Origin of the sequence: Gracilibacillus sp. D59 (assembly GCF_052246695.1) — a bacterium.
Taxonomy (GTDB): Bacteria; Bacillota; Bacilli; order Bacillales; family Amphibacillaceae; genus Gracilibacillus.
Genome location: NZ_JBQQCK010000006.1, coordinates 115344 through 230686, shown reverse-complemented (window position 1 = coordinate 230686; position 115343 = coordinate 115344). Strand labels below are relative to the sequence as shown.

The window sequence follows — 115343 nt, the reverse complement described above, 5'->3', positions numbered from 1 at the left end:
AAGATGACGAGAATGATAGATCAGAAAAAGAAAAAGGAAAGGAAAGATAAAGATATTATCGATTTTTTTCGACAAAATTCCAAAAATATCTTTACCCTTAACTATTTATAGCTTACATTAAATATAGAAATGCTTTATCCTTTGACATCTATTAATATCTTTGAGGATAAAGCTTTCTTTTTTGGTGCTCATGAAATAGTGGATAAGGGAGAGGGGCAGGATGAAGCAAGAAGACATCGAGCATTCCATCACGGAGATACAAAAAGGGAATGAATTAGTTCGAGAACAGCTGATTCAATATTATCAACCATATATATTGAGTGTGGTAGGAAAAGTATGTAAAAAGTTTACAACATGGAATGATGACGAGGCGAGTATTGGCTTAATCGCCTTTAACCGTGCAATTGACACGTATGATCCTGGAAAAGGGAGAACTTTTCTTAATTATGTCTATTTAATTATTCATCGAGAATTGATCGATTTTTTTAGAAAAGAAAATCAATATCAAGATCTAATTAAGAATGGTGAAAAACTTCTCGAAACAAATCATGTGCAAGAATCGGTAAAACAATATCAACAAGAAGAACGGATTAGCAATATAGCGGAAGAAATTATTGATTTAAATGATCAATTGTCATGCTTTTATATACGTTTCGAGGAATTAGAATCATATAGTCCAAAACAGAAGCGAACAAGAAAAAAAGTGCTACAAATAGCTGAAGATTTTATTCAAAGAGAAACACTGGTAGAACAATTATTTCGACGTAAGCAATTTCCGGTTAAGGATTTTGTAACACTAACTAAATATCGTGTCAAAACCATCGAAAAATACCGAAAATATATTATCGCAATTATTATTATTTTATTACATCCTGAATGGAAGAATTTACAATCGTTTATAAGTGATAAAGTAAGGGGGGAGAAGTAGTGAAGCAAAAAATCAAAGGTGTGGTCATGGAGGTTCAGCAACATCAGATTGTATTGATGTGTGATGATGGTACTTTTCGTAATGTTCCTCGTGAAAAACATGACATGCCAGTTATTGGTGAGTATGTGACGTACCGAATAAAAAAAGCCCCTTTACTTCAATGGAATAGAAAAATGGTACTACCCGTTGTATCTTTAGCAGCAATTTTATTGTTTATCGTTATGAATGGATCTTTTTTCCAACCGAATCAACAAGCATATCTACTTGCGATTGATATCAATCCAAGTATTGAAATATCATTAGATGAAGATTTCAATGTGCTCGATATAGTTGCGTTAAATGACGATGCAAACCGTGTGATTCAAGACTTGGACATGGAAGGCCAAAAAATCGATAAGGCAATTAATGAAATTGTTGTACAATTAAAAGAAAAGCAATACTTATCGAAGGACACGTCTGCCATTGTTACCACGACATTGATCGATTTGCAGGAGAAGGATAAGACGGAATCAAAAAAATTGCTTTTAGTAGAAGAAATTTTCCATCATTCTTTTGCCCAAAATCAAGTTGGTGGGGAAATTGAGGTTTATGCCGAAAATGAACAATACTATCAAGAAGCAAAAAACGTTTCTCTGTCCGTTAATTCATATCGTTTGTACCAGCAAATGACGGAAAACAAAGCGGAAGTTGATATCGAAGAGGTTAAAAACAAGACGATAAAAGAACTCCGTCAAATGGTTGAAAAAGCAGCTGAAAAATCTGGTGAAACAAGAAATGATCAGCAAGAAAACCTGAGTTCATCAAAAAATAAAGAGGAAGCACCAGAGAAAAATAAAAACAGATCATCTCAAGCAAAATCTAGAGAAAACTCTGACAATAGTGGATCTGAAAAAGAGCATTCAAAACAGCAGGTTAAAGAGAATGATGGACAAAACAAGTCACAGAACAATGGCAAAGCACCAAATAATGAAGAAAAGAATCAAAACGAAAAAATCATAAAAAACAAAAAAACTGAAACCAAAAATGAGAGTCCAGCAAATGATAAAAAGAAAGATAATGCAATGGATAAAACTCCACCAAATGAAATACTCGAAAAGGCGGAGCAAAATCAACAGTCTAATAGCCAAAAACAAAAAGATCCTGAAACACCAGTGGAAACTGAGTGGGAAGCAGAAGATAATAGCAAATCTGATGAAAAATCTGCTGAGTCATCGTCAAAAGTTCAAAATCAGGCAAGGGAAAATAGTAATAGCAAACGGAAGGAAGATTAAAGCTATTTACAATATCAAAAGAGCAGAACCACAGTGGCTCTGCTCTTTACTTCGCTGCAAAATTGTTATCTTCTCCGTCATCGGTTTCATATTTTTTAATTACTTGTAATGGTTCTGGTCGTGCCAATAAAAAACCTTGTACAGTTGACACACCTATTGACTTTGCCATTTCTAAATCTTCAAGAATTTCAACGCCTTCTAAGACAAACTTCGTATCAGTATTTAAACAGTATGTCACAATGGAACGTACCATTTCTTGTTTTCTATTAGATTCTGCTAGATGCTTAGCAAAATATCGATCCATCTTCACAAAGTCTGGTTGTAATTCGACAATTGCCTGGAGGGAGGAAACCCCTTTCCCAACATCGTCAATTGCGATTAAATAGCCTTCTGTTTGTAATTCATACACAATAGTACTAAAATAGTCGACGTTTTGAATAACTTCGGATTCATTAATTTCAATTACAATTTGATTCGTTGATAGTTTTGTTTTGCCTACTATATTAGTTAGTTGATCTATAAATTCAGGATCGGCCAAGTTAGAAGGAAAAACATTGATAAGTATTTTTTTGCTATTATATGTACTTTGATTAATCGTATCATATGACATAAGTGCTTTTTTAATCGAGCGCATTTCTAACTCAAAAAAACGATTGGTATGACTTGCTTTTTCGAAGAGAATTTCAGGATTATTAAATAAATCAGTTCTCAATAATGCTTCATATCCAATAGGAGTTAAAGTATGCAGGTCATAAAGCGCTTGGAAATGGTGCTCAAATTTCTCGTTATCAATTAAATCATTGATTTTTGCAATAGACATCCGGCAATCCCCCTCGAATACAACAATGACATCGTTACTATTGATCATACGCCTTTTAGATGACTCCTGTTACAATATACCTATCATTTTACAACATTATCTAATTATTTTCTATACTATTTATATATTTCTTTCACATAAAAAAGAATAGGTGATGGAACCTATTCTTCAGCAACTTTATTTCGTAGGAGATAAAGTAGAATGAATGATCCTACTATTAATAGAGCACCACCAACTAAAAGAATGTTAAACATAATCGTTGCTGTACTTGGTAGTGGGGATCCTCCTGTTTGACTATCGGTAGAGATCGGAAAGGAAGATGTTTCGGTTTCGGTGTCATCATATGCAGTGATGACAATTTCTGCATTTGTTGTTAATCCTTGAAATTCATTTCCTGACTCAGCGGGAAATGTTAAAGAAAAATCAATTTTTTCTTCACTGTTAGCTGATAAAGGTAGTGCAGTAATCATTGAAAAATTGGACAATTTATCATGAAATAATATAGTATCCCCTTGTTTTATCTCTAGTGATAATTGATTATAGAACAGTTCGGAACCATCTATATAACGAAGATCTATATCATAAGTAATAGCATTGTTGGATTGATTACTAACAGTGATTTCACGGTCAGCCCAATCACCAGGTTTTAAGTTTTCCAGATCAAACAGATTTCCGTTCTCACTAGAAGTTCCTTTCATATCAATAATATTATTTTGACTAGATGCTCCTTGAATAGGAACAGATAATATGAAAAACAGTAGGATAACACTGAAAAAAAGCTTTGGTTTTATCAACATAATTCACCCACCTTTTTAGGGAGCTATATGGATGATACATATAGCTTAACCATGAGAGTTTACTTCTGCTCAATCGTTTCCTTTACGTTAGACTCAGAAGATTGTTTGATTTCTAATTGGGATAATGCCTTCCAAATGGTAAACGCTGCATATCCAAGTAATAAAATTCCCGGTAAGATTAATAAAAGAGCACTGCCAGTTTGTGAATTGGCAAAATTAACAACATATCCTAAATAAGGTATGGTGAACCCTTTATATTCAGCAACAACATTGTCGGAAAGAACAGGACTTGGATCGGCAGCATTATTGTTATCTCCTTTTGTTTCATACATAACATGTTCTCCACTTTGAACGATATCCACAATTCGGTGGGTAACTAACTTTTTTTCTTTGTCCATAAAGGTAATAACATCACCTTTTTCGAACCTTGTCATGTCTCCACCTGGTTTCACTGCAATAATGGACCCTGTTTTTATGCCAGGTTCCATTGATCCTGACAACACTGACTTTAGCTGGTATCCCAAAATTTCCGGTTCGCCGCCAGAGGCTTTTGCCGATATAGTAATAAATATGGTAAATACAAGTGTGATAAGTAGTACGGTGGTAATTAGCAAACTAATCAAGCTTCGGATTTTTTTAAAAATGTTTTTTTTCATTCCTTCTCACCCTCTTTTGATTTAACAGTTTGAGAAATTTCTTGTTCTATAGACTCTTCCGGTTTATTCTGTTCGGGTTCTTCAACTTCCGGTGGGTTAGGTTCATTATCAATTTCTTCATTAACTGTACTCGATTCTTCTTGTTGATTTTCTTGTGCATCTTCTTGTTCAGAGCTAGGTTGTTTGTTTTGTTTTTCAGCTTCTTCTCTCGGTGTATCTGTTTCTTCTTCTGTTCCAGGTTTATCTGATGATTCTTTAGATGGAACTTTTGGTTCTTCCTTGGCTTCTTCCTGATTTTTTACTCCGTCTTTGTCTTCTTCGCTAGATTTATCATTTTCACTTGTATTTCCTTGTTCTGACGGTTTTACATCATCAGTTTGTTCCTCGTTATTTTGATTTGGACATTTCACCTTGATCTTTTCACTCCATATAACGTTCGCTGATTCACCTTCATAATCAGGACGCTGAAAAGCTTTAACTGCATAAAAACCCTCTTCCTCAGCTTGATAAGATATAGTGGCTATCTCACCAGATTCAATAGGATCAATCATGCCTTCCGCAACTTTTTCTCCGTTTTTAGGATTACCGTTCTCAATGTAGAAAACTTCATAATTAGTAGAGTCAATCATGCTGAAGCCATTGTTTTGAATCTCTACTGAAAATTTCACTGGTGGGCAGGCATCATTTAGGTTTTGATTACCTTTACCGATAAATGCCAAATCACTTCCATCCCACCACGATCCAGTTGAGATTGAGTGACTTAACGATTTCGAATTATTGAAAAATGCACTTGTGTTTGAGGTAAGTAGAGATACAGACATCAACGTAGCATATAAGATGACTAAAATTTTAGCGACATTGATTAACTGTTTATACTTTTTTCTATTCTTAACTTTTCTTGAACTTCTCATATCCATCCTCCATCCTGAAAAAGATTTATTTATTCTCGTGAACGTACAAACATCTTATAAACTCACGGTAATAAATAAATAGTGGAAAGGTGAGATTTACTCACCTTTCCGTTAATAGATGGAATTATCTTTCTTCGCCTGCTTCTTGCTCACCAGTAAATGTCCAAGTAAGTTCTAGAGAATCACCTTGGAATTCATTTTGGTCTTCGCCATTATCAACAAACTCGAATTGAACGTAAAGAGTATCACTATCCCCAGTGCTTAATCCGCCTCTTTCTTCAACCCATGGAACAAATACATTATTTGCTACAGTATCTGGTGACATGTCTTTTAATTCTGACAAAGTGGTTTGGAAAACTACTTGATCAGGAGACAACGGTCCTAGGAATGCTTTATCACCATTCCAGAAGAAATTAACTCGAATGTGATCCCCGAAATCTTCTACATTGTTGCCTTCAGCATCTGTTACTGTATAATCTGTACCAAGTGTTACTTCTGAAATATCCAATGAACCATCATTAATAAGTTCAAACGAACGGTTCATCCAATCACCTGGCTTAATATTGTCTACATTGATGATAGTAGTAGGATCAACAGATAAATCTAATGTACCTGCTGCAAATGTGCTGGTTGCTTCTGCAGAGTCACTAAAATACGCATATGTACCTCCTCCCACTAAAGCAATACCCAGTGCCGCCGACGCCACGCCTAAACCTAATTTCTTTTTTAAAGACATACATAATTCCTCCTTGTTATTGTTCTTTATTAAGAACTACAATTTGCATTGTACAGTGAGATGATCATTTTTGAAAGTCCGATAAAAGGGCAAAAACGACCTTTATGATCTTAATAAAGAACATTTGCTTTTGATTGCTTTCAATTTTAACGAATTTCTCGATTTTTTATTGTTTTTGTTCTCCAGAAAGAACGACTGCTGATAAAAAAAGACATGCCATAATAACATGTCTGCTTAGTGAACTATATTAATGTCGTTTATTCAACCACAATACCCCAGATTTAGCGAGGCGTGGTAACAGTCCTGTCACTGGCTTACGATACATATTTCCGAAACCGTCTGATTTACCAAGGGAACCGAGTTGCCCTTTAAGTTTAATCTCTCTTGGTTTACGAGGTTCTTTATCATTTAAGACGTCAGCGAGGATATCACCGATTTGTTCCCCTTGAATCCCTGCAAGCTGAGCACTTGGAGATTGTTCAGATGCAACACAGTCACCGACGACATATACGTTAGGACTGGATGGAACCTGAAAATATTCATTCACGATAATTTTTTCATGACGATCTTTTTCAAATGGGAGACTGCGCACTAAATAATTTGGTCGCACTCCGGCAGTCCAAATGATTACATCACTTTCAATACCTTCACCATTGTTATAAAAAATCCCTTCTGCGACTAACTCAACATTACTATGATGTAAAATGTCCACTTCATTTTTTCGGAACCAATCTTCAACATAACTTTGTACTTTTTCATCGAAAGCTGATAAAACAGATGACCCGCGATCTAATAAACGAATATTTAAATCAGGTCTGCTTTCCCTAATTTCGGATGCTACCTCAATACCACTTAAACCAGCACCAACTACGGATACTTGACTATATGCCGGTAAATTATTGACTTTGATACTTGCCTCACGTGCTTTAGCGATCGATTGCACACTTTCGGTATATTCCATTGCACCTTGAATCCCATGGTAATTATCCTCACAGCCTAATCCGATTAACAGAAAGTCATACTCGATAGGTACTTCATTATCTTTCAAACGAATGTATTCATTTTCCGTATCAATCTCAATAATTTCACCAAATATGTATGAAATTTGTTCGTGTATAGGAAAGTCAATTCGGACTTCCTTGTCTGATTTCGTACCTGCTGTAATGGCATAAAATTCTGTTTTTAATGAGTGATATGGATTACGATCAATTACGGTGATTTGCACATCACTTGGTATTTCATTATCAATTAATTGGTGTAAGGCGTTCATTCCCCCGTAGCCTCCACCGATTAAAACAACCCTTTTCATTTTTCAAAACCCCTGTCTATCATAAAATCAATACTCATTAAAGATAGTTTCCCAATCTTTTCTATAATTAGACTACCAAAATTAGTGCGATAAAACTATACAAAAACTTAAAAATTCTTCAAAATTCAAATGTTTGATTTTTCTGAAAATAAAACAGTAAATTTTTGCCTAATATTTGAAGAAATGTTATAAATAAAACATAGCTTTTTGTAAGCGCACACATTTGTAAAGGGGATTTTAATGATGGAATTAACGGAAATTCAACAAATAACAAGCAGAATAAAAGCAAATGTTAACCAAGTAGTAGTAGGACAGGAGGATACGATTGACCTTTTGTTAGTGGCGATGATTTCTTCTGGTCATGTTCTATTGGAGGATGTACCTGGCACAGGAAAAACATTAATGGCAAAATCGTTAGCAAAATCACTGGCAGGAGAATTTAAAAGAATTCAATTCACTCCGGATTTATTACCAACTGATATTACAGGTATTCATTTTTACAGCCAGCAAAAAGGGGAGTTCGAATTTCGTCCGGGGCCGATTTTTACCAATATATTATTAGCAGATGAAATTAATCGTGCGACACCTCGAACACAGTCCAGTTTACTGGAAAGTATGGAAGAACGACAAGTGACGATTGATGGAAATACCCATACATTAGCAAAGCCTTTCTTAGTTATTGCCACACAGAATCCAATTGAAAGTCAAGGAACCTTCCCGTTACCTGAGGCACAATTAGACCGCTTTTTATTAAAAATTAATATGGGATACCCGAGTCGTGAGCAAGGCTTGGAAATTCTGAAGCGATTTAAGGCAGAGAGTCCATTAGAATCATTGCAGTCGATTATAACTGTTGATGATATTGTTAAAATGCAACAGATCTACAGTGAGGTGGACGTAAGCGATGATGTACTTGGTTATCTGATCGATGTTGTCGAACAGACCCGTGATCATGATAGTGTAACACTTGGGGTCAGTCCCCGTGGTAGTCAAGCATTGTTAAAAGCCGTACAGGTATATGCTTTGTTACAAGGGAGGACATATGTAATTCCTGATGATATTAAGCAACTGGCAAAGCCTGTTTTAGGCCACCGTATGGTACTAGCGCAAAGAATAGGTGTGAAACAAGGTGAAGTAGATGGTGTACTAAATGACATATTACGTCAGGTCCCTGTACCCACAGAATCTGAGAAGGAATTGATTCGAGAATGAATATAGCCTGGGTCATTGTAGTACTGTTAATCATTATCATTTTACAGGGATTGCTTTTTAATAAGCTTGGACTAAAGGGTATTACCTATAAGCGTGCTTTTAAACAAGATAACGTGTTTGAAGGGGAAACGATTGAGATGGTGGACGAAATTGCTAACAAAAAGCTGTTGCCCATCCCCTGGATCCGTTTAGAATCCAAGATGAGTCCTTATCTTATTAGCCAATCTGAAAGAGAAAAACAGCAGAAAGAAGGGGAAATGTTTCACCGTACATTGTTCAGTCTGTTGCCATATCAAAAGATAACACGTAGACACCAATTGATCGGAACTAAACGTGGCTATTACCCGTTAAACACTGTTTCGGTTACAACCGGTGATAGTGTTGGATTTAGCGAGGTATTTGATTCGTTTGAGGCAAGTACGTCTGTAACGGTTTACCCGAAGCTAGTGCCGATGGAGGATATCCCTTTGCCATCACATAGCTGGCTTGGGGATATTACTGTCAAAAGATGGATTGTTGAGGATCCCTTTTTACAAGCGGGGATTAGGGAATATCAACAAGGTGATTCACTTAATTCGATCAACTGGAAGGCAACAGCAAGAACACAGTCCCTTCAAATTAACAAAAAAGATTTTACTGCTGATCACCATTTAATGATTTATGTCAATTTTGATACGAATGAAGATATCAGGATGCCGATCGAACAGCCTGACGTAATTGAAAAAGGCTTATCGTATGCCGCTTCATTAGCAAATTATGCGATTGAACAAGGAATCTCGACCGGTTTTGGTTGTAATGGCTATTTTGTTGAGCCTTTTACCAACACAACCGACAGGATAAAACCATCTGTGCGTGTGGAACCATCGAACAGCGGTCAGCAGACAGCCTATATTTTTGATGCAATCGCAAAAGTGAAGATGGATAGGAGCAGGAATTTCCGAGCTTTTTTGCAGGAGGATATTGATCAGGGGTTAACCAAGACAGATATCATTATTTTTGCAGTTAAGGTAACGGAAAAAATGGAAAAGCAGATCGCTCAATTAGAGAGCCTTGGCAATGCAGTAGAGGTAGTTACGATTGGTGAAGAGCAAGAAAAGGGGGCTGAAGCCCATGCCAGCTAAAGTGAAACAGCATTTCTCATCTGTGATGCACGGGGTAGTAGAGTTTATTGGTTTTTTCCCTGTTTTTTTACTGATTGGGGTTCTGTTTTTTACTGAACCTGATCTGTATTACTGGTTTCTGTCCTTACTTGTCTTATTTACTATTTCTTATTTTATCCGTTTCTTGTTTAAAAATCGCTGGAAGGTGATCATAAGTGCCGCCATCATCACCATGATTGTAAGTTTCCTCGTTTCACCGAATTTTTGGGCACTTATCTCCGGATCACTGTTCTGTCTGGTCGTTTCTTATCGAGGGATTCAACATGCGGAAAATGAGTGGGAGGATATCTTACCGAGCAGGATTTTTTGGGCGGTAAGCCTGCCCATCTATTTCGTCGGTTACCTCGTTTTTATTAATATTGATTCGTTAGAAGGATATCAACATTGGATTAGTTATCTAGGTTTTCTATTTATTATGGTTATGTTATTCATCACCAATAGAGAACATTTACAAAAGGAATCACTAACGAAAGGTAAAAAGAAAAAAATAGGTCCAGAGATAGCGAGAATTAATCGTGTGTATATGGTTTTAACACTTCTCTTCGTTTTCGTGATTACTAATTTCCAGGTGGTACAATCAGCTCTTTTAAATGGTATACGTTCTATCATTCAATCGATAATTTGGCTTGCTACTTTTTTTGAAAGTGGTGACGATATTATTCGTGAGGAACCACAATCTAATCAAGCGCCACAATTACCAGCAGCAGAAGAACAAGACACATCTTGGTTTGCAGAATTGATGGATACTTTAACATATATACTTGGCATCGTGATAGCAGCAGTTCTCATTATTTTGTTCATTGCCTTATTGTTCAAGAGATTCCGCCAGCTAATCTCTCGAGCGGTGAAATATTTATGGAACTTGATCAGACAGGTTTTCGGAAAGAAAGATCTAGTTGAAGCAACCACAGATTATGCAGATGAAAAGGAAAGTTTGTTTGACTGGAAGAAATGGCGGAAAGAAAATCAGGAAAAAATAAGTGAAGCATTCCGGAGTATAACGAGGAGAAAGCCTAAATTTGACCAGTTGGAAAGCGAGGAAAAAGTACGTTTCCTTTATCGACGGGTCGCTCGTGATGTAAAGAAACAGGAAAAATGGCGTGAATCACTAACTGCACATGAAGTATTAGCATTAACGGAAAAGAATCAGCAATTAGCTCAATTGGAGAAATGGTATGACGATATACGTTATGGAAATAAACGTTTTTATAGTGAATATGAGAGCAAACTAAATGACATATGGAATCAGATGAATCGGAAATAACCGCCTGACAAGAGGTGGTTATTTTTTTGTAAGATGTTCCCGAAGTTCTGTTAAAGACATGGCTTTTTTATCCGATAATAGTAATAACGAAAAGAACTTGAAGTGCAGAGTATAAACATGAACATGATTAATGACTTAATGAAGCTACCTTTTGAAAGGGGGCTCTAATATGGATGTAGCGGCAATGTCAATTGCAATGAATCAAGCACAAGTGAAACAACAGGCAAGTGTTTCCTTGATGGATAAGGCCTTAGATCAAGCAGAATCACAGTCTAGTGACATGATCAAAATGCTCGAATCATCAGTGCAACCTCATCTTGGAAATAACATTGATATCAAAGGATAATGTGCTAGACAAGGAAATCTGAGTGGCGTACCACTTAGGTTCCTTTTTAACTAAAGAAAATTTAGAAAATGCTAAACCTTTTATAGAAGATTCCGATATTAATAGAAACAACTACATAAGGAGATGAACATTGTCATGGAAGTTGGTAAAATGATCACTGGATCACCACTCATGCAACAGTCTGAATCTACACTTGAGCAATCCACATCAGCAAGAGAGCGATCCAATAACCATGAACAAGCAAAACAACAGTTATTAAACGGAAACGATGAATTAAATAAAGAACAGTTACAAAGTATGGTGGATGGTCTTAATTCCTTTTTAGAACCATCTTATACTGATATTCGTTATGAATTTCATGAAAAATTAGATCGATATTATGTAACGTTAGTAGATCAGGATACAAAAGAAGTCATTAGAGAAATCCCACCAAAGAAAATGCTAGATGTTTATGCATCAATGGCAGAATTAATGGGGTTTATCGTTGATGAAAAAATATAGTAACAATGAATAGAGGAGCGTACGTCATATGGCATACCAACAATATCAAGCATACCAGGATAATTCAGTTAATACCGCATCCCCAGGAGAACTGACTTTAATGCTATACAACGGATGTTTGAAATTTATCAAGCAGGCAAAGAAAGCTATTGAAACAGAAGATCATCAAACAAAAAATGAAATGATCCAGAAAACACAAAATATTGTTCGTGAATTAATGGTGACTTTAGAACAGGAAGCACCGATAACAAAGGAAATTATGCCATTGTATGATTTTGTCTATCATGCATTAACACAGGCCAATATCAAAAGCGATTTGGACCAATTAGAACAAGCTCGGGATATTATCGAGGATTTCCGTGATACATGGAAAGAAGTGATCAAGCAAGAGCGTATTCGTCAGCATGGTCAAGGTGTTAATGCCTAATGATGCCATTCAAACCATATAGAGTTGAAAATTAACCACTGTCAAAAGGATGCAGTGGTTAATTTTTTATTCATAGAAAAGGAGCCACATATATACATAGAATACCCATTTTCTCGTAAGAACAGATAACGTTAAGAAATTGTAAAAAAATTATGAAATTTATTCACAATTTACTCGTTTAACTTTTACAAACTGTGGTATTATAGATATATAGCTTATTATAGCTTGATAGTTTGAAAGGAGGACACTTTTCATGAAATATAACATTCGAGGAGAAAATGTAGAAGTGACAAGTGCCATAAAGGAGTATGTCGAGCGAAAAATCGGCAAGTTGGAAAGATATTTTGACACTCCTCCCACTTCTGATGTAAATGTTAATATAAGTGTCTATAATGAGGAGCAGCAAATTGAAGTAACGATTCCGATGACGAACTTATTGTTGAGAGCAGAGGAACATCACGTTGACTTATATGCTGCAATCGATCTTGTTGTTGACAAACTAGAAAGGCAAATTCGTAAGCATAAAACAAAAGTAAACCGTAAGTTCCGTCAGCAAGGTGCACCAAAGCACGTGTTTGCTGAATTGGAGAAAGAGGCGGCGTTATTAAGAGAAGAAGAAGAATTTCTGGATGATGATGAAATAGAGATTGTAAGAACGAAACGTTTTGATTTAAAGCCAATGGATTCAGAAGAAGCAGTGTTACAAATGGACATGCTAGGACACGCATTCTTTGTTTTTGAAAATGCAATTACAGGCAATACAAGTGTTGTATATAGACGAAGAGACGGAAGATACGGTCTGATTGAACCAAGCTAATTAATACTTAAACGAAAAGAATATCATATAAATAAAAACCCGTTCCGTAATATTTGGAACGGGTTTTTAAAATCAAAAATGAGAATCTTGTATAAAGGCAGTTTATCCACCTGTTTGAAAAAGTTATTAGTTTTCATAAAAAAATATAAAACCATATTTTCTAACATCGCCTACATATAAAAACAATGAAACTATGCAAAGAAATTCCTTTTTTCTACTACTTGAACAATATGAAAATCGCAAAACACTGATTTTGCATATTAATAAAGCTGTGGTATAAAAAAAGTAGCTCCTTTTTGGGAGGAATAAAATCCCCCCACTCTTCCTTTCAATGAGAAGCAGTCATCACCCTCCACCGACTGCTTCTCCTTTCTTTTTGTTGATGATTGTAATTTTTATCAAGCAAGTGTTATGATAAGAAATGGAGAAATATATTAATGAAATATGTATCGAACTTAAGATAAAGAGGAGCGGCTACAATGCGTGGATTAATAAAAAAAGTATTCGGTGATGGTAATCAACGTCAACTAAAAAGTTTAGAAAAAATTGCAGATGAAATAGAAGCGTTAGAGCCATCGATACAACTATTATCAGATGATGAATTAAAAAATAAAACGGAAGTCTTTAAGGAACGTTATCAAAATGGAGAAACCCTTGATGATCTTCTAGTTGAAGCATATGCTGTAGCTCGTGAAGCTGCAAAGCGTGTGCTAGGAATGCGACCATTTTATGTACAACTAGTTGGTGCGATAGCCATGCACAACGGCAATATCGCTGAGATGAAGACAGGGGAAGGGAAAACCCTCGCTTCCACTATGCCGGCGTATTTAAATGCAATAACCGGAAAAGGTGTGCACATTATCACGGTAAACGACTACTTAGCTGACCGTGATGCAAGAGAAATGGGAGAATTGTACCATTTTCTTGGCTTGACAGTTGGGTTTAACCAAAATAATATGCCTAAAGAAGAAAAAAGAGAAGCATATGAAGCAGATATCACATATGGTACAAATAACGAATTTGGTTTTGATTATTTACGTGACAATATGGTGTTATACAAAGAACAAATGGTTCAACGTCCATTACACTTCGCCATTATTGATGAGGTTGACTCGATTTTAATTGATGAAGCACGTACCCCATTGATTATTTCCGGTACCGCACAAAAATCAGCGAGTATGTATCAACAAGCTAATTCTTTTGTTCGTACATTAAAAAATGAAGAAGATTATACGTATGATGAAAAATCAAAAGGTGTACAGTTAACAGAAGAAGGGATGAATAAGGCGGAACGATTCTTTAACATCGAGAATCTGTTTGACCTTAACCATGTGACTTTGATGCATCATATTAATCAAGCATTAAAAGCTCATGTTGCAATGCACCGGGATACCGATTATGTTGTGGAAGAAGACCAGGTGGTAATCGTCGATCAATTCACGGGTCGTTTAATGAAAGGCCGTCGTTACAGTGATGGTTTGCACCAAGCGATTGAAGCAAAAGAAGGTCTACAAATTCAAAATGAAAGCATGACACTTGCCTCTATTACGTTCCAAAACTACTTCCGTATGTACGAGAAGCTTGCCGGTATGACTGGTACTGCTAAGACGGAAGAAGAGGAATTCCGAAATATTTATGCAATGGATGTTGTTGCGATTCCGACGAACAAGCCAATTGTACGTGAAGATAAAGCAGATTTAATTTATAAGTCGATGGAAGGCAAGTTTAAAGCGGTTGTGGAAGAGATTAAAGAACGCTATGAAAAGGGACAACCAGTATTAGTCGGTACGGTAGCCGTTGAAACGTCCGAATTAATTTCCAAGCTATTGAAAAAAGCTGGTGTAAAACACAACGTATTAAACGCTAAAAACCACTATCGTGAAGCAGAAATTATCGAAAATGCCGGTCAAAAGCATGCAGTTACGATAGCTACTAACATGGCTGGTCGTGGTACGGATATCAAACTGGGTGATGGTGTGACAGATTTGGGTGGTCTTTCTGTTATCGGTACAGAGCGGCACGAATCTCGCCGGATTGATAACCAGTTACGTGGACGTTCTGGTCGTCAAGGGGATCCAGGTGTAACACAGTTCTATTTATCAATGGAAGACGAGTTAATGCGCCGTTTCGGTTCTGACAATATGAAAAACATGATGGAACGACTTGGAATGGATGATACACAACCGATTGAAAGTAAAATGGTATCACGTGCAGTGGAATCCGCACAAAAACGTGTAGAAGGTAATAACTTTGATGCACGGAAAACGATACTCTCGTATGATGATGTGTTACGCCAGCAACGTGAAATTATTTACAAGCAGCGTTTTGATGTAATTGATTCGGACAACCTCCGTGAAATTATTGAACAAATGATTCAGACGACAGTGGAAAATGCTGTCGAAACGTATATGACAGATGATATTCCGGAGAACTGGAATATATCTGGTTTAACCGAATATATCCATGCTACGTTACTAGAATCTGACTGGATTACAGAAGATGATCTGAAAGGTAAAGAAAAAGACGAAGTAACCGACTTAATTATGACAAAAATTAACGAAAAATATGATCAAAAAGAAGAAGAGTTTACGCCAGAAAGAATGCGTGAATTTGAAAAAGTCATCGTTCTTCGTACGGTTGATACGAAATGGATGGACCATATCGACCAAATGGATCAGCTTCGCCAAGGTATTCATCTGAGAGCATATGGACAAAATGATCCATTGCGCGAATACCAAATGGAAGGTTTCGCTATGTTCGAACAGATGGTTGATGTGATTAATGAAGAGGTAGCGAAGTATGTAATGAAAGCACAAATTCGTGAAAACTTAAAACGAGAAGCAGTTGTAAAAGATACACAAGCTGTTTCGGGTGGCGATCAACAAAAGAAAAAAGTGAAAAAACCTTATGTCAAAACACAAACAGTTGGACGAAATGATCCATGCCCATGTGGCAGTGGTAAGAAATACAAACAATGTCATGGACGTTAAGGTTAAATGAGGTGGAAAGATGGAACTAGTAGATATTAAACAAGAATTAGATAAAATGGCTAAACGATTAGCGGACTTTAGGGGGTCTCTTTGACTTAGATTCAAAGAGAGCCCGGATCGCCGAATTAGATGAGATTATGTCAGATCCAAGTTTTTGGGATGATCAACAAGCTGCTCAGAAAACAATCAATGAGGCAAATGGGATAAAAGAGTTAGTCCAAGCTTTTGATAAAAATGAAGAATCATTAGAAAATGCAGAAGTTTCCTATGAGTTAGTCAAAGAAGAAAACGATGAGGATCTTCGGGAAGACTTAGAGAATGAAGTACAATCTTTAGGAGATGCCCTCAATCGATTTGAATTATTTATTCTTTTAAGTGAACCCTATGATAAAAACAATGCCATATTGGAATTACACCCAGGTGCAGGTGGTACCGAATCACAAGACTGGGCAAGCATGCTTCTACGTATGTATACAAGGTGGGCAGATTCGAAAGGGTTTAAAGTGGAAACCTTAGATTATCTTCCAGGTGATGAAGCAGGGGTCAAAAGTGTTACCCTTTTAATTAAAGGTCATAATGCCTATGGTTATCTAAAAGCTGAAAAAGGCGTACACCGACTTGTCCGAATTTCACCATTTGATTCTTCCGGTCGTCGTCACACATCGTTTGTTTCCTGTGATGTAACTCCGGAATTGGATGATGATATTGATATTGATATCAATACCGAAGATTTGAAAATAGATACGTATCGTTCTAGTGGTGCCGGTGGTCAGCACGTCAATACTACTGACTCAGCTGTACGTATTACCCACCTACCAACAAACACGGTAGTGACATGTCAATCGGAAAGATCGCAAATCAAAAACAGGGATCAAGCGATGAAAATGTTAAAAGCGAAATTATATCAATTAGAAATAGAAAAACAACAACAGGAAATGGCAGAAATTCGTGGAGAACAAAAAGAAATAGGCTGGGGCAGTCAAATACGCTCCTATGTCTTCCATCCGTATTCGATGGTAAAAGATCACCGCACAGATTATGAGACAGGGAATACCCAGGCGGTAATGGATGGAGAATTAGACAATTTTATTGATGCTTATTTACGTTCAGTAATGAATTAAACTAGAAAAGCGTAGAGCGTCCGCTTAGTAACGCAACTAGTGGACCCGGAGCACCTGAGATAAAGGAATCACGGTGAGTTTACAAACCGATGATGACTTTCACCTAAAGGTATAAGTGGAACTAAGCCTTTGGTTATCACCAATCGGCAAGTCTTCTTTATCGTAGGGGGTTCGGAAAGCCTAGTTTTTGGGCGTTCGGAGCTAGATATACTTTCTATTACTACGAGCAAAAGGGGGGAGCTCTTCCTTTTGCTCGTTTTACTGTGTAAGGAACAACTAAGGAGTGATTCATATATGATAGCAAGATATCGAAGAAAACAAATGCCTAATTGGTTACGTCAAACATTAGATTATATATTTGTACTAGTAGGCGCTTTTTTTGTCGCAATTGCGTTTAACCTTTTCTTATTACCAAATAATATCGCATCAGGCGGTGTTGCAGGGGTCAGTACGATCACAAAAGCGCTTTTCAATTGGGAACCGTCGATTGTGCAATGGGGACTGAACATTCCATTGTTTATCGCTGGAGTAGTTATTTTAGGAAAAAATTTTGGAGCAAAATCATTGGTTGGCACGATTATATTACCATTTTATGTATTTTTAACAAGAGATTTGCAACCAGCGACAGAGGATCCCTTGCTGGCAGCAATCTTTGGCGGGATGATTGTCGGAATTGGCATTGGTGTTGTTTTTCGAGGGAAAGCTTCAACAGGTGGCATGGATTTAGCAGCACAAATTCTACATAAATATACTGCATTACCACTTGGTGTGTGTTTGGCTGTATTCGATGGCTTAATTGTATTAACTGCATCGTTTGTCTTTTCTATTGAAGAAGGTTTATATGCATTAATCGGTTTATTTATTACGAGCCGGACAATTGATTTTGTTCAAGTAGGTCTAAATACCTCAAAAAATGTTATGGTTATTACGAATCAAACTGAAGAAGTTCGTCGAATTTTGTTGAATGATATTGATAGAGGTGTTACTATTTTTAAGGGGTCTGGTGGATATACAGACGAAGACCGCAAAGTTTTAATGTGCGTTGTACAACAAAATGAATTCAGTAAAACAACTCGTGCAGTCAAATCGATTGATCCGGATGCTTTTGTTATCGCGATGAACGCAACAGAAGTATTAGGAGAAGGATTCAAACGATAAATTCCATTAATTGGTCTAAAAAACTGGACTAAGGTATTGAAGGTAATTTTTTTTACATTCTGAAATAAAATTGTAATAAAAAATAAGGTAAAAAATATCGAAAATGATGTTATAATGTAGATAATGTGGAACTAACCGTCGAAATTTGGTTCCATCATCTGAGAGATTTCTTATAAAATGATAAAAAGGTGATTACTTTATGATAGAAATGCAAGAAGTTTATATGACTTATCCTAATGGGGTAGTTGCCCTTAATGGAATAGATGTATCAATAGCCCAAGGGGAATTTGTTTACATAGTAGGACCGAGTGGTGCAGGAAAATCAACCTTTACAAAAATGTTATTCCGCGAAACAGTACCAACTAACGGTACCGTAGTGGTGAATAATACAAATATATCATCGTTAAAGTGGAAAGAAGTTCCTTATTTCCGTAGAAATATCGGTGTTGTGTATCAGGATTTCCGATTATTACCGAAATTAACTGTATACGAAAATATTGCGTTTGCTCTGGAGGTAATTGAAGAATCTCCAAAGAACATACGTAAACGAGTGATGAATGTATTAGAGCAAGTCGGGTTAAAAAATAAAGCCCGTTTTATTCCAGATGAGTTATCTGGTGGTGAACAACAGCGTGTGGCAATTGCAAGGGCGATGGTAAACCATCCGTCTTTACTAATTGCGGACGAGCCTACCGGTAACCTAGATCCTGAAACATCTTGGGAAATTATGCGAATTTTAGAAGAAATTAATGCAAGTGGTACAACAATTTTAATGGCAACTCACAGTAAAGAAATTGTGAATACTGTGAAGAAACGTGTAATTGCTATGGAAGACGGTATGATTGTACGTGACGAGCATCGAGGAGAGTATGGATATGAAGTTTAGTACTTTAAGACGACATTTCAAAGAAGGTGCTAGAAATACGTGGCGTAATGGCTGGATGACCATTGCATCTGTAGGTGCCGTAACGACTACGTTAATTTTGGTCGGGGTATTTCTAGTATTGATGCTGAATCTGAATCATATTGCCAGTGAACTGGAAGAAGATGTTCAAATTAAAGCATTAATCGAGTTAACTGCTGAGCAGAGTGATGTTGATCAAATAGAAGACAATATTAATGATATAAAAGGTGTAGAAAGTATAGATTTTGTGACAAAAGAAGAAGAACTTCAGAATTTAATCGAAAGTATGGGTGAGCAAGGAAAAGCATGGGGGTTATATGAACAAGATAACCCGCTAAATGATGCCTTTATAGTAAAAGCGTCAGACCCGCTTGATACCGAAAGAATTGCAGCTGAAATTGAAAAATTTGATTTCATTTATCGTGTAAATTACGGTCAGGAATATGTTGATAGTTTGTTTACATTCAATCAATATGCTAGAAACATAGGTTTGGCTTTAATTGTAGCATTAGTGTTCACCGCTATTTTCTTAATATCCAACACTATTAAAATTACGATTCTAGCTCGTAAAAAAGAGATTGGTATTATGAAGCTGGTAGGTGCGACCAATAACTTTATTCGTTGGCCATTTTTCGTGGAAGGAATGTTTCTAGGTATATTAGGTAGCCTGCTTCCGGTAGCAGTGATACTAATTGGCTATTATTTCTTAACACAGAATTTAACGGTCTTGCAGCAATTTGATTTTGTGAAAATCCTAGACTTTTATCCATTTGCGATACAGATTTCGTTAATTATTATCGGTATAGGTGCTTCCATTGGTGTTTGGGGAAGTCTAATGAGTGTTCGTAAATTTTTGAAAGTTTAATAGATACGAGGAAATTGCCTTGTAGAGAGGGGAGATCATATGAAGCGGTGTTATTTCATTCTAACAATTTTAATCATCGGAACCATTTTTTCAGCAACACCTGTTTTTGCTGAAACGATGAGTGAATTAAATGAAAAAGTTGATGAATTAGAAGAGGAAAAGGATCAAATTAATGAAAAAGCAAATGGTATAGAGAATAAAGTAAACAACACAGAGGAAAAAATTGCTGAAAATCAGGAACAGCAAGAAGAGACAAAAAGTGACATCGAAGTTATTAATAGTGATTTAGAAGATACACAAGCTAAATTACGAGCAAAAGAAAACGAAATTGCAACAACTAACCAAAAAATATCTGAAACAGAAGATGAAATAGCGAAGACTGAAGAGGAAATAAAGACATTAGAAGAAGAGATTAAACAGCTTAAAGAAAAAATTGCAGCTAGAGAAGAATTGCTAGAGAGTAGATTGCGTTCCATTCAACAAAATGGTGGCAGCATTAGTTACTTAGAAATAATCTTAGGTGCACAGAGCTTTGGTGATTTTATTAACCGTGCAACAGCAGTAACAAAAATCATGGATTCTGATAAGAAGATTATGGAACAGCAGCAAGCGGATAAAGAAAAGTTGGAAGAAAACAAAGTTGAAGTAGAAGAAAAAAAGGCATCTTTAGTAGAAAATAAACAAGAATTAGAAGATGCAAAGGCTTCGTTAGTTGCCCAAAAACAAGAATTGGATGAAATTCAAGCAACATTAAATCAGCAAATGCAGAGCAAGCAAAATCTTATGTCAGAGTTAGAATCAGAAGAAGAAGAATTACATCAACATAAGATGAGTTTAGCGGAACAACAGGAAACACTACGAAATCAAGCAGCAGTAATTGAAAAAGCAAAAAAAGAAGCAAAACAAAAAATTGAACAATTAGCTGAGGAACAAGCAAAATCAAACGAAGGATCAAATAATGGCACTTCATCTTCTCTGTCAGCAGGTGGAAGTGGAAGTTTATCTTGGCCGACTACAGGTACAAGAAGTTCCGGATATGGTTATCGTTCTTTTAATGGTGGGGGCTTCCATTACGGTATTGATATTGCGAATAGTAAAGGTACACCGATTTATGCAGCTGCTGATGGTGTTGTAACAAGATCAAACGTTTCCTCCAGTTATGGAAATGTAATCTATATTTATCACCCAAGTCTGGATCTCACAACTGTATATGCTCACTTAAATAGCAGGGCTGTATCTTATGATCAATCGGTATCAAAGGGTCAGCAAATCGGTGGAATGGGTAACACAGGTAATTCATTTGGAGACCATTTACACTTTGAAGTACATAAGGGTGCATGGAGTTATCACGGTGCCGTGAATCCATACAATTACTTACCTTAATAAGTAAAAATTGAAAGACATCACAAAATACTTGTGATGTCTTTTTTAAACCTTCATAATATAGAAGTAAAGATGTTTTTATTTAAGGCTATGGGGTGGAATAATGAATATTAGAAAAAGGTATCTAGTGTTAATTTTGGTTGTAGCAATTGCTCTGGGAGCAGTTGGTACATATGCAGGCTTGTACTTTTTTGCAGGTGGAACAAGCTCTAATGATGGTATAGCTAGTTCGGATCGGGATCTATTGACAGAACTGGCAGATCAACAGAAAACGATAGAAGAAAATATGGGAAAAATGACAAAAGTTGTAGATGCGTTTTCTATTATAAAAGAAAACTATGTGAAAGAAGTGAAAGATAAACAATTGATCGAAGGTGCCATTCAAGGCATGCTCCAATCTCTTGAAGACCCTTATAGTGTTTATATGGATCAAAAAACAATGGACCAGTTCAATGAACAAATTGAGTCATCCTTTGAAGGAATTGGTGCTGAAGTTTCGATGAAAGAGGGGAGTGTTACGATAGTTGCACCGATAAAGGATTCTCCTGCAGAAAAAGCAGGTTTAAAGCCAAATGACCAAATTCTTTCAGTTGATGGAGAAAGTGTGGAAGGATTAGATCTATATGAGGCAGTTAACAAAATACGAGGTGAAAAAGGGTCAAAGGTAGTATTAGAAATCAGAAGACCTGGTGTAGAAGATATCTTAGAAGTAGAAATTACTAGAGATGCAATACCATTGGAAACCGTTTATGCGGAAACAAAAGAAGTAGACGGAAAGTTAATAGGTATTATTGAATTAACTTCTTTTTCCGAAGATACAGCAACTGATTTTGAAAAGGAATTAGGAAAAATGGAGGAAAATGGTATTGATGGATTAGTAATCGATGTCCGTGGGAATCCAGGTGGATTGTTACCAACTGTTGAGGATATATTAAAGAATTTCGTTCCTAAGGATACTCCTTATATTCAAATTGAGGATCCATCAGGAAAGAAAACAAGATATTTTTCCGACCTAGAATCTCCTAAAGACTATCCAATTGTAACCTTGATTAATGAGGGTAGTGCCTCTGCGTCTGAAATTTTGGCTGCTTCATTAAACGAAGCATTAGATTATGAGATAGTCGGAGAAACTTCATTTGGAAAAGGAACCGTTCAACAGACAATATCGATGGGTGATGGTAGTACGATTAAGATTACACGATTTAGATGGTTGACTCCTGAAGGTAACTCGATTCATGAGGTTGGTGTAAAACCAACAATTGAACAAAAAATGCCGAATTATTATTACACCAATCCAATTCAAATTGAGGAACCATTAACCTATAATCAAAGTGATGATAAAATTGAAAATGTTCAGATTATGCTGGATGGCTTAGGTTATGACCCTGGTCGAAAAGATGGTTATTTTAATGAAGCTACCCAATCAGCAGTAGAAGCATTTCAAAAAGACCAGGATCTTAATGTAACAGGGGAAGTCGACAAAAAAACAGCGGAAGTATTGCAAACGGCGATTGTTGAAAAGGTCCAAAAAGGCGAAGACGACCTTCAACTGGAGAAAGCAATCGAAACCTTAACCAAATAATCAGGACAAAGAACCTACAATCTCTCACATCAAAGCTGCCATAGGGATCCCTATGGCAGCTTTTTTTATAGAAAGGACAGTGTAAAATCGTGCGCAAAAAACATAAACTACGCAGCAACTTTTATGTTCCTTCCTCCTATCCTTTTGAAGATGAGTGCAAGTCCAACGCTACGGAAAAACACTCCCTTTCAGGGGCATCAGCTAACTTGTTAAAGAAAACCCGCTTTATCAAGTGGATCTTCGGCTCGTGCTGTTCCCCAGGAGTGTCGAATTTTTCCGTAGCTTAGCATAGTGTTCTGTTAAAGTGACAGGAAATACAAAGAATATAATTCAAGAGTTCTGTTCTTTCAATAATTAGACCACTTAAATTAGCGTAGGCAGAATACGGAGACTCCTGTGGGACAGCGAAAGCTGAAGATCCACTTTGTGAAGTGCTTTTCTTCACAAAGTTAGCTGAAGCCGAGCCTACGGAAAGCGCAGTATTATGCCGGAGCGTTTGCAAGCACTCATCATCATTCAGAATGAGAGGAAACTATACCAAGGCAAATTTTCATTAGTTCACAGTTTGTATCTATTACGAATTATTTAAGTAAATCAGCAAAGGTGGGTTATAAGGTGCTTTTTAGTAGTTACCATGCCGTGTTTAAGTGGGTCGATTTGTTCTATTTTAACTAAAATTAATTTATGGGGTAGCCAAATTTAAATTTTTTGATCATAATAGAGTTAATATACATATTTATTGATGTTTTGTTGGGAGGGGTTGTTTGGGATGGACTGGTTAATGGAATTTGGTTGGATTATCGCACGTATTTTTATGCAGCCATTTATCTATGTATTTGTACTGCTCATCATGCTGAGTGGTTATTTACGAATTAAAAAAGATCGTCTAAGTTTTGGAACGAAAGTATATCCATATTTTTATGAGACAAGCCATACTTGGTCTATATCGATCATGATAGGGTTAATCTTATCTATCCTGTCACTTGCGTTTGGTTTTGTTATATCACTTCCATTTGCTCTATTATTAGGGCTTGTAATGTTAATCGTTTCTATTGGTAACCGGTTCAGCTGGTTATCAGCTGGTTACACATTAGCAATCACATCTGCTATCATGTATTTTCTCAACATATATGGTGATGATTATCTACCAAGCAATTGGCTCAACCTACTTGACGCAACAGATTTATTCTATATACCTTTTATTATTGGCATTCTGTTACTGACAGAAACGTGGATTTTAGCTAGGTTACATAGTGATGATACCTATCCTGAACTGGTGAAAAGTAATCGTGGTAAATATTTAGGTCAGCATCGTATCAAAAAACTGACCATCATCCCTTTTATTGCCTTAATACCTGGTGGATGGATAGAGCCCTTTGCGGACTGGCCTTTACTAGAAATCGCTGGTGAGTCATTTGGAGTCATGGTCTTGCCCTATGTATTCGGGTTTGAATATATCGTCAAGTCTCGCTTACCACGTGATGCAGCTAATTGGCTATCAAAAAAGGTTGCACTATTAGCAATTCTCATTTTGCTAATAGCAGTAGGTAGTTATTTTATTCCGTTTTTAACAGTAGTTGCGTTTGCTGTTGCTTTTTTAGGGAAGGAATTCATACAGCTTGTTTATCGAACTGAAGAGCAGCGTCATACACCTTATTTCCGACCAGCAGAAAAAGGGGTGTTAGTACTTGGAACATTACCAGGTACACCAGCTGTTGATCTAGGTTTAATCCCAGGCGAAAAAATTGTTAAGGTGAACGATATAATAGTAGAAAATGAAGAAGGCTTTTATCAAATCGTTAATCAAAATAGAGCATTTTGCAAGCTAAGTATTAAAGATTTAAACGGTGAAATCCGATTTGCTCAACGTGCTTTGTATGAAGGAGAACATCACAAATTGGGAATATTGTTTGTGAAGGAACATGATACCTATGTACAAGAAGAAATACTAGAAAAACAAGAGAGCTAATCACTAGCTCTCTTGTTTTTCGTTAAATTGCAATAGTTCGCGAATCTCTTCTTCTGACAATTTGGATAATAAGGTTTCGCCAGGTTGAATGATTTGATCGACTAATTCGCGTTTCTTTTGTTGCAAGTGATAAATTTTTTCTTCTATCGTTCCTTCGGTAATAAAACGAATTACTTGGACCACGTTTTTCTGACCGATTCGATGTGCTCTTCCCGCAGCTTGCTCCTCAACTGCCGGGTTCCACCATAGATCATATAAAATAACGGTGTCTGCTCCAGTTAAGTTGAGCCCTGTTCCACCAGCTTTCAAGGAAATTAAGAAAAATCCTTTTTCGCCAGCGTTAAATGCTTCGACCATTTGCAGTCGTTGTTCTGACGGGGTAGAACCATCTAAATAAAATACTTCCTGACCATTTGCCTGTAGTGTATCGCGAATAATCTCAAGCATGCTGGAAAACTGAGAGAAAATCAATGTCCGCTTGCCATTTGCTTCTAACTCACTCGTTAACTCCATCAATTGCTCTAATTTCCCAGACTTTCCACTGTAATTTTCCAAAAATAAACTCGGATGACAACAGATTTGTCGTAAGCGGGTAAGTCCAGCTAAAATTTGTAGTTTGCCACGGTTAAATCCTTTTTCTTCAATCGTTTCATCCAGTTCGTTTTGGATTCGTTGCAGGTAGCCGATATACACTTCTTTTTGTTCCTTCGTGAGCTCGGAATATTGAACGGATTCAATTTTGTCAGGTAATTCATCCAGTACTTCTTTTTTCACTCTTCGTAAAATAAATGGTCTGGTAATTTTAGCGATATAGTCAGTCTCAAGATTGCTGAATGCTTTTTTACTGCCAAATAATCCAGGTGATATCGTATAAAATATCGACCATAACTCATCTAAGTCATTCTCGATTGGTGTACCGCTCAGTGCGAAAAATTGCTTCGCTTGTAAAGAGCGTACTGCTTTTGCTGTTAAGGTCAAATGATTTTTAATCGCCTGCGCTTCATCAAGAATAATGCAATCAAACAAATGATCTTCATATAGATCCTGGTCTTTCCGTAATGTCGGATAAGAAGTAATTAGGATGTTAGTATCTTGATATTGCTGCAGTAAATTTCTCCGTTCATGCTTAGGTCCGATAATGACACCGGCAGTCAATGTTGGTGCAAATTTTTCAATTTCTTTTTTCCAATTATACAAAAGGGAAGCAGGTGCAACGACCAGTGCTTGATAATGGTCGGTTTTATCATTTGATTCGGCAAGCATGTAACTGATCGTCTGTAATGTTTTCCCTAACCCCATATCATCCGCTAAAATGCCACCTAAATGATAATGAGATAAAGCCTTCATCCATTGGAAACCTGTTACTTGATAGTCACGGACATCTGCTTCTAACTGGTTAGGTAACTCAAACTGTAATTGCTCTGGGTGTTTTAACTGCTCTAACATTTGTTGAAATGATTCACTATAACGGTGATCAGCCTTATTTAATGCTTCCTCGACTTGGAAGGTGCGAGCAGCCGGAACCGAAATTTTGCCATCTTCCATCTGTTTTTTGGACAAATCCAAAGACTTCTGTAGCCGTTGAAAGGAAGAAAATTCATTTGATTCTAGGTGGATAAGTGCTCCATTTGGTATACGATAATATCTCTTTTTTTCGACTAAAGCTTGCAAGATATTTGACACATCTTCGTCAGAAATACCATCCATGTCAAATTCAATATCTAACATTCCTTCAGATGGACGATAATCGACATTGGATTGTAATGAAATTTGATCGAGACCCTCTAGCATTTGTTTGACACTTCTAGATAAGTAAACAGATGCTATTCCTTCGAGTTGAAAGACGCCTTCATGGATGAACGAATAAATCGCATCATCATTAAACAAATAAAATGCTTGGTTCATCTCGATAAATGCTTCATCACGAAGCATCTGTAGAATTTCCTGTTCCTTATGGGTTTCGCGTTTGACAATCGTTTCTCCTGACCCTTGTTCAGAAAAAGGGGTAAATACAGTATCTCCATATCGATATTCCACTTCTGCTTTTAAGGCACCATCAATTTCATCGATGTAAATTTTACTCTGTAATGGTGACGTGTTGATCTGTTTCTCCATCCTCTCTGTCATGTTTAAAGTTCCTACTTGCTCGAATTGCGGCATGACATTTTTGACGAAGACATCCATTTCATTTGGTGAGATCAGCTGTTTTTTCTTATTTTGAAAAGGGATAACCCGGAACAATTTTTCTAAGATTACTTTTTGTTGATAGGTAATTTTGTAAAAGTGATGCTCATGAACAACAAATCGATAACTATCTAAAAAATAATAATTGGATAGGTCTGTCATCTCGAGTGTATAGTTTTTCTGTTGCTGGTAATCGAGATGAAACTGAAGCTGATCATTCATTTCACTTACTTCAATTGTTCGATATTCTTTATTGTTATCAAGTCGAAATATATAGTCCATATCAACTAATTGCTCCAACAATTGATCAATTAAGCTTGGTGGAATATAAATACTTCTAGGCTGCTCCATCTTTAAAACGTAGCTGTTTCCGAAGAGTCGCTCTTGCTCGTAACAGGTTAAAAGCATTTCAATCATTTTTTGATCTTTTGATGTAAAGTAATGAATCGATGGATAAAAAGTAAAGCTTTGATTTACTTTATAGGACTCACCGCTGTTTAATGCTTTTAAAAACCCACGTATATCTCGAATTACATATGGCCTTTTATCCCCGATTTTCACTTCGATACTAAGTGCATACTGTGAATTTTTATTTGCCTTTGTTAAGGTCAGAAGGTACTCCGTATCTACTACTAGCGGTGTTTCAGCCTGTTCTTTTTTATCACGAAATGTATGTAATAATTGTTTGGCGAACAGGTCTGTATCTTGTACAGGTGGTTGTTGAGGACTTCTGTCCACTGCAAATTTCCTGCGATTAGATTGAGCATCCTGGGTAATGGCTAACAGCACCGCAGCTATGTGTTTACATGTACCATGAGTTTCAAATGCTGGACAGTTGCAAGATGTGTCTACCATCATGTCTTTTGTGAAATAAATCCGGACTGTATATATTTTAGTTCCCTTTACAAGACCACGCCAAGAATTGGATTCCGGGTTATAGGAAAGTCCATACACTTTTCCGGTTTGAAAATATTGGTAACCTCTATTAAAGAAACGTTCACCTGTTAGCTGGCGAATCGATTGTTCTGTCATTTGAATTTGTTGCAAATTGATCCCACCCTTATTTAATGAATCCATCATTATATTATATCAGATTCTGTATAGGATGCCATCTTGTTGATGTTTTTATTTTCACTCTGTTTGAAAAGTGTTAAAATAGGAGAAGTTAATAGGTACGTTAAGCAGAAAGTAGGTAACAATATGGGATTACAAGAAGAAGTGCAAAAAAGAAAAACGTTTGCGATTATTTCACACCCTGACGCAGGGAAAACAACGATGACAGAGAAATTATTGTTGTTCGGAAATTTAATTCGCTCAGCAGGTACAGTGAAAGGGAAAAAGTCAGGAAAATTTGCGACATCAGACTGGATGGAGATTGAGAAGCAACGTGGGATCTCGGTGACTTCCAGTGTGATGAACTTTGATTATAAAGGGCATAAAGTCAATATTCTCGATACACCTGGTCACGAGGATTTTAGTGAAGATACATATCGTACACTTACAGCTGTGGATAGTGTAGTCATGATTATCGATGCAACCAAAGGGATCGAGGCTCAAACGATTAAGTTGTTTAAAGTTTGTAAGATGCGTGGGATTCCGATCTTTACGTTTATTAACAAATTAGACCGAGAAGGACGCGAACCATTAGAGTTATTAGATCAAATTGAAGATGTGCTGAATATTGAAACATATCCAATGAATTGGCCGGTTGGTATGGGAAAACGTTTCTTAGGCATTCTAGACCGTTATCATGATCAATTTATCCGTTTTAATGGTAATGAAGAAGAAACTTACATTCCGATGGCTGACATGGAAAAAGAGGAAGATATTTATAACCATCCAACTTATCAGGACACAGTAGAAGAATTAGAATTGCTCGATGAAGCGGGCGATCAATTTTCGTTAGACCGTGTACTGGATGGTGAACAAACCCCGGTATTTTTCGGAAGTGCACTTGCGCCATTTGGTGTACAGACCTTTTTCGATACATTTATAGACTTGGCACCTGCACCAGGACCGCGTCGAACAGAAGAAGAAGTAATTAGTCCTGATCATCCGGATTTTTCTGGATTTATTTTCAAAATTCAAGCAAATATGAATCCACAGCATCGTGATCGTATTGCCTTTTTACGTGTTTGTTCAGGAAGGTTTGAGCGTGGCATGAATGTAACGCTGGCTCGAACTGGTAAAACGATTCGCTTGGGGCAAACACAACAATTTGTTGCTTCCTCACGTGACACGGTAGAAGAAGCCTATGCCGGTGATATTATCGGTGTCTATGATCCTGGTTCATATCGGATTGGTGATACATTGATCGAAGGGAAGAAGACGTTTGAATATGATGAATTACCACAATTCCCTCCTGAAATGTTCCAGCGTGTAACAGCCAAAAACGTTATGAAGGCAAAGCAATTTAGAAAGGGTATCGAGCAGCTCGTGCAAGAAGGTGCAATTCAATTGTTCCGTGGATATCCGACCGACTCCATGATCATTGGTGCCGTTGGACAACTGCAATATGAAGTATTCCAACATCGCATGAAAAATGAGTACAACGTAGAAGTAATGCTCGAATCGATTGGTGATCGCATTCCACGGTGGTTGAATAAAGAACAAGTCGATGCCAAATTATTTGATGAACGCAGTTTGTTAGTCAAAGACCGAGAAGACGAATTCCTGGCATTGTTTAAAAATGATTTCGCCTTAAGATGGTTTGTAGATAAGCACCCAGAAATCGATCTAATTGATTTATATGAAGTAAACCAATATGATCAAACCACATAAATAGGTAAACCACAGCTTTGACTAGCTGTGGTTTTTGTTTTGCTGAGGTAAGTTGATAGAGGATCCCCGAAAGTTGATAGAGAACTGCTCAAAGTTGATAGAGAGACACCAAAAGTTGATAGAGAACTGCTCAAAGTTGATAGAGAGACACCGAAAGTTGATAGAGAACTACTCGAAGTTGATAGAGCCCCCCAGAAGTTCCCAAATATGAGAAGTTACCCGTATTCCAAGTGTTTCGTATGCCAAATCGCCATCTAAATATCATATCTTTTTAACATCCCGGTACCTTTGGTTATAATGAAGAAAGAGAGTCAAAAACTAAAACGAATATTTGTTCGCTTTTTATTGGAATATAGTGTATAATATGACACGTAGTAAGAGAACGGAGGTATCAAGGTGGAACAGCAAACTTTTTCATTACAGGCACCTTATCAGCCACAAGGCGACCAGCCCCGCGCGATTAAGGAGCTGGTAACAGGTATAGAGAAAAAGAAACGTCATCAGACCTTGCTCGGTGCAACAGGGACCGGGAAGACATTCACCATTAGTAATGTCGTTAAAGAGATCAATAAGCCAACATTGGTGATTGCCCATAATAAGACGTTAGCAGGTCAGCTTTACAGTGAGTTTAAAGAATTTTTCCCGAACAATGCTGTTGAATATTTTGTCAGTTACTATGATTATTATCAACCGGAAGCATATGTACCATCAACAGATACATTTATTGAAAAAGATGCAAGCGTCAATGACGAAATTGACAAACTTCGACACTCGGCAACATCTGCACTTTTTGAACGTAATGATGTCTTAATTGTTGCAAGTGTATCTTGTATTTATGGTTTAGGTTCACCAGAAGAATATCGCAGCCAAGTGTTGTCGCTACGAGTAGGAATGGAAAAAGACCGTGATGAATTATTAAGAGGCCTTGTCGATATTCAATATGCTCGTAATGATATTGACTTCCAACGTGGTACATTCCGTGTTCGTGGTGATTCAGTCGAAATTATTCCAGCTTCACGCGAAGAGCACTGTATTCGCGTTGAATTTTTTGGTGACGAAATCGATCGGATTCGAGAAGTAGATGCGTTAACAGGTGAGATTATTGGTGACCGTGAGCACATTGCGATTTTCCCAGCATCACACTTTGTTACTCGTGAAGAAAAATTGAAAGTAGCAATGGAAAATATCAAAAAAGAATTACATGAACAACTGGAAAAGTTCCGTGAAGAAGATAAATTGTTAGAAGCGCAACGATTGGAACAGAGAACCAATTATGATCTGGAAATGATGGAGGAGATGGGTTTTTGCTCCGGAATCGAGAATTATTCCCGTCATCTTACATTACGAGAAGCAGGTTCAACTCCATATACATTAATTGATTATTTTCCGGATGACTCGTTAATTGTTATTGATGAATCTCATGTTACCTTACCACAAATTCGTGGTATGTATAATGGTGATCAAGCACGGAAGCAAGTGTTAGTCGACCATGGCTTTCGTTTACCATCTGCTTTAGATAACCGCCCTTTGACATTTGATGAATTTGAGAAAAAGGCGAATCAACTGATCTATGTATCTGCAACACCAGGTCCATATGAGTTGGAACATACACCACAAATGACAGAGCAAATTATCCGTCCGACAGGTCTATTAGATCCAGTAGTCGATGTAAGGCCAATCGATGGTCAGGTGGACGATTTAATTGGTGAAATTAACAAAAGAGTGGATCGAAATGAGCGCGTGTTAGTAACGACGCTCACGAAAAAAATGTCAGAGGATTTAACTGATTATTTAAAAGAAGTTGGTTTAAAAGTTGCCTACTTACACTCTGAAATAAAAACATTAGAGCGAATTGAAATCATCCGTGACTTAAGGGTAGGAAAATATGATGTCTTAGTTGGTATTAACCTTTTACGTGAAGGGCTGGATATTCCGGAAGTATCGCTCGTTACGATTCTAGATGCCGATAAAGAAGGTTTCTTACGATCACAACGTTCCTTAATTCAAACAATGGGGCGTGCAGCACGTAATGAAAATGGTATGGTAATTATGTATGCCGACAAAATGACAGACTCGATGAAAACCGCTATTGATGAAACATACCGTCGTCGTGAAAAACAACAGGCTTATAATGAAAAACATGGTATCGTACCAACGACGATCAATAAGGGAGTACGTGATGTGATCCGCGCTACCATGGCGGCAGAAGATGAGGAGCAATACGATAGTAAAGCAAAACAAGTAAGTGAAATGACGAAAAAGGAAAAGCAAGAGTTAATCGAAAAAATGGAAAACGAAATGAAACAAGCGGCTCGCGAGCTAGATTTCGAAAAAGCAGCTGAGCTTCGTGATCTTGTTTTAGAATTGAAAGCAGAAGGGTGAAATGAATGGCTAAAAAATCCATTTCCATAAAAGGAGCACGTGCACATAATTTAAAAAACATATCTATTGATATTCCAAAGGATAAGCTGGTTGTGTTAACAGGATTGTCTGGTTCAGGTAAATCATCATTAGCTTTTGATACGATTTATGCCGAAGGGCAACGCCGATATGTGGAATCACTCTCGGCATATGCTCGTCAATTTTTAGGACAAATGGATAAACCGGATGTTGATTCTATTGAAGGCTTATCGCCCGCCATCTCTATCGATCAGAAAACGACAAGTCGTAACCCACGTTCTACGGTTGGTACCGTAACAGAAATCTATGACTATATGCGATTACTTTTCGCAAGAATTGGACATCCGATTTGCCCAATTCACGGCGAAGAAATTACTTCACAAACCGTTGAACAAATGGTAGATCGAATTATGGACTATCCAGAACGTACGAAATTGCAAATACTTGCCCCAGTTGTCTCAGGTCGTAAAGGAACACATGTAAAAGTGTTGGAGGATTTGCAAAAAGAAGGGTATATCCGTTTGCGCATCGATGGAGAAATGCGTGAAATCAGTGATGATATCGAATTAGACAAAAATAAAAATCACTCGATTGAAGTTGTGGTCGATCGGATTGTTGTAAAAGAAGGAATCTCAGGACGTCTGTCTGATTCCTTGGAAACAGCATTAAAACTAGGTGATGGTAAAGTAATTGTTGATATTATTGGAGATGAAGAACTGTTATTTAGCGAAAATCATGCCTGCCCTATTTGCGGATTTTCGATCGATGAATTGGAACCACGATTATTTTCTTTTAATAGTCCGTGGGGAGCATGTAAAACATGTGATGGGCTTGGTTCACAGTTGGAAGTAGATATTGATCTAGTAATCCCGAACAAAGATTTAACCCTTAATCAAGGGGCGATTGTCGCATGGGAACCAACAAGTTCACAATATTATCCGCAATTACTGAAAAGTGTTTGTAAGCACTATGGAATAGATATGGATGTACCAGTGAAAAAGCTACCGAAAAAACATTTAGAGAAAATTTTAAATGGTAGTGGTAAAGAAAAAATCTATTTCCGTTACGAAAATGACTATGGTATGCTACGTGAAAATGATATTTATTTTGAAGGTGTGCTCCATAATATTGCTCGTCGTTATCGTGAAACATCATCAGATTTTATCCGTGAGCAGATGGAAAAATATATGACGACTAATGCCTGCCCAACATGTGAGGGCTACCGATTAAATGAAGAAGCACTTGCTGTCAAAGTAAATGACTTGCATATTGGTCAGGTAACAGCATTGTCAGTGACAGAAGCACATCAATTTTTTACAACATTGCGATTGTCCGAAAAAGAGAAGCAAATCGCTCATATGATTATTAATGAATTAGATGATCGTTTAACCTTTTTAATCAATGTAGGACTACAATATTTAACGCTATCCCGTTCTGCCGGTTCGTTATCAGGAGGGGAAGCACAACGTATTCGCTTGGCAACACAGATTGGTTCCGCATTAACTGGTGTTCTTTACGTGCTGGATGAACCATCAATTGGTTTACATCAACGGGATAATGATCGGTTAATTCAAACATTGGAACGAATGCGCGATCTTGGTAATACGTTGATCGTCGTGGAACATGATGAAGATACGATGTTAGCGGCCGATTATTTAATTGATATCGGGCCAGGTGCTGGTGAACATGGTGGGGAAGTCGTAGCACAAGGGACACCAAGACAGGTAATGAAAAAGAAAAAATCTTTAACTGGTCAGTATTTAGCGGGGGATCAGTTCATACCAGTTCCTGCCAAACGTTCTAAATCTGATGGACGTTTTATTGAAATTATTGGTGCCGAAGAAAATAACCTCAAAAATGTCGATGTCCAGATTCCAATCGGTATTTATACGGCTATAACCGGCGTTTCTGGATCAGGAAAAAGTTCCTTAATCAATGAAATATTACACAAGAGTCTTTCCGTTCAATTACACCGCGCCAAACAAAAGCCAGGTAAGCATAAGGAAATTAAAGGTATTGAGTATTTAGAAAAAGTGATCGATATTGATCAATCACCAATCGGCAGAACACCAAGATCTAATCCAGCAACCTATACCGGTGCATTTGACGATATTCGTGATGTCTTTGCTCGAACTAATGAGGCGAAAATCCGTGGTTATAAAAAAGGGCGTTTCAGCTTCAATGTTAAAGGTGGTCGTTGTGAAGCATGTCGTGGTGACGGGATTATAAAAATCGAGATGCACTTTTTACCAGATGTCTATGTACCTTGTGAAGTGTGTGAAGGGAAACGATATAATCGTGAAACACTGGACGTGAAATATAAAGGGAAAAATATTGCGGATGTACTTGATATGACGATCGAAGAAGCATTATCATTCTTTGAAAACATTCCAAAGATTAAACGGAAATTAGAAACGATTTATGATGTTGGTTTAGGTTATGTCCGACTTGGACAACCAGCTACGACGTTATCTGGTGGGGAAGCGCAACGTGTGAAGTTAGCAAGTGAATTGCATCGACGCTCCAACGGAAAATCGTTGTACATTCTCGACGAACCGACAACAGGTTTGCATATCGATGATATCTCCCGTCTGTTAGCCGTTATTCAGCGCCTTGTTGACAACGGAGATACAGTAATTATTATCGAGCACAATTTAGACGTAATCAAAGCAGCAGATCACATTATTGACCTCGGTCCAGAAGGTGGAGATGGTGGCGGAACGATTGTTGCAACCGGAACACCAGAAGAAATAGTTGAAGTAGAAGAATCCCATACAGGAAGATACTTGAAACCAATTTTAGAACGCGACAAAGCAAGAATGGAAGCAAAAATAGGAAGTTAAACAAAGGGCTGTCTAGAAATAGGCAGTCTTTTTTCGTACAGATAACTACTCGAAACGGCGAAAAGGTTTAAGTTAAGGATGTATGTAACTATGCACATAAAACATAAACTACGCAATAAATTTATCAAGAATTTGCTTTCTCCCAATCTTTCTTGAGGGGAGTGTCATGCCACCGCTTCGGCAGAATACTCCGCTTTTACCCAAAGGGCATAAGTCAACATCTGCTTAAGCAAGCTTTCGCAGTGTATCCTATACCGTGGGCTCGGCTTCAGCTAACTTTGTGAAGAAAAGCCCTTCACAAAGTGGATCTTCAGCTTTCGCTGTCCCACAGGAGTCTCCGTATTCTGCCTGCGCTCATTTTAGTGTTTTGATTATTAGGAGAATAGAACTCTTGGAATTTTTATTTTTGGCTTTCCTGTCACTTTATCAAAACACTATTCTAAGCTGCGGAAAAATGCGACTCTCCTAGGGAGAGAGCGCGAGCCGAAGATCCACTTGGTAAAGTGGTTTTCTTTACCAAGTTAGCTGAGGCCGTGCCCCTGGAAAGGGAGTATTTTTCCGCAGCGACGATCTATAACTCATTATCAATTAGCAAAAGAGAAAGTAAACCTACATTACTTCGCAGTTTGTATCTAATAAGAATAAGGATCTGTCGAGTTTTATTTTCTATAATCTCTCGGACAGGAACTTCAGCTCATACTATGCTAGAATAGAGTAAGAATGTAGGAAGAGGAGGGGTCCATTTTCTATGGAACCAATTGAAATTAATCAACTACAGAAACAAATTGATAAACTTGCCAATAAAGAAGTATATGTACACCTAGAAACAACCAATGGAGCATATGCAAGCCATTTTAATCAAGAGGCCTACAATGTAGGTGCGTTTATTCGGAACGCCAAAGTAATCTATCAACGAGGAAAAGTAGTTGGAGCAGGGTCTACATATCGAGTTGGCTTAAAGCTTGATATCGGATGGATTTATGCTGAAGGCGTCAACCAGTATGAAGTAGATGAACAAAATAGACTGCTAATGGCTGGCCATGACCGTGAAGGAAGATTAATGGTTTCTTTACAAATAAGCGAAACACCATTTCATTATTAATCCAGAGGGGGAATTATTGTGACAGATCACGTTGTCGTTATTTATCCACATCCAGATGATGAAGCATTTGGTGCATCTGGAACCATCACTACATTTCGGGAAAAAGGAATTCCAGTAACCTATTTATGTGGTACATTAGGTGAGATGGGACGAAATATGGGAAATCCAACTTTTGCCACAAGGGAAACACTACCTGAAATAAGAAAAAAAGAATTGATTAAAGCATGTGAAGTACTCGATATCAACCTAGAGATGCTTGGATATCGTGATAAAACACTAGAATTTGAATCGACCGAAGAAGTGGCAGCACACCTTTTTTCTTACCTAGAGAAAATTAAGCCATCATTAGTCATTACACATTACCCTGGACATGCAGTCCATCCTGATCATGATGCGTTTGGTGCGGCAGCGATTAAAGCGGTAGAGATGTTCCCTGAAAATGAACGTCCAACAGTATGGGCACAAGCAATTAGCCGTAACCATTTGAATGAACTTGGTGAGCCGGAGATCCAGAACGATGTTAGTGATGTATTCACCAAAAAATTTGAAACGATACAAGCACATAAATCACAGGCTGATGGTATGCTTTCAAAGGTAAGAAATGAAGCAGATGATATCGTTGAAGCTACCAAACAGTGGCTTGGTGTTGAATCTTTTTACACTTGGAAATTTTAATCATCAACTTTAAATATCAACATAGCATAGTAGCATAGGTTTATTCTCGCTGTTTTGTGGAAATGTAATAATGGAACACAGGCTTAGGAGGACAAACAGAGTGGATAATAAATTATATCGTTCAGAAACAAATCAAATGGTTGCGGGAGTATTAGGTGGAATCGCAGAAACAACCGCTCTAGATGCTACGATATTGCGATTAATATACATCATATTGGTTATTTTTACAGCAGGAATCCCATTAACAATACTTTATATAGCGGCCGCTATCATCATACCAAAAAGAGGTGTTCATTAATCATGCGCTGGATTCTGTCACTCGTATTTAATGCATTAGCGTTAATGTTAATTGACTATCTGTTTGATGGCTTTATCATTGATGGATTTATAGTCGCTTTGATTGCTAGTGTTATCCTTGCTGTATTAAACGCTATTGTGAGACCAATTTTAGTGTTACTAACGTTACCAATCACAATTTTAACATTAGGATTGTTTCTTTTAGTAATCAATGCCATTACTCTATGGCTCACGCAAGCATTATTAGGCGATAATTTCATCATTGAAGGGTTTGGAACTGCTTTTATTGCTGCAATCCTATTCTCGATTATGAACCTAATCATCAATAAGATCGTAAAAGACTAAACCGTTATGTACCCACATAACGGTTTTTTCGTTTAAAGTTTGTATAAAATAGTACACAAAAAACATAAACTTCGAAGTTTTTCTTATATGGATTTTACGTTCTTCCATTCTGAATTTTTTTGATGAGTGGCAACTTCGCGGTTTTTATCCAATTCGAATCCAGTTGATCACTTTCTACTTTAAAGCATACATGCACAATATTTAATATGAAATATATTAGTTACTTTACTCATATACTTTGGTAACAGAGAAACTATCTAAAACGCTCGAATTTTTTCGAACAAATCTGTACTATCTCTTTCAAAAAGTGCTACAATAGTTACATCGTGATAATAAAAAGATGAGAAAGAATGGGACGAGGACCGTGTCCCTCTGTCCCAAAATGAGGGGGCTTTTGTATGGCGAAGGTGCGTACGCAGGATTTGTTGGATCGTTTTCAGATTGAGTTGATTGCTGGTGCCGAAGGAGTTCACCGTGAGATTTTTATGAGTGAAGTTTCACGACCAGGAATTGAGTTGACAGGGTATTTTAAATATTATCCAAAAGATCGATTGCAATTATTAGGGAAAACGGAATTATCTTATTTTGCAGAGTTAACATCAGAAGAAAAAAAGGACCGTTCTTATCGTTTATGTACAGATATAACGCCGGGAATTGTGGTAACAAGAGATATGGCCGTCCCAGATGAATTAGTGGATGCTTGTGAAGATTCAGGTGTACCATTGATGCGTTCACCATATAAAACGACACGAGTGATCAGTCGTATTACAAACTTTTTAGAGGCGAAATTTGCCCCTTTTACAGCAGTACACGGCGTATTAGTTGATATCTATGGGATTGGTGTGCTGATTACAGGCCAAAGTGGTGTAGGTAAAAGTGAAACAGCACTTGAATTAGTAAAAAGAGGACACCGCTTAGTAGCAGACGATAGTGTGGAGATTCGTCAAGAGGACTATGACCGACTAATCGGATCGTCGCCACCATTAATTGAACATTTACTGGAAATTAGAGGACTGGGCATTATTAATGTCATGACATTATTTGGTGCCGGATCGGTTCGCTCGCATAAACGAATTTCATTAGTCATTAACCTTGAAACATGGGATCAAAAGAAACAGTATGACCGATTAGGATTAGAAGAGGAAACGATGCAAATTATTGATGTGAAAATACCGAAGGCAACACTTCCTGTTCGACCTGGTCGTAACTTAGCTGTTATTATAGAAGTGGCTGCAATGAATTTCCGTTTGAAACGAATGGGAGTTAATGCAGCAGAAGAGTTCTCGCAACGATTATCAAGAATGATTCAAAATGGTGAACAAGAAGTATCAGAATTTGAAACAGATCTTGATATGGATTAATAAAAGAACGGAGGAGATCAACTTTGGCATGTGAAGCTCCTGCACTTGATCCTGTTTTCTTACAATTAGGTCCGTTATCAATCTATTGGTATGGTTTAATTATCGCATCTGGAGCCTTTTTAGGACTATGGATTGCAACGATGGAAGCAGACAGATTAGGTGTAAAGAAGGATTATATTGTTGATTTAGTAGTATTTGCAATACCGATTGCCATTTTATCCGCACGAGCCTATTATGTAATTTTTGAGTGGGACCGTTATGTGGGAGAACCTTGGTGGAAGGTGTTTGCCATTTGGGAAGGCGGTATAGCCATTCATGGTGCTTTGATAGGTTCTGTGCTAACAGCTGTTGTCTTTACTCGAGTAAAAAATTTATCCTTTTGGCAAATTGCCGATATTGCAGCTCCAAGTATTATTTTAGGACAAGCAATCGGTCGCTGGGGTAATTTTATGAATCAGGAAGCACATGGTGGACCTATTTCAGAAGCTACATATCAAAATTTCCATCAATACTTACCAGATTTTATTATGGATCAAATGTGTATTGAAGGGACAATGTATCACCCAACCTTTTTATATGAATCGGTTTGGAATATCGCTGGTTTTATTTTATTATTAATATTACGTAAATATCCATTGCGTCGTGGTGAAATGTTCTTAACATACGTAACTTGGTATTCATTCGGTCGATACTTTATTGAGGGAATGAGAACCGATAGTTTATATATTGTTGGAGATCTGAGAACAGCACAGTTTATCTCAATTCTGTTAATCGTTTTTGCAGTGATCACTATGATCTACCGTCGTAAAACTGGGTTAGCAGACCGGACGTATCAAGGTAAAAAAATAACACAAGATAAGAAGAAATAGAGGAACTTTGAGCTTTTGCTATGTTCAGGCAAAAGCTCGTTTCACGTCATTTGGAGGTATAAACATGAAAGTAGAAACGATATTATTTGATTTAGATGGAACGTTAATCAACACGAATGAGTTGATTATTGCTTCCTTCACTCATACATTGGAAAAATACGGAGATCGTTCATATACGAGAGAAGAAATTCTTGATTTCATCGGTCCGCCTTTAGTAGATAGTTTAAAAAAAGTAAACCCAAATAAAGTGGAAGAAATGATTACAGCCTATCGTGAGCATAACTATGCCAACCACGAAAAATATGTTGAAGCATATCCCACAGTAGTGGATACCATAAAAAAATTAAAGGAATCCGGATTTCAGCTTGGTATCGTCACTACAAAATTGAGCGATACCGCTAAATTAGGTTTGAAGATTACAGGTATGGATCAACTATTTGATATTTTAATTGGCCTCGATGATGTGGATAATGCCAAACCTCATCCAGAACCAATTTTAAAAGCTATCGATGAATTAAAAGCAAATCCGATGACAACGATGATGGTCGGCGATAACTATCACGACATTGAAGCAGGTCATAATGCTGGTGTTCAAACTGCTGGGGTTGCCTGGACGATTAAAGGGAGAAAAATTTTAGAAGATCATGATCCAGACTATATGTTAGAAGAAATGAGTGACTTATTACAAATCGTTGGAGTGGAATAAACATGCGAAAAACAGATCGATATCGTGTCCATGGTGCCAATAGTTTATGGCATGTCTATAAAACTGTTCCTTTCTGGAAAGTAATCAAAAACTTTATTGTTATCCAACTTGCCAGATACACACCATTTCTAAAGTTGAAAAATGCTTTGTATCGCACCTTTTTGAGGATGGATGTTGGGAACGAAACGGCATTTGGACTAATGGTCATGTTAGATATTATGTTTCCAGAGAAAATCCGCATTGGTGAAAATACGGTAATCGGTTATAACACCACGATTTTAGCTCACGAATACTTAATTGAAGAATATCGGTTGGGCGATGTCAATATTGGCGAGGAAGTTATGATTGGGGCCAATAGTACCATTTTGCCTGGAGTAACAATTGGTGATAGAGCAGTTGTTGCAGCAGGTACGGTTGTACATAAAGATGTCGAAGCTGGAACATTTGTTGCAGGTAACCCAATGCGTGTGATCTATACGAAAGATGAAATGCAAGAACGTAAACGGAATGATACGTTCTTCCAAAAAGCTGATGATCAAACATGAGATCATCAGCTTTTTCTAATTAGGTAGGAAACTATATAACTGTTGGTATCGTAGCATTTTGGTATCCCATTCACTAGTCATATGATGAAAGTTATCGAGTGCAAAGAAATCACTTCGGCTGCCCAGTTCCCTTTCTACGGGGTTTTCTCCGAAGCTAACTTTAGTGATTCCCGAAAATGCAGGAATGAACATATACTTATACTAGATATTAGTTAAAATCTTGTCACTGAAATTATCACGGTGCTAATTGTCCGTAAAACCCCCACCAATGGAAGACTCACTTTATAAAAACCTCTTTCAATGTAGTAAAAGTGTGTTATAATGCTAAAGTCATTGTATTTAAAATGAAGGAACGATCATATAGAAAATGAAAAAGAATGGGAGGGGAATACTAAGCGTGTCTAATCCATATCAAATAGAAGGAAACATTATACCTTTCATACCTGAAGGGGATTTTTATTTTTCAAAGGGCATAGAAGCTTTTCAGAAACGAAAATTCGACCTCTCCTTAAAATGGTTTAAAAAAGCGATTGCTGATAAGCCTGATAATCCACTATATCAATGTCAGACATCGATTGTCTATACGGAAATAGGCTCCTATCACTTAGCTAATCAATTGTTGACGAAAGTGCTCTCAACACATGGTGAAGATTATGTCGATTGCTATTACTTAATTGCTAATAATTATGCGCATTTAGGCCTGTTACAGGATGCGATAAAATATGCTGGATTATATGTTGAAAAAGCGCCTGAAGGTGAATTTACAGAAGAAGCACAATCCTTATTAGAAGTATTAGATTTTGAGGAAGAGGAAGAAGACGATGATGAATGGACGTTAGAGGAAGAAGACGACGTTTTAATTTATCAGGAGACAGCTTTTTATCACTTGGAACGTGAGGAATGGGAAGAAGCGATTGCCATTTTAGAGGAAATGATCGCATTGTTCCCAGAGTTTTCTCAAGCAAGACATGAGTATCATTACGCGTTATTTTTCGTTGGTGAACGAGAAGAAGCCATTGCGATGGAAGAAAATTACCTAAAAGATCATCCAGATGCATTGTTCAGCTGTATGAATTTAGCGATTTTTTATGCTCAAGAAGACAACAAAGAAAAGCTACAGCATTATACTGTGATACTTGATAATATATATCCAATTCATGAACAGCAAAAATTAAGAATTGCTGTGACATTTACTCAAATTGGATATTACGAAAAAGCGTTAGAACGCTTCAAAATGTTGCATAAATCAAAGCTAAAAGGCCATCCTTCCTATTATAGATGGTATAGTACTTGTCAGCATTATTTAGGAATGAAAGAAGCAGCACAACATTTATGGGATGAAGGATGTAAGCAACATAATATCTTAGCAATGCAGACTCCTCCATGGAAATGGAACAAGTGAGCAGAATAGTAGACCTTTTATTTGGACCATAGGATAATAGTTATAAGATAAAGAAGAAAGGATGACAATAATGACTGGAGAAAGAATATATGATGTTATTATTGCAGGTGCTGGACCAGCTGGTATGACTGCAGCGGTTTATACATCACGTGCAAATTTAGATACATTAATGCTTGAAAGAGGAATTCCTGGTGGACAAATGGCAAATACGGAGGATGTTGAAAATTACCCAGGTTATGATCACATTTTGGGACCGGATTTGTCGAATAAAATGTTCGACCATGCTAAAAAGTTTGGTGCTGAATATGCGTATGGTGACATTAAAGAAGTCATTGATCATGGTGATTATAAAACAATTAAAGCTGGAGCGAAAGAATATAAAACGAAAGCAGTTATCATTACAACAGGTGCACAATATAAAAAGTTAGGTATCCCAGGTGAAGAAGAACTTGGTGGCCGCGGCGTATCTTATTGTGCAGTATGTGATGGAGCCTTCTTTAAAGAAAAAGAACTTATCGTTGTCGGTGGAGGAGACTCTGCGGTTGAAGAAGGTGTCTATTTGACAAGGTTTGCTAGTAAAGTGACTATTGTACACCGCCGTGATGAATTACGTGCACAAAAAATCCTACAAGATCGTGCCTTTAATAATGACAAAATTGATTTTATTTGGGACACAATTGTGAAATCCATTAATGAGAAAAATGGAAAAGTTGGTAGTGTTACATTGTTCAATAAAAACACTGGTGAGGAATATGAGCATAAGACAGATGGTACATTTATCTATATTGGAATGGTGCCATTAAGTGAACCATTTAAGTCATTAGGGATTACTAATGAAGAGGGCTATATCCCGACAAATGAGAACATGGAAACAAGTGTACCAGGCGTATTTGCTGCCGGAGATATTCGTGAGAAAGATTTACGTCAGATTGTAACAGCAACAGGTGACGGTAGTATTGCGGCTCAAGCAGCACAGGCATATATCGAAAACTTAGAAGAAGCTGTTAATACACCAAGTTAGTCGTGTAATATTTTCGACATATATACGTAATTAGAAATTAACGTGGCTGTAACACGGACGAAACATTTATTAGATATAATGTAATTAACTAATTGACCCCCTTTTTAATAAATATAAACTTGACGGCATAGGTTTCCATACCTATGCCAATTTTTTTGGTGTTCCAAATAAGAGATTGAACGTAATTTTGCTCGTACCATAAAGAAGAGTTAGGCAAATGTTTGATTAGAGAATAAGTAAAATCTGCCAAGTTAACCACTAATAGATATCGTTCAAGTAAGTAGTATCAGTTTTTTTTGGTGGTAGAGGCCATTCACTCCGTGTATAATAGAGATATAAATAAATGTTGTATCGATACATATATTGAAAAGAGAGGAGTGTTTGATCATGGGGAGACAATCAGAGGAAATCAAGCTGGTAATTATTACTGGGATGTCAGGTGCAGGAAAAACAGTCGCAGTTCAAAGTTTTGAGGATCTAGGTTACTATTGTGTCGATAACCTACCGCCAGCACTCCTGCCGAAATTCCTTGAACTGATGAAAGATGCCACAAATACTATCCAAAAAGTAGCACTCGTGATGGATTTACGGGGCAGAGAATTTTTTGATACCTTATTTGAAGCACTAGACGCACTTGGACAGGAAGAATGGTTAGAAGAGCATATATTATTTTTAGATGCGAATGATCATGTTCTTGTATCCCGTTATAAAGAAACACGACGTTCTCACCCGTTGGCACAAGACGGACTACCTCTGGAAGGTATTCATGCTGAACGAAAAATTTTGGATGAACTCCGTGGGCGAGCACAGCATTTTATTGACACGTCTAAATTAAAACCTAAGGAATTGCGCGAAGAAATTGTGCAACGCTATAGTAAAAAGGAACAAGAAATATTTTCTGTCCATACCGTATCCTTTGGCTTTAAGTATGGATTGCCGATTGATGCCGACCTAGTATTTGATGTTCGCTTCTTACCAAACCCACATTATGTGGAGCAAATGCGTCCACTCACAGGTTTAAATACGGAAGTATCTTCTTACGTGTTTAAATGGTCTGACACACAGAAGTTTGTAGAAAAAACGATCGATTTATTGCAATTTATGCTTCCACAATATAAGCGTGAGGGAAAGAGTCAGCTTGTGATTGCGATTGGTTGTACTGGTGGACAACATCGTTCTGTTGCGATCGCTGAGCATTTGGCAAAGTATTTTCAAAAAAATTATGTCACACATGTCAGTCATCGTGATATAGAGAAACGAAAGGGATAAATATGCCACAATCCGATCTAAAAAAAGTAGTAGTCATTGGTGGTGGAACGGGAATGCCTGTTCTTCTCCGAGGACTAAAACAACACCCAATTGATTTATCTGCAATTGTAACAGTTGCTGATGATGGCGGCAGTTCTGGTCGCTTACGGACTGAAATGGAAATGCCGGCACCAGGAGATATCCGTAATGTTATTGCAGCACTTTCTGATGTAGAACCAATGCTGATGGATTTATTTCAACACCGTTTTACAAAAGGAAATGGTCTTTCAGGTCATTCAATGGGCAATCTCTTGTTAGCAGCAATGACGTCTGTCACAGGAGACTTTTATAACGGTATTAAAGAGATCTCCCGAGTGTTAAATGTGAAAGGTAATATTTACCCAATTGCCAATCAAAATATGTTTCTTCATGCGGAATATGAAGATGGTGAAGTTGTAGTTGGGGAGTCCAATATTCCGAAAGCTAACAAACGTATTAAACGTGTTTTTTTAAAACCGAATCCGGTACTTCCTTTACCTGAAGCAGTTTCGGCCATTGATGAAGCAGATTTGGTTGTGATTGCACCTGGTAGTTTATATACAAGTACATTACCAAACCTGATCGTACCGCAAATTGGGGAGGCATTGCGCAATACAAAGGCAAAAGTTGTCTATGTCTGTAATGTTATGACACAAGCTGGTGAAACTAGTCATTATACAGCCTCAGATCACGTACAGGCAATCATGGACCACATCGGTACTGGATGTCTTCGATCCGTTATTGTTCACAATAAAACGATCGCTCGTGACGTGCAAATGGTTTATGCCGAGGAAAATGCTGAACCGGTAAAATATGATCTTGATAAATTACACCAAATGGGCTTGGAAATTATTGAAGAAGACATTGTGAAAGAATTAAATAATTCACTTCGTCATGATACGGACAAAGTAGCAAAAGTGTTATATTCGTTAATGTAGGCATTAGCGACTGGAAAGAGGGGAGGGAGAAAGTTGTCGTTTGCAGCAGATATAAAAAAAGAGTTAACGAAGATCGAAAGTGATGATTGTTGTCAACAGGCAGAGTTAGCAGCATTGATCCGCATGAATGGTGCTATTTCTTTTTCCAAAAATCATTATTCTTTAGATGTACAAACTGAAAATGCAGCAATTGCGCGTCGTATTTATACGTTAATTAAATCAATTTACCAAATACCAGTAGAATTATTAGTAAGAAAAAAAATGAAATTGAAAAAAAATAACGTCTATATCGTTCGGATGAATGAAGGCGTAGAGGAAATGCTTCAAGACATGGAAATATTAGCAGAACCACTACAATTTATTCGTACGATTTCTAAAAAATATACTAAAAAGCAATGTTGCCGAAGAGCTTATTTGCGCGGTTCTTTTTTAGCTGGAGGATCGGTTAATAATCCAGAAACTTCTTCCTATCATTTAGAAATATATAATTTTCATGAAGAGCACAATCAATCATTGTGTGATTTATTAAATGAATATAATCTACATGCTCGGATTTTGGAACGTAAAAAAGGATTTATCACTTACATTAAAGAAGCTGAAAAAATTACCGAATTCTTAAATTACATCGGAGCACATCAAGCATTATTTAAATTCGAAGATGTAAGAATCGTACGTGATATGAGAAATTCTGTGAATCGATTAGTGAATTGTGAAACAGCCAATTTAAATAAAACGATCGGTGCCGCATTTAGACAAGTAGAAAATATCCGTTTTATCGACAAGACAGTGGGGCTAGATGCCTTACCTGATAAGTTGCAGGAAATCGCAAGGCTGAGAATGGAACACCAAGATATTTCCTTGAAGGAACTAGGTGAAATGGTTTCTGGAGGAAAGATTAGTAAATCTGGTATCAATCACCGCCTCAAAAAAATTGATAAATTTGCAGATCAATTACGAAATGAAGAATTGACGATGAAATAAATAAGAGGAGGATTTTTCCTCCTCCATTATTTATAAGAATAAGATAAGCTATCCAATAGTACAATTAAATGATAGCGCTTACTAAACGGGAGGGGTTTAGCATGTTAGAGAAAGAAGTGGTTATTGCAGTAGATCCGGGATTACAAGCAAGACCGGCGGCTCAATTTGTACAAAAAGCAAATAGTTTTACTTCCGAAATTTTCATTGAAAAAGACAACAAACGGATTAACGCTAAAAGTATTATGGGTTTAATGAGTCTGGCTTTATCAAAAGGACATACAATTAAAATCATTACAGATGGTAATGATGATCAAGAAGCATTAGACGAACTGGTTAATTTTGTCGAAGGTAAAAAGTAATATAACAGCTAGCTATCGAGAAAGTGAAAAGATGATTAACAATTAACACTGCCTCTTGCAGTGTTTTTTATTGTAAAAAAGCAAATATCGCAATATTTTTGGAGCGAGTAGAAAAGGATTAGAAATGATAAAAAACACTTCCCAGTCTGATTCAGAACGTGAGAAGTGCATTTGGAGCTTACCTGTTATTATAAGCGCGCCCGGAGGGATTCGAACCCCCGACACATGGTACCGGAAACCATTGCTCTATCCCCTGAGCTACGGGCGCATAAAGTGTGACTTCTGTCAGTGGAGTTTTTGCGTCCACTGGTGGTTAACGAAATTTATCAGGTTTTTAACGCCCTTTATCCCCCACTAAGCTTATTTGATTACTTGAACTATGAGATGTGGGATTTTACGTGCGATTAGTACCATGATAAAATGCGACAAGAATAATTATAGCGAATCGCACGTATAATTTCAATACATAAATCAAACTTTGAATATTTGAACTTAAAGGTTTAAATCGTTATGGTTAAGGGTAGGATGAAATTAGAAAATCAAATCGTTTGACCTTTTTTGACCATTCGGTTAAGATAAAAATAGTTAAAATTCATGATTGAAAAAAGCAAGTGTTAAAAGGAGGAATTTTTCATGAACTTAATCCCTACAGTTATTGAACAAACCAACCGAGGCGAACGTGCATATGATATTTATTCACGCCTTTTAAAAGACCGAATTATTATGTTAGGCAGCGGAATTGATGATAATGTGGCAAACAGCATCGTTGCACAAATGTTATTTTTAGCAGCAGAAGATCCAGATAAGGATATTTCACTATACATCAACTCACCGGGTGGTTCTATTACAGCAGGTATGGCGATTTATGATACAATGCAATTTATTAAACCAAATGTATCAACGATCTGTATTGGTATGGCAGCATCTATGGGTGCATTCTTATTAGCGGCTGGTGAGCCTGGTAAACGTTATGCGCTACCAAACAGTGAAGTGATGATTCACCAACCATTAGGTGGTACACAAGGGCAAGCGTCTGATATTCAAATCCACGCGAACCGTATCATCGAAATGCGTAAAAAGTTAAATCAAATTCTTGCAGACCGCACTGGTCAACCAATAGAAGTAATCGAAAAAGACACAGACCGTGATAATTTCATGCCAGCTGAAAAAGCAAAAGAGTATGGTCTAATCGATAAAGTAATGGAAAAGAAACCAACTGACTTAAATTAAAGAACAAAAAGTGGCGGAACTAACCGCCGCTTTTTTTATAAGTGGAAAGTGTATAACTGTTGGTATCACAGGGTTTTTGTATCTTATTTATGTTTAAAAAGTGTAATAAATAAAGATATAGTTGACTAGTCATGTTGTTTATGATGAAAGTTTAAGTGTGCAAGCCACCCGCTGCGGCTGACCGTTTCGCTTTCCAAGGGGCATGCTCTTCAGCTAACTTTTGCAGGAGGAGTTCGCTCCTGCAAAAGTGGATCTTCAGATCATGCTATTCCCTTAGGAGTCGAAACGGTCGGCCTCCGCTATACCTTTTTTTACAACGAATATCAGAAAAAGTATATTGGTTTTAGAACCATTTGAGTGATGCAAATGCCATATTTTTGCACGTTTACAGGGATAATAACCCAAGTTGCTAGGTCTGACAAATGTTGTAGCGCATGCATTAAGCGAAGGCGCCCACTTCAACTCCTGTGGGACTCGTTTGCCCTGAAGATCCACTTTTTTTGAGCGGCTTTTGCTCGAAAAAGTTAGCTGAAGGGCAAACCCCACGGAAAGGGGAGTGGACAGCCGGAGTGGTGATCAAATGGTCGATATATTTCATAATGGCTACCAACCTCCACAGACCTCATCTTTAATCAGAATGTAACGAAGCCTACGTAGAAATAATTTTTACGAGAGTAGCCGGTAAAATCAAAAAGTTGAACTGGTGCTTATTTGGAGGCCTCACTTAATTTGCATTAATTTTCAGAAAACATGTTGACATCATGTGGTCATCATGCTAAAGTATTATTTAACGATAGCAAAATACGAGTAAACAACTCGGAATTATATACTTCTTATCGAGAGAGGTGGAGGGATTGGCCCTATGAAACCTCGGCAACCATTAAATGAAACGTCATTTAATACAGGTGCCAATTCCACTAAGCATTAACGCTTAGAGAGATAAGAGAGCGAATAGTAATATTCCAGTCTCTCTATCTCAATATAGAGAGACTTTTTTAGTGGACAATTAAATAATGGAACTCTTATCCAGAGAGGCGGAGGGACTGGCCCGATGATGCCCAGCAACCATTAAGCAACGGCTTAAAAGGTGCTAATTCCTGCAGGATACTTATCCTGAAAGATAAGAGGAAGACTACTGTTATGTCAGTTAAGCCTTCTTCTTATTGAAGAAGGCTTTTTGAATATTCAGAAACTTGACTTGGGGAGGAAATAAATAATGACTGATTACAAACGTTCTACTTACGATCCGGAAACAATTCATTTACATGGAGGGCAAGCGCCAGATCCGACAACAGGTTCACGAGCAGTACCGATCTATCAATCTACTTCTTATGTGTTCCACGATACAGAGCACGCAGAAAGATTGTTTTCACTTGATGAACCAGGAAATATTTATTCCAGAATAGGTAATCCAACGGTAGATGTTTTTGAAAAAAGAATGGCTCTTTTAGAAGACGGGGTTGCAGCTGTCGCAACAGCTTCAGGGATGTCAGCTATTACCCTATCGATCTTGAATCTAGCAAGTGCAGGGGACGAAATTGTCGCAGGTGTTAACTTATATGGTGGAACATACAATTTATTTAATGTAACACTCCCACGCTATGGCATTAATGTTAAATTCGTTGACCCAACAGACCCTGAAAATTTCAAAGAAGCCATTACAGATAAAACAAAAGCCGTATATGGTGAAATTATCGGTAACCCAGGCTTACAAGTATTAGATGTAGAAGAAGTATCTGCAATTGCACATGATGCAGGCATACCATTAATCATTGATAATACTTTTGCTACACCGTTCGGCTGTAAACCGATCACGTTAGGAGCAGATATTGTTGTTCACTCTGCTACAAAATGGATCGGTGGTCACGGTACATCAATTGGTGGAATCATTGTCGATGGTGGACGTTTTAACTGGAATTCTGAAAAATACCCAGCTTTTACTGAGCCAGATCCAAGCTACAATGGCATCCGTTATGCGGTGGATTTCGGAACATTGGCATTTATTACAAAAGTTCGTGTTCAATTATTGAGAGACTTTGGTGCTGCACTTAGTCCGTTTAATGCCTTTCAATTATTACAAGGTTTAGAAACATTGCATATTCGTATTGAACGACATAACCAGAACGCATTGGAGCTTGCAGAATACTTAAATGAACATGAAGCAGTGGAATGGGTGAGATATCCTGGGCTTGAAAGTCATCCATCTCATGAGTTAGCAAAACGAATCTTAAACAATGGTTTTGGATCAATCATTGTATTTGGTATAAAAGGTGGACGTGATGCAGGCCGCGATTTAATCAATAATGTTGCACTATGGTCCCACGTTGCCAACGTTGGGGATGCGAAATCATTGATTATCCACCCAGCTTCAACAACACATCAACAGCTGACAAAAGAAGAGCTAGATAACACAGGTGTTACAGAAGAATTAGTTCGTTTATCTGTAGGGATTGAGTCAGTAAGAGATATTAGAAATGATTTAGATCAAGCACTTGTAAAAGCAACTGGAATTGGAGAAGAGAAAGAAAGACAACTTGTTGTGAACGATGAAGGTATCATCAAATGGGCATTGAATTCTCCATATGAACGATACATTGAAAATGGCGAAGAAGTAACACGGCAAAAAACATTAGCTATTGTAGGTCTCAGTGGAAAAGAAGCAAGACCTAGCTACCGTCTGGCAAGAAAAATGCAGCGACTAGGCTATAAAATTATTCCGGTCAACCCAAGGGAAACAGAAATTCTTGGAGAAAAAGCTTATCCAGATCTAAAAAGTGTTCCGGTTGATATCGATATTGTGCAAGTTTTCCGCAGTCCTGATGCAGCAATAGAGATTGCCAAAGAAGCAATTGAGGTAAATCCAAAAGTGTTCTGGCTACAGGAAGGTGTTGTTTCACCAAAAGCAGAGGAAGTAGCGCTTGAAGGCGGGTTGCAAGTAGTTCACAACCGTTGCACATATAAAGAAGCACAACGATTAAGAGGTACAATTTCCACATATGCATGTGAAATCTAAAATTTAATAAAACAAAAAAGGGGACAATTTACAATGAAGAGAATACCGTTAATTGATTTGAGAAGTTTTTTAGCGATTGCAATATTTGGAATTGTTTTAATTTTAGCAGTAGGCTGCTCATCTGACAGTCAAGCTGATGAAGGGAAACCATCGGAAATCCGCTTAGACTATGCTTATTATTCGCCAACAAGTCTAGTATTGAAGGAATTCGGATGGGCAGAAGAAGAATTTGGTAAAGAAGACATCGAGGTAACATGGACTCTAAGCCAAGGTAGTAACAAAGCAATAGAATTTTTAAATAGTGATAGTGTAGATTTCGGTTCAACAGCAGGTGCAGCTGCACTTATCGCTGAATCTAATGAGGTACCGTTAGAAAATGTGTATGTCTATTCTCAGCCTGAATGGACAGCATTAGTTACCAATGAAGGTTCAGGAATTGAAAAGATTGAAGATTTAAAAGGGAAAAAGGTAGCAGCGACTCTTGGTACAGATCCATATATTTTCCTAGTAAGAGCACTTGATTCGGTTGGAATGTCAACTGATGATATAGAACTTGTCAATTTACAACATGCTGATGGTGGTAATGCACTCGTAAATGGTGATGTAGATGCATGGGCCGGTCTTGACCCGCACATGGCAAAGCATGAATTAGAATCAAATACGAAGTTATTTTTTAGAGATATCAATCTTAACACGTATGGATTTTTAAATGTTCGAGAAGAATTTGCTGAAAAGCATCCAGAATATGTTGAAAAAGTAATTAAATTATATGAACGAGCTCGTCAATGGACACTTGATAATCCAGAAAAAGCAGCGGAACTTTTAGCAGAACAAGCTGGTATTAGTGTCGATGTAGCAAATATCCAATTAGTAGAGAGAACAGATTTATCTAATCCAATACCAGGAGAAGAACATGTGGAAGCAATTACCGCTGCAGGAAATGTACTAAAAAGTGCAGAAGTATTAAAAAAAGAAGATGATATCGAAGCATTAACAAATGAATTGATTAATCCGGAATTTGCGGAAGCAGTAATTGAGAAAGAGTAAGTGAAACTTAGGAGGGGCACAAATGGCTAAAGATCAAAATCAAGCAACGACTGCCGGATATGTGCAGCCGGTTCAATCAAAGGTGAAAGAAAAGAAAACTTCCAATAATAAAAACAACCTTATACAAACGATCTTAATTGGTAGTATTTTTCCTGTCATTTTAATCGTTATATGGGAAGTTCTGAGTCGTGCTGGTGTTGTCCCTTCTAATCAGCTTCCAGCACCGACAACCATTCTTGATAAAATTATTAGTATGGCACAAGATGGATCACTTTGGGGGCATGTGTGGATTACAACCTATCGTGTATTAGTTGGATTCGTAATCGGTACAGTAGCAGCCATTATTTTAGGAGCGTTTGTAGGATTTTATAAAAAAGCAGAGCAATTATTTGATCCAATGATTCAGGCGTTTCGTTCCATCCCATCTTTAGCATGGGTACCATTATTTATTTTATGGATGGGTATTGGTGAAACATCAAAAGTTGTGATGATTGCAGTTGGGGTATTTTTCCCTGTCTATTTGAATATTGTCAGTGGCATTTTAGGTGTAGACCGTAAATTAATTGAAGTAGGAAAAATGTACGGATTAAATACATTTCAATTGGTGAAGCGGATTATTCTTCCAGCTTCGTTACCTTCTTTTTTAGTAGGAATGCGTAGTGGTTTAGGACTAGGTTGGATGTTCGTGGTAGCAGCAGAATTGATGGGGGCAAGTCAAGGTTTGGGCTTTTTACTTGTCTTTGGACAGAATATGTCACGTCCTGAAACGATTTTAGCAAGTATAATTCTATTTGCGATCATCGGAAAATTAACCGATTGGATTTTAAAGCTGGTAGAAGATCGTTCCTTGCATTGGCAGGATCGTTTCGAGAAATAAGGAAGGAGTATTTAATATGAGTCTAGCACTAAGAGATGTGAGTCGTACATTTAATGGAACTACTGCCGTGAAGAATGTCAATTTAGAAGTAAAACCGGGAGAAATAATAGGTTTACTAGGAACAAGTGGATGTGGGAAAAGTACCTTATTGCGAGCAATATCGGGATTGGATCCGCAATACGACGGAGATATTGAAATTAATGGCACAGTATCAAAAGAAATTCACGATACAACTGGTTTTATTTTTCAAGAACCGAGATTGCTTCCATGGTTAAATGTGTTAGATAATGTGACGTTCGGATTGACAGGTAGCCGTAAAGAAAAGGAAAATAAAGCTATTGATTATTTAGAAAGTGTAGGGTTAAGGGGAAAAGAAGGGCTATACCCTCGTGAATTATCTGGCGGTATGGCTCAGCGTGTAGCAATTGCGCGAGCACTGGTAACATCACCAGAAATTCTCCTTTTGGATGAACCGTTCAGTGCACTAGATGCTTTTACTAAAATGCAATTACAAGACCTATTATTAGATGTCTGGAAAAAATATCAATCTACTATCGTATTAGTAACACACGATATTGATGAAGCAACCTATCTATGTGACCGTGTTGTTATTTTAAAAGGACAGCCGGGGGAAGTAGACAGAGAAATTACTATAACTCAGGATAGACCGAGAGATCGGGGAAGCGAAGAATTAGCACATCTAAAGTCAGAAATCTTGGAATCTTTAGACTTAAACAAATAGCAATCGGCCTTCAAGGGGGATAATCAAATGACACAACCAACCACAACAACACATATAGAAAAAATCGAAGGTGAATATAACCTTAACAACTATGATAAAATTCGTGAAAATTTTGATTGGTCAGATGCAAAGGCATTATTATCTGCTGCCAATACAGGAAAGATTAATGCAGCATACGAAACGATTGATCGTCATGTGGAGGAGGGATATGGTGATAAAATAGCCCTTCACTACATTAATGAGGATGAAAAGCGATCTTATACGTTTAAAGAAGTAAAAGATCAAACCGATCATTACGCTCGCATTTTAAAGGAACATGGTGTAAAAAAAGGAGATCGTGTATTTGTTTTTCTACCTAAAACGCCAGAATGCTATATTGCTATATTAGCTGTCATAAAAGTAGGTGCGATCGCTGGTCCTTTATTTGAAGCATTTATGGAGGAAGCAGTCAGAGATCGAATTAATGATTGTGATGGCACATTACTAATTACTGATCAACAATTAGTTAAACGTGTTCCAAAGGACGATATTCCATCATTAGAAACTATCCTTTTTGTAGAGGATATTGAGAAAGAACCATTACAACCGGTTGACGGTGATGAATTTGTGGAATGGGTGGACTGGGAAGATGGCTTAATAATTCACTATACAAGTGGTTCTACAGGTAAACCAAAAGGTGTATTGCATGCCCACCGTGCTGCTCAACATCATATCGTCACTGGTAAGTGGGTACTGGATATAAAAGATGATGATGTTTACTGGTGTACGTCACATCCAGGCTGGGTAACAGGAAGTGTATATGGCTTGTTTGCTCCACTACTGAACAGAGCAACAGTAGTGATACAAGGTGGACGATTCAGTGCCGAGAATTGGTATTCTTTAATTGAAGAACTAGGGGTAACGATTTGGTATAGTGCACCGACAGCTTTCCGTATGCTCCTGTCAAAAGGTGATCTATACAAACAATATGATCTATCATCTGTTCGCCATGTACTAAGTGTAGGAGAACCATTAAACCCTGAAGTCATCCAATGGGCATGGAACAGCTTAAATGTCCGCATACATGATACATGGTGGATGACAGAAACTGGTGGACATTTAATCGTGAATCTTCCTGCCGAGAAAATAAAACCAGGTTCGATGGGAAGAGCTTTTCCTGGCGTACAGGTTGGTATTTTAGATGAAGAAGGTAATGAATTACCTCGTGGTGAAGTTGGTCAACTAGCGGTTCGTACACCGTGGCCAGGACTAATGAAAGAAATATGGGGAAATAAGGATAAGTTCAAATCTTATTTCCAGTACGAGGGATGGTATATCTCTGGTGACTTAGCGTTACAGGATGATGAAGGATATGTCTTCTTCCAAGGCCGAAATGATGACATGATTAATTCTGCAGGTGAGCGTATTGGTCCGTTTGAAGTAGAAAGTAAGTTAATTGAACATCCGGCAGTAGAAGAAGCTGGTGTAATAGGTAAACCTGATGAATTACGTGGTGAATTAGTTAAAGCTTTTATTACATTAAGAGCTGGATATGAACAATCAGATGAATTATTAGAAGAGATTCGATTATATGTTAGAAAAAATCTATCAGCACATGCTGCTCCTAGAGAGATAGAAGTAATGGATGAATTACCGAAAACAAAAATTAGTGGAAAAATTTTAAGAAGACAATTAAAAGCATTAGAAATCGAAAGAAATAATAAAGTTAAAAATTAAAACATATAGATACTCTTATGAAGAGTGGTGGAGGGACTGGCCCGAAGAAACCCGGCAACCTTAAGCGAGTTATGCTTAAAAGGTGCTAAATCCTGCAAACGTTAGTTTGAAAAATAAGAGGGAGATAATAGTTGCAGTCTCTCTTGTTTATCAAGAGGGGCTTTTTTGTTTCCCTAAATTATTAGGAGGCTTATAAAATGGTAAAAGCAAAAGTGAAAAGAAGTGTCGTAGAAAATTTAGAGGAAGCAGCAGAAAAACAATTATCAAAAGCAGCAAAATTATATTTAGATCAAGTAACATCTCAAAAGGCAAATTCTACATCGTTTATTCTCAATAGCAAGTCATCGACTAAATTGAATATCTCTCCACTGTTATTAGGTGCGGTTGGTGCACAGACCTATTTTCATGAAGACGGTGAATTAGCAACCGCAAAAGCAGCTAGTAAACAAGGTGTACCCTTTATCGTTAGCAGTCATTCGTCCTACAGCATTGAAGAAGTAAGTGATGCTGTACCAGATAGTGAGCTTTGGTTTCAAGCTCATATTTTTCAAGATTTGGAACTTACGAAGCATTTTATCCAACGTGCCGAATTAGCAGGATATCAGGCTATTATTTTATCCATCTCAAATGATGAGATTCATCAAAAAGCAGATCAATTAGTAAAAGGAACTACAAACTTTGTAGTGGATCCGATTTTTGCTAAAAAAAATTATCATAGTAAAATTCCTTTGTCTGAACGAGTTGCTCAAGAATATCAAAAGCGTCACATTTCTTGGGATGATATTCAATATATCAAACAATTTACAACCTTACCGATCTTTATTTACGGAGACTTGTCACTGGATGATGTTCGTTCAAGTTTGGAGCAGCAAGTTGATGGTATTATCCTGTCTAATATTAACAAGTCCAATCTCGATTTATTGGAAAAGATCGATATTATAGCTAGTGAAAGGTTAATTGTTGTTGTTGAGACAGAAGTGGAAACTAAAGACGATTTAAATCATTATTTACAACGAGGTGCTGATGCTATTTCGATTCGAAAAAGTTATATTTACGGATTATCGACTTCAGGTGTTTTAGGTGCAGAAGATATCATTGCTCAATTGTTCACATGATTGTCAGATATATATATTTTCATAGTATCTTAAATGGGATATAGTATAACTATATCCCGTTTTTTATTTAGCGTAGCTGAATTTAAGGATTTAAGTTTTTCTAATGTTGGAAGGAGTGGTTGTTATGACAATTCATAAGACGAAATTAAGAAAAGTAGTCATTATTGGAACAGGATTTGTTGGTACTAGTTATGCTTATGCGTTGTTAAATCAAGGTGTTGTTAATGAACTTGTTCTGATTGACTTGGATGAGGCAAAAGCAGATGGAGAAGCTCGCGATTTAAATCATGGTATGGCGTTTGGCAATCCAATGCGTATTAAAGCGGGTGGATATGAAGAGTGTCATAATGCAGATCTAGTTGTCATAACAGCAGGTGCGAACCAAAAACCAGGAGAAACGAGGTTAGACCTTGTTACCAAGAATGCTAAAATTTTTAAAGGAATTGTCGATAAAGTCATGGATGTTGACTTTCAGGGGATTTTCGTCGTGGCCACTAATCCGGTTGACATTTTAACACATCTGACAAGGGAAATTTCAGGTTTACCGAAGGAACGCGTAATTGGTTCTGGAACAATTTTAGATACAGCGCGATTCCGATATTTATTAGGAAAACATTTGGAAGTCGATGCACGTAATGTACACGCTTATATCATAGGTGAACACGGTGACTCAGAATTGCCAGTATGGAGTCATGTGCAAATTGGTGGAGTACCATTAGGCCAATATACAGGTATCGATAATTTTTATCAAAATAAAGACATGATCGAGATATTTGAGAATGTACGAGATGCGGCATATCATATTATTGAACGAAAAGGAGCAACCTATTACGGTATTGGTCTAGGATTAGTCCGGTTAACAAAAGCAATCTTAAACAATGAAAATGCCATTTTAACGGTTTCTGCTAAATTAGAGGGGCAATACGGATTAAATAATCTCTACATCGGTGTGCCGGCACTGCTAAACGAAAACGGCATCCGTGAAGTAATAGAATTAGACCTATCCGAAAAAGAAACCCAACAACTACACCAATCCGCCGAGGTCATCCAAGAAATGATCGACACAGGAATGAAAGCAATAAAGTAATCACACATAGTTTCCTGATAAAATCAGAAAGTTTAAAATTGTGCGGAAATAACATAAATTACGACGGAACTATCGTGGATTTGCTTTCTACCATCTTCTCAGTAATAAGTGTTAGGAAATGCTCCGGCAACATACTTCGCTTTCCGCGGGTGACCCCGTGAGCCTCCTCGCTCACCAAGACCGTTCGCTATGGGGTCTCACTTTGGTCACTGTTCCCGCAGGAGTCTACGTATGTTGCCTACGCTAGTAGTGATTTTCTGATTATTGAAAGATGAATACATATGAATATACTACCATGGATATCTTCTCGCTTGATCAGATAGCCATTCTAAGTTGCGGAAAAATGCGACACTCCTGGAGGAATAGCGCGAGCTGAAGATCCACTTGATAAAGTGGTATTCTTTACCAAGTTAGCTGAAGCCGTGCCCCCGGAAAGGGGGTGTTTTTTCGCAGCGAAGAATTAACACTCAACTTCAGAAGAAAGGAAGGAAGCTACACCAAAGAGAGTTTTCATTAGTATACTGTTTGTATCTATGTCGAATTAGACAGATCAGGATTTCTAATCAAGTCAAGGGGTGGGAATGATGAAATTAAAACTATACGGAAAAGAAAATTGTAGTCTCTGTGATCAAGCGAAAGTAACACTGGAAATGCTGCAACAAGACTATTTATTTGAAATCGAAGAAATTAATATTTATAATGATGATGAACTGTTAGAAGCTTATCATCTCATGATCCCAGTCATCAAACACGATGACATCATAGTTGACACTGAAATAGTCGACATGGAAAAGGTCGAAAACTATCTGAAAAAGAAAAATAATTCAGAAAATAGTTGAGAGATGTTAGACCATTTGATACAATAATTATGGAAGTTATTTTTTTTGTTCTGAGTGGGACGGAATGCGACTAGGAGGGACAAAATTCCCCCGGTGAATTATAAAGGAGCGTTTCCGATTGAAAGATTTATTAGATATTCAAGAAAAATTGTACCCGGATTTACTCGATACCATGCAGAAAAGATACAAAATACTTCAATACATACAAATGATGCAGCCAATCGGACGCCGTAGCTTATCTGAAAATATCAATTTAAAAGAACGAGTAGTTCGCAGTGAAGTTGAATTTTTAAACAAGCATGGATTTATTATGGTGACTTCGAAAGGAATGCGAGTTACAGATGAAGGGGACACGATTATCGAGAAGTTATCGTCATTTATGAATGAAATTTCCGAATTTCGTGTTTTAGAATCTCAAATTAAGGATAAATTACAATTGGAGCATGTAATTATCGTATCGGGAAATAGTGACACACAACCATCTGTTAAACAGGATATGGGGAAAGCGTGTGTGCAATTTTTGAGTTCCATTTTAACTTCCAATCAAACAATAGCAGTTACAGGTGGTACATCGATGGCAGAAGTTGCCAACCAGATGAAGCCTTTAGAACATGCTGCGAATTGTACATTTGTTCCAGCAAGAGGCGGATTAGGTGAACAAGTAGAAAACCAAGCTAATACCATTTGTGCGCAGATGGCTAAAAAAGCAAATGGTAATTACCGCATGTTATATGTCCCTGACCCGTTAAGTGAGGAAACATACCATTCAATCATCGAAGAACCAGCTATTAAGGATATTTTAGAAATGATTCGTGATACTAAAATAGTCCTGCACAGTATTGGTGACGCATGTACAATGGCAAAACGCCGTAAAGCTTCTGAACAAGTATTAACTAAATTAAGAAGTGGTAACGCTGTGAGTGAAGCCTTCGGTTATTACCTTGATGAACAAGGTAAGGTCGTTTACAAGGTTCGCACTGTTGGTATGCAATTAGAGGAACTTGAACATGCACAATATGTTGTTGCTGTAGCAGGAGGTTCTTCGAAAGCAAAAGCCATTCAATCTTACTTCAAGCAAGGAAAAAGTAACGTGTTAATCACAGATGAAGCGGCAGCAAAAGAGTTGTTAAAGGGTTCGTCCCTTTAAATATAAATCTTAAGGATACTTTAAGGAGGAATTTTAGCATGGCAGTAAAAGTAGGTATTAATGGTTTTGGCCGAATCGGTCGTAACGTTTTTCGTCAAGCTTTAAAAAATGATGAGGTAGAAGTAGTAGCAGTTAACGACTTAACTGATGCGAATATGCTTGCACATCTACTTAAATATGACTCTGTACACGGAAAACTAGAACAAGAAGTTTCTGTAAATGGAGATTATCTTGTTGTAGGTGGAAAAGAAGTAAAAGTACTATCTGAGCGTGATCCAGCTAACCTACCATGGGGAGACCTTGGTGTGGAAATCGCTGTTGAATCTACTGGTATCTTCACTCAACGTGATGCAGCAGCTAAACACTTAGATGCTGGTGCGAAAAAAGTTATTATCTCTGCGCCTGCGAAAGAAGAAGATATTACAGTTGTTATGGGTGTTAACGAAGACAAATATGATCCGGCTAAACACCACGTAATTTCTAATGCTTCTTGTACAACAAACTGTTTAGCTCCATATGCTAAAGTATTAAACGATAAATTTGGTCTAAAACGTGGTATGATGACTACTATTCACTCATACACTAACGACCAGCAAATTCTTGATTTACCACACAAAGACTATCGTCGTGCTCGTGCAGCTTCTGAAAATATCATTCCAACAACTACTGGTGCTGCAAAAGCAGTTTCTCTAGTATTACCTGAATTAGAAGGTAAATTAAATGGTATGGCTATGCGTGTACCTACTCCTGACGGTTCACTTGTTGACTTAGTTGCAGAACTAGATCAAGAAGTAACTGTTGAAGATGTAAATGGTGCATTAAAAGAAGCTGCAGAAGGTCACCTAAAAGGTGTTCTAGGTTACTCTGATGAGCCACTAGTATCTGTTGACTACATCGGAAACACTAATTCTTCTACTATTGATGGGCTTTCTACAATGGTAATGGAAGGTAACATGGTAAAAGTAGTATCTTGGTATGATAATGAAATGGGATACTCTAGCCGTGTAGTAGACTTAGCTGCATATCTTAAAAAACAAGGACTATAAGTGTAACAATTGAACGGGAGGGGGATTGATCCTCCTCTCGTTTTTGCCTGAAATGAAGTAAGCAGAAATCAAAGTCCTTAAGGAGGTTCATACGAATGAACAAACAAACAATTAAAGACATTGACGTAAAAGGAAAAAAGGTATTCTGCCGTGTTGATTTCAACGTACCAATGAAAGATGGCGAAATAACTGACGACACACGTATTAAAGCAGCATTACCAACTATCAAATACTTATCAGAGCAAGGTGCAAAAGTAATCCTTGCCAGCCACTTAGGTCGTCCAGGCGGAGAAGTAGTAGAAGAACTTCGCATGGATGCTGTTGCAAAACGTCTAAGCGACTTAAGTAACAAATCAGTTATCAAAACAGATCAAGTGTATGGCGATGAAGTGAACCAAGCTGTAAGTCAGCTGGAAGACGGTGACCTCTTGTTAATTGAAAATGTACGTTTTGAGTCTGGTGAAACCAAAAATGATCCAGAATTAGCAAAAGAATTCGCTAGCCTTGCAGACTACTATGTAAATGATGCATTTGGTGCTGCTCACCGTGCACATGCTTCAACAGCAGGTATTGCAGAACATATTCCATCTGCAGCAGGATTCCTTTTGGAAAGAGAATTAGAAGTACTAGGAAAAGCTTTATCTGATCCAGATCGTCCATTTACAGCAATTATCGGTGGTGCAAAAGTAAAAGACAAAATTGGTGTAATCGATAATTTATTAGATAAGGTGGATAACCTGATTATCGGTGGCGGTCTAGCTTATACTTTTGTCAAAGCATTAGGACATGAAATTGGTAAATCACTCTTAGAAGAAGATAAAATCGAATTGGCAAAAGAATATATGCAAAAAGCAAAAGACAAAGGCGTAAATTTTGTTATGCCTGTTGATGTTATTGTTGCTGATGATTTTTCCAATGATGCAAATACGCAAATCGTAAACATTGATTCCATTCCAGCTGATCTGGAAGCATTGGACATTGGTCCAAAAACCCGCGAGAAATATACACAAATCGTTGCAGATTCTAAGCTTGTTATTTGGAACGGGCCAATGGGTGTATTCGAATTAGAAACGTTTGCAAATGGTACAAGAGCTGTCGCAGATGCACTAAGCAAAACAGAAGGTTATACTGTTATTGGTGGTGGAGATTCTGCAGCAGCAGTTGAGAAATTTAACTACGCAGAACAGATGGACCACATCTCAACCGGTGGCGGTGCTTCCTTGGAATTCATGGAAGGTAAAGAACTGCCAGGTGTTAGTGTACTAACCGACAAGTAATCAAAGGAGAGGTGAAGAACATGCGTAAAAATGTAATTGCAGGTAACTGGAAAATGAATAAACTGCTAGGTGAAGCTGTTCAGTTTGTCGAGGATACAAAAGACAAAGTGGCTAGTAATGATAAAGTGGAATCTGTAGTTTGTGCACCTTTTCCTTATTTACCAACATTAGTAGAAAAAACAAAAGGAACTAACCTAGAAATTGCTGCCCAAAACATGCATTTTGAAGAAAATGGAGCATTTACAGGTGAAGTAAGCCCAGGTATGCTTGCTGATATTGGGGTAACATATGTAGTGCTTGGACACTCTGAGCGTCGTGAAATGTTTGCTGAAACAGACGAAACAGTGAATAAAAAAACACATGCAGCATTTGCACATAATTTGATTCCGATTGTTTGTGTAGGTGAGACATTAGAACAGCGTGAAGCAAATGAAACAATGAATGTGGTAGAAGCGCAAGTAAAAGCTGCAGTTAAAGGTTTGTCTGATGACCAAGTTAAAGCGACTATCATTGCTTACGAACCAATCTGGGCAATCGGAACTGGTAAAACAGCGACTTCCGAACAAGCAAATGAAGTATGTACCCACATCCGCAAAGTAGTAGCTGATACTGTTTCTGCAGAAGCTGGTGAAGCTGTTCGCATTCAATATGGTGGAAGTGTGAAGCCAGCTAACGTTGACGAGCTATTAGCACAATCTGATATTGATGGTGCATTAGTAGGTGGTGCAAGTCTTGAGGCAGATTCCTTCTTACAGCTAGTGGAGGCTGGTGCAAAATGAGTCAAAATAAACTAGCAGCATTGATTATCCTTGATGGTTATGCGATAAGAGATGAAGTAAAAGGGAATGCAGTCAAACAAGCCAAAACACCAAACTTTGACCGTTACTGGAATCAATACCCGACTAGTCAATTAACAGCTTCAGGGGAAGCAGTTGGTCTCCCTGCTGGTCAAATGGGGAACTCAGAAGTAGGTCATTTAAACATTGGTGCCGGTCGTATTGTGTATCAAAGTTTAACTCGTGTTAATTTATCGATTAAAGATGGCGACTTCTTTGAAAATCAAGTATTATTAAACGCAATAGAGCATGCGAAAAATAATAACAAAGCACTGCACATTTTTGGACTTCTGTCTGATGGTGGTGTACATAGTCATGTTGAGCATATGTATGCTACACTAAAGCTTGCTGCCGATAAAGGCCTTAAAAAAGTATATGTACATGCCTTTTTAGATGGTCGTGATGTCGATCAAAAATCAGCAAAAATTTATATTGAACAAGCTTTAGAGAAAATGAAGGAATATGGAGTTGGAGAATTCGCAACCATTTCCGGACGTTATTACTCCATGGATCGTGATAAGCGTTGGGACCGTGTCAAGAAGTCTTATGATGCCATGGTATATGGGGAAGGACCTAAATATACGGATCCATTCGAAGTTGTAGAAGATTCTTATAAAAACGAAATCTATGATGAGTTTGTTATTCCGTCTGTGATTACAGATGACAATGGTGAGCCAAAAGCTACGATTCAAGATGAAGATGCCGTGATTTTCTATAACTTCCGTCCAGATCGTGCAATTCAAATTTCACGAACATTTGCGAATGATGATTTCCGTGACTTTGACCGTGGTGACAAAGCACCTAAGAATATTCACTTCGTTTGTTTAACAAACTTTAGTGAAACAGTGGATGGTTATGTTGCTTACGAACCAGCTAATTTGGATAATACTGTTGGTGAGGTCTTAGCACAAAATAATCTAAATCAACTACGTATTGCTGAAACAGAAAAATATCCGCACGTTACCTTTTTCATGAGTGGTGGACGTGAGCAAGAATTCCCTGGTGAAAAACGTATTCTGATCGATTCACCGAAAGTAGCAACATATGACTTACAACCAGAAATGAGTGCTTACGAAGTAACGGACGCGTTATTAGAAGAATTGGATAAAGATGAGCAAAATGCGATCATTTTAAACTTTGCTAATCCTGATATGGTTGGCCACTCTGGTATGTTAGAACCAACTGTGAAAGCTATTGAAACTGTTGATGAGTGTCTTGGTAAAATTGTCGATAAAATTATCGAAAAAGGTGGACAAGCGATTATCACTGCTGATCATGGTAACTCTGATGAAGTAGTAACGCTTGACGGTGATCCGATGACAGCTCATACAACCAATCCAGTACCAGTCATTGTAACAAAAGATGGTGTCCAATTACGTGACGGCGGAATTTTAGCCGACCTAGCACCAACATTATTAGATTTATTAGAAGTAGAGAAACCAAAAGAGATGACAGGCGACAGCCTTATTCAAAAATAATTATAAAAGGAGAGTTTAACATTATGCCTTACATTACAGATGTTTATGCACGCGAAGTATTAGATTCCCGTGGTAACCCAACAGTTGAAGTTGAAATTTTTACAGAAGCAGGAGCATTCGGTTCTGCACTAGTTCCAAGTGGTGCATCTACTGGTGAACACGAAGCAGTAGAATTACGTGATGGTGATAAAGACCGTTACTTAGGAAAAGGTGTATTAAAAGCAGTAGAAAACGTAAATGAAGTAATTGCACCTGAATTATTAGGTATTGACGTAACTCGCCAAGTTGTGATTGATCAACTTTTATTAGAACTTGACGGTACAGAAAACAAAGGAAAATTAGGAGCGAATGCAATCCTTGGTGTATCAATGGCAGCAGCACATGCAGCATCTGATTACCTTGGTGTACCATTGTATACTTACTTAGGTGGATTCAACGCTACTACACTTCCTACACCAATGATGAACATCTTAAATGGTGGGGAGCATGCAGATAACAACGTAGATATTCAAGAATTTATGATCATGCCTGTAGGTGCTCCAACATTCCGTGAAGCGCTTCGTATGGGTGCAGAAATATTCCATAACTTGAAAAAAGTTTTAAGTGGAAAAGGTTACAACACTGGTGTTGGTGATGAAGGTGGTTTCGCACCAAACTTAAAATCAAACGAAGAAGCTCTTTCTACTATTATTGAAGCAATCGAAGCTGCTGGTTACAAACCAGGAGAAGAAGTGAAGCTTGCAATGGATGTAGCATCTTCAGAGTTCTATGAGGATGGCAAGTACAACCTTAAAGGAGAAGGCGTTGTTCGTACTTCTGAAGAAATGGTTGCTTGGTATGAAGAAATGATCAATAAATACCCAATTGTATCTATCGAAGATGGTCTAGATGAAAACGACTGGGAAGGTCATAAGCTATTAACTGATCGCATCGGTGATCGTGTACAATTAGTAGGTGATGACTTATTTGTAACAAATACAAAACGTCTTGCACAAGGTATCGAGCAAGGTGTAGGTAACTCTATCCTTGTAAAAGTAAACCAAATCGGTACACTTACAGAAACATTTGAAGCAATTGAAATGGCAAAACGCGCTGGTTATACAGCAGTTATTTCTCACCGTTCTGGTGAAACAGAAGACGCAACAATCGCGGATATCGCTGTTGCAACTAACGCTGGTCAAATCAAAACAGGTGCGCCATCCCGTACAGACCGCGTAGCAAAATACAACCAACTACTACGTATCGAGGACGAACTAGTAGGCACAGCAAAATATGCTGGAAAAACAGCATTCTACAACTTAAACAAATAAGTTAAACTTAAAAAAGCACCCCGATGGGTGCTTTTTTTGTTTAATGGAAAAATACTCCCTTTCAGTCAAAGACATGAGTGAAACATTATAAGTATTTACTGGTTTGCAATTTTATTTCGGTGCGAACCGTCTGTAAAACCCCCACTGATCATATTCTCACTTTATCTACTTTTTAATCAAAAATCTTTATTCAATACAACTCAGCAAGAAGATTTGTTGAATAAAAGGAGATAAACGACAAATCTAACCAAGCAGGAAGAAGATTTGTTGAATAAAAGAAGATAAACGACAAATCTAATCATGCGGTAAGAAGATTTGTTGAATAAAACGAGATAAACGACAAATCTAATCATGCGGTAAGAAGATTTGTTGAATAAAACGAGATAAACGACAAATCTAATCATGTAGCAAGAAGATTTGTTGAATAAAAGGAGATAAACAACAAATCTAATCATACAGCAAGAAGATTTGTAGAATAAAAGAGATAAACACAAATCCAAGTATAAAGATTTGCTCCCAATAAGTATCTAGCTCAGTTGTACACGATTTAAATTTTACTTGACAGTTTGTGACTGGACATGTAATATGAATATGGTTGCAAATGATAATCCTTTTCAATTAGAAAAATACATAAGAGAGGGGCAATTTTTAAATGAAAAAGAGTTTATTGTTATTATTAATTGGTTTATTTGTAAGTGTATTTGCAGTTGCTTGCGGAACTGGCGGCAGTGAGACGGAAGAGAAACAAAATCAAGAAGAAGCAAATGCAGATGATAAATCTGCAGAAGAAAGCAGTTCAATTACCGTATCTGATATTTATGGAGAGCAAACGTTTGAAGAAGTTCCAGAACGCATCGTAGTACTTGAGTGGGTGTATGCGGAAAATTTACTGGCGCTTGGTGTACAACCTGTCGGGATGGCAGATATCGAAGGATACCATTCTTGGGTTAATATTGAACCTGAACTGGGTGAAAACGTAAAAGATGTAGGTACCCGTCAGGAGCCAAATTTAGAAGCTATTCACGCTTTAAATCCAGATGTGATCATTACGGCAAATTCTCGCCATGAAGCAATTCTTGACAGTTTAAAAGAAATTGCTCCAACATTGGCTTATAATTCATATCCTGAAGAAGGCGAAGGTACTCAGTATGAAGAAATGGAATCTACCTTCAAAGAAATGGCAAAACTTGTGCAAAAAGAAGAGAAGGCAGATCAAATATTAGCTGACTTAGATCAAACATATAAGGAAATCGAAGCAGAAATTAAAAATGCTGGTATTGAAAACCGAGATTTTGTTTTATCCCAAGCATACAGCTCTGATAATTCTCCTGTTATTCGTTTATTCAAAGATAATGCGATGGCAACGGAAATCATGACAAAAATTGGTCTAAAAAATGCTTATCAATCAGATGGCTTCCAGCTTTACGGATTTGATGAAACTAGTGTAGAATCATTACAGACCGCACAAGACGCACATTTCTTCTATATTGTACAGGAAGACGATAATGTCTTTACTAATCAATTGGCAGGCAATCCTGCATGGGAAGAGCTTGCTTTTGTAAAAGAAGACAGAACATATGCATTACCAGGCGATACATGGACATTTGGTGGTCCATTGTCTGCAAAAGTTTTCGCAAATCAAGTTAAGGAAGCATTATTACAAGAGAAGTGATAAATGATGTCAAAACAGAATTATATAGGAAGAACGGTTCTCACCTTTGGAGGTGGAACCGTCCTTTTACTTTTATTATTTTTTATACATATCAATCAAGGTAGTGTCTCCATTGCACCATTGACTATTCTTAATGCCATTTTTAGACCTGAAGATCTGTTAGAACATCACACTGTTCGATATTTAAGAATGCCTAGAGCAATCATTGGTATCTTAGCAGGTGGAGCTTTAGCGGTATCAGGTGTGCTTTTGCAAACGATAACGAAAAACCCTTTAGCCTCAGCCGGTACATTGGGAATCCATTCAGGCTCGTATTTTGCAGTAGTGTTTGCTAGTGTATTTATCTCTGCGACAAGTGGATGGAGTGGTTTATTAGTAGCCTTTCTAGGCGGAATTTTAACTGCGATACTCGTTTACACATTAGCGGGAGTGGCTAACTCGAATCCTGTTAAAATGGTCTTAGCAGGTATGGTTATTACGATGATGTTCTCAGCCTTTACTTCGCTATTACAAATCTTTTTTGAAAATGAAACCGCTGGTCTTTTTTTATGGGGAGCAGGAACACTTGTACAAAATAACTGGGAAGGTGTTCAATTTGCATTACCTTTTATAATAATTGGTCTAATTGGTTCATTATTCATTTCGAAATCATTAGACTTGTTCCAATTAGGAGAAGAAGTAGCGACTGGCTTAGGACAGAAAATACATCGAACAAGAATCATTACCGTAATACTCGCTGTTTTTCTTACATCTGTAACAGTTAGTGTTGTAGGTCCAATCGGATTTGTCGGCTTAATTGCACCACACCTTATAAAACTATTAGGCTTTCAAAAGCATTATGTTATTATTTTAGGTTCATTTTTATGGGGGGCAGTTGTCTTACTTGGTGCTGATGTGCTTGCTAGAGTATTAGATCCGTCTTTTTCCGAATTACCTGTAGGAGCAATTACGGCATTTATCGGTGCCCCATGGTTAATCTGGCTAATTATGAATAAACAAAACAAGGAGTATAGTAGTAAGGATACGGGTATATTAGCTGGACAAATCAATTCTGCAACGTTGCAAAAATGGATGATCCCAATCCTTTCTGTTGTTGCTATATTAGTAGTATTTATCGGGATTTCTACTGGAAACAATGGTGTACAACTAGTCCAGACCTTTCAGGCGATCTTTTTAAACAATGATGAATTCATTAAAAATATGGCACTTGATTTACGGTTACCAAGGTTATTGGTTGCGGCAGGAAGTGGTGTATTACTGGCTGTTAGCGGCTATATTTTTCAGGGTGTATTACGTAATCCATTAGCTGATCCGTCAGTGATTGGTATTACATCAGGTGCCGGTGTAGGTGCCTTAACTTTTCTATATATCGGTTCCATTTCAGCTGTATGGGTTCCGCTGGGAGCATTTATTGGTGCGCTCGTTGCCTTTTTAGTTGTAATGTTGTTAGCTTATCGTTCGGCATTTCAACCAGCATTGTTAGCGCTGCTTGGTATTGGTATATCAGCTTTTGGATCAGCGGTGATTCAAATTATGGTTGTACGTTCAGATATGGCAGTAGCATCTGCATTAACTTGGTTATCGGGTACGACGTATGCGAAAAGCTGGACAGAACTGATTTATTATTTAGTAGGACCACTGCTTATTCTGATTCCAATCGTTTATTTGGTGAGTGATCGGATTCATACGTTGGCACTAGGAGATGACACGGCTAAAGGATTGGGATTATCGGTATTAAAGACACGATTTTATTTAGCATTATTAGCTTCTATAATAGCGGCTGCAAGTGTAGCAACAGTTGGTACTATAGGGTTTGTCGGATTAATTGCGCCGCATGTTGCCCGTATATTGCTAGGACCGGCACACAGACATTTGTTTGTCACTGCAGCCTTATTAGGTGGGGTATTCCTGATGGTTGCTGATGTATTAAGCCGAACTTTATTAGTACCAAAAGAAATACCAACAGGAATCATTGTAGCTATCATCGGAGCACCATATTTCCTATGGTTAATGAATCGATCTAACAAATGGAAAATGTAAAAGTGGTTAGACAAAAATAACAGGGGTTTTCTTTACTCCTGTTATCATGTCTTCCAAAAAAGTAATTTTGCAAAATAACAAAGATTATAGAACTTGCAATACTTTTAGCATTATATTAAAATAAATGATAACGATTTCATAAATGTACTTTTCTATTGAAGATAGTAGGGGAGTATAAATAAAAACGACCCAGAACAAAATCTGAGTCGTTTACCGATTATTGATTCGTTTTTTCACGGACAAATGCTTCCACGTCATCAGCTGTATCCATGCTTAGAAGCTGATCTTTGTATGAAGCCAATTCTTCTTTTGATAGTTCTTTCATTTGTGTACGAGCAGGTAAAATAGATGTAGCGCTCATACTAAATTCATCGAGGCCTAATCCAAGGAGAATCGGAATCGCAATCGAATCGCCAGCCATTTCACCACACATTCCAGCCCATTTACCTTCTGCATGTGCTGCTTCAATCACATTGTTGACAAGGTTAAGGATTGCTGGGTGATATGGTTGATATAAGTAGCTTACTCGTTCATTCATACGGTCTGCTGCTAATGTATATTGAATTAAGTCATTTGTTCCAATACTGAAAAAGTCAACCTCTTTAGCAAATTGACGAGCGATTACTGCAGTAGAAGGAATTTCAACCATAATACCGACTTCGATATTATCAGAAACTTCAGTTCCTTCTTTCGTCAAGTTTTCTTTTTCTTCTAGTAAGATTGCCTTCGCTTGACGGAATTCGTCCAATGTTGCAATCATCGGGAACATAATTTTCAAATTTCCGTATGTACTTGCACGAAGAAGTGCACGTAGTTGTGTACGGAAAATATCATCACGTTCTAAACAAAGACGGATTGCACGAAATCCGAGGAATGGATTCATTTCATCCGGTAATTCTAAATATGGCAGTTCTTTATCCCCACCAATATCCAGTGTGCGAACTACTACAGGCTTGTCTCCCATTTGTTCTAAAACTGATTTATAAGCATCAAACTGCTCATCTTCAGTTGGCAGTTCATTTTTACCCATGTATAAGAACTCGGTACGATATAACCCAACACCTTCACCACCATTGTTGAGAACACCTTCAACATCGTTAGGTGTACCAATGTTAGCTACTAATTCAACATGTGTACCGTCTTTGGTAACTGTTGGTTCATTTTTCAGTTTAGCCCATTCTTGTTTTTGTTTTTCAAAGTTTTCTTGTTTCTGTTTGTACTCATTTATTTCTTCATCGGTTGGATTGATGATTACATTACCATCAATTCCATCCACTATTAAGATGTCGCCTTCTTTTGCTTGCTCTGTGATAGCTTTTGTTCCAACAACTGCTGGAATCTCTAAGGAGCGAGCCATAATTGCAGAGTGTGAAGTACGACCACCGATATTGGTTGTAAAACCTTGCACAAATTGTTTATTTAATTGTGCAGTATCAGAAGGAGTTAAATCTTCAGCGATGACAACTACTTCCTCATCTATTAATGCTGGATTTGGGAAAGAAACCTCTAATAGGTGTGCCATTACTCTTTTGGTAACATCCTTGATATCTGCAGCACGTTCTCTCATATATTCATTATCCATATTTTCGAACATTTGAATAAACATTTGCGCTGTTTCATCTAATGCAAATTCTGCATTGACTTGTTCTGATTCAATCTTATCCTTAATCGGATTGATGAGCTCAGGATCGCTAAGTACTAGTAAATGCGCTGAAAAAATTTCTGCATGCTCATCACCCAAAGAGGTGCGAGCATGCTCTTTTATTTTTTCTAGTTCAGATTTAGAAACTTCCAACGCTTTCGTTAAACGCTCGACTTCACTTGTTGTATCATCTACTTTCTTTTTATCAAAAGAAAGATCTGGAATAGCGAGTTTGTATGCTTTAGCAATCGCTATTCCATTCGATGCTGCTATACCTGTTAATTGACTCATGTAGTAATTACTCTCCTAGACCTTCTGATTTGATTACTTCGATCACAGCATCTAGTGCCTCTTGTTCATCAGAACCATCAGCAACGATTTTGATTTCAGCACCTTGAGGAATACCTAGAGACATAACACCCATAATTGATTTTAAGTTAATGGATTTCCCGTTATATTCTAAGTTCATATCAGATGCGAAGCTTCCTGCTTTATTCACTAGTACTGTTGCTGGACGTGCGTGAACACCTGTTTCGTCTGTAATTGTTACTGTTTTTTCTACTGCCATAAAGAAAAACCTCCTAATAAAATTATATTTAAATAGTACTACAACCTAATTTTACTCTTTCTATAGGTTATATTTCAAGAGAAATAATAAAGTAACATGATAATTATAAAGATAGTGTAAAGTTGTGACAAGCCATTTGCTTTTGAATCCATGTGACAATTTCGTGAAAAACTTCTGTTTTGTTAGCTTCATTCAAGATTTCGTGCCTTCCATTTTCATATAATTGAAAGTGAACGTTCTCCATACCTATGGAACGATAAAATGCAACGGCTTTTTGAATACCTTCTCCATATTGTCCAACAGGATCTTCTTTTCCACTCACGAAAAATAATGGGAGGTCTTTAGGAATGATGCTAGCTTTATCCTTGGATTGAATCAATTGTAAACCAGTGTAAAGGTCATAAAAAAATTGGTTGGTAGGTGTAAAACCACACCATTTATCTTTTGTATATTTTTCTACTTCTTGCTGATCTGAACATATCCAATCAAAAGCCGTTTTATTATCTGTATGCTTGTTATAGCCGAAAAAGGTAAGTTTATTCATTAATTTTGCTTCTGCATTTTGGCCATTGAAGTAACCAACTGTTTTGGCTAGTTGTTTAGCAATTTTTAGTAATCCGTTTGGTTGGAAACCTGTGCCAATCAGTATCACTCCTGTTAAGTGGTGAGGTGCTATCATCATGTATCTCCTGCTGATAAACGATCCCATGCTATGACCAATGAGAAAAATAGGTGTTTGCGGATATTTTTCCTTAATCATCTCTGTTAATTCAATACAGTCATGCACAACACGATCAAATCCATTTTCGTCTGCTAAATAACCTAACGAGTTTGCATTATCACCTGTTTTACCATGTCCACGATGATCATGACCATATACTGTGAAGCCATGTTCTGTCAGGTATGTAGCGAATTCTCGGTAACGTTCAATATGTTCTACCATACCATGAGCAATTTGAATAATCGCTTTTGGTGAAGAATTGTTCTGCCAACATTTTACGAAAAGCTCATGATCATCATCTGTACGAAACCAAAAAGATTCTTCATGCATCTTTTTCACTCCCCTTCTTTTGTCTATGTTACCATGAGTGTAGTATATAATTAGTAAAAACTTCTTGCTATTTGATATACTTTTTGCTACATTGTAAATATGTATTTGTACGTCTAAGGGGGGTTTGCAACATGTTAACCGTTGCAATGACTTTATTAATTATTGATGCCATCGTATTAATCGTATTTGTATTATTACAATCCGGTAAGAGTGCAGGACTATCTGGAGCGATTTCAGGTGGAGCAGAGCAATTATTCGGAAAGCAAAAAGCAAGAGGTATCGATGCTGTATTGCACCGTGGGACAGTTATAACTGGTGTATTACTATTTGTTCTTACTTTTGCTATTGCGTATATATTATAATCCAAAAATAGGACAAAATAATATAGCATCAATATAACATCCTTTGCAAAAGCAGAGGGTGTTTTTGTTTAAATTGAAAAAGAATGTGAAAAGATTTAAAGGGAAGTATATTTAATAGTTAAAGGATATGGGTACATTACGTTTGTCCCACAGTTGCGAAAGGGGTATACATAGAGATGAAGATGAAGCAGCCGGAGCCTTTCATGTTTGAAGGTGACGATCGTGCGGTATTATTATTACATGGGTTTACAGGGCATTCTGCTGATGTGAGGATGCTTGGCAGATATTTAAACAGTGAAGGATATACCTGTTACGCGCCGATCTACCGTGGGCATGGTAAGTCACCGGAAGAATTAGTCGGAGTTACTGCTGATGAGTGGTGGGAAGATGTCCAAGCAGCATATCAGCATTTAAAAGATAATGGCTATCAAAAAATTGCCGTGGTAGGTCTTTCGCTAGGAGGAGTATTAGCACTACGACTTGCTGGAAATACGCCATTACAAGCTGTGGTCACGATGTGTTCACCGATGTTCTTTGACAATGAGGAGCAACTTACGATCGGCTTTCGTAAATTTGCCAAAGAATATAAACAATTAGAAGGAAAAGATGGCGATAAAATCGAAGAAGAAGTGGAAAGATTATTAAAAGATTCGAAAGAACTATTTCGAGAAATTGAGACATCGATTACTCGTGTCAAAGAAAATGTGGATATGATTTACACGCCAACATTTGTAGCACAAGCAACAAATGATGAAATGATTAATCCAGAGAGCGCGAATTATATTTATGAAAATGTAGAATCTGATAATAAACAAATAAAATGGTATGAAAATGCTGGACATGCGATTACATTCAGTAAGGATAAAGATCAATTACATGAAGATATTGCAGCATTTTTAGAATCACTAGACTGGGAAAAGCCATACTAAACAAGAAAAGCTCAAAAATACCCGTTAAAAAACTCACTTGTTTCGGGGCACTTGGAGCATAGACATCTCTGTATATACTTACATTAAATTAAAAATACGAATGAGGTGACGGCATGGAATCACTACAACAACAAATACTAGACTTTTTTAATGAAAATGCTACAAAGCCTTTATCTGTACTGGAAATAGAAGAGGTTTTAGAACTGGAAGATGCAGATCAATTTACGGAATTGATGAAAGCTTTAAATGCTTTGGAAGATTCAGGAGAATTAATTCGTACTCGCAAAAACCGTTACGGATTACCGGAAAAAATGAATTTAATCCGTGGAACGATTCAGATGCACGCGAAAGGGTTCGCATTCTTAATCCCGGATGACGAAGCAATGTCAGATGTTTATATTAATCATGCAGACTTAGCTTCCGCAATGAATGGAGACAAAGTTTTTGTCCGTGTCGACCGTCGTGATGATGACGGAAAAAGAGCAGAAGGCGTCGTCGTAAGGATTATTGAACGTTATTCAAAAGAAATTATCGGTACGTATGAAGATAACGGGGCTTTTGGTTTTGTTATCGCTGATGACAAACGAATACCAAATGATATATTTGTACCAAAAGGAGAAGCAAAAGGCGCAGTAGATGGTCATAAAGTTATCGTTGAAATCACTAAATATCCTGAAGGCAGAAAAAGTGCAGAAGGAAGCGTTATTGAAATTCTAGGTCATAAAAATGACCCAGGTATGGATATTTTATCAATTATTTATAAAAATGGGATTGCCATTGATTTTCCACCAGAAGTTCTAGAACAAGCTGAAAGTATTTCCGAGGAAATAAGAGAGGAAGAAATCCAAGGGCGCCGTGATCTACGGGATGAAACGATTGTTACGATTGACGGTGCAGATGCCAAGGATTTAGATGATGCGGTAACCGTAAATAAATTGGACAATGGTAATTATAAATTAGGGGTTTATATTGCCGATGTTACCCATTATGTAAAAGAAGATTCACCAATTGATAAGGAAGCTTTTGAACGAGGAACGAGTGCATATTTAGTTGACCGAGTTATTCCGATGATTCCGCACCGTTTATCCAATGGTATTTGTTCATTAAATCCACAGGTAGATCGTCTTGTATTAGGCTGTGATATGGAAATTAATGCAAAAGGTGAAGTAGTAAATCACGAAATATTTCAGGCAGTCATAAAAACTACAGAGCGAATGACCTATAAAGCGGTGAACCAAATATTGGTGGATAATGATCAGGAAACAATAGATCGTTATGAATCGTTAGTACCTATGTTTAAGGACATGGAAGATTTAGCGGAGATTTTACGTGGGAAACGATTTGGACGCGGTGCAATTGACTTTGACTTTAAAGAAGCACAAGTATTAGTGAATGATGAAGGAAAAGCAGAGGATGTTGTGATTCGAGAACGATCAGTAGGGGAACGATTAATTGAAGAGTTCATGTTATGTGCTAATGAAACAATAGCTGAACATTTTCACTGGATGGATGTACCTTTTATTCATCGTATCCACGAAGATCCTGACCCTGCTAAACTGCAAACATTCTTTGAGTTCATTGCAAGATTTGGTTATGTCGTAAAAGGAACATCGAATGAAATTCATCCGCAAGCTTTACAAAATGTTTTAGATGAAGTAGCGGGAACAGATGAAGATATGATTATTTCCAAACTGATGTTACGCTCAATGAAACAAGCGAAATATGATCCAAATGGTATTGGACATTTCGGTTTAGCAACCGAGTTTTATACCCATTTCACATCACCGATCCGAAGATATCCAGACTTAATCGTTCACCGTCTAATCCGTACCTATCTGATTGAAAATAAATTAGATGAAAAGACAAGACAGCATTGGAAAGATAAGATGCCTGTTATTGCCAAACAAGCTTCATTAAAAGAAAGAGCAGCAGTAGACGCTGAACGCGAAGTAGATGACTTGAAAAAGGCAGAATACATGCAAGATAAAATCGGGGAAGAGTATGAGGGTGTAATCAGCTCCGTTACGAATTTTGGTCTGTTTGTTGAACTGCCTAACACAGTGGAAGGTCTTGTTCATGTAAGTTATTTAACAGATGATTATTATCATTTTGACGAGCGGGCTTATGCGATGATCGGTGAAAGAACAGGAAATGTATTTCAAGTCGGTGACGCAATCACGATAAAAGTCGCTCAGGTCAATTTAGATGAGCGAGCAGTAGACTTTGAAATAGTTGGGATGTTACCGAGAAAGAATAAACCGTCAAAAGAAGGAAAAGTAATTAATGCCAAGCGTGGTAATGGAGATTTGAAAAAGACAGCCAAAAAATCGCAAAAATCTGCTGAAAATGGCAAGAAAAAGAAAAAAGGCCGTAAAAAGAAGAAATAATTAACGATAAGGTATGTTATGCTTGCCTCTTGCAATGGTTCAATCCACGCTTGTCGTGGATTTTAGACGATAACTGTTGTTGTAAGTGTCTTGGCAATCCAGCTGCTGGGTGTGTTTCACGGTATAGAATAATCGACTTTATTTTCATCCCATTCATAAAATTCTAACTAACTATTCGCACGTTTCTCGATTTTTTGTTAAAATAAGCTTTACGTAGCAATAGGAGGAACGGAATATGGGAAAAAATAATGGAAGAGTTATCGCGCAAAATAAAAAAGCAAATCATGATTACTTTATAGAAGAAACCTATGAGGCTGGACTGGTTCTTCAAGGAACGGAGATTAAGTCAATTAGGGCAGGTCGGGTCAACCTAAAAGACAGCTTTGCAACGATTAAGCAAGGGGAAGCATATATTAACAATATGCACATTTCAACTTATGAGCAAGGTAATCGTTATAATCATGAGCCTACACGTGCCCGTAAATTATTATTACATCGTAATCAAATCGATAAATTAATCGGAGAAAGTCAGCGGTCAGGTTATTCGATTATACCTTTAAAGGTGTATATTAAAAATGGTTTTGCCAAAGTATTAATTGGCTTAGGTAAAGGGAAAAAGAAATATGATAAACGGGAAGACTTGAAACAGAAACAGGCAAAACGAGATATGGACCGAGCGATTAAAGATAGATTGAACTAAATTTTACCAAGTAAGTTATCTTGAATTCCATATGTTTTATGTTATAATAAGAATATCGGCAGGACATCTAAAAGTTAATAAGAGCATGATTGCTCTTGTCCGTGTGCCCTTATATATTTTATATGGGGACGTTACGGATTCGACAGGGGTAGATCGAGCTCAGGTTGCGCGTCGAGGTTACGTCTCGTAAAACGTTAACGCCAATAATAACTGGCAAAGAAAACAATTACTCTTTAGCAGCTGCGTAAGCACTGTTAAAGGATCCTTCCTACCATCGCCCATGTGGTAGATTGAAGGGTCACACTCATTAGTGGGCTACGCTACCATCCTCCGTCTGTGGATCGGTAGAAGAGACTAATCAGACTAGCTACTCGGACGCCTGTTGGTAGGCAGATGAGCTAGCGAATTCGTAATATACCAACTATGCGTGTAGACGCCTGAGTGACGATATCCTTGGACGTGGGTTCGATTAGAAAATAGTCGCCTTATGTGGTAACACATAAGTGAAAATTCGGCTTTATCGGTGAAACCTACGTTGCCATTACGGTAATAAGGCAACACCGAGCGGTATGTGAAGTAATTCAACAGCCGTGTATCGACTTATAGACTACCTTTTTATTAAGAGGTAGTACTAGGATGCAAAATACTGCTTTCTTTATCATAAGAAAGTGAAATCTAAATTTTGCATAATACGCCGAGGATCCTGTGTTAGATTATACAGGTTCAAGATATAGTCAGTGCCATGACGAAAGCATGGAAGAGCACGTCCCACCGTCTCCACCAATACATAATTGGTGGTTTTTTATTGCAAAAAACCTTCTTAGGTGTATTTTTACAAAGCGAATTCTTAGAATATTGAAATGGCAAATCGAGAATGTTGCAACTTGACACGGAACCTCTATAAAAAGGTTATTTAGTCAATAAGCCAGCTGTAATAAGGGTTGTCTAAATAATCAGGTATCATTTTCACTTTATGTATACAAGTTGCAACGGCATTTACACATTGTAATAATCTCTATTTTGATATTGCATTACATGTATTAGGTGGCCATTCAAAAATAATATGTGTAATTATATCTTTTTTACAATTTAAAAAATCTCTCTTCAAATTCAATTTTCTTTAGTAGTTTTTCTTTAGTATATTTACCATTTCTTATAGTAACTGCGTCGTAATGTTTTAAAATCCATTCAGCACGTTTTCTCTTTTTAGTTATTCTAAGATATGGAAAGATCTCCTTCAGAATATAGAGTACTTCTTTTTTCTTTTTGATACTTAATATAAAAGAGTCTTTAAACTTATCAGGTTTGTAATTTTTTTTATTTAATATATTACCACCAGCAATTTTCTGGATGTATTCAAGAAGTTCTAAATCTGTAGAAGCTATAGAAATACACGGACGTCTATGTTCTTTTTCATGCATTCTAGTAAGTGTAATTGTGCCTTCACCATCTATAATTCCTGCTAGATATGCAGATTCATCTACTTTCAAATACCTAATACTCCTTTCTATAGATTATAAGCAATCACTCTCAGAAAGGATTGCTATGATGAACCATAATATATAACCCTTCTTAACGAGTCTGAAAGGAGATCTATTTTTTATTAGTTTATTTATAGTAACATAGTCAAAAACAGGAAATAATGGGTTTCATTTCTTTATAAAAATAATAAGCGCATAGCATCTAAAAATAAGACAACAAGGATAACTGTATCTCTTCAATTACTAAAGTTTCATTTAAGGGTTGTCTTTTATTATTTTATATAAAGTTTATGCGCTTTACCACGAAATAAGATCATCGTACAACTTCGTGAGGATTGCAATAAAAGAATTAATCTTTAAGATAAGGTGTTAACTTTTGTATCGAATCTTCTAGCTTTTTTGCGTTCTTGGCATAAAGACTCTTAGCTGTTTCAGATTCTGTTGCTAAGGCAAATAGCTCAAGATCAGCTTGAGATTTCTTTAAATGGGCAAGCAACAGCGGTCTTTCTTGAGGTTCAGGAACTTGGATCTTATCATCAAACAAATCGACAGTAAGTGCGCCATAGGAATCGATTTGACCAAGGAATACATTTTCAATTGTAATATTCTTTTTATCTAATTCGGTTTGTAACCAACTGCGATTTTTCCCTATGGATGTTAGTGGTTCATCTAATATTTCTCCGTCCATTATGACAATTTTAGGCTCTTTTTCATTAACACTGTCTAAGCCAAGGTCCTTACGAGTGACTGGACGAAAATCCTTTTTAGGTAGAACGCTAATCGAACCTTTTGCCTCAAGAACTGCATACTCCACTTCTGAAAGATCAAATATATCTTTCCCGCGTAATAATTCTAATAACTCGTCTGTTGTATATTTTTCTTTTTTTAAGTTGTCCTCCAGTACTTTACCATCTTTTATAATCACGGTTCCGGATCCTTCCACGAAGTCACGAAAACCTTTGATATGTAGGGAACAGATTTCGATAAGATATATAAATAAAGAGAATACGCATATTCCAACAATGCCGTGCCAAATTTTATTATCAGTATTAATGATAACTTCTGCTGCAATGCTACCAATAGTAATTCCAGAAACATATTCAAAAAAGGAAAGTTCTGATAATTGTCTCTTTCCTAAAAGTTTTGTCAAAAGAAATAAAGCGATTAAAAAGAGTACTACTCTGACGGTTACATCTAACCAATCTGGCACCTGAATCCCTCCTTGATTTCAAAAACCTTTATATTGTTCTTCTTCCCGTTCCAATTCACCAATACGTTTCATAATGTCTTGTTTAATTTCTTCCATTACAAGCATTTGTTCATGAAAGAGGCGCTGAACCTTTTCATCACTTGAGTTAATTGCGAGTGTTGAAAGTCCTGCTTCTATGGTTTTTATGGTGGCAAAACATTGTTTTACATTAGAACTTACTGTCATGATTATTACCCCTTATCCCTTTGGTTTAAAGATGATGGCTGCTATTGTGCCAAATACGATCGCTGCGGATATTCCCGCACTGGTTACTTCAAACATTCCTGTTATGACACCTACTATACCGTGCTTTTCAGCTTCTTCCATAGCACCGTGCACTAAAGAATTCCCAAAATTTGTGATGGGTATCGTTGCACCTGCTCCTGCAAAATCAATGAGTGGATCATATAATCCAAAACCATCTAATATAGCTCCTGCTACAACAAAAGTACTTAACGTGTGAGCGGGAGTAAGTTTAAAAACATCAAACATAATCTGTCCAATGATACAAATAATCCCACCAATGACAAAGGCCCAGAAAAATATCATTCTTTTCCACCTCGATATTCAATGGAGACTGCATGTGCAATACATGGTATTGTTTCTTTTTGTTGAGTTGTTAAGGGAGATAGTAAGGCGCCAGTGGCGACTATAAGCATTCGTTTAATTTCTCCTTTTTTCATACGATTCAATAAATGACCATAAACAACGATAGCCGAACATCCTGAGCCACTAGCTCCAGCTAACACAGGTTGACCTTCACGATAAATCATTAATCCGCAATCTTGAAACTGTTTTTCTGTCACCTGGGTATTATGTTTTTTAAATAAATCTAGAGCACATTCTCTACCAATATGGCCAAGGTCCCCCGTTACTATTAAGTCATAATAAGTTGGATCAATATTCCGTTCCTTCAAATGTGTTTCGATTGTATCGACAGCTGCAGGTGCCATAGCACCACCCATGTTAAATGGATCCGTTAATCCCATGTCGATAACTTTTCCAATCGTCGCTGATGTAACAATGGGACCTTCGCCTTCATTCTTGAGCAGCGCTACTCCTGCGCCTGTTACCGTCCATTGTGAGGTCGGTGGTTTTTGGGAACCATATTCTGTTGGATAACGAAATTGCTTTTCTACTGCTGCATTATGGCTAGAGGAGCCGGTCAATACACAGTCAGCTCCACCATGATTGATAAGAAAAGCTGCTAATGCTAGTCCTTCCATTGATGTGGAACAAGCACCAAATAAACCTAAGTAAGCAGTATCAATTGTTTTTGCTGCAAAATTAGTTGGTGTCATCTGGTTGATTAAATCACCACCAAGGAAAAACTGAACATGTTCTTTAGTAATACGAGCCTTTTCTGTTGCTCTTAAGGCAGCTTCCTCTAGCATTACTTTGTGTGCCTTCTCGTACGAATCTTCCTTTAGCCAAAGATCTTCATGTAATAAATCAAAATCTTCGGCAATCTTCCCTTTAGCCTCAAATGGACCTCCAACTGTACCAGTTGAGATGATGACTGGGGAGTTATCAAAAATCCATGTACGCATTATAGCCCACCCCACTGAATCAAAATAGTTTTAATTAAGGCGACCACAAAAGCGGCAAATACACCGGACATAATGACTGAGCCGGCCAGTTTAAACATATTACCACCAACTCCGAGGATAAATCCTTCGGTGCGGTGTTCAATAGCTGCCGATATGACTGCATTCCCAAAACCTGTTACGGGAACGGCAGATCCAGCACCTGCAAATTGAGCAATTCTATCGTAGACGCCAAATCCTGTTAAAAGCATTGTTATAAAGATCATAACTGCTACGGTAGGGTTTCCAGCGGTTTGTTCAGTAAAATTGAAATTATAGATGAAAAACGTTTGGATGCACTGACCAATCAAACAAATGAATCCTCCGATAAAAAAAGCCTTTATACAATTTGCAAGAATTGGTCTTTTTACTTCCCGTTCACTTTGAAGTTGTTGATATTCTTGTTGAACAGGGGAAAGTTTCTTTTTCTGGTTATCGGACATGAAAACACCTACTTTTATGTTTTTTCTTTAGAAAGTTTAATAATCCGATCAATTTCTTTCGTTAATTTCATCACACCAAATTTTTCGGTTTTTGTTAGGAAAATGTAGGAAAAAGCTAGCTATTATCAGCTAACCTCTTCCATTCATCCTTATTGTTGTTTATATTGCGGTTCTTCCTGTTCGATTTCAGTGACACGAGGTTCTAAATTATCAATAATAGTTTGTGTGTCTTTTGCAGACTGTTGATAAAGTTGTTTAGCTTGCTGATTCTCTGTTCCGAGTGCAAAGGTTTCAAAACTAGCTTGTGCACTTTTTAAATTCGCTAAAGTTGTTTTTACATCATTTATAACTGTCATATTATGACCCCTTTTTTATTTTTTTCAAAGATATTTTACACTTATTATCATCGGTTATGAATTCCTATTTATTCCAAATGTTTCAAGAATTTAAAAATACTAGTCATATAAGTGGGTGTAAAAAATCCCATCCTAGGGGTTTATTTACTTCCTATTGATGGGGATAGAATAAAATTTATCGTATTATATTGCTTGCCTAGAAATAAATGACAGTATTAATATGATATAAAGAAAAGTTCGTTATACAAAAAACATTTTTTGAATCGCTGGATGGTTTTGCAGTTAAAACCCTCCGTTTCAAAATAGTCATAATAACTTTGCTCATTTTGAATATACGAACCGTTATCGGCTTTTTTCATATACCAATTACAAATATTATTCTTTTCAAAGAAACAAGGTTCGATTGCTACAATCATTCCTCCAGGCTTTAATATTTTTCGAAATTGCTTTACATAATTCTTTACTTTTTCAGGTGGGATATGATGCAACACTGCAATAATTAAAATCACATCAATGGAGTGGTTTTGAGTTGTTAATTGGTCGTTATGAAATACATCAAAATCATAATCTGGATAAAGCCTTTTCGCATACCTTATTCTTCTTTCATCCGGATCAATTCCAACATATTTTTCAGGCTTGCAAAGAGTACAATTTACTCCAGTACCTGCTCCGAAATCAAGTACCTTCTTATTATTTAGACTGATGTGTTTTTCAATTCTGTTATGTATATAAATTTGATTAATCCACTTAGGTCGAATTAATCGATGATATAAAATAGGTGAAAGCTCCAACTTTTTTACTCCCCATTTCTATGTTGTTAACATAATGGTTGCTTTTAACAACAGACTACAAGTTAACATCTAATCTGCCCTTGTTTTTTTTCGTTATACTCCTTTTATACAGGAATGAGAGCCTTTGTATACAAGGTATATAGGGTTGGTAAAAGGCTTGACTCCTTTTAAATTTAGCCCAGTTAGTCAATTTATCACGGTGCTAATCGTCCGGAAAACCCCGACTTCAAGGTTCGAGTAAATCAAAGAAGTTAAGTGGGGGATAACAGACGCTAACCCTGCTAATCATCAGTGGGGGCAATACCCACACTGATGGAAGTCTCACTTTATCTCAGTTGGCTCTAGAGTCGCTACGGTTTCTAAACGGGCGCTCTGCGTTTTAAATGAGGCAAGACAGAGCGTCATTGACGTGGTCCAATCAAAAAGAAGGAACCAATTGGCTCCTTCTTGCATTTTCTTATCTGTCTTTTTTCTTTTTTTGTTTTATTGGATTGTCTGTGTTAAATGCAGTTTCGGATTCATGGTCTTTCTTAAGTTGCTCGATGCTTGAATTTTGAATTCCCTTTTTAGCCATGTCTATCACCACCTTTTCAATCATCATTAATTTTCCCTGCATTTTGTAGAAACATTCATTTGCGTACAATTTCTCAGATAACTATTGCTTAGAAATATGATCATCCCTTGTGTCTATATATAATGTTCCATCTTTTTGTATCTCAGCGAAAAAGATATCGGAGATGGAGTTAATTTCAGCCTGTTTCAATTGTGTATCAAGCCAATTTTCATTAAGGTTTAATTTAGATAAGTTTTTCTTGTTGATCTTTCCATCAGAAATAACTTCGGTAGATATGGGAAATGGTTCTGTTTTAACCATTTGAATATTCATATCACTTTTTGTTATTGTCTGTTTATTATCTTTTTTCATTACAGAGAGTGTCCCGTCACTTTCGAAAATGGCATAATCAACATCAGCAACAGAAAATACATTTTTCTTTCTCAACATAGCGTTTAAAGCATTGATATCTAATCTGGCCTTTCGCATTTCATCTTCCATAATTTTCCCTTGTTTAATAAGAATCATCGGCTGTCCCTGGATAACTTCTCGAGCTTTCTTTGATTTAATATCAATTACTCCCATAATGATGGTGAGAATAGCCCATCCACATAAAGCATATATCCCAGCCCAGATGTCTAAGTATTGATTCACAACAAGAGAAGCTGCAATTGAACCAACTGCAATTCCAGAGACAAAATTAAAAAATGTTAACTGTCTCAGCTCTTTTCTGCCCATTATTCTAGTGAGTAGTAAAAGAACAAAAAATGAAGATACAATTCTAATCGTAATTTCTGTAAAATCCATGATATTCTCCTTTGTTATTTCTTCTGATAATTTCCACGTACCACTATACTGTTTTAGATTATCCCGATTAGTATTATTTAACTATGGATTCATAAAAAAATATATACTTGTTGATCTGAAATAAATGTGGAGAGTAAAAGAGAAAAGGGCAGTAGCTTATTCAAAGATTTCTCGGAGGATCAGTAGTTCTTATTCTTATAAAGTGGGAATATGATCAGTGGAGGCCTATCAGACGGTTAGCACCGTGATAAAGTTGGATTAAATTCAAAGACGGACGATCATTTACTGAGTACGTCCGTCATCATTCTTTATCTTAGGTTGAAGATAATAATTCTTTTAACTCTTGATTTAATTTATCGACGTCTATAGACTTGATTTTTCTATCTGTTATACCATATTTCTCTTTCAGTCTTAATACACGATTTACACTGTCATTCAAATTTTCCATCGAAATTTCTCCATTGTTCACAGCTTTTTCAATTGCTGTAAACACTTTGTCGATTTTGTCATATCCATGACAAACCAGTAATAAATCTGTCCCTGACTGAATTGCTTTGACAGCTGCTTCACCAATTGCATAATTTTCTAAAATTGCGCCCATTGTTAAATCATCGCTTATCACAAGTCCATCAAAACCTAATTGCTGTCTGAGCAACCCTTGAATTATTTCTTTTGATAAAGTAGCCGGGTTGTCTGGATCAATCGATGGTACCAATAAATGACCGATCATCATTGCTTCAGCTCCATGATCAATCGCTTGTTGAAAAGGTACGAGTTCTACTTGATGCAATCTATCAATTGAATGATCAAGACGAGGAAGATCGATATGTGAATCAACACTTGTATCCCCGTGACCAGGAAAATGTTTACCAACTGAAATGACATTTTCATCTGCCATGGCTTTCATTTGTGCGATTGCCATCTTACTCACTATATCAGATTTGGTCCCAAAAGAACGGTCTCCAATTACAGGGTTATCTGGATTACTGTTGATGTCGAGGACAGGAGCAAAATTGATATTAAAACCAAATGCTTTCACTTTTTTGGCTAGCAATTTTCCGATCTGATAAGACCATTCACTGTCATTCTTTTTTCCAATTGCTTGACTTGATGGACTAGCTACGATTTCTTCAGGAAACCTTGTTATTCGTCCGCCTTCTTCGTCAACTCCTAAAAATAAAGGGATTTGATTGTCATTAGCCTTTTTTAAATCATTCATTAAATCAACTGTTTGTTGGGTATTTTCGATATTATGCTGTAATAAGATAAATCCTCCGACCTTTTTTTCCTTTATATATTGAGTCACTTGTTGATCAATGGTTGTACTGTCCAGACCGATCATCATTAATTGACCAATTTTTTCGGTTATGGTCATGGAATCTATAGAATAAGAAGGTACTGTTTCTTTTACAGAAGGATCCCATGGCAAATAGACAACCGAAATGTGGCTCAAATTTCTATCAGAGTCATTAGCTTCTGGAGGAAATATTAATTTTAATTGATATGCTTGGTTTACTTGATAGACATATATATTCTGATCCTGAAAGTGTCTTATTTCATCAGGTTTACCTAATACTTGTTCAGTCTCATTTTGAGTAATGTATTGTAATGTATTAGAATAAGATCTTAAGTCGAAAATTTGTCCTTTTTCATTAAATCCAAATACGGTATGTTGTTTGTCGTATGTCGAATAAGTGCCAGAACTAGCTTCTGACTTTTTATCTGGCAAACCCCAGTCTTTCTCCACAGCCATTATAGTATCTTTACCACTTCTCCATTTCTCACTTGATACTTTTCCTGCTTTAGCGATCTGATATAATTTAGTAATTAACCTGCTATTGGATTCAATGGTTGATAAAGGTGTCAGGTTATGACTGGAATAAGCGTGTTCTTTTATTGGTTTGTTACTGCAACTGCATAAGAACGAGAGTAAACAAATTATCAATAATAAACTTAATTTTTTCATTAGTTATATAGCTCCCTATTTGTCTCTGAAGAATTCCAACCTAATAGTATGTTATATAAAATAGACGAAAATAAACACTTTATATTTCAGCTAAAAGGTAGCCGAATTGACGTAATACTAACAACCAAATTATAATACTTGTAAGCGTTAGCAGGAAGGGTGGGTGTTATGGTATTAAAAAAGATACGGTTAAAATATTTGAATTTACGCCTTAAGTATAAAATGGTTTTTCTCACATCTTTAGTGCTTCTTGCTTTTAGTATTGGTGGTTTGTCGATCTTACAATACGCGTTCAACATATATAATAAAGAAATTTATCGACAATCTGCTCAAGCTTTACAAGTTTCAACTAATTCGGTAGAGGCAGAATTAAAAAAAATGGAACGCCTTTCCTATCAAATAACCACCGATACATATGTCCAATCCTATTTATTAGAATTGAAAAATACTGAATCAAGCTACGATCAATTTATGATAGGAAACGAACTTCGAAAAAGATTATTACATATCGGGGCATTAAATAAGTATGTTCAATCTATTCAAGTGTATGACACAAATGACAAAGAATACGCTAGTGGTAATTTTATGATGAATTTATCAGAAGAGAGGTTAAGTACGGTAAAGGATGCTGCACGCGAAGAAGAAGGTGGTGTTAACTGGGTATCCCCATCTGAAAATGATGAAACAGTTATGGCAGTTCGAGATATTCGTGAATATTTGGATTTTTCTTTTGAAAGATTAGGAACTGTAGGAATAAGAGTGGATATTAATGAAATTATGGAAGAACTGACAAGTAATCTTGAAGAACAAGAGACAAACTTTCTCATTTTTGATCAAAATGAACAGCAAGTATTCGCCGATGAAAATGAGTTGGATGAGATTAAGCCATCTGATTTTATGGACAACCACAAAGGCTATCAAATTATAAAACATAAAGGAGAAAGGTATTTCTTAACTTATTCAGAAGCGAATCACTTAGATTGGACTTATATGATCTTAACACCCTATAGTAATTTGTTCACCGTGATTACGAAAGCGCGTACGGCTGTTTTTTTAACATATTTTGCATTGTTTTTACTAATGATTTTCTTAGGAACTAAGTTTACCGGTACGATTGTTAATCCGATTGAAAGTTTGAATAAAAAAATGAAAAAAGTTCAGACAGGTGACCTTGATTATTATGATGTCGGAATGGAAACAGAGCTAACCAAAGATGAAGCAGGGCAAATGCATGAGAATTTCAAGAAAATGATGAATCAAATTAATTATTTAATTGGAGAAAATTATAAAAAACAACTATTAATTAAAGAATCAGAATTTAAAACATTGCAGGCACAAGTAAATCCACATTTTCTTTACAATACACTTGAATCAATCAATTGGTCTGCCAAAATAATTGGAGAAAAGAAAATTTCGCAAATGGCTGAGTCGCTCGGTTATGTTTTACGAGCATCCATTAATATGAAAGATGCGTTGATTCCACTCGAAGAAGAACTTACGATAGTAGATCACTATATTACGATTCAAAGTTACCGTTTTGATGAAAGGCTACAGTTTACCAAAGATATACCGAAGCAATACTTACAAGTTCCGGTGCCCAAATTTATTATTCAACCATTAGTAGAAAACGCAATTCGCTACGGTCTTCAGGAAATGATAGGTGTATGTAAAATTCATCTTTCCATTCAAGAAAACGAAGATGGGTTGTTTATTTTCGTAGAGGATAATGGACCGGGCATCCAAAAGTCTTACCTAGATCAAATTGAATCAGGCGACTACCAGCCAAAGGGTACGGGGATAGGACTACGAAATATTAGTGAACGTATCAAAATACTTTTCGGAGAGGAATTTGGACTTATAGTTGACAGCGAAATTGGAAGTGGTACGAAGGTTTCCATCATTTTGCCGAAGGGGGATAATGAATCTTATGTACAAAGTGTTATTAGTAGATGATGAGCGTATGATCCTAGATGGTATTTCGGTCATTGTTGATTGGAATCAACATGATACAGAGTTAATAGGGAAAGCAATGAATGGCCTGGAAGCGTATGATTTTATATCGAAACAGCAACCTGACATCGTTATTACGGATATAACGATGCCGGGTTTAGATGGTATTGAACTAGTGAAAAAGGCGAAAGAAGATTATCCATTTATAAAATGGATTTTTCTCTCCGGTTTTAACGAATTTGAATATGCGAGACAAGCAATGCGGTATGGAGTAAAGCATTACTTGTTAAAACCATGTAATGAAGGCAAAATTTCAGAGGCATTACTTGATGTTGTCAAAGAAAAGCGAGAAGAAGAAGAAGCTTTAGAATATATGAAGGCAATGGAAGAAGAAGTATCAAAAAATACGGTTCATGATAATGAAGAAGTTTTAAAGCAGTTTTTTATTTACGATCAAATAACTGAAAATAGTCGATCTAAAATGAAAAATATGGTGGAAGAAATCTATTCTTCAGAACCATTCTTTTTTTGGATGCTTTTCATGGAAGGAAAAATAGCATACGATCAAATCAACGGTCTGTTAGAAACGATCAATCAAACATTGCTAAATGAACAAGTTATCACCACTTTAATAGAAAATAAAGTAATCGTGATGATGCGCTATTCTATGGCAAATCAAGAAAAAATTTATCATTTTATGCAAACAGAAATGGAACAAACTCAAACTACATTTATTACGACTTCCGTATTATCCAAAAGTTTTGCGAAAGAACAAATAGAAAAAATCCCCACATTGGAAGAAATGGTGCAGCAAGTATTTTATCAACCAAGATATAGTCTCATTACATATCAAGATTGGTTTCACTTTAATGAAAAGTTAAAGTCAGATATTGAAATTGATCTTGATACTATTTTGTATTATGTCAAACAACGTCAGAAGCAGAAAGCTCTTGCCTATGTGTTAGGTTTTATGGAAAAATTGAAAGAAGATAAAGTTGCCCCAAAGATTACAAGAGGATATTTTATTCAAATTTATTTATTATTAATGAGTAAGATGTCACATCATTCGACAGAAGATCGGGTTCAAGTAATCGGTCGAATGGAGGATTACCAGCATATCACTGATTTTGTTACTTTTTTCGAGAATCTGTTCGAAAGAATGATTATGCAAGATGAAACACCACAAAAATATTCAAAAGTGGTACGACAAATGTTAACGTGCATTGAAGAAGAGATTGAGAATCCTGAATTATCACTTCAATGGCTAGCCAATAATTGTCTTTATATGAATGCTGATTATTTAGGAAAAACCTTCAAAAAAGAAATTGGCCAACGTTTTTCATCTTATGTAACAAATGCACGAATTAATAAAGCAGTGGAAATTATAGAAGCTGAACAGGATATTAAAGTATTTGAGTTAGCAGAGAGATTAGGGTTTGGTAATAACCCACAATATTTCAGCCAAATTTTTAAAAGAATGAAAGGTTTTACGCCATCTGAAATAATTAAGTCAAATGAAGGGTGAAGATAACGTTTATCACGGTGCTAACGGTCGTAAGCCCCCTACTTAAAGCTTCAAGTAACACAAGGATAAGTTAGGGAAAACAGACGCTATCACCCTGATAAGTTTTGCTAATGATCAGTGGGGGGGCAAACCCCCCCACTGATCATAGTCTTTCTTTACAAATACCTCTTCTTTTTAAACATTTACCACTGATTTTTCTATCATACTTACATGTCGATATCTGCTATTATATAACTGTAATCGCTTACAGCGAATAGAAAGGGGAGGGAAAGAAATGAAAAAATCTTTGTTGGTACTGTTAGGAATAATGATGATCCTTTGGTTAGCAGCATGTGGAGGCGAGGATAGCTCTGAAGAATCAGGCAGTGATTCAACAGAAGAAACAACAGAAGACACTGGTTCTGATGATTCAGAAGCAAGTGGAGATGATATAACATTAAGAATAGCATGGTGGGGTTCTCAACCACGTCATGATTACACATTAGAAGTTATTGAAATGTACGAAGAACAAAATCCTGGTGTAACAATTGAACCTGAATATGCTAGCTGGGATGACTACTGGCAAAAGTTAGCGCCACAAGCAGCTGCAAATGAATTACCAGATATTATTGCAATGGACTTATCTTATTTATCACAATATGCGGAAAATAATCAATTAGCTGATCTAACACCTTATATTGGAAATCAAATTGATGTTACAAATATTTCAGAAGATATTGTAAATGGTGGTACTGTTGGTGATGGTATCTATGGTTTTAACCTTGGCGTAAATGCAGTTGGTTTCCACTATAATCCAGAATTACTAGCAGAAGTAGGGGTTGACGAAATTCCTGAGAATTGGACGTGGGATGATTATAAGGAAATTTCACAAAAAGCTGCAGATGCAGGAATATACTTTGATACAGGTTTCCAAGCTGACGTATTCTTTAATTACTACTTACGTCAACATGGTCAACGCTTGTATGCTGAAGATGGAAGCGGTTTAGGTTATGAGGATGATCAATTGTTTGTCGATTTCTTCTCAATGGTACAAGAGCAAGTGGAAAAGAAAGCAGCACCAACTCCAGATTTTATGGCTCAATTAGCGGGTCCTGAGGACGACCCTACAGTAAAAGGGGAAGGTATTGGTATTTTCCAATGGTCAAACCAATTTGTAGGTTTAGAGGATATGTCAGAGCATGAATTTGATATTGCTCCAATGCCCGGCCCAAATGTGTCAGACGGTTTATTCTTAAAGCCTAGTATGTTCTTCTCCGTTTCAGAAAACTCTGAAGCAAAAGAAGCAGCAGCTGAATTTATCAGTTTCTTTGTAAATGATGTAGAAGCAAATAAATTAATCTTAGGTGACCGTGGTGTACCAGTATCTACGGTAGTCAAAGAAGAATTAAAAGGTGAAGTTTCCGCTTCTCAAGCAGAAGTATTTGAGTACATTTCTTGGGTAGAGGAAAATAGTACGGAAATGGGAGCTCCAGACCCTGCTGGTGCTGGTGAAATTATTTCAGCATTAGACAGTCTTGCAGAACAATTATCATACGGTGAAATTTCAGCAGAGGATGCAGCAGCACACTTCAGAAGTCAAGCAGAAGGTATTCTTGGAAATTAATGAACATTAAACTTGCTGATAGCTGATCGCTTTGTGATCAGCTATCATTTTTCAACAACCTATAATGAGAAGGGAGCTTAATCAAATGCAAACACATATGAAGCAAAACCTATGGGGATACCTCTTTATCGGACCTTTTATTATTGGCTTTTTAGCCTTTACAATAATTCCTATAATTGCTTCCTTTTATTTTTCATTCACAACTTACGATTTATTTAATTCTCCAAAGTGGGTTGGTTTAGACAATTTCAAAAAAATGTTTACATCTGATCCAAGGTATCTGCACTCCTTGAAAATTACCTTTATATATGTATTTGTAGGAGTACCTTTACGACTTGGATTCGCATTAGTTGTAGCGATGCTCTTAAACACTGCATCCAGGGCGGTTGGATTATACCGTACATTATATTACTTACCATCTTTAATTGGAGGTAGTGTTGCAGTAGCGATAATGTGGAGAAACATTTTTGGTGATGATGGTATTGTGAACATTGCTCTAATGACTATAGGTATTGATCCGGTCAGATGGTTTGGAAACCCGACAGCAGCACTATGGATGCTTATCTTCCTTTCAGTCTGGCAGTTTGGTTCATCGATGTTAATTTTCTTAGCTGGTTTAAAATCGATACCTCAGAGCTACTATGAAGCAGCAAGTGTTGATGGTGCCAGTTTTTTTCAGAAATTCTTTACGATTACAATTCCGATGTTAAGTCCCGTCATATTATTTAATGCAATAATGCAAACGATCGCAGCATTTATGACTTTCGTACCTGCATTTATTATTTCAAAAGGTACGGGTGGACCTTTAGATGGTACATTGCTTTATTCTTTATACTTGTTCATGCAAGGTTTTGAATTCTTCCATATGGGATATGCATCCGCAATGGCTTGGGTTATGTTAATTATTATTGCGATTTTAACATCCTTAATTTTTCTATCATCCAAATATTGGGTCCACTATGAATCAGAAGGAGGCAGATAACCGATGAAACCTAAGCATATTAAAAAGTTAATTTATCATGTAATTGTCGGTGGCTTCGCTGTTTTACTATTGTATCCAGTATTTTGGTTAACAATGAGTTCCTTTAAATTAAGTGAAAAAATATTTATCACAGCTGATCAACTCATACCAGATCCATTTGTATTTTCTAACTATGCCCAAGGGTGGCAAGGATTCGGTGACTATGGTTTTGGTACGTTTATTACCAATACAGCTATATTTGTTGTCCTGGTTTTAATCGGCCATTTAATTTCCTGTTCTTTAATTGCGTTTGGATTTGCAAGACTTAAATTTAAAGGAAGAAACTTTTGGTTTGCGATTATGATTATGACATTAATGCTTCCTTACGAAGTAGTAATGATTCCTCAATATATCATTTTCGCACAATTAGACTGGTTAAACTCTCTAAAACCATTAGTGGTACCAGCATATTTTGGTCATCCGTTCTTTATCTTTTTACTTGTTCAATTCATTAGAACAATACCAAGGGAGTTGGATGAGGCAGCGATTATTGATGGCTGTAATACGTTTGGTGTTTATTCCCGAATTATTTTACCTTTAATCGTTCCGGCACTTGCGACAACAGCAATATTTACATTCTACTGGACATGGGATAACTTACTTGGCCCAGTATTATATTTGAATAGTCCTTCTAAATATACTGTTTCAATGGCATTGAATATGTTCTTAAGTAATGAAACAGTATCTAATTGGGGTGCTATGTTCGCGATGTCAGTTGTATCCTTAATTCCAGTATTTATTATCTTCTTCATTTTCCAACGTTATGTTGTAGAAGGAATTAGTACTAGTGGTTTGAAAGGTTAATAAACAGAGGTTATAGTTGGAGAATAATTTACAATTATCTCTACTAAGTTTAAGGGGGATGTTAGTATGAACGCATTAAATAAAGCATTTGAATGGATAACGAAAGTAGCATATTTGAACCTTTTATGGATTGGGTTTACGTTAGGTGGACTCATTTTAGTAGGTTTATTTCCATCGACTGCTGCAACCTTTACAATCGTAAAAAAATGGGTTTCAGGAAATACTGATATTCCTCTGTTTAAAACTTTTTGGAAAGCCTTCCGTGAATCAATAGTACAATCGAATATTCTTGGGTATATAACAGGCGCGGTAGGCTATATATTATACTTAGATTTCCTATTTATCACAGTAGTTGAAAGTGATTATGTGATGTTGCTTACTATTCCATTTTTATTTATTTCGATACTTTTCATATTAACTTCTTTTTATCTATTCCCTGTTTATGTTCACTATGATATGAAAGTATTGCAAGTAATTAAAAGTGCTTTTTTTATTATGATATTAAATCCGTTACCGACACTAATTATGGTATTGAGCATGTTTGGTATTACATATGGGCTATGGTATTTCCAAGGATTGGCTTTGTTCTTTAGCATGAGTTTAATTGCTATCGCAGTAACGATGCCCGCACATAAAGCTTTCTCAAAAATACAAGAAAAGAAAGCATATCTTAACAAACAGAAATTAATGGAAGAATAACAAGAGCTCTTGGCAAGGGCTCTTTTTTATGTTAAGTTATTAAATGTTGTTCGACATAAGGTGACATAAGTTCTGATAGTTTTGAAATATATTTGTAACATTCACATAACATTGGTGAAATCTTACTATGTTACAATGGCTTTGGTTCGAAAGATAGGATGAAAAGACTACATGAAAACCCTTTCGTTTAAAGGGGCCTACATAGAGAGAATATATAAATAAATTTTGTTGGAAAGTAGGGGAATCGAGTGCGAGAAATAAGAGGAATAGTGAAGGAATCTGCTGTCGTATTAACGATCATGTCAAGTTTGTTTTTTGTTCAGACCGTTAACGCTGAAACAAAAGAAGAAATTCAAGCACAACGATCCGAAGTACAATCTAATATTGACGAAAAAGAACAAGAAATCCAGGAAATTAAAGAAGAATTAATAGGATTAAATGAACAAATTTTAAGGTTCGATGAAGCAATCGAAGATAACGAGCAAAAGATAAAGGAAACGGAAAGTGAAATAACGAGTGTTGAAACAGAAGTAAGTGATCTGGAAGCGAAAATCGAAGAAATCCAACAAAAAATTGATCGAAGAAATGAAATTCTTAAGGAAAGAATTTCTTCATTACAGGAAAATGGTGGTTCATCTAGTTATCTAGAAGTATTATTTGGTGCTACTAATTTCGTAGATTTTGTTGATAGAGTGGCATTAGTACATAAGATTACACAAGCTGACAAAAATTTACTAGAGTCTCAAGAAAAAGATAAGTTACAAGTGGAAAAGAATAAAGTAAAGTTAGACAAAAAGTTAAAAGAATTAGAAGATATGAAAGCAGAATATGAAGAAATGCAAAAACAAATTATTGCACAAAAAGAGCAAAATGAAGAGTTAAAAGAGGAATTAAAAGAAAAAGAAGAAAAAAATAGTGATATTTTGGATGATTTAAAAATCGAAGATGAAATTTTAGCAAATAAAGAACAAGCAATTAAAGAAGCAGAAGCGCAACAACGTGCTAATGGATCATCATCAAATAGTAATTCAAATGGTTCAAGTGATAATGCTATTGAACAGTATTCTAGCAATTCTTCCAATGCTGCTCCAATAAGTGGTAGTACAGTAGACATAGTAACCACGGTTGGTAGAAAGTATATTGGCAACTCTGTTTATGTTTTTGGTGGTGGTAGAACAGCATATGATATTGCTACAGGACGTTTTGATTGTTCAGGTTTTGTAAGTTGGGCATTCAGACAGGCTGGAATTAACTTACCTGCAAGTACCTCACTGTTAGATTCAGTAGGAACTAAAGTATCACCTAGCAATATGCAACCAGGGGACCTTGTATTCTTTAATACGTACAAAACTAACGGCCATGTTGGTATCTACATAGGCAATAACAAATTTATTGGTTCTCAAAGCTCAACAGGTGTAGCAATCGCTGACATGAGCGGTGGTTACTGGAAATCAAAATTCTCAGGACACGTACGTCGCGTAGGTTCATAACAACTAATGAAAAGCCCGTTTCAACAAACTAGTTGAAACGGGCTTTTCTATATATCACGAAGCTTAAACCCCCACATCAAGCTAAGCGGGAGATAACGGACGCTAACACCCTGATCATAGTCTCACTTTCTTTATACTATGCTTTTCGAAAGTTCAAAAAGCTAACTGTCATAAACGTTGTAGAAAAAGCATATGGAAAATTAACCATGTGAGTGATCAAATGCGTTATTAATGCACTTTTACGGTGATAATAACCCAAGTTGCTAGGTCTGACAATTGTTGTAGCGCATGCATGAAGCGAAGGCGCCCACTTCAACTCCTGTGGGCCTCGTTTGCCCTGAAGATCCACTTTTTTGAGCGGTTTTTGCTCGAAAAAGTTAGCTGAAGGGCAAACCCCACGGAAAGGGGAGTGGGCAGCCGGAGTGGTGGTCATTCTGTTGTTATATTTCAAAATGGCTACTAATAGCAATCGCCATAGACCTACTTAGCATATAGTTATAAGACTGAGTGGGTTTTTCGCAGTTCTCTTATCAAATCACTTTTGTCTCAGCTTCCTTATTAGATATCTTTTCTTGAAAAATAAAAATTAGCAGAATTCAGAATAAGCATTGGTCAGCTGAGTGATAATGTCTTCTACTTCATGTCCCTCAATTTGTTCGCGAGGAATAAAGTGTTTTAATTCTCCGCCTTTTACAATTGCCATTGAAGGAGAAGAAGGTTCTACACCTTTAAAATATTCACGCATTTTCGCTGTTGCTTCACGATCCTGTCCGGCAAACACTGTAGCTAGCTTGGCCGGTTTCTTCTCCCCGTTTAACGATTGAACAGCTGCAGGGCGTGCCAACCCAGCTGCACATCCACAAACTGAGTTTACTACAATAAGTGCAGTCTCCTCATTTGTAGACATAAATTGATCTACTTGCTCAGGTGTTACTAATTCTTCAAAACCAGCATTGGTTAACTCATCTCGCATGGATTGTGTAATTTCTCTCATATATTCTTCATATGCATTCATGGTTATACCTCCTAATTAATCTCTACTCAGATTTTAACAAAAAGTGAGTGGTACTAGCGACTTATTTGTTTGAGCATCATCCGTTTAACTGTACACTAACCCATCCCCGAACACTGTTAATAAACCATATCTGATCGTATTTTGGTAACTCTGATAAACGTATACTTTTCTCTATTACAATGTTCTCTTCAATTAATTGTTCTCGAAAAGTACCCGGAAGTAAGCCATCTGAAACAGGTGGTGTAAAAAATTGACCGTTTTTTTCTACCACAACATTACCAATAGTGAACTCCGTTATATGTTCTTCTTCATTCCATAAAAGCGAAGATAGGACATGAGAAGGTTTATTTTGATCTAATTTCTGGTACAACTCCCTGTTCGTTGTTTTATGGTATAAATAAATATTTCTTTTATCAATTGGTTCAGATGCTAACACTGTTTGAATAGGTTCATCTAATTGAATGATAGGCTGATGTTCTAATTCTATACTGCCTGATGGATGATAGACAAGCCGAACTTTATAACAACCGTTCTGATACTGGTTTGCTAATATCGCTAACTTTTCTTTTACTTCATTCTCGTGAAAAGGGTAACCAAAATATTGTGTCGACTGGTATAGTCTTCGTAGATGGTGAGTCATTAATGGATAATCTCCGTTGTCTAATTTTATTGATTCCAATAATGAGATAACATTTCTTTTTTGATGTAAAACTTCTGTTTTTTGGTTTAACTCGTGATATTCAGTTTCACTTGTTGAATCCCACGTAATACCTCCACCGGTACCGTAAATGGCGTGATTTTCATTAATATAAACGGTGCGAATTGGAACATTAAAAATAGCTTCTCGTTTTGGGGAAATCCAGCCAATGGCACCGCAATATACTTCTCTTGGAGTATCCTCTAACTCTGCAATATATTTCATTGTCTCTACTTTTGGTGCACCTGTAATCGAACCACAGGGAAATAATGCTTGAAACCAATCAAATACCTTCTTTTTTTCCAAATTTGCTTCGACGGTAGATGTCATTTGGTGAACAGTTGGATATGTTTCAATATCAAACAAGCTTTTTACTCTGACGGAACCAGGTTTAGCAATTCGCCCGATATCATTCCGTAATAGATCAACAATCATGACGTTTTCTGCTTGATCTTTTTCCGAATGTTTTAACTTTTGTTTGAATTGAAGATCTTCTTCATAAGTTCGCCCACGTTGTATTGTACCTTTCATTGGTTTTGTGACGATTTTTCCATCTTTCACTTGGAAAAATAATTCTGGAGATGCGGATAATATTTGATGGAAACCAGTATCAAGGTAGGCACTATAGGATGCTTCCTGATTATTTACTAATTGTTGAAAAAACGAATATGGATTACCTCTAAAATGTGATTTAAGTCTTGTCGTGTAATTAACTTGATACGTGTTTCCTTGTTCTATTGCCTTCTTTATTTTTTTTATATTTTTTTGATAATCTAGATAACTTGTAGAATGTTTCCACTCTGATAACCGAAAATCGTTGTCTTCTATATTATCTGTATTTTCAGTTGGTTTCTCAAATGCAGCCAACCAAACTAATGGTAACTCGTTATTTTTGTGAACATGAAAACTGGGATCAAATGCTGGTGCGGCTTCATATGAGACAAAGCCTGCAATGTAATAGCCGCTGTTGAGAAATTGTTCCAACTCTTCAAATATACTAGCTATTTCACTAATTTGATACGTATTCCATACTTTAATCGGGTTGATAAATTGCTGGATAGTATTCAGAAAATTAAATTGTAAAAATATTTTATTCATTATAATCCACTCCATCAATCGCCTGCTTATAACTGTTTTTGATCATATCAAAACCATACTCAGTAAGGATTGCTTCTGGATGAAACTGTATTCCTTCCACTTTAAAATGGTTATGCTTTATCCCCATAATTTCTTCATTACAAGTTACTGCAGTTGAAAACAATTCATTATCCGGAAGTTTTTGGGTGATTAGAGAATGATACCTAGCTACAGAAATATTATTTGGTAAAGATTCGAAGACACCTTTACCGCAATGCTTAATTTTCGAAACTTTCCCATGCATTGGGACTGCCGCTTTCGAAACTTGTCCACCAAAATAATGTACAATAATTTGCATGCCTAAACATACTCCTAAGATAGGGGTCGATGCATGAAAATACTCTAATATTGATATGCATTCTTTTTGATCTTCTGGTGATCCCGGACCAGGAGATAATACAATCAAATCAGGGCGAAGTGTTTTGATTTTCTCCATCGTAATCTTATCATTTCGAAAAACTAGTACATCTTCCGTTATTTGCCGGTAATATTGTGCAAGATTATATGTAAATGAATCATAATTATCGATAATAATAACCATTATTTTTCTCCTTTTCTTCAATAGCATAACATACGTAATTATAGCGCACATTTACATATTCCTCTAATTTCTATCTAATCACAAATCCATTTTCCTTAATTTTCAAAAAACTATTGACAGTTTTTAGTATTGTGATAATATTATAATAGTCTAATTGATAATGAATATCATTATTAAAAAGTGAACAGGAAGGCTAAGGAATTTATGAAGAAGCGATATTTACTTGTATTATTACTTATTTTATCTGTGATTTCTCTATTTATTGGGGTAATTGAATTAAATCCCAAAGACTTACTCCAATTAACAGAGGATCAAAAAGAAATATTAGTTATAAGCAGGTTTCCACGTGTAATAAGTATTATCATTGCGGGAATGAGCATGAGTATTTGCGGATTAATCATGCAACAATTAAGTCGAAACAAATTTGTTTCTCCAACAACAGCGGGTACGATGGATTCTGCGCGATTTGGTATTTTAGTAGCTTTAATGATTTTTCCTACAGCAGGCCCAATTGAGAAAATGGTAGTTGCATTTACTTTTGCGCTCTTAGGAACCTTTGTCTTTATGAAAATACTTGGTAAAGTTAAATTTAAAGATCCCATTTTCATTCCGTTAGTTGGCTTAATGTTTGGGAATATAGTTAGTTCCATCACCACATTTTTTGCTTATAAAAATGACCTCATTCAAAATATGTCTTCCTGGTTGCAAGGAAATTTTGCTCTTATCCTGCAAGGACGATATGAAATGTTGTACATAAGTTTGCCTTTAGTGATTTTTGCTTATATTTATGCAAATAAATTTACGATAGCAGGCATGGGTGAGGACTTTTCCAAGAATTTGGGGATGAATCATAAACGCGTAGTGAATGTGGGACTGGTAATCGTAGCTATTATAACGTCAGTCGTTATATTGACAGTGGGAATGATTCCGTTCTTAGGTTTAATTATTCCGAATATCGTTTCTATATATCGAGGAGACCATTTAAAAAACAGCTTGCCACATACAGCATTACTAGGAGCTGTATTTGTATTAGCTTGTGACATATTAGGAAGAATTATTATATTCCCGTATGAAATTGCCATTGGTGTAACAGTTGGCGTTATCGGTAGTGGGATCTTCCTTTACTTAATAATGAGGAGATCGGCATATGCGTCTTAAGTCAAAATTAACGGTATTAATTATATTGAGTCTTATCCTAGTTGCTATTTATTTGTTTGCAGGTATTCCTGGTAATTGGGAATACATATTGCCAAGAAGATTCAGCAGAGTTTTAGCAATCATTGTCACAGGATCTGTTATAGCAATCGCCACAGTAGTATTTCAGACAATCACGAATAATCGGATTTTAACTCCGAGTGTAATTGGTTTAGATTCGTTATATGTATTACTGCAAACCTTATTAATATTTGTCTTTGGTTCTACAAGTGTCTTTGCGGTAAATCCGAACTTGAACTTTATGTTATCTGTCGGAGCGATGGTTGTATTTGCCTTTTTACTTTATAATATGCTGTTTAAAAAACAGAAAAATGTTTACTTTTTATTATTAGTAGGGATTGTTTTTGGTACTTTTTTCGGAAGTTTATCCTCTTTTATGCAAGTATTAATAGATCCAAATGAATTTATGATTGTACAAAATCGAATGTTTGCAAGTTTTAACAACGTAAATACCGATATACTTTGGTTTGCAATCATTCTCATCATTATTACTATTATTTATTTTTGGAAGTACATAAAGTTTTTAGATGTGATGTCATTAGGGAAAGAACATGCGATCAACTTGGGTATTGACTATGATCACGTTGTAAAACGGTTATTAATTGTGATAGCAATCTGGATTTCTGTTGCAACCGCATTAGTTGGTCCCATTCTGTTCTTAGGGTTGTTAGTCGCAAACCTCACCTATGAGTTTATGAAAACTTATCGCCATAGTTATCTGTTGATTGCCTCAGCACTGGTAAGTGTTGTTGCTTTAGTAGGTGGACAATTAGTAGTAGATCGTATTTTTTCTTTTGAAACAACATTAAGTGTAATTATTAATTTCATTGGTGGAGCTTATTTCTTATATCTGATTTTAAAGGAGAATAAAGCATGGTAGAAGTACAGGATATTACAAAAAAGTATGGTAATACCGCAGTTGTCGATCAGGTTTCTGTTTCGGTTCCAAAAGGGAAAATTACATCTTTTATCGGTCCGAATGGTGCAGGTAAAAGTACATTGCTATCGATCGTCAGCCGCTTAATAACAAAGGATTCCGGCGAAGTCCGAATTGATGATCAGGAAATTTCATCCGTCAAAAGCAATACATTAGCAAAAAAAATAGCGATTTTAAAGCAATCCAATCACTTAAATGTAAGATTAACCGTGAAGGAACTAGTTAGCTTTGGTCGTTTTCCTTACTCTCAAGGAAGATTGACAAAAGAAGATCGTAAATTTATCAACGATGCGATTGATTATATGGAGCTTAACGATATGCAAGATAAATTCCTCGATCAATTAAGTGGAGGGCAAAAACAACGTGCCTTTATTGCGATGGTTATTGCCCAGGATACAGATTATATTCTATTAGATGAACCACTTAATAACTTAGATATGAAGCATTCTGTGCAAATTATGAAAGTGTTAAGAAGACTAGTAAATGAGTTAGGTAAAACGGTTGTCATTGTTATACATGATGTCAACTTCGCATCTGTTTATTCAGACTATATCGTAGCATTAAAACATGGCAAAATTGTTCATCAAGGTCCCAAAAATGACATGATTGATAAGAATGTCCTGCGAGATGTCTATGATATGGATATCCAGATTCAAGATATTGATCAATGTAAGATTTGCTTATATTTTAATTAATTTGTTATTTACATGAACACTTTACACCATGAAAATACATGTTGATAGGGCCCATTAACATGTAACTGCTAGAGAGAGTGATTCATAATAAGATATTTTAAAAAATTTAAGGGGTGTACAATCATGAAGAAATTGTTTTTTTTAATAACTTTCATAGCGTTACTGTTTGTTGTATCAGCATGCGGTGCAGAGAGTGAAAGTGGTGCGCAAGCAAATGAGGCAGAAGGTCAATCAGGTGAAGAGACAGAAGGTACAGAAGAGTCAGAGGAAGAGCAGCCTGCAGAAGTAGTTGTAGAACATGAATTAGACACAACAACAGTACCGGTTAATCCTGAAAAAGTAGTGGTGTTTGACTATGGTACATTAGAAACTTTAGATGAATTAGGTGTAGAAGTTGCAGGTGTACCTCAAGGAAATCTCCCACCTCATTTAGAAAAGTATGAAGGTGAAGAGTATACAAATGTTGGTTCATTGAAGGAACCTGATTTTGAAGCATTAGCTGTTCTTGATCCAGACCTAATCATCATTTCTGGTCGCCAATCTGCAGTATATGAGGATTTAAAAGAGCTAGCACCAACCATTTATATGGGAGTAGATACAGCTAACTATCTAGAGTCATTCCAAGCGAATGTGAAAACGCTAGGCGAAATTTTTGCTAAAGAAGATTTAGCAGCAGAGAAATTGGATGAAGTATTGGCAGTAGTTGACGAAGTAAAAGCTTCAACAGAATCATCCGATGGTAAAGGTTTAATTATTTTAACTAATGACGGCGGTGTAAGTGCATATGGTGCTGGTTCGCGATTTGGTTTTATTCATGATGAATTAGGTGTTGTTCAAGCAGATGAGAATATTGAAGTAGCGACACATGGTCAAAATGTAAGCTTTGAGTATATCGCAGAAACCAATCCAGATTACTTATTTGTAGTAGATCGAAACACCATTGTTGGTGGAGAAGCCTCTGCACAGAAAACATTAGATAATGAGCTTGTTCAAGAAACAAAAGCAGCACAGAATGATAAAATCATATACTTAGATCCATACTTCTGGTATGTTTCCGGTGGTGGTTTAGTTTCTGTTAAAGAAATGGCAACTGAAGTTAAAGAAGCCATTCAGTAAGGAGAAAAAAAGAAGTGTTATATTAGGCATTTTCACCCGTTTCCTCCGATATAGGGAAACGGGTTTTTGTATTTAATACTTTTGTAATGATAACTTATATCAATAACCTTGATGTTTATTACAATGGTCCATTATTTTTTCTAAAAATAGGTAAAATTACTTATTTAAATAGGTCTTTTATATGATATAATGAATATTAAAAATCATTGTTTTCCCTTTGAAATGGTTGATGCTGTTGTATATTGTCTTATCATTAGGTATTATGGATTGTAAGGAATAATAATTATATATTACTAGATAAGATTAAGGGGAAATGATTTATGGCATCATCAACAGAGGTAAATGTAAATGAAATCATCAAAGAATTATATAATGGCTCTGTTCAAACTATTAAAAATGTTGTGCCTGTTGAACATCAGTTTGAATCACCAAAACTGACAACTGATCCATTGAAAGTAAAATATGGCGTATTGATTGGGTATAGTGGAACATTTAAAGGAGATCTATTAATTCAAGCTGATCACAATGTATTTAGTTCAATTGGGGAAGCTTTGTATGGGATGCAATTGTCAGATGAAATGTTAGATTCTTTTTCAGGTGAATTAGGAAATATGTTGGCAGGAGGACTTTCTACTCATTTAGCAAATGCGGGTATTGAAACGGATATTACACATCCAACTGTTATTAGTGGTAGCGCAAATTTAACTGGTTTTAAGAGAGTACTTGAGGTAGATATACACTATCCAAGCATTGGTGATATGAAAATGTCACTTTTATTAAATCAATAAGGGCTGGTGACAATATAATGGAAGGAACAATGACAAAAACGATTATCTTTAAATTAAATAATCAAGAATATGGTACAAATATTGATCAAATTCGATCCATCGAAAGACTAGAAGAAATTGTTTCATTGCCGCAAACCTCTGATTTTATTAAAGGTATCATCAATTTACGCGGTAGTGTTACTCCGATTATTGATTTGCGTACAAGGCTTGGAATGAAAGAAGCAGAGCCTACAGAACAAACGAGAGTCCTCATTGCAAATGTGCGTGATGTACAAGTGGGCTTAATTGTTGACGAAGCTACTGATGTTATTGATATTTCACCTGAAGTAGTGGAAGATGCACCTGAATTAGTAAAAGGCGTAGATTATCAATATATGAAAGGTGTAGCCAAGCTAGCTGATAGAGGTATGTTACTATTACTAGATCTTGATTATGTATTAAGTTTGGATGAGATCGATGAAGTACAACAAGTAGCGGATGAATAATAATACATAGAATAACGGAGGGGAATACGTTGGCAAGAGTATTAATCGTAGACGATGCTGCCTTTATGCGCATGCAATTAAAGAATATCTTTACGAATTTGGGACATGAAGTAGTGGGAGAAGCAGAAAATGGGCAACAAGCAGCTGGTTTGTATGAAGAATTACAACCAGACATTGTTTCGATGGATATTACCATGCCAGAAATGGATGGAGTAGAAGCAACGAAAGAAATTAAAAGTAAAGATGCAAATGCTACGATCATCATGTGTTCTGCGATGGGGCAACAGCAAATGGTATTAGACGCTATCAAAGCTGGAGCTTCTGATTTTATCGTAAAACCATTTACAGAAGACCGAGTAAAGGAAACATTAGAAAAATTATTTTAAACTATAGTAAACGGAATATAGAAACCTGTTTCTGGACATAGAAACAGGTTTTTGCTTTGAAAGACAATCAAGTATAAAATGATGCGCAATAATCATAAACTACGCAATAACTTTTTCATGGATTTGCTTTCTTCCATTCTGAATTTTCATGAGTGCTACGATACGCTACGGCAAGATACTTCGCTTTCCACGGGCACGGCCTCAGCCTCCTCAGAAAACAAAGGGCGTTTTCTTGCGGGGTCTTCGGACACGTGCTGGTCCCGTAGGAGTCTGCGTATCTTGCCTCCGCTCTGTGTAGTGTTCTGATTTTTGAAAGAGATAATAAACGGGAATGTTTCCGAGTGTTTCCTCTTAAAAAGTTAGAATAACGTTATTAGCGTAGGCAGAATGCGGAGACTCCTGTGGGACAGCGAGAGCTGAAGATCCACTTTGTGAAGTGCCTTTCTTCACAAAGTTAGCTGAAGCCGAGCCCACGGAAAGCGGAGTATTCTGCCGGAGCGGTATTCCCAGTACTCCCTATGGAAAGATTGGAGGAAAGCCTCACTCCACAAACTTTCATTACTTCGCAGTTTGGATCTTTTATGAATCTTCAAATAGTGGAGAATGAGTTATATTCGTAGTGTGAATTCGTTTTAGTTAGCTGGCCTTTATCTTTCTCACAACATATTTCTGCTTGAACGAAACGATATAAGGGCGTAACGCTTGAATGATAACACCGGTACATAAAGCATTAAGTAATGTTCCGATTCCTACGTCACCTTGAAAGAAAAGCGCAACGATAACTAAAACGATACTGATAATAGCGCGAGATTTACCAAATGATAGGCCTGTTTTATCCGTTAAAATAACCATGGATCGATCCATAGGGTTCGGTGCAAAGCTAGATTCCAAATAGATTGCAATCCCAAGTCCACTAAAAACGATACCGAATAGTAGTAAAACAGACTGTTCCAACCAGTTTTCAGGTGATAGTAAGGAGCCTTGGATAAATAACCATGAATCAATTCCGAGTCCAGTAACTAATGAAGTTAGCATGGCAAATAATTCAGGTTTTGTTTTCATTGCAACTGCATTGATCATAACTATGGTAAAGCCAACAACGATTTCCCAGCTCCCGATCGACAATCCGAATGTTCGGTATAAACCTACAAGTAGAGCATCAAAGGGTGATGCTCCTAAATGGGATTGAATAGTTAGTGATATTCCTAATGTTAGCGTGATGATACCAATTATATATATGATGAACGATTGTGTTATTTTTTGTAGCATAGCCATTCCCCCCTAGCATGATACACTATAACAAAAAAAGGGTGCGAAGGGAATAAATGAACACGTATTATTGAATAATGTTACTTAAATCTAAGTTGAATTTGATGGAAGGTGTAATAGTTATTTCTGGATATTGAGTTTCCCATTCCTCCTCGCTCCAGTCTCTAAACCTACTTTTGGCAGAAGCGCCAATCATAAGGGGATCAATTTTTAATTCTTGAAGTGTCTGTATTAATTTATTTGCTTCCTCATCCAGTTTTTTTGAAACTGCTTGTTCTATTTCCTTTTTCTTTGCAAAACTATTCACACTCATAGATTTTGATTCTGTTAAAGTCCCTGAGATATCAGCCTTAATGACTACCTCATTTTTAGATTTCCATTGTATACTTCTATCTGATCGAATCGAGCTAATTGCCACTGTCTTGTTTTTTTCTTCCCAATCAAATTCATAAGAATGGTCTTCGCAATCTTCATATAACAATGTGAATTCGAAAAATTGCTCATAGGGGATTCGGTGAACTAATTTATCATCTTTCATCATGCCTAAACCTGTTATATCGATAGAAGTTTTACTTTGTTTCAGAATAGGAAGAAATGGATCCATTCCTTCTCCGGTTAATCGATAATTAAATTCATGCAAATTCATTTTAGGAATATTCGTTTCACTATTATTTTCTATCAGTTTTTCAATAAACCTTGAAAGTGTTAATTCCATATTATACTCATCAGTTAATAATGTTTCTGCATCTCCTTCAGCAATGGCTACATAAAGGTCTCTTCCAATATCTGGGGCTTCGTTAATGCCATGGAGAATATCTAAGACTCCTTTTTTTGCAAGTTCTTCTCCAAACAAAACACCTACCAAATTACCCACTTCAACTTGAAATGGTGTTTCTGTTTGAATAAAGGAGTTAATATCCAGAAAGGTTTTAGCATTTCCTGAATAGGTTATATTTTCGCGTTTTTCCATTTCCTCACTACTACCGTAAATTGGAGCAACAGCAGTCCCTCGGTATGTTTCCGTATCTGAATCCCAGTCGTAACCAAACGTCATAATTAATTCAACATCATCAATTACTTTCGTTTTAATACAACCTGTTAATAATAAGAAACACATTAATATAAGGAATAATTTATTTGCTTGCATGCTTCTTTTTCACTCCTGTTGCTATTTTATGGCAAACATATAATAAAGGGATATAAACAAATAATAAACCAATACCAACTCTTGAAATGATGGTTGTAATTTTTTCAATAATAAGGAAATTGTGAATGAATAAAAGACCTGAGACCCCTATTAGTGAAAAAAAGATAGCAATTTTCCGAAAAGAGATGTTTGTTAAACGATGAAAACATTGGATACTAGCCCAAAAATAAAGACAACTGCTTGCTACAATGGCAATTAAATGTAAACTGACCCCGACATATTCAAATCTTTCTATAAAGGGATAATTGATAACTTTCCATAATTGGACGGTCGGCCACGATATGAACTGAAGTTGCTGTTCATTGTAATACATAAATATTGCAACAGCAGAAATAAAATAGACCAGAGTTGTCACAATATTACCAGAAATAGCCCATTTTAATCCTGAGTGAAAACGGTGAATAAATGGAGCATAGATTAAAATTAATTCGATACCTAAAAAACAAAATGCCATCGGTTCTATTGCTAAAATGATATCTTTAATTGGCGTATTAAATACAGGAAGTAAATTATTAAAATGCCCATCAACAAAAGCTTTATATTTAAATATCGCTAAAAATGCAGTTACAAAAATACTAAAAAAAGCAAAACCTGTAACCGTTCGAAATCCGCCCAAACAAACATATAATAAAAGAACAAATAAAATAAACAGAAAAAAGTAGATCGACATATCTGGAAAAAACCAAATTTGAATTATTTCAATATAAGAAATTAATACAAGAATGGAAATGATTAGAAGGTATATACCGAAAACAAAACTACAAACTTTACCAAGAATGTTACCAAATACATACTGGTGAATACCTATGATGTCAGTCTGTTGGTCACCAATTATTTTCCAAATAATAACTATGACTATTGTAGTAAGTAGTCCAGTTAGAATAATGCTAATCCATGCATCATAACCGGCAATACCAGCAATTTGACGTTCAAAGCTTAAAATCCCTTCGCCAATTTGGGTTGCATGGATAATATACAGTAACAAAAATGGTGAAACCATTTGCGTGATGTCAGGTTTAAAATGATTCATGATCGACCTACTTTCGTCTGACTCGTTTTAACCTTTTCCTATTGATATTTACTCGGTTCTTATCTGCTGCTGTAGTAATGGTGGGCCTAGTTCCTTGTACACTAAAAGGTAAGCGAACCACCGCATCTTTTAAATCTCTCCAACGAGGAGGATATAAAGGTTCTAGGAATGGTCTTCCGAGCGAAGTTAATCTTAAAAGGTGTGTCACGAGAAACATAATTGCGATGACGACCCCGATAATCCCCCAAATCTGGGCAAATATAATGAACGGAAAACGCAGTAATCGAATTGTGTTACCAATTCGATAAATAGGCGTAGTGAAAGATGCCAGTGCTGATAATGCAATTAATATAAGTAATACATTACTAGTAAGACCTGCTTCTACTGCCGCTGTTCCGATAACGATACCACCAACAATACCGATTGTTTGACCGATTTTTGTTGGCAGACGTGCCCCAGCTTCTCGTAATAACTCGATCGTTAATTCTAAAATTAAAACTTCCAGTATCGGCGGGAATGGAATATCCTTTCTTGAGGTAATGATCGTCCCTAATAGATCACCAGGAACAATGTGATAATGATAAGTTAAAATAGCGACATACATAGGTGTAATTAGCACAGAAAATATTACAGCGAAGATACGAATAATTCGAAATGCGCTGGCAATAGGCCACGTTAAAAAATAATCCTCATAAGATGCAAAAAATTCTACAAGTGTAGTTGGGCCTATTAATACTTGTGGGGAACCATCAACAACGATAGCGACTTTTCCTTCCACTAAAGCACTGCTCACTCGATCTGGCCGTTCGGTATCCATTAAAGGTGGAAACGGAGATCGGGAATTATCAGATATCATTTGAGCGATAAATGAACTGTCCATGATTTGGTCGTATTCAAGATCTGTAATTCTTTGTTCAATTGTATCGACATTATCTTTATTAGCGACCCCATCTATATAGATAATCGCAATATTTGTTTTAGTAATTTTCCCTACTTCAACATTTTTTACAAGTAATTGAGGTACCTTTATTCTTTTACGGATTAGATTAATATTGGTATTGATATCTTCGATGAATGCAAGTTTGGGACCGAGGACACTAAATTCAATTTCAGGTTGGGCTACTTGTCTGTCTACTTCAAATTTAGCTGGAATAAGTAATATATTTTCACTATTATTGATGAATTTCAGAGCAATAAATCCCGTTAATAATTTTTCTTCCATTACTTCTAGGTCTGAAGTTTTGATTGCCTCGGAAAAAGGTAGTAAATTTTCTAATACGTCCAGGTTATCAATCTTTGCATCTTTTAATTTACCGAAGAGACTAACTTCTATCTTATCCGTATTAATTAATGATTGATAATAATAAATTTCAATATTTTTCGTATTACCTAGGCTAATACGCTTGAAATCATCACTGTCTTTCATTATTTGGACTAAATCATTAAAATCTTTTAAATCTTTATTTGGTTGTTTAGCATTTTTTTGTGATTGAAAGTTTTTTTTTCTAAACATGATAAATACCTCGTGGTAAAAAAGTTACCGTTAGTATGTGTAGATTGACTCTGATGTATACACCTCTTCGTTGATCGTTACATGAGTAGATTATTGGTAAAAACAATAATAGTTCGCTATCATCAAAGTAGTAACAAAAGGAGGCAAATTATGGACTTATCAAGTAACTTTCTTCAGACAGATCGTCATAAAATGCTTTATCATAAAGCGGAACAATTAGCGAACAAAATAAAAAATAGAAAAAAACAAGCAGATAGTGAGGCAAGTTTACCGAAAGAAAATGTTGAAGATTTACGAGAGGAAAACTATTTATCACTAACCTTACCAAAGGAATATGGGGGAGAAGCACTGTCCTTGTATGAGTTTTTGTTAATACAGGAAAAATTGGCAGAAGGTGATGGTGCAACAGCACTTTCTGTAGGCTGGCATTTAGGGGTAGTCAAAGAGTTAAGTGAAGAAAACTTATGGGCTCCCCAAAAATTTGACTACATTGCCAAAGAAATAGGGAAAAATCAAAAATTAATAAATCGATGCGCGACAGAGCCTGCTACTGGTAGTCCGACACGTGGTGGGATACCAGAGACTAATGCTGTTTTGGATGGTGATGAATATGTCATTAATGGGAAGAAAACTTTTACTACTATGGCTTTAGTTCTAGACTATTATATTGTAACAGCATATGTGAAAGACAAAGATGCTGTCGGCTCCATACTAATTCCGAAAGAAACAGAAGGATTGCGTGTTGATAAAACATGGGATACTTTAGGTATGCGAGGTACAGGTAGTGATGACTTAATTTTAGAGAATGTACGTGTACCAAGTGAGAATTTAGTAGAATTAAGTGATAAACCTAAAAGACCTGGACCAAAAGGTTGGTTACTACATATTCCGGCTTGCTACTTAGGTATTGCAATTGCGGCTCGCAATGATGTGATTCAATTTGCTAAAGACTTTCAACCAAACAGCTTAAATAAGCCGATTTCTGAAGTAGAACACGTTCAAAATAAAGTGGGAGAAATCGATTTGAAATTATTACAGGCGCGGTACTTTATGTATAGTGTAGCAGAGAAATGGGATACATATCCGCATAAGCGTGAGCAATTAATGAAAGAACTCGGTGCTGTTAAGTTAGTTGCTACTAATAGTGCGAATGAAGTGGTTGATCTTGTAATGCGAATTGTTGGAGGTCGAGGCTTATCTAAAAATATGCCTTTTGAGCAGTATTACCGTGATGTGCGAGCTGGACTACATAACCCTCCAATGGATGACATGGTCATCTCCTCATTAGCAAAAAATGCATTTTCCTAATTAAGAAGAGTGGCCAGTAAAAATTTTTCAGAGAAAGCTTTCTCCCATTCTCATTTTAGATGAGTGCTTGCATACGCTATGGCAAGATACTGCGCTTTCCACGAGGTCGCGGCGATCTGCTTCCTTAGAAAACGAAGGACTTTTCTTACGGGATTATCGGCTCGAGCTGTTCCCGGAGAAGTCTATAGATCTTGCCTCCGCTTTGTGTTGTGTTCTGGTTTTTGAGAGAAGTAATACACAGGAATTGGTTTCCGATTTATTTCTGCTTTAATAAGAAAGAGACATGTTATTAGCGTAGGCAGAATGCGGAGACTCCTGTGGGAACAGCACGAGCTGAAGATCCACTTGGTAAAGTGGGTTTCTTTACCAAGTTAGCTGAAGCCGTGCCCACGGAAAGCGCAGTATTCTGCCGAAGCGTTATGTCAGCACTCCCTATGGAAAGAATGGAAGAAAGCAAATCCAAAAAAAGTACTTCGAAGTATATGTTAGCTTCGATGTTTAGAGCACAGAGTTTAAAATTGTCTAATCTTTAATTATGAAAAACAAAAGCATGCCAGTTTAAGCATGCTTTTGTTTGGTTTTTGTTTCTTCTAATATAAATTGATAAGTGCTGATTAATTCTTCGAAACGGTCTTCCCATCGTTGTTTTTGTGCATATCTAATTGCATTTTGTTCCAACTGATATTGCCAATCCTTATCATATAATATCGAATTAATTGCGTTAATAAATGAATCTATATCATGGCTATTACATAACTTTCCGGTAAAACCTTCTTGCACTATATTTTTTACGCCACCCTCATTTGCTGCAACAACAGGTGTTCCAGTTGCTAATGCTTCTAAAACAACATTGCCGAACGTTTCGGTTTCAGAAGGAAATACAAATATATCACTAGCAGAAACAATTTTCGCAACCTCTTTCTGTGGTAAAAATCCTGTATACGTTACATTATACTCCCAGTCCTTCACAAGGTTAGTTTTTGATGGACCGTCACCAACAATAAGCCAATGAACGTTTTCCTGTAGTTCTGCCGGAAGCTGCTTTGCAATCTGTGGGAGTAATTCTACGTTTTTCTCAGGTGCTAATCGACCAACATAACTTAAAATATATGGTTCTTTAATGTTATATTTCTTTCTGATTTCTTCAGTAGAGTAAAACGGATGAAAAATAGTTGTATCAACACCGCGTTGCCAAATCTGTAAATGCTGAAAACCTTTTTGTTGTAATTGATGACAAGTTACTGAAGATGGAACAAAAATACGAAGAAACGGTTGATGAAACCATTCCATATAACGCCAGAGTGCTTTAGATAAAAAAGTTAAATGATAATATTTTAAATACTGATCAAAATCAGTGTGATAAGATCCTACAATTGGAATTTGATATTTTTTTGCGAGGTGAAGCCCTGTTAATCCAATTGAGAATGGAGTGGCAACGTGGATGATATCAGGTTGGAATTTTTTGATAATTTCTTTTAAATGAATGGTATTTGGTAAAGAGATCCGACAATCTTTATAAAGTGGAAACGGAAAACTGGATTGACGGTAGATTTGGCCAGCGTTTATTTCTTTTCTAGTTTGCTTTGGTGAAATTACAATATAAGAATGGTTACTTTGATCTAAATACTTCGTAAATCGCCCTAGTGTCTTGGCGACACCATTAACATCTGGAAGAAAGGTATCAGTAAAGATGGCAATTTTCATATTGTCTCCCCCCCTAGGAACTATTCCTTACTTCAAACATATGTCGAAAAAATGTAAAGAACAACAGGAATATGTAAAATAAATGTAAAAAAATACTAACATAAACTGAGATAACGCTTTCAAAATAAAAAATGTTTTTGCTATAATAGAATTGGAAAGAAAGGGAGAATGCGGGATGTACCAAAAAATAATTCTGGCTGCAGATGGCTCTGATCATGCATTAAAGGCAACAGATCATGCTATTAAATTTGTAAAAAGCGTACCGGAATATCGGTTAGATGTTGTCATTGTCATGAACGAAGAAAAGAAAGGAAAACAACCGGTTAATCTCGCGAGCGTGGTGGAAGAGAAGTTAAAATTAACTAAGCAAAAATTAAAGAAAGCCCATGTTCATTTTCGCACCATTATACTTATTGGTGATCCAAAACATGAAATAGTTCAATACGCTAAGCGTGAAGAAGCTGACCTTTGTATTATGGGGAGTAGGGGATTAAATAGATTTCAAGAAATGGTTTTAGGCAGTGTTAGTCATAAAACAGCTAAACATATCAACTGCCCGATCATGATTATAAAATAATTACCTGCCAAATTGTAAATACCGTAACAAAGCTGATTGCAACTGATCCAAGAAGATAAAGTAGTGCTTTGATCCACTGCTTTTGTTCTAGCATTGTGACGACTTCAACACTAAATGTGGAGTAAGTTGTAAATGCTCCACAAATTCCTACACCAAAAAAGCTCCATATCGATAATGAGATCCAGTCCGCTTGATAAAATAAATAGGCAAAAGCGAAAAGAATGCTACCAATGAAGTTAGCAATCAATGTTCCCACTGGTAGCCAATATTTATTTGTATTGAATCGTAAGCTTAACAAATACCTTAGAATGGCACCAATGAAGCCACCTAAACCAACACACAAATAACTCATGCTATTTTCTCCTTACTAATTGCTAACATGGCACCAATAAAACATGAACCTACACCACCGAAAATTTGTATCGCTAGATAAAGAACCAGCCATGCGATACTTTCATCTAAAAGTAGCACACTCTCTGCAATAAAGGTGGAAAAAGTAGTAAAAGAACCCAATAGTCCTGTTGTAAATGCCGTAAACGTGTATGGTGGCAGTTTATTTTTAAAAAACGGGTGAAACGTAGCATATGCTAATACAAAACACCCGATTAAATTAGCAATTGTTGTACCAACAGGAAAACTAATAAATGATAAAGTTTCTGCAATGATAAAACGCAGTAGAGCTCCGAACACACCACCGACCCCAACTGCCAAAAGAAGTTTTATTTGCTTTCTATTCATTGACATGTTGGACAAAAACCGTAAATTTCAAACTTATGATCGTCTATCATATATTGTTTTAATTCCTCAGATATTTGATCCATTGGGCAATGGTGGATTTCTTTTGTAACACCACAACTTTTGCAAATAAAATGATGGTGATGATGGTGGTCACATTTAAGCCTAAAGTGCTTTTCACCATTTAATTCCGTTGATTCCAAAATACCTAACTGATCAAATAAATGCAGATTCCGGTAAATAGTATCAAAGCTTATTCCTTCGTAGTTGGGTTCCATATTTTCCAATAAATCTTTTGCTGTACAATACCGATTTTCATCGACAAAGAAATCTATCATATGTTTTCGTTTATCCGTATATTTATAACCTTTTTCTTTTAAAATACCAAGTGCTTCATTTGTATTCACTCGATCACCCCGTTTGTAAGCGATGCTTTCTACTTTTGGTCTTGGCTATCCATTTTTTTGTGATTATCGTAGCTATTAATAATAGTATGAGTATCATGACAATGGTCCCGCCTGGTGGTATTTCCAAGTAGTATCCAGCTACTAATCCTAAAATAACAGATACTTCTCCATATATTATTGCATAAATAATCGTTTGTTTAAATCCCTTTGCGATACGAATACTGGCTGCAACTGGCAACGTCATTAATGCAGAAACCAATAGAACACCAACAATACGAATGGAAGCAGCAATCACCAATGCAGTTAAAACAATAAAGATAAAATGGATTCTTTTAGCATGTATACCAGTTACCACGGCTTGCTCTTCGTCAAAGGATAATAAAAATAATTCTTTATATAATAAGAAAATAACAGCACAAACTATAATAGCTATAATAATAATACTGTATAAATCCTGTCTGCTGACTGCTGAAACTGAGCCGAATAAGTAATTATACAAGTCTGTGTTAAATCCATTTGCCATCGAAATAAAAATGACGCTTAACCCAACACCAGCGGACAAAATAATCGGGATTGCCAATTCTTGAAATGCAGTGTAAACACTACGCAAGCGTTCGACAATCACGGAGCCGATAATAGAAAAACCTAACCCTGAATAAAAGGGTGTAATCAACATCGCACCAGTCTTTTTTTCTAGAAGTAAACCAAATGCTATTCCTGCAAGTGTAACATGAGATAACGCATCAGCTATCAAAGATAGTCTGCGTACTACAATAAAAGCACCTAGTAATGGAGCGATAATTCCAATAATAATCCCGGTAAAGACGGTATTCCTTAAAAACTCATATTCAAGTAAATTCATTAACATAATTGTTCCTCCATTAATGCTCGTGGGTCACTAGATTTAGTGGGTGACCATAAAA

106 protein-coding genes, 1 tRNA gene, 1 other RNA gene and 3 riboswitches (2 of these 111 cut by a window edge) are annotated in these 115343 nt (G+C 36.6%); of the genes, 73 read left to right on the top strand and 35 right to left on the bottom strand.

All coding sequences use genetic code 11. The features are described from left to right. The 3 genes from ACTWP4_RS12610 to ACTWP4_RS12600 form a co-directional block, all read left to right on the top strand. On the top strand, positions 1-50 hold the 3' end of the coding sequence (locus ACTWP4_RS12610) for a DUF5667 domain-containing protein (protein ID WP_443129126.1). 1024 nt of this gene lie to the left of the window's left edge; only the last 50 of its 1074 coding nucleotides appear in the window; its start codon lies off the left edge, out of view; its stop codon occupies positions 48-50. A 170-nt stretch (positions 51-220) separates the two neighbouring features. Beyond that, entirely contained in the window at positions 221-928 is a 708-nt protein-coding gene (gene sigI, locus ACTWP4_RS12605; RefSeq protein WP_443129125.1) for an RNA polymerase sigma-I factor, read from the top strand. Next, entirely contained in the window at positions 928-2199 is a 1272-nt protein-coding gene (locus tag ACTWP4_RS12600) for an anti-sigma-I factor RsgI family protein (protein WP_443129124.1), read from the top strand. The genes sigI and ACTWP4_RS12600 overlap by 1 nt, the downstream gene beginning before the upstream one ends. Positions 2200-2245: 46 nt before the next feature. On the opposite strand, the gene ACTWP4_RS12595 is transcribed toward ACTWP4_RS12600, so the two are convergent. The 6 genes from ACTWP4_RS12595 to ACTWP4_RS12570 form a co-directional block, all read right to left on the bottom strand. Next, positions 2246-3019, bottom strand: coding sequence for an EAL domain-containing protein (locus ACTWP4_RS12595; protein ID WP_443129123.1), 774 nt, complete (start codon positions 3017-3019; stop codon positions 2246-2248). A gap of 161 nt (positions 3020-3180) precedes the next feature. After that, positions 3181-3816, bottom strand: coding sequence for an LPXTG cell wall anchor domain-containing protein (locus ACTWP4_RS12590; RefSeq protein WP_443129122.1), 636 nt, complete (start codon positions 3814-3816; stop codon positions 3181-3183). 59 nt (positions 3817-3875) lie between these two features. Further along, positions 3876-4472, bottom strand: a complete 597-nt coding sequence (gene sipW, locus ACTWP4_RS12585; protein WP_443129121.1) for a signal peptidase I SipW — start codon at positions 4470-4472, stop codon at positions 3876-3878. Then, the gene (gene tapA, locus ACTWP4_RS12580) at positions 4469-5383 is read right to left on the bottom strand and encodes an amyloid fiber anchoring/assembly protein TapA (RefSeq protein WP_443129120.1); all 915 of its coding nucleotides are present in this window, start codon (positions 5381-5383) and stop codon (positions 4469-4471) included. The genes sipW and tapA overlap by 4 nt, the downstream gene beginning before the upstream one ends. Before the next feature lie 124 nt (positions 5384-5507). Then, complete coding sequence (locus ACTWP4_RS12575; RefSeq protein WP_443129119.1) at positions 5508-6119, bottom strand: TasA family protein; 612 nt, start codon at positions 6117-6119, stop codon at positions 5508-5510. 247 nt (positions 6120-6366) lie between these two features. Further along, on the bottom strand, positions 6367-7428 hold the full coding sequence (locus tag ACTWP4_RS12570) for an NAD(P)/FAD-dependent oxidoreductase (RefSeq protein WP_443129118.1): 1062 nt from the start codon (positions 7426-7428) through the stop codon (positions 6367-6369). A 243-nt stretch (positions 7429-7671) separates the two neighbouring features. Between ACTWP4_RS12570 and ACTWP4_RS12565 the strand changes: the two genes are divergently transcribed. The 15 genes from ACTWP4_RS12565 (at position 7672) to ACTWP4_RS12495 (ending at position 25127) form a co-directional block, all read left to right on the top strand. Then, entirely contained in the window at positions 7672-8640 is a 969-nt protein-coding gene (locus tag ACTWP4_RS12565; protein ID WP_443129117.1) for an AAA family ATPase, read from the top strand. Further along, the gene (locus ACTWP4_RS12560) at positions 8637-9761 is read left to right on the top strand and encodes a DUF58 domain-containing protein (RefSeq protein WP_443129116.1); all 1125 of its coding nucleotides are present in this window, start codon (positions 8637-8639) and stop codon (positions 9759-9761) included. The genes ACTWP4_RS12565 and ACTWP4_RS12560 overlap by 4 nt, the downstream gene beginning before the upstream one ends. Continuing rightward, on the top strand, positions 9751-11064 hold the full coding sequence (locus ACTWP4_RS12555; RefSeq protein WP_443129115.1) for a hypothetical protein: 1314 nt from the start codon (positions 9751-9753) through the stop codon (positions 11062-11064). The genes ACTWP4_RS12560 and ACTWP4_RS12555 overlap by 11 nt, the downstream gene beginning before the upstream one ends. Positions 11065-11233: 169 nt before the next feature. Continuing rightward, a complete protein-coding gene (locus tag ACTWP4_RS12550) occupies positions 11234-11410 on the top strand; it encodes a YjfB family protein (RefSeq protein WP_443129114.1) in 177 nt (58 codons plus the stop codon). A gap of 135 nt (positions 11411-11545) precedes the next feature. Further along, positions 11546-11911: a flagellar protein FlaG gene (gene flaG / locus ACTWP4_RS12545; RefSeq protein ID WP_443129113.1), complete on the top strand. Its 366-nt coding sequence runs from the start codon at positions 11546-11548 to the stop codon at positions 11909-11911. A gap of 28 nt (positions 11912-11939) precedes the next feature. Further along, the gene (fliS, locus tag ACTWP4_RS12540; protein ID WP_443129112.1) at positions 11940-12338 is read left to right on the top strand and encodes a flagellar export chaperone FliS; all 399 of its coding nucleotides are present in this window, start codon (positions 11940-11942) and stop codon (positions 12336-12338) included. A 253-nt stretch (positions 12339-12591) separates the two neighbouring features. Then, positions 12592-13155 (top strand): ribosome hibernation-promoting factor, HPF/YfiA family, encoded by a 564-nt coding sequence (gene hpf, locus ACTWP4_RS12535; RefSeq protein ID WP_443129111.1) that lies wholly within the window; start codon positions 12592-12594, stop codon positions 13153-13155. Positions 13156-13634: 479 nt separating this feature from the next. Continuing rightward, positions 13635-16145, top strand: a complete 2511-nt coding sequence (gene secA, locus ACTWP4_RS12530; RefSeq protein ID WP_443129110.1) for a preprotein translocase subunit SecA — start codon at positions 13635-13637, stop codon at positions 16143-16145. A gap of 19 nt (positions 16146-16164) precedes the next feature. Beyond that, positions 16165-17266, top strand: a protein-coding gene (gene prfB, locus ACTWP4_RS12525) for a peptide chain release factor 2 (RefSeq protein ID WP_443129109.1) whose coding sequence is annotated in 2 segments (ribosomal slippage) — positions 16165-16236 and positions 16238-17266 — 1101 coding nt in all. Because the reading frame shifts where the segments join, the coding sequence is not laid out codon by codon here. A gap of 294 nt (positions 17267-17560) precedes the next feature. Beyond that, positions 17561-18424 carry a YitT family protein gene (locus ACTWP4_RS12520; protein WP_443129108.1) on the top strand — a complete coding sequence of 288 codons (864 nt, stop codon included), beginning with the start codon at positions 17561-17563 and terminating at the stop codon, positions 18422-18424. Between the two features lie 199 nt (positions 18425-18623). Next, positions 18624-19310, top strand: coding sequence for a cell division ATP-binding protein FtsE (gene ftsE, locus ACTWP4_RS12515; RefSeq protein WP_443129107.1), 687 nt, complete (start codon positions 18624-18626; stop codon positions 19308-19310). Continuing rightward, the gene (gene ftsX / locus ACTWP4_RS12510; RefSeq protein WP_443129106.1) at positions 19300-20193 is read left to right on the top strand and encodes a permease-like cell division protein FtsX; all 894 of its coding nucleotides are present in this window, start codon (positions 19300-19302) and stop codon (positions 20191-20193) included. Before ftsE ends, ftsX begins: the two co-directional genes overlap by 11 nt. Before the next feature lie 39 nt (positions 20194-20232). After that, on the top strand, positions 20233-21576 hold the full coding sequence (locus tag ACTWP4_RS12505) for a murein hydrolase activator EnvC family protein (RefSeq protein WP_443129105.1): 1344 nt from the start codon (positions 20233-20235) through the stop codon (positions 21574-21576). 103 nt (positions 21577-21679) lie between these two features. Next, positions 21680-23158: a S41 family peptidase gene (locus ACTWP4_RS12500; protein ID WP_443129104.1), complete on the top strand. Its 1479-nt coding sequence runs from the start codon at positions 21680-21682 to the stop codon at positions 23156-23158. A gap of 769 nt (positions 23159-23927) precedes the next feature. Then, the gene (locus ACTWP4_RS12495) at positions 23928-25127 is read left to right on the top strand and encodes a PDZ domain-containing protein (protein ID WP_443129103.1); all 1200 of its coding nucleotides are present in this window, start codon (positions 23928-23930) and stop codon (positions 25125-25127) included. Between the two features lie 3 nt (positions 25128-25130). Here the strand turns inward: ACTWP4_RS12495 and ACTWP4_RS12490 are convergent, their stop codons facing one another. Beyond that, positions 25131-28358 carry an SNF2 helicase associated domain-containing protein gene (locus tag ACTWP4_RS12490; protein WP_443129102.1) on the bottom strand — a complete coding sequence of 1076 codons (3228 nt, stop codon included), beginning with the start codon at positions 28356-28358 and terminating at the stop codon, positions 25131-25133. A 153-nt stretch (positions 28359-28511) separates the two neighbouring features. On the opposite strand from ACTWP4_RS12490, the gene ACTWP4_RS12485 reads away from it, so the two are divergent. The 17 genes from ACTWP4_RS12485 (at position 28512) to ACTWP4_RS12405 (ending at position 47223) form a co-directional block, all read left to right on the top strand. Next, complete coding sequence (locus ACTWP4_RS12485) at positions 28512-30092, top strand: peptide chain release factor 3 (RefSeq protein WP_443129101.1); 1581 nt, start codon at positions 28512-28514, stop codon at positions 30090-30092. 396 nt (positions 30093-30488) lie between these two features. Next, positions 30489-32474, top strand: coding sequence for an excinuclease ABC subunit UvrB (gene uvrB / locus ACTWP4_RS12480; RefSeq protein ID WP_443129100.1), 1986 nt, complete (start codon positions 30489-30491; stop codon positions 32472-32474). Positions 32475-32479: 5 nt separating this feature from the next. Further along, complete coding sequence (gene uvrA / locus ACTWP4_RS12475; RefSeq protein ID WP_443129099.1) at positions 32480-35335, top strand: excinuclease ABC subunit UvrA; 2856 nt, start codon at positions 32480-32482, stop codon at positions 35333-35335. A gap of 748 nt (positions 35336-36083) precedes the next feature. Further along, positions 36084-36437: a YojF family protein gene (locus ACTWP4_RS12470; protein WP_443129098.1), complete on the top strand. Its 354-nt coding sequence runs from the start codon at positions 36084-36086 to the stop codon at positions 36435-36437. An 18-nt stretch (positions 36438-36455) separates the two neighbouring features. Continuing rightward, positions 36456-37112, top strand: coding sequence for a bacillithiol biosynthesis deacetylase BshB2 (gene bshB2, locus ACTWP4_RS12465; RefSeq protein WP_443129097.1), 657 nt, complete (start codon positions 36456-36458; stop codon positions 37110-37112). Between the two features lie 100 nt (positions 37113-37212). After that, the gene (locus tag ACTWP4_RS12460) at positions 37213-37410 is read left to right on the top strand and encodes a PspC domain-containing protein (RefSeq protein WP_443129096.1); all 198 of its coding nucleotides are present in this window, start codon (positions 37213-37215) and stop codon (positions 37408-37410) included. A 2-nt stretch (positions 37411-37412) separates the two neighbouring features. Then, positions 37413-37754 carry a phage holin family protein gene (locus ACTWP4_RS12455; RefSeq protein WP_443129095.1) on the top strand — a complete coding sequence of 114 codons (342 nt, stop codon included), beginning with the start codon at positions 37413-37415 and terminating at the stop codon, positions 37752-37754. A gap of 398 nt (positions 37755-38152) precedes the next feature. Further along, on the top strand, positions 38153-39115 hold the full coding sequence (gene hprK, locus ACTWP4_RS12450) for an HPr(Ser) kinase/phosphatase (RefSeq protein ID WP_443129094.1): 963 nt from the start codon (positions 38153-38155) through the stop codon (positions 39113-39115). A 23-nt stretch (positions 39116-39138) separates the two neighbouring features. Further along, positions 39139-39984 carry a prolipoprotein diacylglyceryl transferase gene (gene lgt / locus ACTWP4_RS12445; protein ID WP_443129093.1) on the top strand — a complete coding sequence of 282 codons (846 nt, stop codon included), beginning with the start codon at positions 39139-39141 and terminating at the stop codon, positions 39982-39984. Positions 39985-40048: 64 nt separating this feature from the next. Beyond that, the gene (ppaX, locus tag ACTWP4_RS12440) at positions 40049-40690 is read left to right on the top strand and encodes a pyrophosphatase PpaX (RefSeq protein ID WP_443129092.1); all 642 of its coding nucleotides are present in this window, start codon (positions 40049-40051) and stop codon (positions 40688-40690) included. A 2-nt stretch (positions 40691-40692) separates the two neighbouring features. Next, a complete protein-coding gene (locus ACTWP4_RS12435) occupies positions 40693-41235 on the top strand; it encodes an acyltransferase (RefSeq protein WP_443129091.1) in 543 nt (180 codons plus the stop codon). A gap of 397 nt (positions 41236-41632) precedes the next feature. Further along, the gene (locus ACTWP4_RS12430; RefSeq protein WP_443129090.1) at positions 41633-42637 is read left to right on the top strand and encodes a tetratricopeptide repeat protein; all 1005 of its coding nucleotides are present in this window, start codon (positions 41633-41635) and stop codon (positions 42635-42637) included. Positions 42638-42707: 70 nt separating this feature from the next. After that, on the top strand, positions 42708-43658 hold the full coding sequence (trxB, locus tag ACTWP4_RS12425) for a thioredoxin-disulfide reductase (protein WP_443129089.1): 951 nt from the start codon (positions 42708-42710) through the stop codon (positions 43656-43658). 387 nt (positions 43659-44045) lie between these two features. After that, positions 44046-44927: an RNase adapter RapZ gene (gene rapZ / locus ACTWP4_RS12420; RefSeq protein ID WP_443129088.1), complete on the top strand. Its 882-nt coding sequence runs from the start codon at positions 44046-44048 to the stop codon at positions 44925-44927. 2 nt (positions 44928-44929) lie between these two features. Next, positions 44930-45883, top strand: coding sequence for a gluconeogenesis factor YvcK family protein (locus tag ACTWP4_RS12415; protein ID WP_443129087.1), 954 nt, complete (start codon positions 44930-44932; stop codon positions 45881-45883). A gap of 33 nt (positions 45884-45916) precedes the next feature. Further along, the gene (whiA, locus tag ACTWP4_RS12410) at positions 45917-46864 is read left to right on the top strand and encodes a DNA-binding protein WhiA (RefSeq protein WP_443129086.1); all 948 of its coding nucleotides are present in this window, start codon (positions 45917-45919) and stop codon (positions 46862-46864) included. 101 nt (positions 46865-46965) lie between these two features. Further along, complete coding sequence (locus ACTWP4_RS12405) at positions 46966-47223, top strand: HPr family phosphocarrier protein (protein WP_443129085.1); 258 nt, start codon at positions 46966-46968, stop codon at positions 47221-47223. Positions 47224-47418: 195 nt separating this feature from the next. Here ACTWP4_RS12405 and ACTWP4_RS12400 read toward each other — a convergent pair. Then, positions 47419-47491 (bottom strand) — tRNA-Arg (locus tag ACTWP4_RS12400). Positions 47492-47856: 365 nt separating this feature from the next. On the opposite strand from ACTWP4_RS12400, the gene clpP reads away from it, so the two are divergent. The 17 genes from clpP to ACTWP4_RS12315 all read left to right on the top strand — a co-directional run bounded on the left by clpP (position 47857) and on the right by ACTWP4_RS12315 (position 69695). After that, positions 47857-48453, top strand: a complete 597-nt coding sequence (gene clpP, locus ACTWP4_RS12395; RefSeq protein ID WP_443129084.1) for an ATP-dependent Clp endopeptidase proteolytic subunit ClpP — start codon at positions 47857-47859, stop codon at positions 48451-48453. 830 nt (positions 48454-49283) lie between these two features. Beyond that, positions 49284-49399: riboswitch (SAM riboswitch) on the top strand. 73 nt (positions 49400-49472) lie between these two features. After that, positions 49473-49580: riboswitch (SAM riboswitch) on the top strand. An 89-nt stretch (positions 49581-49669) separates the two neighbouring features. Next, a complete protein-coding gene (locus ACTWP4_RS12390) occupies positions 49670-51466 on the top strand; it encodes a PLP-dependent aspartate aminotransferase family protein (protein WP_443129083.1) in 1797 nt (598 codons plus the stop codon). Between the two features lie 33 nt (positions 51467-51499). Beyond that, on the top strand, positions 51500-52513 hold the full coding sequence (locus ACTWP4_RS12385; RefSeq protein WP_443129082.1) for an aliphatic sulfonate ABC transporter substrate-binding protein: 1014 nt from the start codon (positions 51500-51502) through the stop codon (positions 52511-52513). Positions 52514-52535: 22 nt separating this feature from the next. Beyond that, complete coding sequence (locus ACTWP4_RS12380; RefSeq protein ID WP_443129081.1) at positions 52536-53390, top strand: ABC transporter permease; 855 nt, start codon at positions 52536-52538, stop codon at positions 53388-53390. Between the two features lie 16 nt (positions 53391-53406). After that, the gene (locus ACTWP4_RS12375) at positions 53407-54132 is read left to right on the top strand and encodes an ABC transporter ATP-binding protein (RefSeq protein WP_443129080.1); all 726 of its coding nucleotides are present in this window, start codon (positions 53407-53409) and stop codon (positions 54130-54132) included. 27 nt (positions 54133-54159) lie between these two features. Further along, entirely contained in the window at positions 54160-55848 is a 1689-nt protein-coding gene (gene acsA, locus ACTWP4_RS12370) for an acetate--CoA ligase (RefSeq protein ID WP_443129079.1), read from the top strand. Positions 55849-55860: 12 nt separating this feature from the next. Continuing rightward, a riboswitch (SAM riboswitch) is annotated at positions 55861-55968 on the top strand. Positions 55969-56045: 77 nt separating this feature from the next. After that, positions 56046-56963, top strand: coding sequence for an alpha-hydroxy-acid oxidizing protein (locus ACTWP4_RS12365; RefSeq protein WP_443129078.1), 918 nt, complete (start codon positions 56046-56048; stop codon positions 56961-56963). A gap of 124 nt (positions 56964-57087) precedes the next feature. Further along, on the top strand, positions 57088-58050 hold the full coding sequence (locus tag ACTWP4_RS12360) for an L-lactate dehydrogenase (protein WP_443129077.1): 963 nt from the start codon (positions 57088-57090) through the stop codon (positions 58048-58050). Positions 58051-58634: 584 nt separating this feature from the next. Next, on the top strand, positions 58635-58889 hold the full coding sequence (locus tag ACTWP4_RS12355; RefSeq protein WP_443129076.1) for a glutaredoxin family protein: 255 nt from the start codon (positions 58635-58637) through the stop codon (positions 58887-58889). A gap of 118 nt (positions 58890-59007) precedes the next feature. Further along, entirely contained in the window at positions 59008-60036 is a 1029-nt protein-coding gene (locus ACTWP4_RS12350) for a sugar-binding transcriptional regulator (RefSeq protein ID WP_443129075.1), read from the top strand. A 38-nt stretch (positions 60037-60074) separates the two neighbouring features. Then, positions 60075-61082, top strand: coding sequence for a type I glyceraldehyde-3-phosphate dehydrogenase (gene gap / locus ACTWP4_RS12345; RefSeq protein ID WP_443129074.1), 1008 nt, complete (start codon positions 60075-60077; stop codon positions 61080-61082). A gap of 95 nt (positions 61083-61177) precedes the next feature. Next, positions 61178-62359, top strand: a complete 1182-nt coding sequence (locus tag ACTWP4_RS12340; protein WP_443129073.1) for a phosphoglycerate kinase — start codon at positions 61178-61180, stop codon at positions 62357-62359. A 20-nt stretch (positions 62360-62379) separates the two neighbouring features. Beyond that, entirely contained in the window at positions 62380-63138 is a 759-nt protein-coding gene (tpiA, locus tag ACTWP4_RS12335) for a triose-phosphate isomerase (RefSeq protein WP_443129072.1), read from the top strand. Next, on the top strand, positions 63135-64673 hold the full coding sequence (gene gpmI, locus ACTWP4_RS12330) for a 2,3-bisphosphoglycerate-independent phosphoglycerate mutase (RefSeq protein ID WP_443129071.1): 1539 nt from the start codon (positions 63135-63137) through the stop codon (positions 64671-64673). Before tpiA ends, gpmI begins: the two co-directional genes overlap by 4 nt. 23 nt (positions 64674-64696) lie before the next feature. Continuing rightward, entirely contained in the window at positions 64697-65983 is a 1287-nt protein-coding gene (gene eno, locus ACTWP4_RS12325; protein ID WP_443129070.1) for a phosphopyruvate hydratase, read from the top strand. A 652-nt stretch (positions 65984-66635) separates the two neighbouring features. Beyond that, positions 66636-67655 (top strand): ABC transporter substrate-binding protein, encoded by a 1020-nt coding sequence (locus ACTWP4_RS12320; RefSeq protein WP_443129069.1) that lies wholly within the window; start codon positions 66636-66638, stop codon positions 67653-67655. Positions 67656-67661: 6 nt separating this feature from the next. Next, a complete protein-coding gene (locus ACTWP4_RS12315) occupies positions 67662-69695 on the top strand; it encodes an iron ABC transporter permease (RefSeq protein ID WP_443129157.1) in 2034 nt (677 codons plus the stop codon). Between the two features lie 217 nt (positions 69696-69912). Here ACTWP4_RS12315 and ptsP read toward each other — a convergent pair whose 3' ends face one another. The 3 genes from ptsP to ACTWP4_RS12300 form a co-directional block, all read right to left on the bottom strand. After that, positions 69913-71628 carry a phosphoenolpyruvate--protein phosphotransferase gene (gene ptsP, locus ACTWP4_RS12310; protein WP_443129068.1) on the bottom strand — a complete coding sequence of 572 codons (1716 nt, stop codon included), beginning with the start codon at positions 71626-71628 and terminating at the stop codon, positions 69913-69915. A gap of 7 nt (positions 71629-71635) precedes the next feature. Beyond that, entirely contained in the window at positions 71636-71905 is a 270-nt protein-coding gene (locus tag ACTWP4_RS12305; RefSeq protein ID WP_443129067.1) for a phosphocarrier protein HPr, read from the bottom strand. A 103-nt stretch (positions 71906-72008) separates the two neighbouring features. Continuing rightward, positions 72009-72956: a lysophospholipase gene (locus ACTWP4_RS12300; RefSeq protein WP_443129066.1), complete on the bottom strand. Its 948-nt coding sequence runs from the start codon at positions 72954-72956 to the stop codon at positions 72009-72011. Between the two features lie 131 nt (positions 72957-73087). Here ACTWP4_RS12300 and secG point away from each other — a divergent pair, with 131 nt between their 5' ends. The 5 genes from secG to ssrA all read left to right on the top strand — a co-directional run bounded on the left by secG (position 73088) and on the right by ssrA (position 77806). Beyond that, complete coding sequence (gene secG, locus ACTWP4_RS12295; protein WP_443129065.1) at positions 73088-73318, top strand: preprotein translocase subunit SecG; 231 nt, start codon at positions 73088-73090, stop codon at positions 73316-73318. 176 nt (positions 73319-73494) lie between these two features. Next, positions 73495-74247, top strand: a complete 753-nt coding sequence (locus ACTWP4_RS12290; protein WP_443129064.1) for an alpha/beta hydrolase — start codon at positions 73495-73497, stop codon at positions 74245-74247. 113 nt (positions 74248-74360) lie between these two features. Further along, positions 74361-76634, top strand: coding sequence for a ribonuclease R (gene rnr / locus ACTWP4_RS12285; RefSeq protein WP_443129063.1), 2274 nt, complete (start codon positions 74361-74363; stop codon positions 76632-76634). 235 nt (positions 76635-76869) lie between these two features. Further along, positions 76870-77334 (top strand): SsrA-binding protein SmpB, encoded by a 465-nt coding sequence (gene smpB, locus ACTWP4_RS12280; protein ID WP_443129062.1) that lies wholly within the window; start codon positions 76870-76872, stop codon positions 77332-77334. Positions 77335-77466: 132 nt separating this feature from the next. Next, positions 77467-77806: a transfer-messenger RNA gene (ssrA, locus tag ACTWP4_RS12275) on the top strand. 610 nt (positions 77807-78416) lie between these two features. Here the strand turns inward: ssrA and ACTWP4_RS12270 are convergent. The 11 genes from ACTWP4_RS12270 to nagZ all read right to left on the bottom strand — a co-directional run bounded on the left by ACTWP4_RS12270 (position 78417) and on the right by nagZ (position 86566). Then, positions 78417-78824, bottom strand: a complete 408-nt coding sequence (locus ACTWP4_RS12270; protein WP_443129061.1) for an LAGLIDADG family homing endonuclease — start codon at positions 78822-78824, stop codon at positions 78417-78419. A 340-nt stretch (positions 78825-79164) separates the two neighbouring features. Beyond that, positions 79165-80025 (bottom strand): DUF421 domain-containing protein, encoded by an 861-nt coding sequence (locus ACTWP4_RS12265; protein ID WP_443129060.1) that lies wholly within the window; start codon positions 80023-80025, stop codon positions 79165-79167. A gap of 18 nt (positions 80026-80043) precedes the next feature. Next, a complete protein-coding gene (locus ACTWP4_RS12260; RefSeq protein ID WP_443129059.1) occupies positions 80044-80250 on the bottom strand; it encodes a DUF1657 domain-containing protein in 207 nt (68 codons plus the stop codon). A 12-nt stretch (positions 80251-80262) separates the two neighbouring features. Next, a complete protein-coding gene (spoVAE, locus tag ACTWP4_RS12255; protein ID WP_443129058.1) occupies positions 80263-80613 on the bottom strand; it encodes a stage V sporulation protein AE in 351 nt (116 codons plus the stop codon). Beyond that, positions 80610-81614, bottom strand: a complete 1005-nt coding sequence (spoVAD, locus tag ACTWP4_RS12250; RefSeq protein ID WP_443129057.1) for a stage V sporulation protein AD — start codon at positions 81612-81614, stop codon at positions 80610-80612. Before spoVAD ends, spoVAE begins: the two co-directional genes overlap by 4 nt. Further along, complete coding sequence (gene spoVAC / locus ACTWP4_RS12245) at positions 81614-82093, bottom strand: stage V sporulation protein AC (protein WP_443129056.1); 480 nt, start codon at positions 82091-82093, stop codon at positions 81614-81616. The genes spoVAD and spoVAC overlap by 1 nt, the downstream gene beginning before the upstream one ends. A 149-nt stretch (positions 82094-82242) precedes the next feature. Further along, positions 82243-82449, bottom strand: a complete 207-nt coding sequence (locus ACTWP4_RS12240; protein ID WP_443129055.1) for a DUF1657 domain-containing protein — start codon at positions 82447-82449, stop codon at positions 82243-82245. Between the two features lie 215 nt (positions 82450-82664). Further along, positions 82665-83240, bottom strand: coding sequence for a class I SAM-dependent methyltransferase (locus tag ACTWP4_RS12235; RefSeq protein ID WP_443129054.1), 576 nt, complete (start codon positions 83238-83240; stop codon positions 82665-82667). 457 nt (positions 83241-83697) lie between these two features. After that, the gene (locus tag ACTWP4_RS12230) at positions 83698-83814 is read right to left on the bottom strand and encodes a biofilm-forming protein (protein WP_443129053.1); all 117 of its coding nucleotides are present in this window, start codon (positions 83812-83814) and stop codon (positions 83698-83700) included. Positions 83815-83895: 81 nt separating this feature from the next. Next, positions 83896-84600 carry a YetF domain-containing protein gene (locus tag ACTWP4_RS12225; RefSeq protein ID WP_443129052.1) on the bottom strand — a complete coding sequence of 235 codons (705 nt, stop codon included), beginning with the start codon at positions 84598-84600 and terminating at the stop codon, positions 83896-83898. A gap of 313 nt (positions 84601-84913) precedes the next feature. Next, a complete protein-coding gene (gene nagZ, locus ACTWP4_RS12220; protein WP_443129051.1) occupies positions 84914-86566 on the bottom strand; it encodes a beta-N-acetylhexosaminidase in 1653 nt (550 codons plus the stop codon). A 168-nt stretch (positions 86567-86734) separates the two neighbouring features. Here nagZ and ACTWP4_RS12215 point away from each other — a divergent pair, with 168 nt between their 5' ends. From ACTWP4_RS12215 to ACTWP4_RS12185, 7 genes are all read left to right on the top strand, one after another. Next, complete coding sequence (locus tag ACTWP4_RS12215) at positions 86735-88519, top strand: cache domain-containing sensor histidine kinase (RefSeq protein ID WP_443129050.1); 1785 nt, start codon at positions 86735-86737, stop codon at positions 88517-88519. Continuing rightward, positions 88494-90041: a response regulator transcription factor gene (locus tag ACTWP4_RS12210; RefSeq protein ID WP_443129049.1), complete on the top strand. Its 1548-nt coding sequence runs from the start codon at positions 88494-88496 to the stop codon at positions 90039-90041. The genes ACTWP4_RS12215 and ACTWP4_RS12210 overlap by 26 nt, the downstream gene beginning before the upstream one ends. A 274-nt stretch (positions 90042-90315) precedes the next feature. Further along, positions 90316-91644 carry an ABC transporter substrate-binding protein gene (locus ACTWP4_RS12205; protein WP_443129048.1) on the top strand — a complete coding sequence of 443 codons (1329 nt, stop codon included), beginning with the start codon at positions 90316-90318 and terminating at the stop codon, positions 91642-91644. Positions 91645-91729: 85 nt separating this feature from the next. Next, entirely contained in the window at positions 91730-92626 is an 897-nt protein-coding gene (locus ACTWP4_RS12200) for a carbohydrate ABC transporter permease (protein WP_443129047.1), read from the top strand. Between the two features lie 3 nt (positions 92627-92629). Further along, positions 92630-93469, top strand: coding sequence for a carbohydrate ABC transporter permease (locus ACTWP4_RS12195; RefSeq protein WP_443129046.1), 840 nt, complete (start codon positions 92630-92632; stop codon positions 93467-93469). 66 nt (positions 93470-93535) lie between these two features. Next, positions 93536-94168, top strand: a complete 633-nt coding sequence (locus ACTWP4_RS12190; RefSeq protein ID WP_443129045.1) for a YesL family protein — start codon at positions 93536-93538, stop codon at positions 94166-94168. 248 nt (positions 94169-94416) lie between these two features. Continuing rightward, positions 94417-95658 carry a C40 family peptidase gene (locus tag ACTWP4_RS12185; RefSeq protein WP_443129044.1) on the top strand — a complete coding sequence of 414 codons (1242 nt, stop codon included), beginning with the start codon at positions 94417-94419 and terminating at the stop codon, positions 95656-95658. 586 nt (positions 95659-96244) lie between these two features. Here ACTWP4_RS12185 and ACTWP4_RS12180 read toward each other — a convergent pair. From ACTWP4_RS12180 to ACTWP4_RS12170, 3 genes are all read right to left on the bottom strand, one after another. Beyond that, positions 96245-96673: a BrxA/BrxB family bacilliredoxin gene (locus ACTWP4_RS12180; protein ID WP_443129043.1), complete on the bottom strand. Its 429-nt coding sequence runs from the start codon at positions 96671-96673 to the stop codon at positions 96245-96247. Between the two features lie 76 nt (positions 96674-96749). Then, entirely contained in the window at positions 96750-98468 is a 1719-nt protein-coding gene (gene pabB, locus ACTWP4_RS12175; protein ID WP_443129042.1) for an aminodeoxychorismate synthase component I, read from the bottom strand. Beyond that, positions 98461-99048: an anthranilate synthase component II gene (locus ACTWP4_RS12170; protein WP_443129041.1), complete on the bottom strand. Its 588-nt coding sequence runs from the start codon at positions 99046-99048 to the stop codon at positions 98461-98463. Before ACTWP4_RS12170 ends, pabB begins: the two co-directional genes overlap by 8 nt. Before the next feature lie 204 nt (positions 99049-99252). Between ACTWP4_RS12170 and ACTWP4_RS12165 the strand changes: the two genes are divergently transcribed. From ACTWP4_RS12165 to ACTWP4_RS12135, 7 genes are all read left to right on the top strand, one after another. Then, on the top strand, positions 99253-100206 hold the full coding sequence (locus tag ACTWP4_RS12165; RefSeq protein ID WP_443129040.1) for an ABC transporter permease: 954 nt from the start codon (positions 99253-99255) through the stop codon (positions 100204-100206). Continuing rightward, positions 100196-101143 carry an iron chelate uptake ABC transporter family permease subunit gene (locus ACTWP4_RS12160; protein WP_443129039.1) on the top strand — a complete coding sequence of 316 codons (948 nt, stop codon included), beginning with the start codon at positions 100196-100198 and terminating at the stop codon, positions 101141-101143. Before ACTWP4_RS12165 ends, ACTWP4_RS12160 begins: the two co-directional genes overlap by 11 nt. Next, the gene (locus tag ACTWP4_RS12155; protein ID WP_443129038.1) at positions 101137-101895 is read left to right on the top strand and encodes an iron ABC transporter ATP-binding protein; all 759 of its coding nucleotides are present in this window, start codon (positions 101137-101139) and stop codon (positions 101893-101895) included. Before ACTWP4_RS12160 ends, ACTWP4_RS12155 begins: the two co-directional genes overlap by 7 nt. 123 nt (positions 101896-102018) lie before the next feature. Beyond that, positions 102019-103011: a siderophore ABC transporter substrate-binding protein gene (locus ACTWP4_RS12150; protein ID WP_443129037.1), complete on the top strand. Its 993-nt coding sequence runs from the start codon at positions 102019-102021 to the stop codon at positions 103009-103011. A 320-nt stretch (positions 103012-103331) separates the two neighbouring features. Continuing rightward, positions 103332-103799: a chemotaxis protein CheX gene (locus ACTWP4_RS12145; RefSeq protein WP_443129036.1), complete on the top strand. Its 468-nt coding sequence runs from the start codon at positions 103332-103334 to the stop codon at positions 103797-103799. A gap of 17 nt (positions 103800-103816) precedes the next feature. Further along, complete coding sequence (locus tag ACTWP4_RS12140; RefSeq protein WP_443129035.1) at positions 103817-104284, top strand: chemotaxis protein CheW; 468 nt, start codon at positions 103817-103819, stop codon at positions 104282-104284. Positions 104285-104313: 29 nt separating this feature from the next. Continuing rightward, entirely contained in the window at positions 104314-104670 is a 357-nt protein-coding gene (locus ACTWP4_RS12135; RefSeq protein WP_443129034.1) for a response regulator, read from the top strand. A gap of 636 nt (positions 104671-105306) precedes the next feature. Here the strand turns inward: ACTWP4_RS12135 and ACTWP4_RS12130 are convergent. The 4 genes from ACTWP4_RS12130 to ACTWP4_RS12115 form a co-directional block, all read right to left on the bottom strand. Continuing rightward, positions 105307-105939 carry a YczE/YyaS/YitT family protein gene (locus ACTWP4_RS12130; protein ID WP_443129033.1) on the bottom strand — a complete coding sequence of 211 codons (633 nt, stop codon included), beginning with the start codon at positions 105937-105939 and terminating at the stop codon, positions 105307-105309. Positions 105940-106006: 67 nt separating this feature from the next. Further along, entirely contained in the window at positions 106007-107086 is a 1080-nt protein-coding gene (locus ACTWP4_RS12125) for a Ger(x)C family spore germination protein (protein WP_443129032.1), read from the bottom strand. Further along, entirely contained in the window at positions 107073-108176 is a 1104-nt protein-coding gene (locus tag ACTWP4_RS12120; protein WP_443129031.1) for a GerAB/ArcD/ProY family transporter, read from the bottom strand. Before ACTWP4_RS12120 ends, ACTWP4_RS12125 begins: the two co-directional genes overlap by 14 nt. Before the next feature lie 7 nt (positions 108177-108183). Continuing rightward, a complete protein-coding gene (locus ACTWP4_RS12115; RefSeq protein ID WP_443129030.1) occupies positions 108184-109689 on the bottom strand; it encodes a spore germination protein in 1506 nt (501 codons plus the stop codon). Between the two features lie 150 nt (positions 109690-109839). Between ACTWP4_RS12115 and ACTWP4_RS12110 the strand changes: the two genes are divergently transcribed. Beyond that, on the top strand, positions 109840-110997 hold the full coding sequence (locus ACTWP4_RS12110; protein ID WP_443129029.1) for an acyl-CoA dehydrogenase family protein: 1158 nt from the start codon (positions 109840-109842) through the stop codon (positions 110995-110997). Between the two features lie 558 nt (positions 110998-111555). Here ACTWP4_RS12110 and ACTWP4_RS12105 read toward each other — a convergent pair. Next, the gene (locus ACTWP4_RS12105; RefSeq protein WP_443129028.1) at positions 111556-112701 is read right to left on the bottom strand and encodes a glycosyltransferase family 4 protein; all 1146 of its coding nucleotides are present in this window, start codon (positions 112699-112701) and stop codon (positions 111556-111558) included. A gap of 175 nt (positions 112702-112876) precedes the next feature. Here ACTWP4_RS12105 and ACTWP4_RS12100 point away from each other — a divergent pair, with 175 nt between their 5' ends. After that, positions 112877-113278, top strand: coding sequence for a universal stress protein (locus ACTWP4_RS12100; RefSeq protein ID WP_443129027.1), 402 nt, complete (start codon positions 112877-112879; stop codon positions 113276-113278). Here ACTWP4_RS12100 and crcB read toward each other — a convergent pair. The 5 genes in view from crcB to ACTWP4_RS12075 are tightly spaced (at most 13 nt apart) and all read right to left on the bottom strand, a layout consistent with a single transcriptional unit that may run on beyond the window. Continuing rightward, positions 113268-113630: a fluoride efflux transporter CrcB gene (gene crcB, locus ACTWP4_RS12095; RefSeq protein ID WP_443129026.1), complete on the bottom strand. Its 363-nt coding sequence runs from the start codon at positions 113628-113630 to the stop codon at positions 113268-113270. The genes ACTWP4_RS12100 and crcB overlap by 11 nt on opposite strands. Next, the gene (locus ACTWP4_RS12090) at positions 113627-114022 is read right to left on the bottom strand and encodes a fluoride efflux transporter FluC (protein ID WP_443129025.1); all 396 of its coding nucleotides are present in this window, start codon (positions 114020-114022) and stop codon (positions 113627-113629) included. Before ACTWP4_RS12090 ends, crcB begins: the two co-directional genes overlap by 4 nt. Beyond that, positions 114013-114420 (bottom strand): Fur family transcriptional regulator, encoded by a 408-nt coding sequence (locus ACTWP4_RS12085; protein ID WP_443129024.1) that lies wholly within the window; start codon positions 114418-114420, stop codon positions 114013-114015. The genes ACTWP4_RS12090 and ACTWP4_RS12085 overlap by 10 nt, the downstream gene beginning before the upstream one ends. 4 nt (positions 114421-114424) lie before the next feature. Beyond that, entirely contained in the window at positions 114425-115288 is an 864-nt protein-coding gene (locus ACTWP4_RS12080; protein ID WP_443129023.1) for a metal ABC transporter permease, read from the bottom strand. Positions 115289-115301: 13 nt separating this feature from the next. After that, positions 115302-115343 carry the final stretch of a metal ABC transporter ATP-binding protein gene (locus ACTWP4_RS12075; protein ID WP_443129022.1) on the bottom strand. 711 nt of this gene lie beyond the right edge of the window, so the window shows 42 of its 753 coding nt (coding positions 712-753); the start codon falls outside the window, past its right edge; the stop codon is at positions 115302-115304.

Coding starts and splice junctions, on each gene's coding strand:
- sigI (WP_443129125.1), top strand. CDS start 221: ATGAAGCAAGAAGACATCGAGCATTCCATCACGGAGATACAAAAAGGG.
- ACTWP4_RS12595 (WP_443129123.1), bottom strand. CDS start 3,019: ATGTCTATTGCAAAAATCAATGATTTAATTGATAACGAGAAATTTGAG.
- ACTWP4_RS12590 (WP_443129122.1), bottom strand. CDS start 3,816: ATGTTGATAAAACCAAAGCTTTTTTTCAGTGTTATCCTACTGTTTTTC.
- sipW (WP_443129121.1), bottom strand. CDS start 4,472: ATGAAAAAAAACATTTTTAAAAAAATCCGAAGCTTGATTAGTTTGCTA.
- tapA (WP_443129120.1), bottom strand. CDS start 5,383: ATGAGAAGTTCAAGAAAAGTTAAGAATAGAAAAAAGTATAAACAGTTA.
- ACTWP4_RS12575 (WP_443129119.1), bottom strand. CDS start 6,119: ATGTCTTTAAAAAAGAAATTAGGTTTAGGCGTGGCGTCGGCGGCACTG.
- ACTWP4_RS12570 (WP_443129118.1), bottom strand. CDS start 7,428: ATGAAAAGGGTTGTTTTAATCGGTGGAGGCTACGGGGGAATGAACGCC.
- ACTWP4_RS12565 (WP_443129117.1), top strand. CDS start 7,672: ATGGAATTAACGGAAATTCAACAAATAACAAGCAGAATAAAAGCAAAT.
- ACTWP4_RS12560 (WP_443129116.1), top strand. CDS start 8,637: ATGAATATAGCCTGGGTCATTGTAGTACTGTTAATCATTATCATTTTA.
- ACTWP4_RS12555 (WP_443129115.1), top strand. CDS start 9,751: ATGCCAGCTAAAGTGAAACAGCATTTCTCATCTGTGATGCACGGGGTA.
- ACTWP4_RS12550 (WP_443129114.1), top strand. CDS start 11,234: ATGGATGTAGCGGCAATGTCAATTGCAATGAATCAAGCACAAGTGAAA.
- flaG (WP_443129113.1), top strand. CDS start 11,546: ATGGAAGTTGGTAAAATGATCACTGGATCACCACTCATGCAACAGTCT.
- fliS (WP_443129112.1), top strand. CDS start 11,940: ATGGCATACCAACAATATCAAGCATACCAGGATAATTCAGTTAATACC.
- hpf (WP_443129111.1), top strand. CDS start 12,592: ATGAAATATAACATTCGAGGAGAAAATGTAGAAGTGACAAGTGCCATA.
- secA (WP_443129110.1), top strand. CDS start 13,635: ATGCGTGGATTAATAAAAAAAGTATTCGGTGATGGTAATCAACGTCAA.
- ACTWP4_RS12520 (WP_443129108.1), top strand. CDS start 17,561: ATGATAGCAAGATATCGAAGAAAACAAATGCCTAATTGGTTACGTCAA.
- ftsE (WP_443129107.1), top strand. CDS start 18,624: ATGATAGAAATGCAAGAAGTTTATATGACTTATCCTAATGGGGTAGTT.
- ftsX (WP_443129106.1), top strand. CDS start 19,300: ATGAAGTTTAGTACTTTAAGACGACATTTCAAAGAAGGTGCTAGAAAT.
- ACTWP4_RS12505 (WP_443129105.1), top strand. CDS start 20,233: ATGAAGCGGTGTTATTTCATTCTAACAATTTTAATCATCGGAACCATT.
- ACTWP4_RS12500 (WP_443129104.1), top strand. CDS start 21,680: ATGAATATTAGAAAAAGGTATCTAGTGTTAATTTTGGTTGTAGCAATT.
- ACTWP4_RS12495 (WP_443129103.1), top strand. CDS start 23,928: ATGGACTGGTTAATGGAATTTGGTTGGATTATCGCACGTATTTTTATG.
- ACTWP4_RS12485 (WP_443129101.1), top strand. CDS start 28,512: ATGGGATTACAAGAAGAAGTGCAAAAAAGAAAAACGTTTGCGATTATT.
- uvrA (WP_443129099.1), top strand. CDS start 32,480: ATGGCTAAAAAATCCATTTCCATAAAAGGAGCACGTGCACATAATTTA.
- ACTWP4_RS12470 (WP_443129098.1), top strand. CDS start 36,084: ATGGAACCAATTGAAATTAATCAACTACAGAAACAAATTGATAAACTT.
- ACTWP4_RS12455 (WP_443129095.1), top strand. CDS start 37,413: ATGCGCTGGATTCTGTCACTCGTATTTAATGCATTAGCGTTAATGTTA.
- hprK (WP_443129094.1), top strand. CDS start 38,153: ATGGCGAAGGTGCGTACGCAGGATTTGTTGGATCGTTTTCAGATTGAG.
- ppaX (WP_443129092.1), top strand. CDS start 40,049: ATGAAAGTAGAAACGATATTATTTGATTTAGATGGAACGTTAATCAAC.
- ACTWP4_RS12435 (WP_443129091.1), top strand. CDS start 40,693: ATGCGAAAAACAGATCGATATCGTGTCCATGGTGCCAATAGTTTATGG.
- trxB (WP_443129089.1), top strand. CDS start 42,708: ATGACTGGAGAAAGAATATATGATGTTATTATTGCAGGTGCTGGACCA.
- rapZ (WP_443129088.1), top strand. CDS start 44,046: ATGGGGAGACAATCAGAGGAAATCAAGCTGGTAATTATTACTGGGATG.
- ACTWP4_RS12415 (WP_443129087.1), top strand. CDS start 44,930: ATGCCACAATCCGATCTAAAAAAAGTAGTAGTCATTGGTGGTGGAACG.
- ACTWP4_RS12405 (WP_443129085.1), top strand. CDS start 46,966: ATGTTAGAGAAAGAAGTGGTTATTGCAGTAGATCCGGGATTACAAGCA.
- clpP (WP_443129084.1), top strand. CDS start 47,857: ATGAACTTAATCCCTACAGTTATTGAACAAACCAACCGAGGCGAACGT.
- ACTWP4_RS12390 (WP_443129083.1), top strand. CDS start 49,670: ATGACTGATTACAAACGTTCTACTTACGATCCGGAAACAATTCATTTA.
- ACTWP4_RS12385 (WP_443129082.1), top strand. CDS start 51,500: ATGAAGAGAATACCGTTAATTGATTTGAGAAGTTTTTTAGCGATTGCA.
- ACTWP4_RS12380 (WP_443129081.1), top strand. CDS start 52,536: ATGGCTAAAGATCAAAATCAAGCAACGACTGCCGGATATGTGCAGCCG.
- ACTWP4_RS12375 (WP_443129080.1), top strand. CDS start 53,407: ATGAGTCTAGCACTAAGAGATGTGAGTCGTACATTTAATGGAACTACT.
- acsA (WP_443129079.1), top strand. CDS start 54,160: ATGACACAACCAACCACAACAACACATATAGAAAAAATCGAAGGTGAA.
- ACTWP4_RS12365 (WP_443129078.1), top strand. CDS start 56,046: ATGGTAAAAGCAAAAGTGAAAAGAAGTGTCGTAGAAAATTTAGAGGAA.
- ACTWP4_RS12360 (WP_443129077.1), top strand. CDS start 57,088: ATGACAATTCATAAGACGAAATTAAGAAAAGTAGTCATTATTGGAACA.
- ACTWP4_RS12355 (WP_443129076.1), top strand. CDS start 58,635: ATGAAATTAAAACTATACGGAAAAGAAAATTGTAGTCTCTGTGATCAA.
- gap (WP_443129074.1), top strand. CDS start 60,075: ATGGCAGTAAAAGTAGGTATTAATGGTTTTGGCCGAATCGGTCGTAAC.
- ACTWP4_RS12340 (WP_443129073.1), top strand. CDS start 61,178: ATGAACAAACAAACAATTAAAGACATTGACGTAAAAGGAAAAAAGGTA.
- tpiA (WP_443129072.1), top strand. CDS start 62,380: ATGCGTAAAAATGTAATTGCAGGTAACTGGAAAATGAATAAACTGCTA.
- gpmI (WP_443129071.1), top strand. CDS start 63,135: ATGAGTCAAAATAAACTAGCAGCATTGATTATCCTTGATGGTTATGCG.
- eno (WP_443129070.1), top strand. CDS start 64,697: ATGCCTTACATTACAGATGTTTATGCACGCGAAGTATTAGATTCCCGT.
- ACTWP4_RS12320 (WP_443129069.1), top strand. CDS start 66,636: ATGAAAAAGAGTTTATTGTTATTATTAATTGGTTTATTTGTAAGTGTA.
- ACTWP4_RS12315 (WP_443129157.1), top strand. CDS start 67,662: ATGTCAAAACAGAATTATATAGGAAGAACGGTTCTCACCTTTGGAGGT.
- ptsP (WP_443129068.1), bottom strand. CDS start 71,628: ATGAGTCAATTAACAGGTATAGCAGCATCGAATGGAATAGCGATTGCT.
- ACTWP4_RS12305 (WP_443129067.1), bottom strand. CDS start 71,905: ATGGCAGTAGAAAAAACAGTAACAATTACAGACGAAACAGGTGTTCAC.
- ACTWP4_RS12300 (WP_443129066.1), bottom strand. CDS start 72,956: ATGCATGAAGAATCTTTTTGGTTTCGTACAGATGATGATCATGAGCTT.
- secG (WP_443129065.1), top strand. CDS start 73,088: ATGTTAACCGTTGCAATGACTTTATTAATTATTGATGCCATCGTATTA.
- ACTWP4_RS12290 (WP_443129064.1), top strand. CDS start 73,495: ATGAAGATGAAGCAGCCGGAGCCTTTCATGTTTGAAGGTGACGATCGT.
- rnr (WP_443129063.1), top strand. CDS start 74,361: ATGGAATCACTACAACAACAAATACTAGACTTTTTTAATGAAAATGCT.
- smpB (WP_443129062.1), top strand. CDS start 76,870: ATGGGAAAAAATAATGGAAGAGTTATCGCGCAAAATAAAAAAGCAAAT.
- ACTWP4_RS12260 (WP_443129059.1), bottom strand. CDS start 80,250: ATGACAGTAAGTTCTAATGTAAAACAATGTTTTGCCACCATAAAAACC.
- spoVAE (WP_443129058.1), bottom strand. CDS start 80,613: ATGATATTTTTCTGGGCCTTTGTCATTGGTGGGATTATTTGTATCATT.
- spoVAD (WP_443129057.1), bottom strand. CDS start 81,614: ATGCGTACATGGATTTTTGATAACTCCCCAGTCATCATCTCAACTGGT.
- spoVAC (WP_443129056.1), bottom strand. CDS start 82,093: ATGTCCGATAACCAGAAAAAGAAACTTTCCCCTGTTCAACAAGAATAT.
- ACTWP4_RS12240 (WP_443129055.1), bottom strand. CDS start 82,449: ATGACAGTTATAAATGATGTAAAAACAACTTTAGCGAATTTAAAAAGT.
- ACTWP4_RS12230 (WP_443129053.1), bottom strand. CDS start 83,814: ATGGCTAAAAAGGGAATTCAAAATTCAAGCATCGAGCAACTTAAGAAA.
- ACTWP4_RS12225 (WP_443129052.1), bottom strand. CDS start 84,600: ATGGATTTTACAGAAATTACGATTAGAATTGTATCTTCATTTTTTGTT.
- nagZ (WP_443129051.1), bottom strand. CDS start 86,566: ATGAAAAAATTAAGTTTATTATTGATAATTTGTTTACTCTCGTTCTTA.
- ACTWP4_RS12215 (WP_443129050.1), top strand. CDS start 86,735: ATGGTATTAAAAAAGATACGGTTAAAATATTTGAATTTACGCCTTAAG.
- ACTWP4_RS12210 (WP_443129049.1), top strand. CDS start 88,494: ATGTACAAAGTGTTATTAGTAGATGATGAGCGTATGATCCTAGATGGT.
- ACTWP4_RS12205 (WP_443129048.1), top strand. CDS start 90,316: ATGAAAAAATCTTTGTTGGTACTGTTAGGAATAATGATGATCCTTTGG.
- ACTWP4_RS12200 (WP_443129047.1), top strand. CDS start 91,730: ATGCAAACACATATGAAGCAAAACCTATGGGGATACCTCTTTATCGGA.
- ACTWP4_RS12195 (WP_443129046.1), top strand. CDS start 92,630: ATGAAACCTAAGCATATTAAAAAGTTAATTTATCATGTAATTGTCGGT.
- ACTWP4_RS12190 (WP_443129045.1), top strand. CDS start 93,536: ATGAACGCATTAAATAAAGCATTTGAATGGATAACGAAAGTAGCATAT.
- ACTWP4_RS12180 (WP_443129043.1), bottom strand. CDS start 96,673: ATGAATGCATATGAAGAATATATGAGAGAAATTACACAATCCATGCGA.
- pabB (WP_443129042.1), bottom strand. CDS start 98,468: ATGAATAAAATATTTTTACAATTTAATTTTCTGAATACTATCCAGCAA.
- ACTWP4_RS12170 (WP_443129041.1), bottom strand. CDS start 99,048: ATGGTTATTATTATCGATAATTATGATTCATTTACATATAATCTTGCA.
- ACTWP4_RS12165 (WP_443129040.1), top strand. CDS start 99,253: ATGAAGAAGCGATATTTACTTGTATTATTACTTATTTTATCTGTGATT.
- ACTWP4_RS12160 (WP_443129039.1), top strand. CDS start 100,196: ATGCGTCTTAAGTCAAAATTAACGGTATTAATTATATTGAGTCTTATC.
- ACTWP4_RS12155 (WP_443129038.1), top strand. CDS start 101,137: ATGGTAGAAGTACAGGATATTACAAAAAAGTATGGTAATACCGCAGTT.
- ACTWP4_RS12150 (WP_443129037.1), top strand. CDS start 102,019: ATGAAGAAATTGTTTTTTTTAATAACTTTCATAGCGTTACTGTTTGTT.
- ACTWP4_RS12145 (WP_443129036.1), top strand. CDS start 103,332: ATGGCATCATCAACAGAGGTAAATGTAAATGAAATCATCAAAGAATTA.
- ACTWP4_RS12140 (WP_443129035.1), top strand. CDS start 103,817: ATGGAAGGAACAATGACAAAAACGATTATCTTTAAATTAAATAATCAA.
- ACTWP4_RS12130 (WP_443129033.1), bottom strand. CDS start 105,939: ATGCTACAAAAAATAACACAATCGTTCATCATATATATAATTGGTATC.
- ACTWP4_RS12125 (WP_443129032.1), bottom strand. CDS start 107,086: ATGCAAGCAAATAAATTATTCCTTATATTAATGTGTTTCTTATTATTA.
- ACTWP4_RS12120 (WP_443129031.1), bottom strand. CDS start 108,176: ATGAATCATTTTAAACCTGACATCACGCAAATGGTTTCACCATTTTTG.
- ACTWP4_RS12115 (WP_443129030.1), bottom strand. CDS start 109,689: ATGTTTAGAAAAAAAAACTTTCAATCACAAAAAAATGCTAAACAACCA.
- ACTWP4_RS12110 (WP_443129029.1), top strand. CDS start 109,840: ATGGACTTATCAAGTAACTTTCTTCAGACAGATCGTCATAAAATGCTT.
- ACTWP4_RS12105 (WP_443129028.1), bottom strand. CDS start 112,701: ATGAAAATTGCCATCTTTACTGATACCTTTCTTCCAGATGTTAATGGT.
- ACTWP4_RS12100 (WP_443129027.1), top strand. CDS start 112,877: ATGTACCAAAAAATAATTCTGGCTGCAGATGGCTCTGATCATGCATTA.
- crcB (WP_443129026.1), bottom strand. CDS start 113,630: ATGAGTTATTTGTGTGTTGGTTTAGGTGGCTTCATTGGTGCCATTCTA.
- ACTWP4_RS12090 (WP_443129025.1), bottom strand. CDS start 114,022: ATGTCAATGAATAGAAAGCAAATAAAACTTCTTTTGGCAGTTGGGGTC.
- ACTWP4_RS12080 (WP_443129023.1), bottom strand. CDS start 115,288: ATGTTAATGAATTTACTTGAATATGAGTTTTTAAGGAATACCGTCTTT.